Annotated in this window: 120 protein-coding genes, 2 pseudogenes and 1 riboswitch (2 of these 123 running past the window's edge); of the genes and pseudogenes, 41 read left to right on the top strand and 81 right to left on the bottom strand. The window is 40.8% G+C overall.

The features are described 5' to 3' along the window. The 15 genes and pseudogenes from JI665_RS06020 to xerS all read left to right on the top strand — a co-directional run. Positions 1–556: pseudogene (locus JI665_RS06020) on the top strand (response regulator transcription factor); it begins 157 nt to the left of the window's first position. Positions 557–847: 291 nt separating this feature from the next. Next, complete coding sequence (locus JI665_RS06015; protein ID WP_244671087.1) at positions 848–1,618, top strand: sensor histidine kinase; 771 nt, start codon at positions 848–850, stop codon at positions 1,616–1,618. A 173-nt stretch (positions 1,619–1,791) separates the two neighbouring features. Further along, positions 1,792–2,013, top strand: a complete 222-nt coding sequence (locus JI665_RS06010) for a hypothetical protein (RefSeq protein WP_206837574.1) — start codon at positions 1,792–1,794, stop codon at positions 2,011–2,013. Continuing rightward, positions 2,010–2,522, top strand: a complete 513-nt coding sequence (locus tag JI665_RS06005) for a DUF2269 family protein (RefSeq protein WP_206837571.1) — start codon at positions 2,010–2,012, stop codon at positions 2,520–2,522. The genes JI665_RS06010 and JI665_RS06005 overlap by 4 nt, the downstream gene beginning before the upstream one ends. A gap of 406 nt (positions 2,523–2,928) precedes the next feature. Continuing rightward, positions 2,929–3,270, top strand: coding sequence for a metal-sensitive transcriptional regulator (locus tag JI665_RS06000; RefSeq protein ID WP_414635261.1), 342 nt, complete (start codon positions 2,929–2,931; stop codon positions 3,268–3,270). Between the two features lie 15 nt (positions 3,271–3,285). Continuing rightward, on the top strand, positions 3,286–3,492 hold the full coding sequence (gene copZ / locus JI665_RS05995; RefSeq protein ID WP_206837568.1) for a copper chaperone CopZ: 207 nt from the start codon (positions 3,286–3,288) through the stop codon (positions 3,490–3,492). Between the two features lie 81 nt (positions 3,493–3,573). Further along, positions 3,574–3,813: a copper chaperone CopZ gene (copZ, locus tag JI665_RS05990; protein ID WP_206837565.1), complete on the top strand. Its 240-nt coding sequence runs from the start codon at positions 3,574–3,576 to the stop codon at positions 3,811–3,813. A gap of 90 nt (positions 3,814–3,903) precedes the next feature. Next, on the top strand, positions 3,904–6,324 hold the full coding sequence (locus JI665_RS05985; protein WP_206837561.1) for a heavy metal translocating P-type ATPase: 2,421 nt from the start codon (positions 3,904–3,906) through the stop codon (positions 6,322–6,324). Between the two features lie 30 nt (positions 6,325–6,354). Further along, positions 6,355–6,729 (top strand): hypothetical protein, encoded by a 375-nt coding sequence (locus JI665_RS28520; protein WP_244671086.1) that lies wholly within the window; start codon positions 6,355–6,357, stop codon positions 6,727–6,729. 15 nt (positions 6,730–6,744) lie between these two features. Further along, on the top strand, positions 6,745–7,227 hold the full coding sequence (locus tag JI665_RS28515; RefSeq protein ID WP_244671085.1) for a hypothetical protein: 483 nt from the start codon (positions 6,745–6,747) through the stop codon (positions 7,225–7,227). A 26-nt stretch (positions 7,228–7,253) separates the two neighbouring features. After that, a complete protein-coding gene (locus JI665_RS05975; protein ID WP_206837558.1) occupies positions 7,254–7,589 on the top strand; it encodes a (2Fe-2S) ferredoxin domain-containing protein in 336 nt (111 codons plus the stop codon). A gap of 315 nt (positions 7,590–7,904) precedes the next feature. Next, the gene (locus tag JI665_RS29105) at positions 7,905–8,108 is read left to right on the top strand and encodes a MerR family transcriptional regulator (RefSeq protein WP_312886134.1); all 204 of its coding nucleotides are present in this window, start codon (positions 7,905–7,907) and stop codon (positions 8,106–8,108) included. Between the two features lie 323 nt (positions 8,109–8,431). Continuing rightward, a complete protein-coding gene (locus tag JI665_RS28510) occupies positions 8,432–8,578 on the top strand; it encodes a Gfo/Idh/MocA family oxidoreductase (RefSeq protein ID WP_244671084.1) in 147 nt (48 codons plus the stop codon). A 758-nt stretch (positions 8,579–9,336) separates the two neighbouring features. After that, on the top strand, positions 9,337–9,873 hold the full coding sequence (locus tag JI665_RS05960; RefSeq protein WP_206837555.1) for a class I SAM-dependent methyltransferase: 537 nt from the start codon (positions 9,337–9,339) through the stop codon (positions 9,871–9,873). Between the two features lie 813 nt (positions 9,874–10,686). Further along, the gene (gene xerS, locus JI665_RS05955) at positions 10,687–11,763 is read left to right on the top strand and encodes a tyrosine recombinase XerS (protein ID WP_206837552.1); all 1,077 of its coding nucleotides are present in this window, start codon (positions 10,687–10,689) and stop codon (positions 11,761–11,763) included. A 592-nt stretch (positions 11,764–12,355) separates the two neighbouring features. Here xerS and JI665_RS05950 read toward each other — a convergent pair. The 25 genes from JI665_RS05950 to JI665_RS05830 form a co-directional block, all read right to left on the bottom strand. Next, a complete protein-coding gene (locus tag JI665_RS05950) occupies positions 12,356–12,499 on the bottom strand; it encodes a hypothetical protein (RefSeq protein ID WP_206837550.1) in 144 nt (47 codons plus the stop codon). Between the two features lie 107 nt (positions 12,500–12,606). Continuing rightward, positions 12,607–13,080 carry a staygreen family protein gene (locus JI665_RS05945; protein ID WP_206837548.1) on the bottom strand — a complete coding sequence of 158 codons (474 nt, stop codon included), beginning with the start codon at positions 13,078–13,080 and terminating at the stop codon, positions 12,607–12,609. Between the two features lie 78 nt (positions 13,081–13,158). Next, on the bottom strand, positions 13,159–13,920 hold the full coding sequence (locus JI665_RS05940; protein ID WP_206837545.1) for a hypothetical protein: 762 nt from the start codon (positions 13,918–13,920) through the stop codon (positions 13,159–13,161). Between the two features lie 113 nt (positions 13,921–14,033). Further along, positions 14,034–15,467: an alanine/glycine:cation symporter family protein gene (locus JI665_RS05935; protein WP_206837541.1), complete on the bottom strand. Its 1,434-nt coding sequence runs from the start codon at positions 15,465–15,467 to the stop codon at positions 14,034–14,036. Between the two features lie 366 nt (positions 15,468–15,833). Beyond that, positions 15,834–18,284: a DNA topoisomerase IV subunit A gene (gene parC / locus JI665_RS05930; protein ID WP_206837538.1), complete on the bottom strand. Its 2,451-nt coding sequence runs from the start codon at positions 18,282–18,284 to the stop codon at positions 15,834–15,836. After that, positions 18,281–20,263, bottom strand: coding sequence for a DNA topoisomerase IV subunit B (parE, locus tag JI665_RS05925; RefSeq protein WP_206837536.1), 1,983 nt, complete (start codon positions 20,261–20,263; stop codon positions 18,281–18,283). Before parE ends, parC begins: the two co-directional genes overlap by 4 nt. A gap of 315 nt (positions 20,264–20,578) precedes the next feature. Further along, a complete protein-coding gene (locus tag JI665_RS05920) occupies positions 20,579–20,992 on the bottom strand; it encodes a CoA-binding protein (RefSeq protein ID WP_206837533.1) in 414 nt (137 codons plus the stop codon). Between the two features lie 72 nt (positions 20,993–21,064). Then, positions 21,065–21,925 carry a GNAT family N-acetyltransferase gene (locus JI665_RS05915; RefSeq protein WP_206837531.1) on the bottom strand — a complete coding sequence of 287 codons (861 nt, stop codon included), beginning with the start codon at positions 21,923–21,925 and terminating at the stop codon, positions 21,065–21,067. Positions 21,926–21,994: 69 nt separating this feature from the next. Beyond that, positions 21,995–23,332, bottom strand: coding sequence for a 5'-deoxyadenosine deaminase (locus JI665_RS05910; RefSeq protein ID WP_206837528.1), 1,338 nt, complete (start codon positions 23,330–23,332; stop codon positions 21,995–21,997). Further along, positions 23,329–24,501, bottom strand: a complete 1,173-nt coding sequence (locus JI665_RS05905; RefSeq protein ID WP_206837526.1) for a M20 family metallopeptidase — start codon at positions 24,499–24,501, stop codon at positions 23,329–23,331. The genes JI665_RS05910 and JI665_RS05905 overlap by 4 nt, the downstream gene beginning before the upstream one ends. Further along, positions 24,501–25,124, bottom strand: coding sequence for a DUF1989 domain-containing protein (locus tag JI665_RS05900; RefSeq protein ID WP_206837524.1), 624 nt, complete (start codon positions 25,122–25,124; stop codon positions 24,501–24,503). Before JI665_RS05900 ends, JI665_RS05905 begins: the two co-directional genes overlap by 1 nt. 20 nt (positions 25,125–25,144) lie before the next feature. Beyond that, positions 25,145–25,828 carry a cyclase family protein gene (locus tag JI665_RS05895; RefSeq protein WP_206837521.1) on the bottom strand — a complete coding sequence of 228 codons (684 nt, stop codon included), beginning with the start codon at positions 25,826–25,828 and terminating at the stop codon, positions 25,145–25,147. A 65-nt stretch (positions 25,829–25,893) separates the two neighbouring features. Next, positions 25,894–27,705, bottom strand: coding sequence for an adenine deaminase (gene ade / locus JI665_RS05890; protein WP_206837518.1), 1,812 nt, complete (start codon positions 27,703–27,705; stop codon positions 25,894–25,896). Positions 27,706–27,708: 3 nt separating this feature from the next. After that, positions 27,709–27,984, bottom strand: a complete 276-nt coding sequence (locus tag JI665_RS05885) for a EutN/CcmL family microcompartment protein (protein WP_206837515.1) — start codon at positions 27,982–27,984, stop codon at positions 27,709–27,711. Between the two features lie 13 nt (positions 27,985–27,997). Beyond that, positions 27,998–28,729 carry a hypothetical protein gene (locus JI665_RS05880; protein ID WP_206837513.1) on the bottom strand — a complete coding sequence of 244 codons (732 nt, stop codon included), beginning with the start codon at positions 28,727–28,729 and terminating at the stop codon, positions 27,998–28,000. A 2-nt stretch (positions 28,730–28,731) separates the two neighbouring features. Continuing rightward, positions 28,732–29,016 (bottom strand): BMC domain-containing protein, encoded by a 285-nt coding sequence (locus JI665_RS05875; protein ID WP_009334686.1) that lies wholly within the window; start codon positions 29,014–29,016, stop codon positions 28,732–28,734. A 23-nt stretch (positions 29,017–29,039) separates the two neighbouring features. Further along, positions 29,040–29,453, bottom strand: a complete 414-nt coding sequence (locus JI665_RS05870; protein ID WP_206837510.1) for a BMC domain-containing protein — start codon at positions 29,451–29,453, stop codon at positions 29,040–29,042. Between the two features lie 107 nt (positions 29,454–29,560). Continuing rightward, positions 29,561–30,520, bottom strand: coding sequence for a hypothetical protein (locus JI665_RS05865; protein ID WP_206837507.1), 960 nt, complete (start codon positions 30,518–30,520; stop codon positions 29,561–29,563). A 16-nt stretch (positions 30,521–30,536) separates the two neighbouring features. After that, positions 30,537–30,800 (bottom strand): BMC domain-containing protein, encoded by a 264-nt coding sequence (locus JI665_RS05860; protein WP_206837504.1) that lies wholly within the window; start codon positions 30,798–30,800, stop codon positions 30,537–30,539. A 25-nt stretch (positions 30,801–30,825) separates the two neighbouring features. Further along, the gene (locus JI665_RS05855) at positions 30,826–32,163 is read right to left on the bottom strand and encodes a UbiD family decarboxylase (RefSeq protein ID WP_206837502.1); all 1,338 of its coding nucleotides are present in this window, start codon (positions 32,161–32,163) and stop codon (positions 30,826–30,828) included. Continuing rightward, entirely contained in the window at positions 32,160–32,747 is a 588-nt protein-coding gene (locus JI665_RS05850) for a UbiX family flavin prenyltransferase (protein ID WP_211202430.1), read from the bottom strand. The genes JI665_RS05855 and JI665_RS05850 overlap by 4 nt, the downstream gene beginning before the upstream one ends. Next, positions 32,740–33,330, bottom strand: a complete 591-nt coding sequence (locus JI665_RS05845) for a cysteine hydrolase family protein (protein WP_206837499.1) — start codon at positions 33,328–33,330, stop codon at positions 32,740–32,742. Before JI665_RS05845 ends, JI665_RS05850 begins: the two co-directional genes overlap by 8 nt. A gap of 28 nt (positions 33,331–33,358) precedes the next feature. Then, a complete protein-coding gene (gene allB, locus JI665_RS05840) occupies positions 33,359–34,819 on the bottom strand; it encodes an allantoinase AllB (RefSeq protein WP_206837497.1) in 1,461 nt (486 codons plus the stop codon). 71 nt (positions 34,820–34,890) lie between these two features. Beyond that, positions 34,891–36,219: a nucleobase:cation symporter-2 family protein gene (locus JI665_RS05835; protein WP_206837494.1), complete on the bottom strand. Its 1,329-nt coding sequence runs from the start codon at positions 36,217–36,219 to the stop codon at positions 34,891–34,893. A 254-nt stretch (positions 36,220–36,473) separates the two neighbouring features. Further along, on the bottom strand, positions 36,474–36,824 hold the full coding sequence (locus JI665_RS05830; protein ID WP_206837492.1) for a Na-translocating system protein MpsC family protein: 351 nt from the start codon (positions 36,822–36,824) through the stop codon (positions 36,474–36,476). A gap of 164 nt (positions 36,825–36,988) precedes the next feature. Further along, positions 36,989–37,086, top strand: a riboswitch (purine riboswitch). Between the two features lie 183 nt (positions 37,087–37,269). Between JI665_RS05830 and JI665_RS05825 the strand changes: the two genes are divergently transcribed. The 8 genes from JI665_RS05825 (at position 37,270) to ade (JI665_RS05790) (ending at position 45,900) form a co-directional block, all read left to right on the top strand. Next, complete coding sequence (locus JI665_RS05825; RefSeq protein WP_206837489.1) at positions 37,270–37,758, top strand: (2Fe-2S)-binding protein; 489 nt, start codon at positions 37,270–37,272, stop codon at positions 37,756–37,758. A gap of 3 nt (positions 37,759–37,761) precedes the next feature. Next, positions 37,762–38,346, top strand: a complete 585-nt coding sequence (locus tag JI665_RS05820) for a nucleotidyltransferase family protein (protein WP_206837487.1) — start codon at positions 37,762–37,764, stop codon at positions 38,344–38,346. 15 nt (positions 38,347–38,361) lie between these two features. Beyond that, positions 38,362–39,237: an FAD binding domain-containing protein gene (locus JI665_RS05815; protein WP_206837484.1), complete on the top strand. Its 876-nt coding sequence runs from the start codon at positions 38,362–38,364 to the stop codon at positions 39,235–39,237. Continuing rightward, positions 39,234–41,522, top strand: coding sequence for a xanthine dehydrogenase family protein molybdopterin-binding subunit (locus tag JI665_RS05810; RefSeq protein ID WP_206837481.1), 2,289 nt, complete (start codon positions 39,234–39,236; stop codon positions 41,520–41,522). Before JI665_RS05815 ends, JI665_RS05810 begins: the two co-directional genes overlap by 4 nt. A gap of 8 nt (positions 41,523–41,530) precedes the next feature. Next, entirely contained in the window at positions 41,531–42,367 is an 837-nt protein-coding gene (locus tag JI665_RS05805; protein WP_206837478.1) for an XdhC family protein, read from the top strand. Further along, positions 42,346–42,660, top strand: a complete 315-nt coding sequence (locus tag JI665_RS05800) for an XdhC family protein (protein WP_206837474.1) — start codon at positions 42,346–42,348, stop codon at positions 42,658–42,660. The genes JI665_RS05805 and JI665_RS05800 overlap by 22 nt, the downstream gene beginning before the upstream one ends. Positions 42,661–42,751: 91 nt before the next feature. Beyond that, a complete protein-coding gene (locus tag JI665_RS05795) occupies positions 42,752–44,119 on the top strand; it encodes an NCS2 family permease (RefSeq protein ID WP_206837470.1) in 1,368 nt (455 codons plus the stop codon). A 38-nt stretch (positions 44,120–44,157) separates the two neighbouring features. Further along, positions 44,158–45,900, top strand: coding sequence for an adenine deaminase (gene ade / locus JI665_RS05790; protein ID WP_206837468.1), 1,743 nt, complete (start codon positions 44,158–44,160; stop codon positions 45,898–45,900). 25 nt (positions 45,901–45,925) lie between these two features. Here ade (JI665_RS05790) and JI665_RS05785 read toward each other — a convergent pair whose 3' ends face one another. The 3 genes from JI665_RS05785 to JI665_RS05775 all read right to left on the bottom strand — a co-directional run bounded on the left by JI665_RS05785 (position 45,926) and on the right by JI665_RS05775 (position 49,675). Continuing rightward, positions 45,926–47,647 carry a glycosyl hydrolase family 18 protein gene (locus JI665_RS05785; RefSeq protein WP_206837465.1) on the bottom strand — a complete coding sequence of 574 codons (1,722 nt, stop codon included), beginning with the start codon at positions 47,645–47,647 and terminating at the stop codon, positions 45,926–45,928. Positions 47,648–47,775: 128 nt separating this feature from the next. Further along, positions 47,776–49,218 carry a phospholipase D family protein gene (locus JI665_RS05780; protein ID WP_206837462.1) on the bottom strand — a complete coding sequence of 481 codons (1,443 nt, stop codon included), beginning with the start codon at positions 49,216–49,218 and terminating at the stop codon, positions 47,776–47,778. Positions 49,219–49,351: 133 nt separating this feature from the next. Then, positions 49,352–49,675, bottom strand: a complete 324-nt coding sequence (locus tag JI665_RS05775) for a DUF3243 domain-containing protein (RefSeq protein WP_206837459.1) — start codon at positions 49,673–49,675, stop codon at positions 49,352–49,354. 196 nt (positions 49,676–49,871) lie between these two features. Here JI665_RS05775 and plsY point away from each other — a divergent pair, with 196 nt between their 5' ends. The 5 genes from plsY to JI665_RS05750 all read left to right on the top strand — a co-directional run bounded on the left by plsY (position 49,872) and on the right by JI665_RS05750 (position 54,039). Next, complete coding sequence (gene plsY / locus JI665_RS05770; RefSeq protein WP_206837456.1) at positions 49,872–50,456, top strand: glycerol-3-phosphate 1-O-acyltransferase PlsY; 585 nt, start codon at positions 49,872–49,874, stop codon at positions 50,454–50,456. Positions 50,457–50,725: 269 nt separating this feature from the next. Then, complete coding sequence (locus tag JI665_RS05765; RefSeq protein WP_244671083.1) at positions 50,726–51,466, top strand: sensor histidine kinase; 741 nt, start codon at positions 50,726–50,728, stop codon at positions 51,464–51,466. 128 nt (positions 51,467–51,594) lie between these two features. Beyond that, on the top strand, positions 51,595–52,755 hold the full coding sequence (locus JI665_RS05760) for a CapA family protein (protein ID WP_206837449.1): 1,161 nt from the start codon (positions 51,595–51,597) through the stop codon (positions 52,753–52,755). 68 nt (positions 52,756–52,823) lie between these two features. Then, a complete protein-coding gene (locus JI665_RS05755; RefSeq protein WP_206837446.1) occupies positions 52,824–53,636 on the top strand; it encodes a CPBP family intramembrane glutamic endopeptidase in 813 nt (270 codons plus the stop codon). Between the two features lie 109 nt (positions 53,637–53,745). Then, a complete protein-coding gene (locus JI665_RS05750; RefSeq protein ID WP_206837442.1) occupies positions 53,746–54,039 on the top strand; it encodes a HesB/YadR/YfhF family protein in 294 nt (97 codons plus the stop codon). Positions 54,040–54,135: 96 nt separating this feature from the next. Here the strand turns inward: JI665_RS05750 and JI665_RS05745 are convergent, their stop codons facing one another. From JI665_RS05745 to acnA, 9 genes are all read right to left on the bottom strand, one after another. Further along, positions 54,136–54,435: a hypothetical protein gene (locus JI665_RS05745; RefSeq protein ID WP_206837440.1), complete on the bottom strand. Its 300-nt coding sequence runs from the start codon at positions 54,433–54,435 to the stop codon at positions 54,136–54,138. Between the two features lie 33 nt (positions 54,436–54,468). After that, positions 54,469–54,906, bottom strand: coding sequence for an acyl-CoA thioesterase (locus JI665_RS05740; protein ID WP_206837437.1), 438 nt, complete (start codon positions 54,904–54,906; stop codon positions 54,469–54,471). Positions 54,907–54,908: 2 nt separating this feature from the next. Beyond that, positions 54,909–57,221, bottom strand: coding sequence for an AAA family ATPase (locus tag JI665_RS05735; protein WP_206837433.1), 2,313 nt, complete (start codon positions 57,219–57,221; stop codon positions 54,909–54,911). Positions 57,222–57,358: 137 nt separating this feature from the next. Continuing rightward, a complete protein-coding gene (gene tlp, locus JI665_RS05730) occupies positions 57,359–57,610 on the bottom strand; it encodes a small acid-soluble spore protein Tlp (protein ID WP_206837431.1) in 252 nt (83 codons plus the stop codon). Positions 57,611–57,764: 154 nt separating this feature from the next. Beyond that, positions 57,765–57,908: an acid-soluble spore protein N gene (locus JI665_RS05725; protein WP_009334718.1), complete on the bottom strand. Its 144-nt coding sequence runs from the start codon at positions 57,906–57,908 to the stop codon at positions 57,765–57,767. A gap of 62 nt (positions 57,909–57,970) precedes the next feature. After that, the gene (locus JI665_RS05720) at positions 57,971–58,102 is read right to left on the bottom strand and encodes an FbpB family small basic protein (protein WP_026041570.1); all 132 of its coding nucleotides are present in this window, start codon (positions 58,100–58,102) and stop codon (positions 57,971–57,973) included. A gap of 231 nt (positions 58,103–58,333) precedes the next feature. After that, complete coding sequence (locus JI665_RS05715) at positions 58,334–58,855, bottom strand: peroxiredoxin family protein (RefSeq protein ID WP_206837428.1); 522 nt, start codon at positions 58,853–58,855, stop codon at positions 58,334–58,336. Between the two features lie 55 nt (positions 58,856–58,910). Further along, a complete protein-coding gene (locus JI665_RS05710) occupies positions 58,911–59,327 on the bottom strand; it encodes a hypothetical protein (protein ID WP_206837424.1) in 417 nt (138 codons plus the stop codon). A gap of 101 nt (positions 59,328–59,428) precedes the next feature. Continuing rightward, on the bottom strand, positions 59,429–62,137 hold the full coding sequence (gene acnA / locus JI665_RS05705; RefSeq protein WP_211202429.1) for an aconitate hydratase AcnA: 2,709 nt from the start codon (positions 62,135–62,137) through the stop codon (positions 59,429–59,431). 353 nt (positions 62,138–62,490) lie between these two features. Between acnA and sspO the strand changes: the two genes are divergently transcribed. After that, positions 62,491–62,640: a small acid-soluble spore protein O gene (sspO, locus tag JI665_RS05700; protein ID WP_206837421.1), complete on the top strand. Its 150-nt coding sequence runs from the start codon at positions 62,491–62,493 to the stop codon at positions 62,638–62,640. Positions 62,641–62,798: 158 nt separating this feature from the next. Here the strand turns inward: sspO and JI665_RS05695 are convergent, their stop codons facing one another. Next, on the bottom strand, positions 62,799–63,056 hold the full coding sequence (locus JI665_RS05695) for a hypothetical protein (RefSeq protein ID WP_009334724.1): 258 nt from the start codon (positions 63,054–63,056) through the stop codon (positions 62,799–62,801). A gap of 263 nt (positions 63,057–63,319) precedes the next feature. Here JI665_RS05695 and JI665_RS05690 point away from each other — a divergent pair, with 263 nt between their 5' ends. Next, positions 63,320–63,466 (top strand): small acid-soluble spore protein P, encoded by a 147-nt coding sequence (locus JI665_RS05690; RefSeq protein ID WP_009334725.1) that lies wholly within the window; start codon positions 63,320–63,322, stop codon positions 63,464–63,466. 45 nt (positions 63,467–63,511) lie between these two features. On the opposite strand, the gene selA is transcribed toward JI665_RS05690, so the two are convergent. Next, positions 63,512–64,915 carry an L-seryl-tRNA(Sec) selenium transferase gene (selA, locus tag JI665_RS05685; protein ID WP_206837418.1) on the bottom strand — a complete coding sequence of 468 codons (1,404 nt, stop codon included), beginning with the start codon at positions 64,913–64,915 and terminating at the stop codon, positions 63,512–63,514. A gap of 93 nt (positions 64,916–65,008) precedes the next feature. Between selA and JI665_RS05680 the strand changes: the two genes are divergently transcribed. Beyond that, positions 65,009–65,410 carry an Hsp20/alpha crystallin family protein gene (locus tag JI665_RS05680; RefSeq protein WP_206837415.1) on the top strand — a complete coding sequence of 134 codons (402 nt, stop codon included), beginning with the start codon at positions 65,009–65,011 and terminating at the stop codon, positions 65,408–65,410. Between the two features lie 243 nt (positions 65,411–65,653). Here JI665_RS05680 and JI665_RS29165 read toward each other — a convergent pair whose 3' ends face one another. Next, a complete protein-coding gene (locus JI665_RS29165) occupies positions 65,654–65,887 on the bottom strand; it encodes an Rdx family protein (RefSeq protein WP_349769501.1) in 234 nt (77 codons plus the stop codon). Positions 65,888–66,013: 126 nt separating this feature from the next. On the opposite strand from JI665_RS29165, the gene JI665_RS05670 reads away from it, so the two are divergent. Then, the gene (locus tag JI665_RS05670) at positions 66,014–66,757 is read left to right on the top strand and encodes an arylamine N-acetyltransferase family protein (RefSeq protein WP_206837412.1); all 744 of its coding nucleotides are present in this window, start codon (positions 66,014–66,016) and stop codon (positions 66,755–66,757) included. 34 nt (positions 66,758–66,791) lie between these two features. Here JI665_RS05670 and JI665_RS05665 read toward each other — a convergent pair whose 3' ends face one another. Then, complete coding sequence (locus JI665_RS05665) at positions 66,792–67,736, bottom strand: L-threonine 3-dehydrogenase (RefSeq protein WP_206837410.1); 945 nt, start codon at positions 67,734–67,736, stop codon at positions 66,792–66,794. Positions 67,737–67,789: 53 nt separating this feature from the next. Beyond that, entirely contained in the window at positions 67,790–68,980 is a 1,191-nt protein-coding gene (locus JI665_RS05660) for a glycine C-acetyltransferase (protein ID WP_206837407.1), read from the bottom strand. A 348-nt stretch (positions 68,981–69,328) separates the two neighbouring features. Between JI665_RS05660 and arcA the strand changes: the two are divergent. From arcA to JI665_RS05640, 4 genes and pseudogenes are all read left to right on the top strand, one after another. Beyond that, positions 69,329–70,545: pseudogene (gene arcA / locus JI665_RS05655) on the top strand (arginine deiminase). 287 nt (positions 70,546–70,832) lie between these two features. Continuing rightward, positions 70,833–72,290: a catalase gene (katA, locus tag JI665_RS05650; RefSeq protein WP_206837405.1), complete on the top strand. Its 1,458-nt coding sequence runs from the start codon at positions 70,833–70,835 to the stop codon at positions 72,288–72,290. A 214-nt stretch (positions 72,291–72,504) separates the two neighbouring features. Next, positions 72,505–74,058 carry an ABC-F family ATP-binding cassette domain-containing protein gene (locus JI665_RS05645; protein WP_206837403.1) on the top strand — a complete coding sequence of 518 codons (1,554 nt, stop codon included), beginning with the start codon at positions 72,505–72,507 and terminating at the stop codon, positions 74,056–74,058. Between the two features lie 306 nt (positions 74,059–74,364). Further along, positions 74,365–75,219 carry a DegV family protein gene (locus tag JI665_RS05640; RefSeq protein ID WP_206837400.1) on the top strand — a complete coding sequence of 285 codons (855 nt, stop codon included), beginning with the start codon at positions 74,365–74,367 and terminating at the stop codon, positions 75,217–75,219. A gap of 42 nt (positions 75,220–75,261) precedes the next feature. Here the strand turns inward: JI665_RS05640 and JI665_RS05635 are convergent, their stop codons facing one another. The 17 genes from JI665_RS05635 to JI665_RS05555 all read right to left on the bottom strand — a co-directional run bounded on the left by JI665_RS05635 (position 75,262) and on the right by JI665_RS05555 (position 92,140). Continuing rightward, positions 75,262–76,416, bottom strand: coding sequence for a homogentisate 1,2-dioxygenase (locus tag JI665_RS05635; protein ID WP_206837397.1), 1,155 nt, complete (start codon positions 76,414–76,416; stop codon positions 75,262–75,264). Between the two features lie 9 nt (positions 76,417–76,425). Continuing rightward, on the bottom strand, positions 76,426–77,349 hold the full coding sequence (locus JI665_RS05630) for a fumarylacetoacetate hydrolase family protein (protein WP_206837394.1): 924 nt from the start codon (positions 77,347–77,349) through the stop codon (positions 76,426–76,428). Positions 77,350–77,353: 4 nt separating this feature from the next. Continuing rightward, complete coding sequence (locus JI665_RS05625) at positions 77,354–77,974, bottom strand: flavin reductase family protein (protein WP_206837392.1); 621 nt, start codon at positions 77,972–77,974, stop codon at positions 77,354–77,356. A gap of 5 nt (positions 77,975–77,979) precedes the next feature. Continuing rightward, on the bottom strand, positions 77,980–79,074 hold the full coding sequence (gene hisC / locus JI665_RS05620; RefSeq protein WP_206837389.1) for a histidinol-phosphate transaminase: 1,095 nt from the start codon (positions 79,072–79,074) through the stop codon (positions 77,980–77,982). 64 nt (positions 79,075–79,138) lie between these two features. Further along, positions 79,139–80,254 (bottom strand): 4-hydroxyphenylpyruvate dioxygenase, encoded by a 1,116-nt coding sequence (gene hppD / locus JI665_RS05615; protein ID WP_206837387.1) that lies wholly within the window; start codon positions 80,252–80,254, stop codon positions 79,139–79,141. A 114-nt stretch (positions 80,255–80,368) separates the two neighbouring features. Continuing rightward, positions 80,369–81,811 (bottom strand): dihydrolipoyl dehydrogenase, encoded by a 1,443-nt coding sequence (gene lpdA / locus JI665_RS05610; protein WP_206837383.1) that lies wholly within the window; start codon positions 81,809–81,811, stop codon positions 80,369–80,371. Next, positions 81,812–83,035, bottom strand: a complete 1,224-nt coding sequence (locus JI665_RS05605) for a dihydrolipoamide acetyltransferase family protein (protein WP_206837381.1) — start codon at positions 83,033–83,035, stop codon at positions 81,812–81,814. Between the two features lie 11 nt (positions 83,036–83,046). Then, positions 83,047–84,042 carry an alpha-ketoacid dehydrogenase subunit beta gene (locus JI665_RS05600; RefSeq protein WP_206837378.1) on the bottom strand — a complete coding sequence of 332 codons (996 nt, stop codon included), beginning with the start codon at positions 84,040–84,042 and terminating at the stop codon, positions 83,047–83,049. Next, a complete protein-coding gene (gene pdhA, locus JI665_RS05595; RefSeq protein WP_206837375.1) occupies positions 84,042–85,109 on the bottom strand; it encodes a pyruvate dehydrogenase (acetyl-transferring) E1 component subunit alpha in 1,068 nt (355 codons plus the stop codon). Before pdhA ends, JI665_RS05600 begins: the two co-directional genes overlap by 1 nt. 74 nt (positions 85,110–85,183) lie before the next feature. Further along, positions 85,184–86,293, bottom strand: coding sequence for a Leu/Phe/Val dehydrogenase (locus JI665_RS05590; RefSeq protein WP_206837372.1), 1,110 nt, complete (start codon positions 86,291–86,293; stop codon positions 85,184–85,186). An 83-nt stretch (positions 86,294–86,376) separates the two neighbouring features. Continuing rightward, positions 86,377–86,766: a thioesterase family protein gene (locus JI665_RS05585; RefSeq protein WP_206837369.1), complete on the bottom strand. Its 390-nt coding sequence runs from the start codon at positions 86,764–86,766 to the stop codon at positions 86,377–86,379. A gap of 168 nt (positions 86,767–86,934) precedes the next feature. Next, positions 86,935–87,729 (bottom strand): ABC transporter ATP-binding protein, encoded by a 795-nt coding sequence (locus tag JI665_RS05580; RefSeq protein ID WP_206837366.1) that lies wholly within the window; start codon positions 87,727–87,729, stop codon positions 86,935–86,937. Then, positions 87,704–88,735 carry an ABC transporter permease gene (locus tag JI665_RS05575; RefSeq protein ID WP_206837363.1) on the bottom strand — a complete coding sequence of 344 codons (1,032 nt, stop codon included), beginning with the start codon at positions 88,733–88,735 and terminating at the stop codon, positions 87,704–87,706. The genes JI665_RS05580 and JI665_RS05575 overlap by 26 nt, the downstream gene beginning before the upstream one ends. A gap of 87 nt (positions 88,736–88,822) precedes the next feature. Beyond that, complete coding sequence (locus JI665_RS05570; RefSeq protein ID WP_206837360.1) at positions 88,823–89,833, bottom strand: ABC transporter substrate-binding protein; 1,011 nt, start codon at positions 89,831–89,833, stop codon at positions 88,823–88,825. A gap of 245 nt (positions 89,834–90,078) precedes the next feature. Further along, positions 90,079–91,029 (bottom strand): NAD(P)H-dependent flavin oxidoreductase, encoded by a 951-nt coding sequence (locus JI665_RS05565; protein WP_206837357.1) that lies wholly within the window; start codon positions 91,027–91,029, stop codon positions 90,079–90,081. 144 nt (positions 91,030–91,173) lie between these two features. Continuing rightward, entirely contained in the window at positions 91,174–91,674 is a 501-nt protein-coding gene (locus JI665_RS05560; protein ID WP_206837353.1) for a hypothetical protein, read from the bottom strand. Continuing rightward, entirely contained in the window at positions 91,658–92,140 is a 483-nt protein-coding gene (locus JI665_RS05555) for a hypothetical protein (protein WP_206837350.1), read from the bottom strand. Before JI665_RS05555 ends, JI665_RS05560 begins: the two co-directional genes overlap by 17 nt. A gap of 144 nt (positions 92,141–92,284) precedes the next feature. Between JI665_RS05555 and JI665_RS05550 the strand changes: the two genes are divergently transcribed. Further along, entirely contained in the window at positions 92,285–92,809 is a 525-nt protein-coding gene (locus tag JI665_RS05550; RefSeq protein WP_206837346.1) for a CBO0543 family protein, read from the top strand. 91 nt (positions 92,810–92,900) lie between these two features. Here JI665_RS05550 and paaX read toward each other — a convergent pair whose 3' ends face one another. The 13 genes from paaX to JI665_RS28505 form a co-directional block, all read right to left on the bottom strand. Then, on the bottom strand, positions 92,901–93,776 hold the full coding sequence (gene paaX / locus JI665_RS05545; RefSeq protein WP_206837344.1) for a phenylacetic acid degradation operon negative regulatory protein PaaX: 876 nt from the start codon (positions 93,774–93,776) through the stop codon (positions 92,901–92,903). 188 nt (positions 93,777–93,964) lie between these two features. Further along, positions 93,965–95,161, bottom strand: coding sequence for an acetyl-CoA C-acyltransferase (locus JI665_RS05540; protein WP_206837341.1), 1,197 nt, complete (start codon positions 95,159–95,161; stop codon positions 93,965–93,967). Next, the gene (locus JI665_RS05535; protein WP_206837338.1) at positions 95,158–96,024 is read right to left on the bottom strand and encodes a 3-hydroxyacyl-CoA dehydrogenase; all 867 of its coding nucleotides are present in this window, start codon (positions 96,022–96,024) and stop codon (positions 95,158–95,160) included. Before JI665_RS05535 ends, JI665_RS05540 begins: the two co-directional genes overlap by 4 nt. Positions 96,025–96,141: 117 nt before the next feature. Further along, positions 96,142–96,915 (bottom strand): enoyl-CoA hydratase-related protein, encoded by a 774-nt coding sequence (locus JI665_RS05530; protein ID WP_206837335.1) that lies wholly within the window; start codon positions 96,913–96,915, stop codon positions 96,142–96,144. Positions 96,916–96,933: 18 nt separating this feature from the next. Further along, positions 96,934–97,713 (bottom strand): enoyl-CoA hydratase-related protein, encoded by a 780-nt coding sequence (locus JI665_RS05525; protein WP_206837332.1) that lies wholly within the window; start codon positions 97,711–97,713, stop codon positions 96,934–96,936. After that, positions 97,710–98,015, bottom strand: a complete 306-nt coding sequence (locus tag JI665_RS05520) for an EthD family reductase (protein ID WP_206837329.1) — start codon at positions 98,013–98,015, stop codon at positions 97,710–97,712. The genes JI665_RS05525 and JI665_RS05520 overlap by 4 nt, the downstream gene beginning before the upstream one ends. A gap of 178 nt (positions 98,016–98,193) precedes the next feature. After that, complete coding sequence (paaD, locus tag JI665_RS05515) at positions 98,194–98,691, bottom strand: 1,2-phenylacetyl-CoA epoxidase subunit PaaD (RefSeq protein WP_206837325.1); 498 nt, start codon at positions 98,689–98,691, stop codon at positions 98,194–98,196. Positions 98,692–98,712: 21 nt separating this feature from the next. Then, positions 98,713–99,513, bottom strand: a complete 801-nt coding sequence (gene paaC, locus JI665_RS05510; protein ID WP_211202467.1) for a 1,2-phenylacetyl-CoA epoxidase subunit PaaC — start codon at positions 99,511–99,513, stop codon at positions 98,713–98,715. A gap of 13 nt (positions 99,514–99,526) precedes the next feature. Then, positions 99,527–99,892: a 1,2-phenylacetyl-CoA epoxidase subunit PaaB gene (gene paaB, locus JI665_RS05505; RefSeq protein WP_206837319.1), complete on the bottom strand. Its 366-nt coding sequence runs from the start codon at positions 99,890–99,892 to the stop codon at positions 99,527–99,529. Positions 99,893–99,901: 9 nt separating this feature from the next. Further along, complete coding sequence (gene paaA, locus JI665_RS05500) at positions 99,902–100,834, bottom strand: 1,2-phenylacetyl-CoA epoxidase subunit PaaA (protein ID WP_206837699.1); 933 nt, start codon at positions 100,832–100,834, stop codon at positions 99,902–99,904. A gap of 62 nt (positions 100,835–100,896) precedes the next feature. Next, complete coding sequence (locus tag JI665_RS05495; protein ID WP_206837316.1) at positions 100,897–102,204, bottom strand: phenylacetate--CoA ligase family protein; 1,308 nt, start codon at positions 102,202–102,204, stop codon at positions 100,897–100,899. 197 nt (positions 102,205–102,401) lie between these two features. Further along, positions 102,402–104,621: a hypothetical protein gene (locus JI665_RS05490; protein ID WP_244671082.1), complete on the bottom strand. Its 2,220-nt coding sequence runs from the start codon at positions 104,619–104,621 to the stop codon at positions 102,402–102,404. 63 nt (positions 104,622–104,684) lie between these two features. Continuing rightward, a complete protein-coding gene (locus JI665_RS28505; protein ID WP_244671081.1) occupies positions 104,685–105,788 on the bottom strand; it encodes a DUF2157 domain-containing protein in 1,104 nt (367 codons plus the stop codon). A 351-nt stretch (positions 105,789–106,139) separates the two neighbouring features. Between JI665_RS28505 and JI665_RS05485 the strand changes: the two genes are divergently transcribed. Next, positions 106,140–107,324: a processed acidic surface protein gene (locus tag JI665_RS05485; RefSeq protein WP_206837313.1), complete on the top strand. Its 1,185-nt coding sequence runs from the start codon at positions 106,140–106,142 to the stop codon at positions 107,322–107,324. Then, positions 107,321–107,917 carry a class D sortase gene (locus JI665_RS05480; protein WP_206837310.1) on the top strand — a complete coding sequence of 199 codons (597 nt, stop codon included), beginning with the start codon at positions 107,321–107,323 and terminating at the stop codon, positions 107,915–107,917. The genes JI665_RS05485 and JI665_RS05480 overlap by 4 nt, the downstream gene beginning before the upstream one ends. Before the next feature lie 50 nt (positions 107,918–107,967). Here JI665_RS05480 and JI665_RS05475 read toward each other — a convergent pair whose 3' ends face one another. From JI665_RS05475 to JI665_RS05465, 3 genes are all read right to left on the bottom strand, one after another. Further along, positions 107,968–108,159: a hypothetical protein gene (locus tag JI665_RS05475; protein ID WP_206837306.1), complete on the bottom strand. Its 192-nt coding sequence runs from the start codon at positions 108,157–108,159 to the stop codon at positions 107,968–107,970. A 356-nt stretch (positions 108,160–108,515) separates the two neighbouring features. Beyond that, on the bottom strand, positions 108,516–109,235 hold the full coding sequence (locus JI665_RS05470) for a YebC/PmpR family DNA-binding transcriptional regulator (protein WP_206837303.1): 720 nt from the start codon (positions 109,233–109,235) through the stop codon (positions 108,516–108,518). Positions 109,236–109,426: 191 nt separating this feature from the next. Then, positions 109,427–110,380: a Gfo/Idh/MocA family protein gene (locus JI665_RS05465; RefSeq protein ID WP_206837300.1), complete on the bottom strand. Its 954-nt coding sequence runs from the start codon at positions 110,378–110,380 to the stop codon at positions 109,427–109,429. A gap of 169 nt (positions 110,381–110,549) precedes the next feature. Between JI665_RS05465 and JI665_RS05460 the strand changes: the two genes are divergently transcribed. Further along, positions 110,550–110,780: a hypothetical protein gene (locus JI665_RS05460; RefSeq protein WP_312886133.1), complete on the top strand. Its 231-nt coding sequence runs from the start codon at positions 110,550–110,552 to the stop codon at positions 110,778–110,780. 91 nt (positions 110,781–110,871) lie between these two features. Here JI665_RS05460 and JI665_RS05455 read toward each other — a convergent pair whose 3' ends face one another. The 6 genes from JI665_RS05455 to JI665_RS05435 form a co-directional block, all read right to left on the bottom strand. Then, positions 110,872–111,999, bottom strand: a complete 1,128-nt coding sequence (locus tag JI665_RS05455) for a thermonuclease family protein (protein WP_206837293.1) — start codon at positions 111,997–111,999, stop codon at positions 110,872–110,874. 92 nt (positions 112,000–112,091) lie between these two features. Then, positions 112,092–112,217: a hypothetical protein gene (locus tag JI665_RS28885; RefSeq protein ID WP_280516062.1), complete on the bottom strand. Its 126-nt coding sequence runs from the start codon at positions 112,215–112,217 to the stop codon at positions 112,092–112,094. A 108-nt stretch (positions 112,218–112,325) separates the two neighbouring features. Then, positions 112,326–113,201: an L-serine ammonia-lyase, iron-sulfur-dependent, subunit alpha gene (sdaAA, locus tag JI665_RS05450; RefSeq protein WP_206837695.1), complete on the bottom strand. Its 876-nt coding sequence runs from the start codon at positions 113,199–113,201 to the stop codon at positions 112,326–112,328. Between the two features lie 34 nt (positions 113,202–113,235). Beyond that, positions 113,236–113,898, bottom strand: coding sequence for an L-serine ammonia-lyase, iron-sulfur-dependent subunit beta (sdaAB, locus tag JI665_RS05445; protein WP_206837289.1), 663 nt, complete (start codon positions 113,896–113,898; stop codon positions 113,236–113,238). 94 nt (positions 113,899–113,992) lie between these two features. Continuing rightward, positions 113,993–114,673 (bottom strand): helix-turn-helix transcriptional regulator, encoded by a 681-nt coding sequence (locus tag JI665_RS05440; protein ID WP_226280769.1) that lies wholly within the window; start codon positions 114,671–114,673, stop codon positions 113,993–113,995. Positions 114,674–114,847: 174 nt separating this feature from the next. Further along, on the bottom strand, positions 114,848–115,081 hold the full coding sequence (locus JI665_RS05435) for a group-specific protein (RefSeq protein ID WP_206837282.1): 234 nt from the start codon (positions 115,079–115,081) through the stop codon (positions 114,848–114,850). Positions 115,082–115,243: 162 nt separating this feature from the next. Here JI665_RS05435 and JI665_RS05430 point away from each other — a divergent pair, with 162 nt between their 5' ends. After that, a protein-coding gene (locus JI665_RS05430) for a HAMP domain-containing sensor histidine kinase (RefSeq protein ID WP_206837279.1) crosses the window boundary here: on the top strand, positions 115,244–115,343 show its beginning. It continues 1,295 nt past the right edge of the window; only the first 100 of its 1,395 coding nucleotides appear in the window; it begins with the start codon at positions 115,244–115,246; the stop codon falls past the right edge of the window.

Raw genomic sequence — 115,343 nt, 5'->3', positions numbered from 1 at the left:
ATATCATGATGCCGGAAATGGACGGTTTGGAAGTTTGCAGGAAATTAGAAATGAATACAATATCCCCATTCTGTTGCTAAGTGCACGCAGCAGGGATATGGACAAGATTATCGGACTGGAAATTGGTGCAGATGATTATATGACCAAACCTTTCAGCATTCAGGAGCTTACCTCGCGGATTAAAGCTCATTTCAGAAAGGCTGACCGTTTACATCAGGAATGGAACGGCATTAGAAAGGATAGTGGTGAGAATTTCCAAACATCAAACTCACGTCTTGTATTAAATGACAAGACATTTGAAGCTTTTTTAAATTATCAAAAGTTAGAGTTATCGACAAAGGAATTTCAAATTCTATCCTTTCTGAAGAATCACCCCAATAATGTCCTCACCCGCGAACAAATTTATGAAAGTATCTGGGGAGACGAATACGGAGATTTAAACACCGTAACCGTGCATATTAAAAATATCAGAAAAAAGATTGGCGCTCAGCACGATTTCATAAAAACCCTCTGGGGTGTGGGTTACAAATATATTGAAGGGAATAGCTCAACATGAAGCTAAAAACTAAGCTTCCATTACTATTTCTCTTCATTTTTCTTCTAATGTTTTTGCTGATTGCCGCCTTTTTTGTCTTATATATAAAATCGTTATCAGCACATGAAGGACTCGCGTGATTAGAAAATATATTTAGGCCGGTTCATTTTCAAATGCTTCTACTTCTTAGTATTTTAATGGGATTGTTGTTTGTTGTTTTAACCGTATTTTTTCACTTCAACACTACTAAACCCATCCAAACACTCAATTTAAGACTAAAAAAAGTAAATATAGGGAAACTCCCGAACACCCTTGCTTTCAAGAAGGACGAACGAAATTGGAGACCTATATAATCATTTTAATGAGATGGAAGAAAGACTATATCAAGCGCACAGGGAACAGGTTGATATGATTGCAGCTATTGCTCATGATTTGAAGACTCCATTAACTACAATAACAGGCTTTGTGGAGCTTCTCTCCATACAGAAAGATCTGACCAAGTTGGATACACAGGACTATTATGAGCTTATTATGAAAAAAACAAAACACATGGTGGAGCTGATTGATGCTTTCTCTATGTATACCAAAAATGAGGCAATGTTTGAAACCATAGCTATGATACCGATAGCAGCTCATAAATTGTTTGACACTATAGCATCTGAATATGAGACCGAATTATCTGGCTTCGATTTCAGGCTTACATGGAAACATACTTTTAATCCGAACCAGCTCATTAGAATCAATGAACACATGATACGGCGTGTATTTGGAAATCTTTTCAGTAATGCTGTAAGATACAGTAATAGTGATGACCTTCATGTCTATTTGACCGGTTATGTACAGGAAGGTTATGCATACTTTCAATTAGAGGATAATGGCGTTGGAGTACCTAATCAGGACCTGTCTTTACTGTTTCGTAAATTTTACACGGTGGATAAATCTAGACAAATGAGTAATGGCGGTTCAGGATTAGGTCTAGCAAGCTGTAAATTAATTATTGAACATCATGGCGGCCAAATTAATGCATTTCATTCAAATCATGGGGGACTGGGAATCCGTTTTACACTCCCATTATCAGTATAGGAATGTGTTCTTAAAGACTTTCAGTTAAAACTGAAGGTTTTTTTGTTTAAACGCCACCTCATAATTCTTTATATTTTTTTATAACTATTTTATTTTCTTTTTATCGGAGTTTTAGTTTTCTCTTTTACAATAAGTTTGGCAGTATAAAGTAAATCAAAAAGGAGGAAACCTCAATGAGTAAACTATCAAACTCCAATAACGACCATGGCGGGGAGCCGACTAAGGAGATGCCACCAGGCATGCCACGCTGGGTGAAGGTATCTTTAATTATCGTCATAGCCCTGCTCCTACTTTTTGTCATCATGCATCTCACAGGCACTGGAGGGAAACACGGCCCTATGCGCCATGTTGGCCAGACTCAGCCTTCAGAACAAATGAGGATGCAAAAAACATGACAATGAAACCTGGACTCCGTAAGTTCGCTCTCACGGCGCATGTCACTTCCTCGGTTGGCTGGCTTGGAACAGTTATTGCATACGTAGCTCTCGGTATAGCCGCCAAGATAAGCCATAATCCCCAGACGGTACGTGCCACCTGGATCGCGATGGAGCTGACCGGCTGGTACGTTATCGTCCCGTTGGCTCTCGCCTCGCTACTAACCGGAATTATCATGTCACTGGGCACTCCGTGGGGCTTTTTTCGGCACTATTGGGTTATTTTCAAACTTTTGCTAACAGTCTTTTCTACCATCGTCTTGCTTTTACATATGCCGTTAGTTAGCACCTTGGCAAGTGTGGCAGTAAAAGCGGATTCTGCCGGTCTAAGAGGGCTGCCGAACGAACTGTTCCATCCCGTTGGCGGCCTGCTAGTGTTGCTGATTATCGTGACATTGTCGGTTTACAAGCCGCGGGGGCTGACCACATATGGATGGAGAAAGCAGCAAAAACATCGTAACGGTTTGTAGCATTAGATGAAGCGATTTTGACACTAGTTTCAAATTAATAAATGTTACTCCATTAAAGGACCCCTTATTGAGTATTAGGGCGTCTTTTTTATATTGGGTAATTTATTTGTGTAAGCTTTTGACTAACGTAAGCGATGGGAGTAGATAGCTTTCCTTAAATTTTCTTATTAGTTGAACTGGACAGGTTAGAAATCGTTATTCCAATTGAATAAAGCAAGGAATTTGAATATATATTTTATAGAAAAGTTTAATTAAGTACAGATTACATTCAAATTTATTAAGCATATCGACGGAAAATTTAATTAATGGAAAATCTAGTTTCAAATACCTATTTTATAATTTTTTATAAAAAATCCTTCACATACTATAGAGGGGTATAGTATTATGTGATTAAGGAGGTGAGGCAATGTCGATGGAAAATCTCAATAAAGTTAATGAAATCGATCAGTGCTGCTCATCAGACGGTGCAAGAAAGAGCCACCATTCAGATAAAGTAAAGAATAACTTAACATCAAGATTAAATCGAATCGAAGGACAAATTCGAGGAATAAAAGGATTAATTGAAAAAGATACGTACTGTGATGATGTCATTACTCAAATATCTGCAACTCAATCGGCTTTAAATAGTGTTGCCCGTATTTTGCTTGAAGGGCACATGAAGTCATGTGTTCTAGAAAAAATTCAAGAAGGGGATACGGAGATTTTAGATGAGGTAATGGTAACAATTCAAAAATTAATGAAAAAATAAAAGGAGACAAATGAAATGGAAAAAATAACTTTAAACGTAAAAGGAATGTCATGTGGACATTGTGTTAATTCTATTGAAGGAAGTGTAGGCAAATTATCTGGGGTTACAACTGTTAAAGTAAACTTGGATTCAGGAACGGTTAATGTGGAGTTTAATCCAAGCCAAGTGACTATTGATAAGATCAAGGAAACCATTGATGACCAAGGGTATGATGTAGAATAACAGTGCAAAAAAGCACAATTTCTTTTTGAAAATAATATACTATACACAGGTATAGTAATAATAGATATGGAGGAGTAAAGAATGGAAAATGTAATTTTAACAGTGAAAGGAATGTCATGTGGGCATTGCATAAATTCAATTGAAGGAAACGTAGGAAAATTAAATGGTGTTCAAGTTGTTAAGGTTTACTTAAAGCAAGAAAAAGTAGATGTATCATTTGATTCCAAAGTGGTTTCTTTAAAGGAAATTACTAACATTATAGAAGATCAAGGTTATGATGTCGAGAAGAGTAAATCTTCTAAAGGTCAAAGTTGCCACTAAGAACGTAAAAACGTGCTGTCTTTAGCGGCACGTTTTATTCCCCCCAAAATTATACCCCACTATAGTATGTGGTGATAGGAGTGTAAGATTATGAGCGATAAAAAAGAAACAACGCTTCAAATAGCTGGAATGACGTGTGCAGCTTGTGCAGTGAGAATAGAAAAAGGTCTCAAAAAAATAGATGGAGTTGAGGATGCAAACGTAAATTTCGCACTAGAAAAATCAAAAGTAACATTTGATCCATCTAAAGCAAATGTAAATCAGTTTAAGGAAAAAGTGGAATCTTTAGGATACAAAGTAGTAAGTGAGAAAGCTGAATTTGATATAAGCGGCATGACGTGTGCTGCGTGTGCCAATAAAATTGAAAAACGTTTAAATAAGTTAAATGGTGTCCAAACCGCAACGGTAAACTTCGCTTTAGAATCAGCCCTTGTAGAATATAATCCTGATGAAGTTTCGGTCTCAGACATGAGGGATGCCATTAAGAAATTGGGATATCGTTTGGAAGAAAAGCAAGAATCTAAAGGCGAAAAGGTGGATCATAGACAAAAAGAAATTGAAAAGCAAAAAGGGAAATTTATTTTTTCTGCTATATTATCCATCCCTTTACTTTGGGCGATGGTCAGTCATTTTGAGTTTACTTCTTTTATTTGGCTGCCTGAGATGTTCATGAACCCTTGGGTTCAACTCGCGCTTGCGACTCCAGTTCAATTTTTAGTCGGCGGTCAATTTTACGTAGGTGCTTATAAAGCATTAAGAAATAAAAGTGCAAACATGGATGTCTTGGTTGCGCTTGGCACCTCCGCAGCTTATTTCTACAGCATCTACTTGAGTGTTTTATCAATAGGCTCTGATGCACATATGGTGGAATTATATTTTGAAACAAGTGCTGTATTAATTACTCTAATTATTTTAGGTAAACTGTTTGAAGCAAAAGCAAAGGGACGATCATCTGAAGCCATCAAAAAGCTGATGGGCTTACAGGCGAAAACGGCCACAGTATTAAGAGACGGGCAAGAATTGAATTTACCCATTGAAGAGGTAATCGCTGGTGATATCGTATATGTGAAACCAGGGGAAAAGGTACCTGTAGATGGAGTGATTTTTGAAGGCAGATCTGCCCTTGATGAGTCAATGATAACAGGTGAAAGTATTCCTGTCGATAAAACCGTTGGAGATTTAGTCATAGGATCAACCATTAACAAAAACGGATTCTTAAAGGTAAAAGCAACAAAAGTAGGAAAGGATACTGCCTTAGCTCAAATCATCAAAGTTGTCGAAGAAGCTCAAGGATCAAAAGCGCCAATCCAGCGTTTAGCCGATGTTATTTCAGGAATATTTGTCCCAATTGTCGTTGGAATAGCCATAGTGACATTTTTGGTTTGGTACTTTGTTGTAAGTCCCGGAGAGTTTGCAGTAGCTCTTGAAAAATTAATTGCCGTATTAGTTATCGCATGTCCATGTGCACTAGGCTTAGCTACTCCTACATCCATTATGGCAGGTTCAGGCCGAGCAGCTGAATATGGAATATTGTTTAAAGGTGGGGAGCATCTTGAAACGACTCATCGATTGGATACAGTGATCCTTGATAAAACGGGAACTGTAACAAATGGTAAACCAACACTTACAGATGTTATTCTTTCAAACGGATTTGAAGAAAAGGAATTTTTAAAGTTAGTCGGTACTGCAGAAAGAAACTCTGAACATCCATTAGCTGAGGCAATTGTAGATGGTATTAAAGAAAAAGGTATTGAACTAGGCAGTTCTGAACATTTCGAAGCTATTCCTGGCTTTGGAATCGAATCTAAAGTTGAAAGTAAATCTTTGCTTATCGGAACGCGTAGACTAATGGAGAAAAATAACATTGATGTTGGCAACATATTACCTAAGATGGAAAACTTAGAAAAGCAAGGTAAGACTGCAATGCTGGTTGCAATTGACCATCAATTTGCTGGAGTGATTGCTGTTGCAGATACAATAAAAGAAACCTCTCAAAAGGCGATTGAACGATTGAAAAACATGGGTCTTGAAGTTGTTATGATTACAGGAGATAACAAGCAGACAGCTCAAGCAATTGCAAATGAGGTCGGAATTGACCATGTTATAGCAGAAGTTCTTCCAGAAGGAAAGGCAGAGGAGGTTAAAAAGCTTCAAAAAGCTGGAAAGAAAGTGGCGATGGTCGGCGACGGTATTAATGATGCACCAGCGTTAGCTACTGCAGACATAGGTATGGCAATCGGTACTGGTACCGATGTAGCAATGGAGGCTGCTGATATCACTTTAATAAGAGGAGACTTAAATAGTATTGCCGATGCCATCTTTATGAGTAAAATGACAATTCGAAATATCAAGCAAAATCTATTTTGGGCCTTTGCTTATAATGCTTTAGGAGTTCCAATTGCAGCACTGGGCTTTCTGGCACCATGGCTTGCAGGGGTAGCAATGGCATTTAGTTCCGTATCCGTTGTTTTAAACGCACTCAGACTACAAAGGATTAAGTTAAAAGGATAATTGATCTATTAAAAAAAGAGGAGTGTTTTTATGAAACAAAAAAACATTTTGACCTGGGCGATTTCAGCCATTGTTTATCTCGGGTTAGTCATTGGCGGATATTCAGTATATGCAAGCTTGGACAGTAATAATGAGCATACGGATAACCATGAGTCAGCAAATGGCAATGAAGAAATGCCTGCTAATGAGCAAGCGCATAACGATAGTCATGCTAGCCAAGGTAACGATAGCAAGGATTCAGGGCATTCCGATCATGGGGCTCAATTAGAAAGTGAAGTTGTCACAAACCTAAAATATGAAGAAGGTTTTATTAACATTGAAGTGAAGGATCAAGATCAAAAATCACCTGAATTAGAAATTTCACATGAAAAGATTATGCATCTAATCATTGTAAGTGCCGACTAAGAAGATTATTACCATTTGCACCCTGAGGAAAATGGAAATGGTTTATATACTCTGAAATTTGACCTGCCTGAAAACTCTTATAAAGCGTTTGTTGATATTAAACCTAAAAACCTTGCTTATCAAGCTAGTCCGATCGAGCTGCATGTGGGGGAGGCCCATGGAGAACATGAGGAAAATTCTATAAAGACTGATACAAACTTAACAAAAACAATCAATGAAAAGACTGTTGAATTAACAACAACAGAACTAGGAATAAACAAAGATGTTACCCTAAATTTTGATACGAAAGGGATTAAACCAGAGCCCTACCTGGGAGCTTTAGGCCATGTAGTTATTTTAGATGAAAAGGGTGAGAAATTTGTTCATGTGCACCCTGCATCAGAAGAAAAGACACAATTTGAAACAAAATTTGATAAACCAGGAGTCTACAAAGTGTGGGGAGAATTTAAATTTGGAGGTAAAGTCAATAGCTATCCATTTGTCATAGAGGTTAAATAAAAAGGAAGAACAAAAGGGGAATTTTTATGAACTTAGATGGAGTTAGCAAACACCTATTAATTTGCAACGGGAAAACATGCACGAAAAATGGGGCAGAAGAAGTAACGGAGGCCATTAGAGGAGATTTAAAAAAATTAGACCTGCATAACGAAATTCACACAACAAAAACATTATGCAACGGTCAATGCAAGCATGGTCCGATTGTTGTTCTATATCCACAAGGAACCTGGTATAAAGAAATGAATAAAACTAAAATTGAAGAACTTATTCTTCAATTGAAAGAAGAAAGAAAAAATAATTTAGGCTCTGAACTTTACTACCATGATGGGAAAACCTTTAAGTACCATGATAGTGAAATGTAACGCCTTCTCTATTTATCGAAAAAAGTGTGGTGTATATAACAGGGCGATGTTCTCTTGTAATATGTAACGAGTGACAATTGCAAAAAAATCAAATTTATGACTATATGAACATATACAAAACTTTAGGTAATGGCAGTTCTTTGTGAAGCACTTTTTCAACCGGAGAGTGCTTTTTTATTCGTCTTTATCCTGAATTGTTTTAAGCCTAACCCTTATGTCATACTATAGAATAAACAGTAACAAAATTGATTCAAGGGAGGCATTTGCTTGAAGATTAGCAAATTGGCCTAAAAAACTGGAGCGAGTATCCGATCCTTGCGTCATTATGAGAAAAAAGGTCTAATCACGGCCGCTCGGCTGGAAAATAATTATCGTGAATTCGATAATTCGGTTGTTGAAACGATAACTACGATCCAGCTGTACAATTCGATTAGGTCTTACAACGGAACAAATAAAAGATATTATAGATTGCAACAATCCCGAAAATCAAACAGTAGACAAAAAAAACGAATATTGTGAAGAATTACTGCAAATATATGAATCGAAGCTAAGTGATATCAACAGACAAAGGAAGGCATTGGCGGAAGCTCATTTAAGTTTGGAAAGACAAATCGAACACATGAAGAAGAACCGGGATCAATGGGTATAAACATTGAGCGCATCGACTAAAGAATGTTTCAGAATTCATTCTCGATTTAATAAATCTGTGCTGGTAAGTTTTCAAACCCCTAAGCGTAGCTGCCACACCTGATGCTTCATATATGGATATTAAAACGTCAACAATTACCAAAAGATTTATCAAATAGGGACAATACACCAGTCATTATATAAACTGGACTAAAATGTTAGATTCAGAGGAGTTGGATCTGGTTTTTGTTAGTTCTCTTCCGATACATCATTTCAAAACGGTTAAATATGCATTACGCAGGGGTCTAAATATAGTTTGCGAGAAGCCCATTACTATTAATTATAGAGAATCAGAAGAGTAGTTAATAATTTCTACAAAGAGTTATAACTCGAAGGTATTCGTTGATTTTGAATGGCGGTATCATCCTGCTCTTCAAAAAGTAAATGAACTATAAGTGAAATTGGAGATATCCTTCATTTTGAATATCATTTTTCCACACCCAAGTATCAGAATCTTCAAAATACCAAAATAAGTTGGATGGGATAAAAGAAACAGCTTGTTGGTATTTTAGTGGCTCTTGGAAAACATATGATTGATTGTCTTAGATGGCTTGTTCAGGACGAGGTTATAACAATTAATGCTTTCTCATTTACTCACGTCCCGGAAGGACCTGGAGAATTTAGGGACTCTGATGTTACCATTTTTATTCGGTAATATGAGAGGGAGTTGTACCTTTTCCATTCAACTTATCCCAGGGGTTCACCACGGATCTGATACAAACTTAAAAATATTTGGAATTCTTGGTACCATCGCCTTAATTGATGATAAAACACTGTTTTTTGGAAAAACTAGTGAAAACCTATAAGAAATAAAAGTTGAAACGTATGCCCAGACCATTCCAGCTTTATCTTTAGAGGCAAAAGCTAATTTAAATAAAGTTTACGAGAGAAATTTACCAACCATTTTAGATGGACATGAAAATCTAAAAATTCTAGCTCGCTTACTATCGAATTAAATTTATTATTCAATATAACCAGCCAGCTAATTTAAGCTGAAATTTTTATTCAAGAAAAAGTCGCAATGCTGCAGTAAAAATCGGCTCTTAAGGAGTAGAAAAAAATGAATAGAATAGTTGATAGGATTCCTAATAAAAAAATAAAGGTTTTAGAAGTAGGTGTTGGTGGTGGAAGAATTGCCATTGAGCTTGCTAAAAAAAACAGTTTGAATGAGATTATCGGGGTAGATATATCGAGAGATAAGGTTGCAAAAACTCAAAATAAGATTAATCGTATGGGATTTAAGAATGTTAACGTTTATGCCATGGATGGTACTAAACTAACTTTTGATGAGGGAGAATTCGATGTTGTGTATGTTTCATACATGCTGCATGAGGTTCCATTTGATTTAATGATAGCGGTAATACAAAATATTAGAAAAGTATTGAAGAAGGATGGCCTTTTTTTAATTCATGATTATGCAAACAACAACAAAAGTCGTAAAGAAAGTATGTTCCTAAAACTTACAAGATTATATGAGCCGGCTCATATAAAGGAGTTTATATACTATGACTGGCAAACGATATTGAACAATGCAGGATTTCAGATAAGTGCAATAGATAAGTATAAAGATTCTGCCTTAGTTTCTGCTTTTAGATAATAATTGTAACTTGATGTCAGGGACCACAAATGAAAATTAGTCCATTTGTGGTCCCTGACTCTTTTTTTTATATTAGTCTTAAAGAAAAGGGGGATATTCAGGACTCAAAGCACACCCATATATAACCTATCCTTTGTCCCTTTACGGATAGAATTTCTCTTTATTTTAAATGCCGATTAAACAGAAAATAAATCTGTTATTGAATATTATTAAGAAAGCTGGTGATCACGTGTCATTATTTCATTATCTTAATAATAAGTAAAGTCATTGAAGAACACTCAACAGAAAGTATATCAAAATCACTTGAGGAAACGCTGCAGTTTATTTTCGATATTTTTGGGGAAAATGATGTTTTTATAATTAAGCGTTTTCGACTATTCAGGAAACGAAATGCTGCATTGCTTTACTTTACAAACTTATATTTTTAGGGAAGTTTTAAATTTTGCTTGAACTTGTTATATTCGACATGTAAGGCATAGCATATCCTTATTATCAACAACGAAACAATACCCTAATGAAATTATTTTAACCCTAAGGAATAAATAAAGTGAGTATTTTTTAATCTCAAAGTTCGATAATATTATGTAAGTAGAAGGTGGTTATTGAACTAAACCAGCTAATGAAATTGTAGCTTTGTTGGGATTTATACCCCTGTTATGTTGTTCAGGTCACGACAGACTTTTCTAAGACCAGAGACCTCTAAGCAAGAAAAATATTGTTTAACTCAAGAAATATTGTTTTAACGCAACATTATTACGTAAAATATAAATTTGATGTAATATTATAAAAAAAGACAAAGTTCAAGGAGCTCAAATGAATATGAACACTCAGCAGCAGAATTTTAGAAAACTTGATGTATTAATAAAAGAATTACCCTGGTATGTTGAAGAATTTATAGATAAGAAAAAAAGAAAACTGTCTCCTGGCACTCTACTTAATTATTGTCATGATTATAAAATTTTTTTAAATTGGGTATTGGCAGAAGGTTTGTTTAATGGAGATATAAAAGAAATATCATTATCCCTATTTGAAACACTTACAACTCAACAAGTTGAAGACTTTCTGAGTTTTTTAAAATTCCAACTTAACAACAGAGAAATAACCATAAACCGGAAGCTTTCATCGCTAAAATCATTGTTTAACTATCTGCAAAATATCGCTGAAACAGAAAAGTTGGAACCTTATCTTAGAAGAAATGTTATGGCAAAAATAGAATTTAATGATGTATCAGAAAATCCAGAGACAGTTGCTAACCGAATGGAAGGAAAAATTCTAATTGGAGATGAATATGAAAATTTTAGAAAGTTTATTGAACATGGATATGGAGAAAAAAATACATCAAATAAACGGATACTAAACTTTCATAAAATGAACAAGGAACGAGATACAGCAATTGTTTCGTTATTCTTAGGATCTGGCCTGAGGCTTTCTGAATTGGTATGGCTTAACATAGAGGATATTGATTTTAATAAATATAACGTAAGGGTAATTAGAAAAGGTAATAAAGAACAATATGTATACTTCAGTGAGCAGGCCATGAGAGATTTAAAAACGTATTTAAACATCAGAGAAAATAAATACATGGTCTCCAAGGAAAATAAAGCACTTTTCGTTGCTGCTCCTATGGGTCCTAAAGGAACAACCAGGCGATTATCCGCAAGGGGTATTGAAAAACTAATTGAAAAGTATGCCGCTTCATTTGGTAAACCTTCTTTGTCCGTACATAAATTAAGACATTCATTCGCAACAAGATACCATGCTGAGATTAATGATGTGCCTAAGTTAAGAAGGCAATTAGGCCATTCCTCAATTGAAACTACAATGATCTATACACATTTAAAAAATGAAGATTTAAAAACTGCAATTAATAAGCTTAATATGCCTAAGTAACAATGAAAAGGCAGCTAAGAATATTATATCATTTATGTAGGTAAATGCTCTTCATTCTAATGTAGGCAGATTTTCTTCACAAAATATTTATGTGGGTAAATCCTCTTCAAAAATTTTCAGCTGCTTAGGGCATTAATAAGGAATTAATGCTCTAATTTTTTGGAATAGGGATTATGTAGGCGGATTCTCTTCAACGGACAGAAGGAGGGTAGTAAAATTTCTAAAGGCTAGCATTTTTTATTCTAGTTTACATAATATATATTATAGGAAGTAATGGATTGAAATAGAATTGTTGTCTCATTATCAAAGTATACTTAAGATAGTGAGACAACATGAAAATTTACAGTCAATTATTATTTAAATGGTTTAAACTGCAAACGAAGAAATTTTGTTTTGAATAGTTTTCAGTTTAATTTTTAAAGAACTAATTCGTGTTTTTCTTGCTGAAGCATGGATAAATATTTGATAGTCCAGTTATTTCTTAAATAAACGATATTTCACAGATGTTCAATGATCCCTCTTAACTGATACTTATTTTTGACTAGTTTACATAATATTTTTATATACAACCATGTGTTCAAATCCATTTAATTTATTCACTATCCTGTGTTGTATTAAAAAACAGATCATCTTGTTCTTTATTATCCTTAATATTGTTTTTGCTTTTGGTTTTTTCTCCCATCTCTCCATCCGATTCATAACTTAATCCAAATGCTTTCTCCTGTTCTTTCTTCATTCTAGTCGCTCCTTTGCTTTAGGATAAAATACAGCTTCTTTTACATTTGTTGCTGCGTTTAGAGCCATTATTCATAAAACAGAACATGCGTTCCCTAACGCGCATTTTCATACTGGCTGCAATGCTGCACTTAAATATTTTCTCGGAGTCCCGTAATAAAGAAGTTTGCTGAACTCCGGGTATGCAGATTCAAAATATATAAAGATTGGCGAATCAAGCAGCCAGGGATAATTGGTATAAAAACATCTGTCTCCATAAACTATCGCTTTCAGCGCCAGATCCAATTCCTTCTGGAAGATAAGAAACCTTATTTTAGCGTATTGCTGATCGAATTCACCGCCGCTGATATATACCCTTCCGCTCAGCACATACTGCCCCATTTGTGGAATCCATTCAGCAAATACTTCATCACGGAATTTAGGATTGACTGCATTAAAGTCATAGCAGCCGCCTATCGCCAAAAATAATTCTCCTGTTGCATCTGAGTGTGTAAGTGTATATTTCCTGCTGTCTACGGGTCTGAATTCCGTCGCAGGAGGCAAATATTTAACCGACAGCTTAGATGGATTAAAATTACTCATAATAAGCGCCCCCATATACAAATTTCCTTATGCCCAGTATATGGGGCACTGAAAGAAACGTGACAAATGCCCATATCATTAACGCTTGCGGGAATTCATTTTCATAACTTTGGTGTCTTTTAACATCCATTTCCCTTCTTCATACAGCCAGAAAGATTCTACAAATACGATGGTATCTGCATTGTAAGCACCGCTTATTCTCTGAACTCCCATTAATCCATTCTGCCCTTCAACAGGGATGATCTTTAGCGTGCTATATGGATTTACCATTAGTTCGGTTGGTTCACTTAGTTTTCCGTTTACATACAGACCAAGCCGTTCATATTCCTCACTACGGTCCCTTAAATCAAAGGTATATGATTGTTTGGTGTCCTGAATGCTAATATTGGCTTTGTAGCCATTTTCAAATTGGCTATTGATCACTAAAGGATCTGGAACCGACAGGTCAGTCAACGTAAAGTCCTTTAACGTATATAAATAAAAATTTGACAGGCCGCCGCTTCCCCCTGTTGGAATACTTATAAACATATCTTTAATGGAATCATGATTTAAATCCTCAAACTGTATTTGAGGTTCATACCCTCCAGCAAGCTCCGCTTTATACGTATTACCGTCAGAAGCCTTTATTTCGAGTGATATCTCCTTTAAAAATGATGCGCCATCCTCATAATAAACACCCTTAATATAGACGGTATCCGCCTTATTATCACCGGTTACATCCACTTTATCTTTTGACACCGTTACAGCTTTTTGCTCTCTCTCACCAGCATATACGCCTGTTATGGCGGATAGAGACATAAAAAAGAAAGCCGCAAACGCAAAAAGCAATTCCTTTTTCATTTACGAATCCTCCCTATTTTTTTTATTATCCTGCCCAATTATGGAAATAACATGTAAAAACATAAAAAACCTCCCATCCCAAAGGATAAGAGGTTTTGCAGTTTGCAGATAAATTATTCAGCTGCCTTCTTCTTTGAAGCATTTTCTTTGGTTTCCCATGATTCAATTCCTTTTAGACCCGGGATGGAGTCTGCATAAAACACAGGGTCTTTTCCTTCTTTTCTCTGTGCCTTATAGTCCTTTAGAGCTGCAAAGGCAATTTTAGCAAGCAATACAATTGCAATAAAGTTAATGATGGCCATTATGCCCATGAATAAATCGGCCAGGCTCCAGACAATTGCTAAATCAACTACAGATCCGAAAATTACCATTCCTAGTACAGCAATGCGATAAATAAATAACGCAGAGCTGCTTTCTTTAATAAATTCAATATTTGTTTCACCATAATAATAATTTCCGATAACAGATGTGAACGCAAATAAGAAAATAGCAACAGCTATAAACATAGGTGCCCATGATCCGACATGTGTGCTAAGGGCTGCCTGTGTCAATTCAATGCCTGTTAGGTCAGAATTAGCATATTCACCTGACAGCAGAATAATAAAGGCTGTAGCGGAACATATTAATATCGTATCCACAAATACCCCAAGGGTTTGAATCAATCCTTGTTTTACAGGGTGGGAAACTGAAGCTGTAGCAGCTGCATTTGGCACGCTGCCCATTCCTGCTTCGTTTGAGAAGAGACCCCTTTTAATACCCATCATCACTGCAGCACCCATTGCGCCGCCAGCAGCCTGATCAAGCCCAAAAGCTCCTTTAACAATGCCGCCAACCAGATTAGGAATTTCAGTAATGTTCATCATGACAATTACAATAGCGACAGCTAAATATATGACTGCCATTATCGGCACAACGACTTGTGATACATAGGCAATCCGTTTAACGCCGCCAAAAATGATGATCGCCGTTAATGCCGCAAGCACAAGTCCGATGGTTAGACGGCTCGCACCAAACGCTTCATTAAAAGCTAAAGAGATGGTGTTCGATTGAACAGAGTTAAAAACCAGACCAAAACAGAATGTAATGATGATAGCAAAGATTATTCCCATCCATCGCTTATTCAGACCTTTTTCCATATAGTAGGCTGGACCGCCGCGAAAACCATCCTTATCTTTCACTTTATAAATCTGCGCCAAAGTACTTTCAATAAAACTGGAAGCTCCCCCAATAAAAGCGATGAGCCACATCCAAAAGACAGCCCCTGGTCCCCCTGCAGCAATTGCAGTCGCTACACCGGCGATGTTACCAGTACCTACACGGGAGGCTGCACTAATAGTAAAAGCCTGAAATGATGATATCCCTCTCTTGCCTTCTGCAGATACCATTGCTTTATCGCCCAATATTCTGAACATTTCACCAAAATATCTTAATTGAACAAACCGGCTTTTAAAGCTGAAATATAATCCTAAAATGATTAATGCGGCAATCAAAATGTAAGTCCATAAAAGATCATTTAGAAAGCCTACGATTGATTCCAATAAACCCATACTATTCCCCCTAATCAACTCTATTGTTATTTCACAAAAACAACACACTCCTTATAATCTATCAAAAGAATTTTTAATAGACAAGTCGAATATTCATTCCAATGGTTTAAAAATTATCAAAAACCCTGATATTAAGCGAAAAATATCCGTTATTCCCAATTCAAAACAAATATTTTTTAATCGTTTTCACAGGAGATTATATTAATTTTTTATACAAAACAACTAACAGAAGAATAACATTATTCTAAATTCTTTTTATGTTCATGAATCTTTATTGATTTAATTTTGACATCAAAACCGGATGAACCAAATTCCCTGCAGCTAACATCGACAAAAAGCCCCTGCTTTCACAGGGGAAAATAAACCTTATTCAATCGGAAGGCCGGCATCATCTTCCTCGACTTCAGTCTTCCAGATGCATTTTGCCTTCCCGTTCTCGGATTCATCAATAATGAACGATCCATTAGAGTATCTGTCATTAAAACGGATTGATGAAACATTAACTGCTTCTATATGCCCTTTTTCCGTTTCAATGTATATATCATCTTTGCTGCGTACAATCACACACCCGACAATACGATGAGGGTTCGATTTCAATTCACGGAGCATCACTACACCGCGCTTGGCACGGGAAGTCCGTTCAAACTCGCTCAGCTTCATTTTTTTAATGGAGCCCCGCTGTGTAACAATCACAACAGCCTGCTCTTTCTGATCCTCAATAAGCTGAGCACCTGCAACAAAATCGCCGTCTTTCAGGTTAATGCCTTTTACGCCGGCAGCCCGGGCACCAACGATGCTCACTTCTTCTTCATGGAACCAGAGGCCGAATCCCTGATGGGTGGCAAGGAATATTTCCTTTGTGCCATCTGTTAAATAGACGTCGAGAACTTCATCATTGCCTTTTACATTAACTGCAACCAGCGGCTTAGAATATCTTTGGGCTTTATAAGCTTTCAGCTCGGTTTTCTTGACCATTCCATTTTTCGTCATAAAGAGCAGGTATTCTTCTGTTTCAAAATCTTTAATCGGAATAGCCCGGACTATTGATTCATTCCGGTCGATCGGTATGATATTGGCTATATGCTGTCCAAGGTCCTTCCAGCGGATATCAGGCAGCTGATGTACAGGACAGTATAGATAGTTTCCTTTATTAGTAAATACAAGGAGAACATCGGTCGTATTCATATCAAGCTTTGCAATCAGCCTGTCTGTATCCTTCATACCGAAATCCTGTCCGTTCGAGGCGGCAAACGATCTCTGGCTTGTACGCTTGACATAGCCTTCCTTTGTTACCGTTACAATAACGTCTTCACTCGCTACCAGAACTTCAAGATTGATCTTGATTTCCTCGATTTCCGCTTCAATTCTGGTCCGGCGTTCATCGGCGAAACGCTTTTTGACATCCCTTAGCTCTTTTTTAATAACAGAGAGAAGCTTCTTCTCACTTTCCAGAATAGCTTTAAGCTCGCCGATTAGCTTAGCAAGCTCCTCAGCCTCTGCTCTTAAAGCGGTTATATCTGTATTGGTTAAGCGGTAAAGCTGCAGGGAAACGATTGCTTCTGCCTGAGGTTCAGTGAACTCAAACTTTGCAATCAGATTATCTTTCGCATCCCGTTTATCTTTGGAAGCGCGGATCGCAGCAATCACTTCATCCAGGATAGAAAGAGCCTTCATTAGGCCTTCAACAATATGCTGGCGCGCCTCGGCCTTTTGCAGCTCAAACTGGGATCTGCGTGTAACAACTTCTTTACGATGGCCTATGTAAGCATCCAGCAATTCTCTTAACCCCATTAATTTCGGGTGGCGATTGTGGATGGCGACCATATTGAAGTTATATGGAATCTGCAGATCGCTGTTTTTGTACAGGTAATGAAGGACGCCTTCAGGATCTGCATCCTTTTTTAACTCGATCACAATACGGAGGCCGGTCCGGTCTGTTTCATCACGGACTTCAGCAATGCCTTCCACTTTCCGGTCAAGGCGGAATTCATCAATCTTCTTAACCAGATTGGCTTTATTCACTTCATAAGGAATCTCAGTGATGACGATCTGCTTTTTCCCTCCGCGCAAATCCTCAAATTCAGCCTTTCCTCGGACAATGATTTTGCCTCTTCCTGTCTCATAAGCTTTTTTAATTCCATCGATTCCCTGGATAATGCCTCCAGTAGGGAAGTCCGGCCCTTTAATATGCTCCATCAGATCATCTATGGAACAATCAGGCTTATCCATTCGTAAAATAACACCATCAATAATCTCATTTAGATGATGGGGCGGAATATCAGTTGCATATCCCGCAGAGATGCCTGTCGAGCCATTGACAAGCAAATTCGGATAAACTGCCGGTAAAACGGTTGGTTCATTGGACGTGTCATCAAAGTTCGGGATGAATTCAACGGTTCTTTTCTCAATATCTCTTAGCAATTCGGAAGAAAGGGGGGATAAACGGGCTTCTGTATAACGCATAGCTGCTGGAGGATCTCCATCGATGCTCCCATTATTGCCGTGCATTTCCACAAGAAGGTTACGGACCTTCCAATCCTGGCTCATCCGCACCATCGCATCATAAACTGAAGTATCGCCATGCGGATGATAATTGCCGATTACATTCCCGACTGTTTTAGCGGACTTTCTAAAGCCCTTTTCATGTGTGTTGCCTTCTACGTGCATGGCATAAAGAATCCGTCTTTGGACAGGCTTTAACCCATCACGTGCATCAGGAAGGGCACGATCCTGAATAATATATTTACTATAACGCCCAAAGCGGTCGCCTAATACATCTTCAAGAGGAAGGTCCCGGAATTTTTCTGCAGAACTCATGAATCAACACCCTCCTCCTCTAGTACTGAAATATTTTCATTTTCAAGTATGCTTCCATCTTCTTCAAGGCCGAATGCCACATTCGATTCGATCCATTTGCGGCGGGGTTCAACCTTATCGCCCATCAAGGTGGTCACACGGCGTTCAGCTCTGGCTGCATCATCAATTTTAACGCGGATCAATGTGCGCGACTCTGGATCCATAGTTGTCTCCCATAGCTGGTCGGCGTTCATTTCCCCAAGCCCTTTGTAGCGCTGGAGCATATAGCCTTTACCCACTTTTTTAATGGTATCCTGAAGATCATCATCACTCCATGCGTACTCAATCACTTCTTTTTTGCCTGACCCCCTGCTGACTTTATATAAAGGAGGCAGCGCAATAAATACCTTTCCCGCTTCAAGCAGCGGTTTCATATACCTGTAAAAGAACGTAAGCAGGAGCACCTGGATATGCGCTCCATCAGTGTCAGCATCTGTCATGATGATCACCTTATCATAGTTGACATCGTCCAGATTAAAATCCGTGCCAACGCCTGCCCCAACTGCATGGATAATGGTATTGATTTCTTCATTTTTAAAGATATCCTGCAGCTTTGCTTTTTCTGTGTTAATTACTTTACCTCTAAGCGGGAGTACAGCCTGGAAGCGCCTGTCCCTGCCCTGTTTAGCAGATCCCCCGGCAGAATCACCCTCAACCAGATATAATTCGTTTCTTTGCGGGTTCCTTGATTGTGCCGGGGTAAGTTTTCCAGAAAGCATGGCTTCAGATTTTTTCCTTTTCTTCCCGCTCCTTGCTTCCTCACGTGCTTTGCGGGCAGCTTCTCTTGCCTGGAAAGCTTTTATCGCCTTTTTAATTAACAGGGAGCTTGTCTCAGGGTTTTCTTCAAGGAAATAAGACAAATGCTCGGAAACAACAGAATCAACAGACGAACGCGCTTCACTGGTCCCCAGCTTGCCTTTCGTCTGGCCCTCAAACTGCAAAAGCTCCTCCGGGACACGAACAGATACAATAGCCGTGAATCCTTCCCGCAGATCTGCTCCATCCAGGTTTTTATCTTTCTCTTTCAGAAGATTCACTTTCCGGGCATATTCATTAAAAGCCCTTGTCATCGCAGTTTTGGATCCAGCCTCATGCGTACCGCCGTCTTTTGTGCGGACGTTGTTGACGAATGAAAGGACATTTTCGGAGTATCCATCATTGAATTGAAAAGCAAAGTCCACTTCAATACCATTGCTCTCTCCTTCAAAGCTGACTACTGGGTGAAGAACATCCTTTTCTTCATTTAAATATTCAACAAATGCTTCTATGCCATTTTCATAGTGAAAAACCTCATGAAAGTCATTTCGTTCATCTATGATTTCTATTTTCATTCCTTTAAGAAGGAAAGCAGATTCGCGAAGACGCTCACAGAGTGTTTCGTAATTATACGTGGTAGTCGAAAAAATCGACGGATCTGGCTTAAAGTGAATGGTAGTCCCTGATTGATTTGTCTTGCCCACCTTTTCCAGTGTGGTCACCGGCTTTCCGCCAAGCTCAAATCGCTGTTCATACACAAAGCCGTCACGTTTAATTTTAACAACAAGCCACTCGGAGAGGGCGTTGACCACGGATGCCCCAACACCATGCAGCCCGCCGCTTGTCTTATAGCCTCCCTGGCCAAACTTTCCCCCTGCATGAAGGACAGTCAATATCACTTCTGGAGTCGGCTTGCCCATTCTGTGCATACCTGTAGGCATACCGCGTCCTTTATCTTGAACACTGATTGAATTATCTTTATGTATTCTGACAATGATATGATCCCCGTAACCTGCCAGTGCTTCATCGACAGCATTATCGACAATCTCATATACAAGATGGTGCAAACCCCTTGCATCCGTACTTCCAATGTACATCCCAGGGCGTTTTCTAACAGCTTCAAGCCCTTCGAGTACCTGTATGGCATCATCATTGTAGTCAAAAGCTTCCTGATTTCTTGCCACGAACATACCCCTTTCATTTCCTGCAAAAACACTTGCCGTCCAAATCACGGCACTGGAACACCCGTATGAGAATTCGGCGTTAAAGCCATTTTCCCTTTACTAAACCCAATCGGGAACAGATGTTCTGTATTCATATTTTACCATATATTTTAGGATGGTCTATGCTTTATTTTATCTATTTATTTGGTTTTGGCAAATAAGATCTTGGGATTTAAAAGATTTATCCTGATTATTTCCGTTGCATAAACCCTTTATTTATAGGGATTCAATAAAAAAATAAAAAACATGAGATCTTATGCAGACCTCATGCAGAGTTTACTTCGTTAGTGCATGTTCAACTTTAATACAGCGGTCCATGATGACAGTGAAGCCTTTTTCTTTTAGAAAGTCATATGCTTCCTGGTTTGCCACTCCAAGCTGTGCCCAAAAGATATCAGCATCTATTTCAGCAAACTCCCGAGCAATTTCCGGAAGAAACTCTGAGCGCCTGAATACATTGACGATATCTACATGCCCCTCAATCTCTTTTAAATTTGCGACAGCCTTTACACCAAGTACCTCATCGACAGCCGGATTAACCGGGATGATTTCATAGCCGGCTTTTTGCATTGCCTCTGACACCATATAGGATGTGCGTTCAGGGTTTCCGCTTAACCCCACAACAGCAATCCGCTTTGACTTTTTTAATATTACACCGATTTCGTCCCTGCTTGGGTTTTCAATAGCCATTTTGTTCCCTCCAATTTTATCTGGTTAATTATATATTACCTAAAAACCCAAAAGCACACTAACTTATTGCTCTTATTCCCGAATTTCGAGTTTATAAAAATTCAATGATCTCTCAACTTTAAACCCTGCTTTTTTATAAATAGACAGCGCTTTCCCGTTTGTTGTCCCTGCACAAAGCTTAATGCTTTTGGCTCCACTATTCATAAAAAGATCATGAACTGCCATTTCAAGCAAATTCCGTCCAATGCCTTTTTGGCGCTTACCGGGATCCACACCAATAAATTCAATGCTTCCTTCTTTTCCTTCACGATTGTATTCTGCATATAAATAGCCATTTAATCCATCCGCATCATCAAATGTGTAGACTTTGTGATCATCATTAATTCTATCGATTATCTCTTCTCCTGAATAATAGGTATGGGGAAACAAGGAATCATGCAAATGAATAAATTCACTATGAAAGTGAATCGGCAATAAACTGACCTTTCTAAAACCATTGCTTGAATTTTCTTTCAGTTCCATATATGTTTGAGCCGATTGCAGCATGAATCCGTTTTTTGATGCAAATTCGGATGCAGCATGGTTGGAGGTATCAGAAAATAAAAAGTATGAATGCAGCTTTCCTTCAAAATAATGGAGTGCTTCTTCCCATAATAGTCTCATAAGTTCATTTTCCTGGATAAAAGGTCCCCATAACTCCGCTGTCCCTTTATAAAGATCGGCATCTACACCCAGAAAACCAGCTAGAACATCACCCTCCCTGATAATAAACGCAGCTGATTCAGCGTCACGACTCATTTCTTCCAGACTTTGAAAAATATCGTTTTGGCTTGTCCCCAAATACCCTATATGACACTCTGGCAAGGCATTCATTTCTGCAATAAACTCTGATGCCTGCATTAGATTTGCATGATCTAAAATTTCGGCTTTCACAACACCACCCCTTTACTATATTTTACCATAAAAAAAAAACGGCTGATTTGTTTCAGCCGAATTAGAAGATTAATAAACGGCTGTCTCTAATCTTTTGAGAAGCCTCTGTATGCTCGTGTTCGCTTCTTTTAAAACCATTTCTTTATCAACGGTGTTCAGCTTCCGATTTTCCATCACAATTTTCCCGTTTACAATGGTAGATTCTACATCTGCACGAGTCGCTGAATAGACAATCCTGCTAATTGTGTCGATATCAAAGGATGGATACACATGAAAATCATTCAGATTCAGGATGGCAAGATCTGCTTTCTTGCCGGGCTCCAGACTGCCGATTTCCTGTTCCATTCCAACTGCTTTAGCTCCGCCAATCGTCGCCATTCTGAAGACGGTTCTCGCATTCATTGCTGTTGGTCCATGTACTGGCTTCTGAATGATGGCAGCCAATCTCATTTCATTGAACATATCCAGATTGTTATTACAGGGAGCCCCATCAGCCCCCAGGCTGACAAAAGCCTGCTGATCCAATAATGAAGGAATTTCTGCTACACCGGATGCCAGCTTTAAATTGGATCCCGGACAATGGCTGACCTTTACGCCGCGCTCTTTGATTATCCTTCTCTCTTCTTCATCAAGCCAAACACAATGGGCCAGAATCAGCCTTTCATTGGCAAGCCCAATGCTGTCCAGGTAGACTACATTCCGCATCCCAAACTCTCTTTCAACAAGCAGAATTTCATTGGCATTTTCAGATGCATGCGTATGAACTCTGACATTGTATTGTGCAGAAAGGTCCCTGACATTTGTCAGCAATTCCTCTGTGCAGGAAACGACAAATCGGGGACAGAAGGCATATTGTATGCGGCCGTTATCACGATTGTGCCATCTTTCAAGGAGATCCACGCTTTGCTGGATGGATTTGGAGGTATTTTCTCTTAACGGAACAGGGACCTCATCCCCTTTATCCATCATGACCTTTCCTGCAAGTGCCCGTATGCCGCTTTCGGCAATGGCCTGAAAAGCATATTCGGTATGATTAACGGTTTCCATGTCCACCACAGTTGTTGTTCCGCTCTGGAGCAATTCACCAATTCCGAGCATAGCAGAATAATAGATGGACTCTTCATCATGCGAAGCCTCAAGCGGCCAGATCTTCTGCTTCAGCCAATCAAGAAGCTCCAAATCATCAGCCTGTCCGCGGAATAATGTCTGGCACAGATGGATATGAGTCTGAATAAATCCCGGAATGATCGTCTTTCCGCTGGCATCGATTACTTTATCCGCTTTATGTGTTAAGTTCTGTCCAATTTCGGCAATGCGGTCATCTACAATATATAAATCTCCGAAAATGATTTCTTCAAGGGTATTCATTGTAATAATTTCAGCGTTTTTTATCAGAATACTGCTCAATTTCTTCCTCCCCCTCGCATTGGCCTTGCTACTGACGGCTCCAGTTTTCCATATAACATAATAAGCTGCCTGTAAAATTGAATGGAGCGCTGATATGCCGCCAGACTAACCCACTCATTTGGCTGATGGGCCAGCTTTTCATCCCCCGGGCCATAAATCAAGGTAGGAATTTCACTCCTTGGATTAAGTACAGCACCATCTGTATAGTAGGACACCCCGTAATGGTCCGCTGCCGATTCGCCCTTTACCATCTGTGCAATTTGAATAATGTCCCGAGCAGGATCCGTTAAAATAGACGGACGGTCAAGAAGGGTTTCTACACTGTATTTATAAATTTCTCCCTGATCCAATAGAACATCAAGTTTGGATTTTAGCTTATTTATAAAATGGGAATGGGATTGAGGGGGAACCGTTCTAATATCTGCTCTGATGCTGCATTTATCTGGAATGACATTAGTCTGCACTCCGCCTTCAATCATGGTAACAGCCAGGCTGCTTTGTCCGAGGGGCTTCTTTTCTGTCTTCCATTCAATTTTCATTTCATCCAATACCCGGATTATTTTCAGCATATGATCTACTGCATTGATTCCCTGTTCCGGCATCGAACCGTGAGAGGTTTTTCCATACGCTGTGATCTCAAGCCAAAGAGCTCCCTTATGGCCAATCACAATTTTTTCATTTGTCGGTTCGGCAATGACAAGTGCATCGATTTTTCGGTCATCATTTTCTTTTAAAAAAGTCCTTGCCCCGCAGCTGTCGACTTCTTCCCCGGCTGTTGCCAGAAAGGTAACGTCTGCAGGTGGAACAGTATTGGTTAGATACAGCTCCTCTAAAGCCAGGAACATTGCTGCAAGGCCGCTTTTCATATCAGAAGCTCCTCTGCCATAAATCCGCTCATTTGCGATTTCCCCTGAAAAAGGGGAGTAAACCCATTCTCCATTTCCAGGTGAAACTGTATCCATATGACCGCATAAGAATAGCTGTTTACCGCTTTTTCCTGGAAGCGTAACTTCAAAATTGCTTCGAGTCTCATCAAGCATGGTCACTTTAAACGGCAGACCATTTTGCTTGCATCTGTCAATAAGAGCTTCAGTCACTAAATGCTCGTTTCCGGGCGGATTGGAGCTGTCGATTTGGAGCAGATGCTGAAGAAACTGAATATCATTCATTAATCCGCCTCCATAATTTGCATTTTAATAGGGGTCACCTTAAACCCATTAACAGGCGCCATGTCCTGGGAACACGTTGTACAGGCAATGACAACATCGCAAAGTGCTTTCAGCCTTATGTAATCGCCAGGCTTGGAAAGGGGTTCTGCAATGACATAATCCCCGGCATCATCAAGGACATTATTCATAAAAATATTAATGGGATCTGGAATAACTGGAGGATGAATATTATACTTTTTCAATGCATCTGCAATATTATCATGGCAATTAGGGTGTTCCTCTTTATCGAAATCAACTTTGTAGCGGTAATAATCACATGCCGGGAAGAAGAAATCATGTTTTCCAACAGTATCTTCCAAAAGCTGCATTAGCGGACGGCGGCGGTTGCTGTAAAGCCAGTCTCCCGTTTTAAGCCGTATGCTGCTTAGTGAAGCCCGCATATGGACAGGTGAAACATGTTCCCCGGGATCTTCATAGTTAAAGCAGACAAAGTCCCCGACCTGTTTTCCTTCCATATCAATAATAATCAGCTCTTCCCCTTTGTGAATCAGTGCGCTTCTTCCTTCATACGGCGGAATAATAATTTCGTCCCGGATCTTGCCTCTGTTAAAAACCTCTTTCATTTGATCACCAGCCTTTGTTGTTATTCAATGAATACCGCAACCGCACGAATCGGAGATCCCGTTCCTTTCCGAATTCTGAGCGGAAGTCCAAAATATAGAAATCGCATGCCTGCGATCTGGTCGAGATTGCAGAGATTTTCCGTATTAGTTATTCCGTATTCACGGCAAATGAGATGTCCGGAATACATTGGATCATCCGGATGGTCAATGGCCGGGGCATCAATGCCTATATTGACTGCACCTTGTTCAGCCAGCCATTTTGCTGCCTGATAATCCAGGCCAGTATATGTTGTGAGCCATTTTTCAGTGCCATAAGACCGATTGTAGTGGCCGGTATAGAGGAGGACGATATCTCCTTTTTCAATAAACTGCTGTGATTTCCGCAATGCTGCCTCGAGATCACGGTCAGTAATATACCGATCAGGCTGGACGTGGGACACATCAAGGCAAACGGCGGGCCCGTAAAAAAATTCAAGCGGCATTTCATCGATGTATTTTCCGTTTGGATCATATTCATAAGTTGCATCGCTATGGGTAGGGCCATGTTCATTGATTAATAGATTATTGGTTGCAAACATAAATCCAACTTGCTTTTCACTTTCTTCGTGAGAGATATTTGGGAAGATCATTGTTTTTTGATGGAGGGGAAAAACAGGCATCCCCTGATAAATTTCCTGCGTTAAATCGACTAGTTTAACTCCCATGATATTCCTCCTTGCCCGCTAATTCTTTTATATATGAAAAGCGGCAGGGATCGCCGCTTTTAAGGTCAATTAATAATGGTCGGAATGACCTCAAACTTATCTACATCGATTAGGCCCATATCTGTAATTTTCCACTTAGGGCTTGTTACCAGTGACCAGAATGATAAATGCATAAATGGAACTTCCATGCCGCAGCCAAGAACTTCTTTCGCAAGCTGCGACAATTCGTCTACCTTTTCACTCATTTCTTTTCCGGATAATTCATCTGTCATTAAACCGCCAATCCTCAAAGGCAGGTCACCGACTACTTTGCTATCCTTTATCATGGCTATTCCGCCATCCATGGCAATTACACGGTTCACCGCCGTTACCATATCTTCGTAGTTTGTCCCTGTTACGATGATATTGTGGGTATCATGAGCAACACTTTCAGCAATGGCTCCGCTTTTCAAATCAAAGCCATGCAGGAAAGTCTTGCCGATTTTTCCTGTTCTGCCGTGGCGTTCTACGACCAGAAGCGGCAGAACATCCTGTTTAAGGCAAGGCTGCACAATGCCGTCTTTGACATTCAGAGTGAACTCGCTTCCGCCGGTTAAGTTCTGAAAAGGTATAGCTTCAATTGCCCTTACTTTTGCACGGGTGCCTGGGGCTTCAATAGCCAGCTCCTTAAGTGTTACAGTTTTTCTCTTCACTGACTTTTTCACACTTTCCGGATATATGTAAGGAGCAATATCTATTGTTAATTCGCCTTTTTCAGCTGCTTTTTTCCCTGCAAGATATACCTGGTCAACGGTCATATTGTTCAGATCGCTGATCACGACGACATCTGCCCGTTTGCCTGGTGCAATTATCCCAACATCTTTAAAGCCGAAATGGGTAGCCGGATTTATGGTCGCCATTTGGATGGCTTCCACAGGATCAATTCCTACAGCAATAGTTCTGCGGACAATATCATTCATATGTCCGTAATTTAACAAATCAGCTGGCACCATATCGTCTGATACAAGGATTGCACGCCGGGAATCTAGACCATCCTCTGTTATGGCACGGATACATTCAGCCATATTTCTTTGGGAAGAGCCTTCACGCATGAACACACTTACACCATTGCGCAGCTTTTCGACTGTCTCTTCTTTCGTTGTAGTCTCGTGGCAGGACACATGGTTGCCTCCACTGATAATATGGGCGGCAAGCTCTTTGCCAAACAATCCTGGTGCGTTCCCTTCAACCGTTTTTCCTATACTGTTTGCATACGAAACTGCGGCAACAAGGTCGTCTATTAATTCCGGGGCATGCTCATATACCGGCCTGATATTGCTGAAGCTTTGGATCTCCCCAATTCCCTGCACATTTGGGTCAGCCAATAGCTCTTTCATATCCTTGGAAGTCACATCAAATCCGGAGGTTTCAAGTCCGGGAGCATCAGGCACCGCGCAGGGAACCGTGAAAAGTATCCGGTTTGGAAGTGTCTTTGCTTCTTCAATCATCGTCTGCATCCCGTGAACCCCCAGGACATTGCCAATTTCATGCGGATCCCCGATCAGCGTGGTGGTTCCAGTCGGAATGGAAAGCTTGGAGAATTCCGTGCAAGTCAGCATTGCACTTTCAAAATGCATATGAGAATCAATAAACCCGGGACATACGAATTTCCCCTGAATGTTTTCCACTTTCGTTTTTGGCCCGATTAAGTCTTTTGCATCTCCAGCCATTAAAATATATTCGCCTTTCATCGCAACGTCTGCTTCATAGATCTCCCGGGTGATGACATTAATGAAGTATCCGCCTTTTAGAACTACATCAGCAAACTGGCTGGAATCAAGCAGCACGTCAATAAGCTTGCGGTATTGCACTGCTTTTTTTATGTCTTTTGCATCCATTTATTAACCCCCTGTCTCTCCTTCTACACTGTCAATAATTCCGATAATGGCTGCATCTATAGGAGCATCTTTATTTTGGACGGCTCTTGATGCCATGCTTCCAGTCACATATATGACCTTTTCGCCTATTCCGGCACCAACAGTATCAACGGTTATAATGGGGTTCGGTAACAGCGAGCCGTCCAATCCTATAGGCTGGGTAATTAATAATTTTGTGCCCACCAGATTATCATCTTTTCTTGTGGCAGTTACACGACCAACCACTATTCCCATTTGCATAAAGATCTTCTCCTTAATGTAAAATGATTTCGATCTTCAGTTCCTTTGCTGTATCTCTTGCAAGAGGGGTAATGATAGCCCCTTTTGGAACAGCTATTTGATCAAGCTTATTCAAGTGGGCAAACCGGAGTGATTCATCGGTAATAACCGTTTTCTTCAAAGGCTGAACAGCAAAGTCTGCTGGTTCATTGAAGTCTAATAATCTGATTCCAAGCATCTTCAGCTCTGCCAACTGCTGATTAAGCTTTCTTTTTAACAAGTCCGGGCCTTTATCCATTCCTTTCAGTTTCCAATATTGGCTGAAAGGATCACCTCCAGCTTTTAAAGCTGTTACCCGTTTTCCCTTTAATAAGCCCTTTAGAATGATCCTCACCATTGGTCTTTTTTCATTAAGGGACAATATGTCTGTTATTAAAGAAAAGGATAGAATAGGCAAAAAGATTTCGTCAAAATGATCAATAAGCTGCTCATGAACCATTGAAGGAGAGATCCAATCGTCATTTCCAGTCAGAAGAACTAACTTCTGCAGCTGAACTTGTTTAAGCATTTCTTCCTCAGCAGTCATCCTTAGTGTAATATCTTCCTTTGTTAATTCTTTCAAGTAAGAAAATCCTGGTTCCATTCCTATCATATGAGAGGTTAATAGAGCCAGGATGTGAGGTTTTCTGTCTCTGAAGCTGTCATTTCGGAGGTAAAGCTCCTGCAGAGTGTTTTTTGCCATAACACTCTGCTTTTTGCTGCTCATGCTTATTCACCGATGTTTTTTGATAATAGAGCTCTTTCAACTTCGCTGTGCGGCCTTGGAATAACATGTACCGAAATGAGTTCTCCAACTCTGCTGGCCGCTTCCGCCCCTGCATCCGTAGCAGCTTTAACCGCACCTACATCTCCTCTGACCATAACCGTTACCAGACCAAATCCCACTTTTTCATATCCGCAGATCTCCACGTTAGCTGCTTTAACCATTGCATCCGCTGCCTCTACTGCGCCTACAAGACCTTTTGTCTCGATTAATCCCAATGCTTCACCCATTGTGTGTTTCCTCCTTTAATTTATTAAACTGATGGTTGGTCTGTATCATTATCATTAAGGTTGTTTTTTTCTATCGTTTGCTTTTTTCTTTTCGTCTCTGCTTCAAGTTTTTTATCCCCCTCAGCATCATTACCAGGATGCAAATCTTCCAGTTTAAAATGCGGAAGCAGCTTCCCTGCTACTTCACTGTGGGCACGAGGGATGACATGAGCAGAAATTACTTTTCCAATTCTCTCTGCAGCACTCACACCAGCATCGACAGCAGACTTCACCGCCGCTACATCCCCGTTAAAATGGATGGTAACGCCCAGGTAGCCCTCCACTCCTATTACTTTTTCAATTCCTACAATTTCTACTTCTGCTGCTTTTACGGCTGCATCTGCAGCAGAAACTGCTGTTGAATAACCAACGGTTTCAATCAAACCTAATGCTTGCAACTGAAAAATCCTCCTCCTATGAAATAGACAAAATCGTCTCTCTGTGCCTATAAGATGTTTGCGGGATAAAAATAGCGCTGAACTGTGACAGCTATGCTGGCTAAGTCCTATTTAATTCTGTCGAATTCCTTATGAAGCTGATCTGAGATGCTTGATACCTCATCATAGTGTCCGTGAAGCAGCAAATATTTCTTTTCTATTAAAAAATGGAGTTGTTCAGAAGTGCTTTTTTTCATGTAACGGTCAAGAATTAAAATACCCGAATAATAGTCGATTCCTTCAATGACAGCGACACCGCCAATTGAAGAGTTCAGCCCCAATTGTTTTGTAAGCCATGGACTGGGGGATTTTTCTCGATAAATTTGAGTAGTTTTAAAGGATTTTTGGGAAAGTTTTTTAAAGAAGCTCTTTAAAGCGTTTAATAGTGTTCTACGTTCATCTTCATATAGCTCCAGCGAAAAGGATTGCCCGCTGTTTTTGTCCCATGTCAGGCAATATCGTAAAGAAGGAAACTCCCTTAAAAGGTCATTAAGCATAAATAGCTGGCCCGGTGAGCATTTTTCTGAAGTGACTACACCGACTGAGGCTGTTTTTAATTCCCGCTGAAAAGAGCTTTCAAGAGCAGGATGAAGGTCTGAGAACAGCCAGACTTTTACTCCCTCCGGCGTTTGTCCGATAAGCTGGCTTTCTCTTGCATTTCGGTCAGGGCTTATATCAGCAAAGTCAGCCTTAGAAGAAACCGGCTGTTTCCCCTGTACCAGGGATAGGGTTTGAAGCTGTGCAATTTTTTCCTTAGCTGAAAGCTTGGGTGAAGAAAGAGAAGCTGTTTGCCTTCTATTGTAAGGATTTGGATCAGCATTCATGACCGGCTCTGCATGATGGATTGATATTCTTTTATTCATTTTTTCCCTCTGGTAATTAGGTCTGCTAATGCCCGGTATATTCTTTTCGGGTTCCTGGTGCCTGCCTGGAGGGGACTGATTGGAAACTCCAGGAATAAGATTTACTTTTGTCTTGCTGTAAGGCTTCATCACTTCTTCTACAACACTTTTAATAAAGTCAGACACACATTATGCACCTCCATTAAAGAATTTTGCGAAGTTCTGAATGAGGACGGGGTATAACGTTAGAAGAAACCAGTTCTCCTCCAGTCATGGTGTGAGCAGTCTTCCCAACCTCAACAGCTGCAGTGACTGCTGCGACATCGCCTTCGATAATGACGGTGACAAGTCCGGATCCGACTCTCTTTAAATCAACTAAACTGACATTTGCCGCTTTTGCCATTGAGTCCAGCGCTTCAACAGCCGCTGTCAAACCCCTTGTTTCAATCAAGCCAATTGCCTTCATTTTTGACCTCCTCTACTGCAGAAGCTTAAAGATAGTCTTCGAGATTCACTTCAAAGGGGATCGAAGTCCTTTTAAATAACTCTTCTTTTCCAAGCGGATAGGTTGCGTCGATGCCCATCTTATCACTGACTCCTTTTAAATGATGGGACGATTCGAGCGGCGATCCCTTTGCACCTTGTACGATAAATATGTCATCACCTGCCTGGACTCTTGTAGCTATGGCCCATTCAACATCATCTGAATCAAAAATATCGACGTCATCATTTACAACAATCACATGCTTTAAATCCTTATCGCTTGCAAAAGCTGCAAGTGCTGCCTGTTTGCCGTCACCATCATGCTTCTTCTCAATCTGAATGACTGCATGATAGCGAGCCACCCCGCCCATCGGGATATGTACAGCTTTTATATTTGGAACCACCTGCCGGACAGTGCTTAAAAGAGTGGCTTCCCTTACAAGCGCCATTGGCAGCCTTTCTTCATAGCTTGATGGAAAAATAGTCTGTGAGATAGCATTATCGCGGTAAGTAACGGCTGAAAACTCTATAACCGGCTGAGGCGTTCTGGTGCCATAATAGCCTGCCAGTTCGCCAAAAGGTCCTTCCAGTTCTCTTTCATATGGAAGCATTCTGCCTTCCAAAACTATTTCCGCCTCAGCCAGTACTTCCAGATCAACTGTTTTGCATTGAACAACATCAAGGGACTGACCGAGCAGTGCACCTGCTACATCCAATTTGTCGGTATGATACAAATGTGTACTAATCTGAGAACTTAATACAACTGCTGGAACCACGCCAAACATAACAGCCACTTCCATCGGTTCGCCAATACTTTCATAATGGGCATATTGCTCCATCAGCTCTGGGGAGGTTATGAGGATGTTTGTTCGATTTCCGCCAAGATATTGCATTCTGCGAATAGAGGTATATCTTTTTCTCCCTGATAAATCTTTAACCACCAATATTCCTGAAACATAATAAGCACCAGAGTCTTCCGCGTGATAGGTTGGGATAGGAAACAAGTCTGCAAGATCGAATTCCCCGGTCACCAGATTCTCCTGAACAGGGCCCGTTTGCCTTAATGTGGTTGGAATAGGATTAACAATAGAGTCGATGATTTTAGGAATAAGTTCCCCAGATTGGATACCCATGCTGTCAGCCATCAGCTCTCTGTCACCACCCAAACCGGCAGCCATGGAAGATTGATAGCCTTTAATTTTTTCAAATAAAAAAGGCTCTCTTCCATTTTTGGCATTAATCACCGCACCCAGCTCGTGCATAGGATCCACCTCTTTTTTCACCCGATGAAGAAACCCCATGCTTTCCCATCTATCCAGCAATGCCCTCATTGTTACAGGGTTCATGCCTTTTCCCCCCATCTCTCCAGCAGCTCATGGTCAATATCCAGCATGTCCAATATCCTCGCCACCATAAAGTTGGCCAGCTCCCATATTTCTGTCGGCTTATGATAAAAGCCTGGTGATGCAGGCATTATACATGCTCCACTCTCAGCAAGGAGAGTCATATTGCGCAGATGAATCAAATTAAAAGGTGCTTCCCTTGGAACAATAATGAACTTTCTATTTTCCTTTAATACAACACTGGCAGCCCTGCTTAATAGCGTATCGCCGACCCCATTCGCAATAGCTCCCAATGTATTCATCGAACATGGTACGATAACCATTCCGTCTGTCTTAAAGGATCCGCTGGCAACCGCAGCGAAAAGATTCCGGTTGCTGTGGATAGTGGCATACTCCTTCAGCTCGTCCATCTTGATCCCGCATTCAAATTGCATTACTTTTTCTCCCATCTCCGTAGCAATTAAATGCGTTTCGATCTCTAATTGATGAAGAGCGCGGATCAAGGTATAGGCGTACAATGATCCGCTTGCTCCGGTAATGCCAACTAAAATTCGCTTTCTTCTTATTCCTAAAGAGGAGTTAGACAACAGATTCGTCTTGGGAGAATTTCTTTTTAGCCAGCTTTTTGTAATTTTCTGTTGATAATATATCCCCGAAGATATCAATGTCTCTTAAACCTGATACATGCATATCGTCATCCTGGGAAGCGGTGGCATCTGAAATGCAAATGACGTTGTAGCCATGATACAAAGCATCAGAAGCAGTACTGCGAACACATACATTGGTCCAGACTCCAGTTAGTACCACAGTATCTATTTCTTCTTCTCTCAGGAAGAGATCAAAATCGGTGTAGCTGAATGCACTATGCCGCCTCTTTTGGACCACATAATCCCCTTTGCTCTCATCAGGCTGGAGCTCTGGAATGAATTCCGAACCCCAGGTTCCTTTAACTGCATGGACTGGCCTCACGCGAAAATCACGGTCATTTTTTCTGTGAGCTTCCTGAACATGCACAACCTGGATATTGTGTTCATGAGCGAATTGAATAAGCTCTTGTATTTTAGGAACTATTTTTTCGCCATTCTCACACCTTAATGCTGCTTTTTCACCGATAAAGTCGTTTAACATATCAATAATGACCACACAGTGCTTTTTTCCCCTAAGTTCCAATCCGGACAGCCTCCCTCTTTATAAGTATTTATTGCTGTGCTACTGGGTCTTTTGTTTTTGCTTTTACCGCTTCGTATTTTTCATATTTTAAAGTTCTCTCAAGTCTCTGGATATTTTGGCGGGGAACATACTCGCCATAGCCTGCTTCTCCAACGATGCCTTCATCATCCTCGTAAATCACTTTTCCGCGTATGATCGTTTGGACTGGCTTTCCTTTAAGCTTCATGCCATGCAGAGGGTTATATTTAGCCATTGATTCTGTTTTCTGCTCGTCTATTACATACTCTTTCTCAAGATCAATCACAGTGAAATCAGCATCGCTGCCAATTTCCATTGATCCCTTTTTAGGGTAAATGCCATAATGAATGGCAGCATTGCGGCTTGTTACCTCGACAAACCTTGATAGGGATAAACGGCCTTTATTTAATCCTTCACTGACAAGGATCGGTACCATCGTTTCTACACCAGGTATGCCGGGGAAAGTGTTCCAGATCGTTGCCCCGGGATAATCCTTTTCTGTGGCAATTTCATATGGGGCATGGTCTGTACCGACAAAATCGATTGTTCCGTCAGCCAGAGCCTGCCAATGAGATTCGTTATCCTCTTTTCCTCGTAAAGGAGGAGCAATCTTTGCATAGGAACCGCGCTCTGACATGGAGTCCTTTGCATTGAGAACAAGGTAGTGAGGACAGGTTTCTGCTGTAACCTTAACACCACGCTTCTTTGCTGCTTTAACCAGCTCGACGCCTTCTTTCGTGCTCATATGTACCACATGTACACGTGCGTCTGTAGCTTCTGCAAAGCTTAGAATCAGTTCAATGGCTACCTTCTCAGCGAGGCTTGAACGTGCTTCCGCCCATGCTGGACCGTCAAGGCGCCCTTCTTTTTCAAGTTTCTTGGAATTGAATGTGCAGATATCATAGTTTTCAGCATGAACTCCAATTGGGAGTCCGGTTTTTGCAACGTTTTTGAAAATTTCCAGCATTTCTGCGTCCGATACTTTAGGGAAGGTAGGGACAGAAGGAGTCATGTAAACTTTAAAGGCAACAACTCCCTGGTCGATCTGCGGATAAATATTATCGATCCAGCCTTCACGTGCATCTTCTCCTGTCATGCCGCCCCAGAAACAGTAATCAATATAAGCCTGACCTCTGATTGGTCCGATTTTTTTATTGAAACTCTCCCCATCACGAACGGATGGCTTACTGCAGCATGGCATATCTATAATGGTTGTTAAGCCTCCCGCGGCTGCAGAACGGCTGCCAGTTGCAAAGGTTTCTCTATGAGTAAAGCCTGGATCCATAAAATGAGTATGCGGATCAATACAGCCTGGAACGACTAATTTTCCTTTAATATCAATTACCCTGGCTGCATTCAGAAAAGAAATGTCATTGGTGTAGCCAACAATTTTCCCCTCGTTAACCAGAATATTTGTTAAAACCTGACGATCTCCCTGGGGAATGTTGGCATTTTTCAGAATTAAATCCATTTCTCCTGCTCCTATCTATTATTTGGATTTCTGTCTCGCAAAAAAGAGACAGATGGTTTCAGCAGTTGCATTTAAATCGCTTCAGCTGAATGATCTCCTTTCAGCTGTTCGATTCTTTCACTTTCACTTATATTTAAATCTTTATAATTAAATACCAAATTTAATAAAATTGCTGTGATGCTTCCCAGTACAATCCCATTTTCAACCAGCAGGCGTGCGCTTGTTGGAAGACTTTCAAAAATTTGCGGGACAACTGCCGAACCAAGTCCGATTCCTATGGAACAGGCAACGATAAGCAAGTTTTCATTTTTGCTGAAATCAACAACAGAAAGCATTCTGATTCCGGATGAGATCACCATTCCAAACATTGGAATCATTGCTCCGCCTAGAACAGCCATAGGGATAATCGTTGTCAGAGCTGCCACTTTAGGCAGAAGCCCCAAAATCATCAAAATAACGCCAGCTGCGATAACTACATTTCTCGTTTTCACTTTAGTTAACGCTACAAGTCCCACATTCTGTGAAAAGGATGTATAAGGAAACGCATTAAAAATTCCCCCTATCACTACAGCCAGCCCTTCTGCACGCAGCCCTTTTTTAATGTCTTTGGAGCCCAGCTTTCTCTCACAGACATCTCCTAGAGCCAGGAAAACCCCAGTAGATTCAATCATGCTCACAATAGCTACTAAAGTCATTGTAAGTATGGCCGAGGCATTGAATGTCGGGAATCCGAAATAAAATGGCTGAACAACATGAAACCAGGAAGCCTGGCTTACTTCGGCAAAGCTGACAAGCCCCATAAAATAAGCAGTGATCGTTCCAGCCGCCAATGACAGCAGCACAGATATAGCTCTCATATAGCCTTTAAAGAACCTGTTCATTAAAATAATCAGAACCAGTGTAAATGCAGCCAGAAATAGATTCTGGGCACTTCCATATTCTGGGGAACCAAGTCCTCCTGCAGCATTATTCATGGCAACAGGGATTAAGGAAACCCCGATAATAGCTACCACTGAACCGGTTACGACCGGAGGGAAAAATCTCATTATTTTACTCATAAATTGAGATAAGATCATGACGATAATTCCTGAAGCAATAATCGCCCCATAGATGGCTGTGATGCCCTGCAGATTCCCGATGGCAATCATGGGTCCGACTGCTGTAAAAGTACATCCAAGTATCACCGGCAGCCTGATGCCAAAATGCCTCCCCCCTATAACTTGAAGCAATGTAGCAATCCCACAAGTAAATAAATCAATTGAAATTAAGTAAGCAAGCTGCTGGGCAGTGAGCCCTATTGCCGGTCCAACAATCAGTGGAACAATAACAGCACCTGCATACATGGCAAGCACATGCTGAAATCCCAAAGTCCCTACTTTCCAAGGATTTAGCTTTTCCAAAGACTTCCCCTCCAGGTTTAATTCTTTGTTATGCCTCAGCCTGACTCCAGCGGATAAAAACAGACATCACCTCCCATAAGAAAAATGTGTATAAAAAAAACCGCAGCAATAGATAACATCAAAGTACACATAGATGTTCTATTACTGCGGCTTCATTCAGCTTCCGTTAAACAAAAGGCAAAGGAACCGCTCCGATATGAGGGTTTAAGAAAAACCGCGGCATGCACAGCTTCCCCAAACATAATGTAAAACTGCTATTCTTTAAAATAAATAACCGTGCATGCTTCTTCGGTATCAGGATCGTAATCTTTTAAAATCGTTTTGACTTTCAAATGGAGAGAATCTTCAATCAGGCCCTTTAAAAGCGATTTAAATTCAACAATCAATGCTGAATCAACCGATATTGTCAGGTGATGAAAGTTCTGGCTTAGCATATGCAGTGCCTGAACACGCTTATGCTGTGCAAATATGATGACTCTATCATCAAAAGTTTCAAGACGCTGTTTTTTTACGCCTGTACCATAGATCTCCTGATTGACACGATTATAAAGAAAAGCGAGATCTTTTTTTAATGATTGATGGAATTTTGAGGTTATTACAGTCATGTAGTCCTCCTGTTATTCACTATATTAAACAAGGCAGTTTTATAAGTCAATACCATTTATCAGAAAATTCTCACTTGACAAAATATTAACTTAACTATTACACTACAAATCAACTCCCCCTCTATTTCAATAATTGTCTTGATAATACCTCCCTTCAGCACACTGAAAAATCAAATAGAATTTTTCGTATAACCTCAATAATCGGTTTGAGGGTTTCTACTAGGAACCGGAATTCCTATCTACGAAAGGCATATTTCCTGTGGACAGCAGCCAGGAACCTTTTGTGCAGGAATTTTTTTGTGCTTATTAGTCTATTTAGAAGAATATGCATAATATCATAGCTTAAATACCTCTTCTTGCTCGCCAGGCTATTAACCCTTACAAAATACTCACATAATTTCTCATCGTCATTTAAAGTTTCAAAGTTCTTTGAGGAGGCGAAGATTTGAAAAGCATTAAATTTATTGTTAATGGAAAGGAACGTACGGTCGTTTGCCCGCCTGCAAAAACGCTCCTGGATGTCTTGAGGGAAGATTTAGGATTGACTGCCAGCAAGGAATGCTGCGGAAAGGGAGAATGCGGATCTTGCTCTGTACTAATCAATAAAGATGTTGTATGCTCCTGTCTAGTCCTCGCTGGTCAGGCGGAAAACCAGGTGATCACGACTTGTGAAGGAGTCGGCTTATCACCAAATCTGGATGTAATTCAGGAATCATTTATTGCTGAAGGAGCAACACAGTGCGGTTACTGTACTCCGGGAATCATCGTATCAGCTAAAGCTTTCTTAGATAGAATTGACACGATTCCATCTGTTGAGGAAATTAAAACAGCATTAGGGGGCAACCTATGCCGCTGTACAGGCTATACAAAAATTATCAAGGCAGTTCAGACCGCTGCTGCAAAAAAAATATCCGAACCTGAAACAGCCAGATAGTCTATGACACATACAGCTATTGTTCTTGCTGCAGGCCGATCCAGCAGGATGGGTACTTTAAAAGGACTGCTGCAGTGGAAAGGAACGACCTTATTTGAGCATCAGCTGCAAAACCTCAGGGAATCAGTATTTTCTGACATTGTTGTCGTTTTGGGCTACAAAGCCGAAGCATTCATTCCCATCGCAAAGAAATACCCTATCAAAATCATCATTAATGAACAATTCTATGAAGGAAAATGCTCCTCAATCATTTCTGGGGTTAAAACCGCTGTAAAGTCAGCAGAAACGATTCTTATTACATCCGTTGACCAGCCGCTTCAATCACTCACCATTAACATGCTTGCAGAATCACTTGTAAAAAGAGGCAGCCTGATTGCAGTTCCAAGCCATCAAGGAAAAAGAGGGCACCCTATCCTCTTTTCCGCCCAATTGAGGAACGATCTTTTATCTATCAAGGAAGAAAGAATGGGTTTGAGAGATGTAATTCAAGAGCATGAAAAATTTCTTCTTGAGGTGCCCATGGAAAATGATCAGATTCATCTTAACCTGAATAATCAGGATGATTATATAAATGCACTAAAAAAATAACCTGGAGGTAAATCAATGCTCGTTTCTGAAATTGACATGATTACCCCTTCCTCTCTATCCGAGTGTCTGACCCAGCTATCCAAGGAAGGCAGGAAACATAGATTGATAGCCGGCGGTACAGATGCAGCAGTCCGGATGAAGGAAGGCAAATGGCGGCCAGAAATATGGATTAATATTAAAAACGTAAAAGAGCTGCGCTATATCGAAGAAAGGGAAGATTTTATCCATATTGGCCCCTTGACCACACATACCGATTTGATTCATTCACCGCTTCTGCAGAGAAAAGCGGATGTTCTCGCAGAAGCAGCCCGAGAAGTCGGGGCCACTCAAATGCAGAATATGGGAACAATCGGCGGCAATATTGGTACTGCTTCCCCTGCAGGCGATACCCTTCCGGCTTTGTATGCTCTCGGTGCAATGCTTGAACTCGCCTCGCTGACGAAAAAGAGAATCATTCCAATCGAAGAGTTTATCATTGGTCCAGGCAGGACCATTTTAAAAGAAAATGAAATGATTACAAAAATCCTAATTAAACCGCAAAAACCAAATGAAATAGGCATTTTCCAAAAGCTTGGCCCCCGTAAAGCACAATCCATTTCCATTGTGAATATTGCCATTTCACTCACAATGGACCAGGACCGCAAATGCATCGAAGGAAAAATCGCCTTTGGATCTGTGGCACCGACTATTATCCGTGCACGCAAATGTGAATCAATGCTTACCCTGGGGCAGCTAAACGATGATTTAATCCAGAACATCGCCAAAATTGCCTGGAAAGAGGTCATGCCCATTTCAGATGGAAGAGCAACTGCTGCATATAGAAGAGATATGGCAAGTGCTTTACTGGAAAGAGGATTATACCGTCTAATCAGGAGGTGGGAAAACCAGTGAGCACCAAATGGGTTGGAAAGAGAGTAAAAAGAATTGATGGTCCGGAAAAAGTAACCGGAGAATTAAAATATATGACCGATTACCAATTTGACGATATGGTTTGGGGCAAAGTGCTGCGGTCTGTATATCCGCATGCCAAAATTAAATCCATTGACACTCAAGCAGCTAAAAGCCTCCCTGGTGTTATTTGTGTACTCACCCATAAAGATATACCCGGCTTTAATGGATTTGGGATTGTTGTTCCCGATCAGCCTGTTCTGTGCTCAGATGTCGTACGGTGCACTGGAGATGCTGTAGCCTTGGTTGCAGCTGAAACCACTGAAATTGCCGAACAGGCACTGACTTTAATCAAAGTGGATTATGAGCCTTTCGAAGTTGTTGCTGATGCAGAATATGCCTTAACAGATTCTGCTCCAAAGCTTCATCCTGATGGCAATTTGCACAGCCATGTGAAAATAAAAAACGGAAACATTGAAAAAGCCTTCGAAGAAGCTGACATCGTTGTGGAGAATACCTTCTTTTCCCCCCGCCAAATGCATGCATTTATTGAAACAGAAGGCGGCTGGGGAGTTATGGATGAAGAAGGGTTCATCACAATTCGCTGCCCTGGCCAATACGCGTACCGCGATCGAATGCAGATTGCAAGGTCCCTTGCCTATAATCCTGAAAGAATAAGAGTCATTTCAAGTCCTATTGGCGGAGCATTCGGCGGGAAGGATGAGATTACGGTTCAAATTTATCTGGCCCTCCTTGCCATGCATACAAACGGGCGGCCGGTAAAAATTCATTTAAGCCGAGAAGAATCTGTTATTGCGGGCATAAAAAGGCATCCTTTTAAAGTCAAAATGAAAACAGCTGCCAAAAAAGACGGCACATTGCTCGCTAATCAGGTAACTGCTATTGGAGATACCGGTGCCTATGCTTCACTCGGAGGGGCAGTCATCGCTCTGGCAATCGAACATTCCTGCGGTCCTTATAAAATTCCAAATGTGGATCTTGAAGGCTTCTGTGTTTATACCAATAATGGCATTGCCGGTGCCTTCAGAGGCTTTGGCGTCAACCAGGTATGTATGGGAATTGAAACCCATATGGATATGATTGCAGAAAAACTGGGAATGAATCCAATTGAACTGCGCAAAAAAAATGTCTATCATCAAGGCGACGTTTCAAGTGTCGGCCACATTGTCAAATCCAGTGTAGGCACCTATAAAACACTTGAAACCGCAGAAAATTGCGATCTGTGGAAGAACCGTGAAAAGTATAAATCCGAAGTGAGTGAGCCATGGAAAAAACGGGGTGTGTCCCTCGCAACTTCCTTTCATGGCATTGGAATGGGAATTGGACTGCCTGATTATGGAGCCGCCTCTATCGAACTTCTGCCCGACGGAAAATTTCTTGTAGGTGTCGGATGCGAGGAAATCGGCGGAGGCAATAGCACTGTGTACGCCCAGATAGCGGCTGAGATGCTGAACTGTGATATCAGCAATATCATGATCGTTCAAGGAGATACTCTGAAAACACTTGATGGCGGTACTGTAACTGCCTCCCGCTCCACCTATACCGGCGGAAGAGCTGTTGCGGCAGCAGCGCCCAAGATGACTGAACTTCTTATTCAAACAGCTGCAGAAATGCTGAATCTGCAAGCATCAAGAATTGACTTAAGACCAAACCATATTTCAGCCGATGGACAAATCATACCCTATAAGTCTATCTATAAGTACCTTTTTGACCATCATCAGTCTGCCAGAGTAGAAGGACACTTCTACCTGCCAAAAGAAAAGGAAGAAATCAAAGGTTCTGGGGGTGCTCCCCATCATTTATACGGATATTTGACCCATGTCGTGATGGTTGAAGTAGATACTTTAACAGGCGAGACGGATGTTTTGCGGGTTGTTTCCATCCCTGATGCAGGAAAAGTCATTAATCCCCAGGGGTTAGAGGGCCAGGCTGAAGGCGGAGCAGTAATGGGCATCGGCTATACCCTTTTTGAAGATGTGCTGATAGAAAATGGTTACCATAAGACACGAAACTTTACTGATTATATCATCCCCACTATTCGCGAGACGCCATTGATTGAGACCTTCCCTGTTGAAGAGCCCGAACAATCTGGTCCTTTTGGGGCAAAGGGAATTGGCGAAGTTGTGATGATTCCGATTATTGCAGCTATCATGTCGGCCATATATGATGCAACAGGAGCTAGAATCTGCCATCTGCCCGCTACTCCCGAAAGAGTTTTTAATGCACTGAAAGATCTCAAAAAACAAAAAATCCAATCTGCAAGGTGATCCAATTGATGAGCCCCCATTTATTTGCCAAATTAAATGAGTCAGCCAATAACCGGAAAGACACATTTCTGCTTACCATAACAGATTATCCTGATAAAAAGGTCCTCGGAGCCAAAGCTTTATTATGGCCAGATGGGAGCTTTTGCACTGAAGACTCACTGCTGCTGCCACAGGATGTGAAAGATCTTTTAATAACACAATGCAGTAAAATAGTGAGCAAAAAACGGTCCGGCACTGTGAAATTTGTGTGGAAGGACAGGATAATTGAATGTTTTGCAGAATACTTCCCTGCTCCGCTCCACTTGATTTTAGCCGGGGCGGGCCATGTGTGTGAACCCGTGGCAGAAATGGGACGGATGCTGGGATTTTTCGTCACAGTAATAGACGATCGGGAAGAGTACGCAAACAGAGAACGATTTCCATTTGCACAAGAAGTGGTTTGCCAATCCTACCTGCATTATTTCAGGCATGTTGAAATATCGGAAAAAACCTATATTCTCCTTCTTACCAGGGGGCATAAATATGACGTTCTCAGTTTGAATGAACTTTTAAAAAGGAACAGTCAGGCAGGCTATATAGGAATGATTGGCAGCAGAAGACGTATCTCTGGTGTTTTTCAAGAACTCCAGCAGGATTTTCCGGATGAAACCTTTGCCAATCTATACACCCCTGTGGGACTTGATATCGGAGCAGAAACACCTGCAGAGATTGCAGTCAGTATCATGGCAGAAATTCTGAAAGTAAAAAATCAAAAATCTGGAAACTCTTTAAGTACACAAATTAAGAAGTATGCAAAGATGGGTTTCCATGAGGGGGCTGGCGAATGGACCAAATGCAGCTCATAAAGCGTGCCATGGAAGTCAGGAAAGGAGGTGAGAAAGCAGCGCTCGCCACCATTATTCGCACCAAAGGGTCCACTCCGAGGAAAACGGGAAGCCGAATGATTGTGTTTCCCTGCGGAAGAATCGAAGGTACAATTGGCGGGGGCTGCGGTGAAGCCGAAGTGATTGAGATGGCTTTCGAAGTCATCCAATCGAATGCTCCAGGTCAAAAGCGCGTTGATTTAACAAAAGGGCTATTTTTTGAAGATGGCGGAATCTGCGGTGGAATTATGGATGTCTTTATTGAACCTATTTAACCAAAATAATGTATAACTCCCGCCTATTCCATGGTTCAAGTCAGTTTGTTTTGCAGGATGGACATTTACCATGAAGAAGGAGTGACTTTTCATGTCGATGATCGGAAAGGATCTTGGGTCGGGCCTCCCGTCTGCCTCTGATGGGAACCTTTTAGAACGGCTCTTTAAGCTATCCGCACGAAAAACCAATGTAAAGACAGAAATTCTTGCAGGTGTTACTTCGTTTATGACAATGAGTTATATCATCTTTGTCAACCCGATTATCTTAGCTGACGCAGGAATACCAAAAGAAGCCGCACTTGCTGCAACTATTTACGCAAGTGTCTTCTGTACTCTTCTAATGGCACTGTGGGCAAATTTCCCTGTAGCGGTTGCTCCGGGGATGGGGCTGAATGCCTTTTTTGCCTACACAGTCGTCCTTGGCCAAGGTCTATCCTGGCAAACAGCCCTTGGAGCTGTATTTATATCGGGTATTGTGTTTTTAATTTTGACCGTTACGGGAGTCCGCCAAAAAATCGTAGATGGTGTCCCGGATGTCTTAAAGTCAGCTATTGGTGTTGGAATTGGTTTGTTTATTGCTTTTATTGGCTTAAAAAATGCAGAACTTGTGGTCGCAAATGAAGCTACATTTGTCGGCCTGGGAAGCATCACAAGCCAGGGGCCGCTTCTTGCCCTATTCGGATTAATTATTGCCGCCCTCCTGATGGCAAAGAAAGTAAAAGGCGCCCTGCTTATTAGTATATTGGGTACAAGTGCGCTGGCCATGATTGTTGGCTTCATTGCCTACCCAAAGGGTGTAAGTGATATTGTATCTCTCAGTCTCCCAAGCATGTCTGAGACGTTTTTAGCTATGGATATTATGGGAGCAATAAAATATGGCATCATCTCAGTCATTTTCTCCTTTACTATTGTAGAATTATTTGACAATTTAGCTACCCTCATCGGATTATCAAGAAAAGCTGGCCTTACTGATAAAAATGGGAAAATCGAAAATCTGGATCGTGCCCTTCAGGCAGATGCAGTCGGCACGATGGCAAGTGCAGCCTTCGGAAGCACTGCCTTAAACGCTTATGTGGAAAACGCCACAGGGATCTCGGAAGGCGGACGCACTGGCTTAACTGCTTTAACTGTAGCTGTATTATTTTTCCTGTCACTCATTTTTGCTCCTCTCATTTATTTCATACCGTCTGTAGCCACAGCACCTATTCTTATACTCGTTGGTGCCTTAATGCTCAGTGAAATTAAACATATAAGCTTCGATGACTTCACTGATGTCATTCCTGTTTTTTTAACAATCGTTCTCATGCCATTAACTTTCAGTATCGCCCAGGGACTGGCATTCGGCTTTATCTCTTATACACTGCTTAAGCTTCTTACAGGCAAGCATCATCAAATCCACTGGATCATGTATTTTGTCAGTGCTGCCTTTATTATTAATTTCATTATGGGCGGACATTAATCTGATGACTGTCATTATTTAAAAAGCGAGGAGTCCATATGAAGCTTACCATTGAAACGTTACGAAAAAGAATTGACGTGGCAGCCAAAAGAACTCCTGCCGACCTGGTTATTAAAAATGGGAAGATAATAAATGTTTTTACACGTGAAATCATCGAGGAAGACATAGCCATTGCCGATGGATTCATAGCAGGCTTAGGAAGCTATGAAGGGAAGGAAATGATTGATGCTGGGGGCAGCTATATAGCCCCCGGGTTCATTGATGGGCATGTCCATATTGAATCAGCGATGGTTACCCCTGCAGAATTCAGCAATGTTGTCCTTCCGCATGGAGTAACGACTGTCATTGCAGACCCTCATGAAATAGCCAATGTCAGTGGAACAAAAGGCATTGATTTCATGCTGGAATCTTCAAATGCGATCCCGCTTGATGTATTTTTTATGCTTCCATCCTGTGTGCCTGCAACTCTATTTGAAAATGCCGGCGCTTCCCTCAGTTATAAGGATCTTGAACAATATTACGGCCACCCGAGAGTACTCGGTCTTGGCGAAGTAATGGATTACCCTGCTGTTATGAACAATGATGAAGAAATGCTAAAAAAACTGGAAGACGCACATAGCAAAGGAAAAAACATCGATGGGCATGCAGCAGGACTTAATGCAGATGAAATTAATATATACATGGCAGCAGGCATTAAATCAGACCATGAATGCATAAACCCTGAAGAGGCGCTGAACCGAATGCGAAAAGGGATGTATGTGATGCTGAGGGAAGGGTCTGCGGCTAGGGACTTATTAGCACTTCTTAAATCTGTCAGCGAACATAACGCAAGGCGCTGTTTATTCGTAACGGATGACAAGCATCTGGATGACCTGATCAAAGAAGGCAGCATTGATTATAATGTCAGAATGGCCATTAAGGAAGGGATGGATCCTGTCCTCGCCGTTCAAATCGCCACACTGAATGCAGCAGAATGCTTCGGTCTGAAAAATAAAGGGGCTATTGCTCCGGGTTATGAAGCCGACCTGGTTTTTATTAGTGATCTTAGGAAGGTTAAGATTGAAAAAGTAATAAAGAGCGGAATACTTGCTGCAGAAAACGGGATCATTAAGGATCCAGCTCCGGCTAGCGTCGAACCTGCGCCTGCCATCTTGGACAGCGTCAAAATCGGCAGCTTAAAGGGTGAAGATTTAAACATCAACATTGGAACTGGTGATGCCAATATTATCGGCATTATACCGAACAGCATTGTGACCAGACACCTGTTGGAAAAGGCAGATTCACTTAATGGCTATTTCCAGCCTAATCCTGAAAAAGATTATTTAAAATTGGCTGTGGTGGAGCGGCATCATCTCACCGGAAGCATCGGGCTTGGCATAATTAAGGGACTGGGGATTACAAGAGGTGGCATTGCCTCAACGGTTGCCCACGATTCCCATAATATTGTGGCAGCTGGCACCTCTGATGTAGATTTACTGGCGGCCATTAAGCATACTGCATCGATGAAAGGCGGCCTGGCTGTTGTCCAGGATGGAGAAATCCTTGCGGAACTGCCCCTGCCTATTGCGGGGCTCATGAGTGATCAGGATTCTTCATTTATTTTCGGACGTTTGTCTGAATTGAATCATGCGCTAAGAACAGTCGGATGCAGCATGGAATTCAACCCGTTTTTGACGCTTTCATTTTTAGCGCTTCCAGTAATACCTGAACTAAAGTTAACTGATAGAGGATTATTTTCAGTCAGATCTTTTTGTCACATTAACGTAGAAGCAGAAAAATAAGGCCGGGATTTTCTCCGGCCTTATTTCATTTCTTAGTAACTTCCTTCTTATTTAATGATAATGCTGCCCAAGCTGTTTCATCTGCAAAGTACCTGCTCCAGCTTGCCACACCGGCCAAATTATATTTCTTTGCCAATTCAGCCCGTTTTGTTAATGATATTTCATCTTCAAGCCACACTTTGTATGTGATTTTATCTTTTTCTGAAAAATGCTCAGCATAATTTTGCCCGCTTTCCGGATCATATGCTGGTGTAACTTTATTTTGACTGAGCCATTCTTTCACTTTGCTCATAGAAAGCGCTTTAGAAGAAACATCCCCGTTTGATTTTTGTTCCCATAATCTAGTATATAATGGCACTCCCAATATTAATTTTTCATTGGGCACAAACTCCAGCAGATGTTTCAGGTTTTCTTCCACCCACGGCAGGCTCGCAACGCTTCCTGCCACCTGCGAGCTTCCCCAATGCTCATCATAAGCCATGACAACCAAATAATCTGCTATCACGGCAAGTTTATCTCTTTCATAAAAAGCTGACCAATTACCGCTGGATGAAATGAATGTGATATCCATTGATACGACTAAACCTGCTTCATGAAAGTACGGAGCGGCTTCCCTCACAAACTGCGTTATTAATGGACCATCCTCCGGGTTAACATTTTCAATGTCAAGATTGACCCCATTTAATTCATACAATTGACTGAAATGCAGAAGCTGCCGAATCATATTCTGCCTTGTTTCAAAAGAACCAAATGCTTCATGTGTTAAAACAGGGTCAAATGCATTTGAAAATAAGCCCCATATTTGGTATCCCTGTTTTCTTGCCCATAATGAATAATCCTTCGATCCCAGGTTTTTGATGGAACCTTTTCCATCCGCAAGCTCAAACCATGTTGGCGAAATGACATTAACGCCAGGCATCTTCGGAATTTTAGATGTATTGGGATTTTTTGAATATACAGCTTCCCAGGTCAGCTGTATAGGTCCTTCCATTTCTGGCGCTGCTTTAACTGATTCTTCAAGGGAAATAGCAATCTGTTTGCTCTCACCATTTTTGATGTATTGTTTCTTCAAATATCCAGCTGTACCGTCTTCTTTTCTAATAAAATAGTAGTCTCCCTTTTCTTGTTCAATTAAAACATTCTCGTTTGGAGAAACTGAAGCCGTATAAGGGGATTTCAGGCTGTCTTTCGTCCGCAGCCGAAGCAGTTCTTCATGAATACCTTTTTCCTTCACCTTACCGGAAACCATTGACTCCCCATTCTTTTGAACCCATATTGCACCTGTATCAGATAGAATTGAATAAGTAATTGGATAGAAAGCCAATAGCGGCTCGATCGACAAATATCTGTCTTTTCCCAGCTGTTTAGCTGCTGTAAAATCCAGTTTCATAGGTTTCTCATTCACATAATACCTCAAAGATTCAAGTGGCATCTGTACAACATTATTTTTTGTGGCGATTATGATGGATTTTGAATGTTCATCAAATATAATGTCTTCATCGACAAATTCCTGCAAAAACGTTAAAGGCAGGTAGATCGATTCACCTTCTATATAAGCATTGCCCGTCTGTTTGCCATTAAACAAAATTGGATGATCTTCTTTAAAGTAGGATACCTTTTCCTTAGAGGCAAAAGGATATAAAAACGCGAATATGCTTGACGTTATCAGTATAAGAGCAAGCAAAAGCCCCGCTAAAATAAGCTTTTTAGCGGGAGACTTTTGTGGATTTGTTTCAATTTTATACATTCCATTTCCTCCCTTCAACCATCGTATCGAAATAATCAGATAATGGGAAGAAAATTTAGAATGTCTTTAACTTATTTTCACCCCTCCTATATTAACGGAATTAATATAGGAAAGGTTTCAAGTTTTTATCAGTATGTTGTAAAGTGAGTAAGCTTCTGCAGTCTGTAAGTAAAATATTTTACCACTGGCATTTTTTCATTGGATGGATAGTTATTCGTATAGATTGCACCGTTATTATTCCAAAGCTTATTAAAGTAGCTGTCGACATCCTTCATAACCTTCGATTGGTCAGGAGCGCTAATTTTTAAATTTGTCTCCAGGTTTAAATCATCCAGATTTCTCTTTGTGAAATTTGCTGAACCAGCTATGATCATATTATTTTCTTTCCCGGTTACATACATGATTTTCGCATGGTACTGTTCAAAGCCCGTATTGTACCATCTGATTTTTATGTTTTCATGGCCTAATTTGTCTAATTCAGCTGCCACAGGTATATTTGGCAGCCCAATTTTTTCAGAGCCGAAAGCGTTCTGATTTGGATCCAGGATCATTTTTACTTTTACTCCCCTGTCGGCTGCTTCTTTTAGTGCATCAACCACTTTTCTGTCAGCAAGATAAAACATGCCAAGCCAGATGGTTTCACCTTTCCTGACTTTATTGATTTCTTTAATAATGTGTTTATAAATCTTGCCTTCAGTCAGCACCTGGGCTTTAACCGTGCCTGTTTTATTGCTGTCTGCAGGCTTAGCATTTGTCAGTTTGCCTGATGCTGAATAATCGACCACCGCCTGCTCGGTTTTCACGAGGTCAGCTAAAATTGACCCTTTTACTTCAAACGCGATATTTGAATGAAAACCGCTGGCATTATGGGGATTTCCAGATGTGACAATTCCTGTTTTCTCCGTTACAAAAACTTTCCGGTGATTTGCTTTAATATTCATGAGATCGAGATAGGACCGAAATGTCACTTCAGGAGCATTTTCTGCAAGCGGATTGGGAAGCCAGCCTTCGCCACCCTGGCCAAACCATTGTAAAAAAACACGCCAAAATGCCGAATAGATAGGATTAGAATCTCTTAATGGAACTAATGAGGTATAAACTACATTTATACCATTCTTTTTCAGTTTCTTGAATTCTGGTACATCATGCGATCCATATGTACTGTTAATCCGATCTGTGATCACCGTAATATCCATATTGGGGTGGCTTTGCTTTTGTTCGATGAGCTCTTCAGTTATTTTACCGCTAATATCCGGATATTCTTTATCACCATCATTAAAACCATTGAATAAAAACATATCCATCACGATAAAATCCTCTGCCTCACCAATTGCTTCTAATATCCGGTTAAAAATCTGCTGATCACTTTCTCTTCTGCCGTTATCTTTTTCAAAAGTTAAATCGTATAAGAACTTAATATCTTCTACAGTGTGAACTTCCCCTTCGAAAGAAAGGCCTTTTGGCAATGGTTTATTGGATTGATAGATGATGGTTGCTGTCAATACCAGCACAAGGCTCAAAATGGGTATCCATACTGCTTTTCTATTTAACTTTCCCCGAACCTTTTTCACCAGGACTCCCCCTGCCCATTAGACTGCGATAACTATATATAGACCATTTTTGACTATTGTAAACTCATCTATGCGTTTGCAAGCAAAATAAAAGGCAAAGGGCTGCGCCTTTGCCTTGAATGATATATATTTTTTAGCCTACAAGCTTTACAAGCATATGAGATAGTTTATGCTTTTCTTCTTCAGTCCCTACATTCCACAATTCCTGCAGAAGCTTTTCTTCACGGTTTCTTGGATCTTCTTTGGAAGCCAGATAATCGCCTACCTTTTGAGCTGTGTTTGCAAGCTGTTCCTCATCCATGCCCATTTTCTGGCCCAGGGAGACCTTACCGCTTAAATATTCTTTAAAACCGTCAAAGCTTGAAAGAATTTCATCTTTCTTTTCGCTTCCCATATTGCTGAGCTTTTCCTCTACATTGCCGGCTTGTCCATTTACATTATTCATATTCTGTTCCATGCTGAATCTCTCCTTTATATGGATTTGATTGCTGTGACAGTCTACTATTACCCTGCTGGAATTTATATCAAACACCGGGCAGAGAGTTTGAGGCGCTTCACTGAAATAAATTGGACAACTTTTTATTTGTACATGGTATGCAGGTTTGCTCACATGGTACAATATACTAACATAGAAAGTATGAAGGAGAGTTTTTATGATTTATGGAATTATCATTATTTTAGCTTACTTACTTGGCTCCATTCCTTCTGGTTTAATTGTCGGGAAAGTTTTTTATGGAGTGGATATCCGGGAGCATGGCAGCGGAAATTTAGGCGGTACCAATACATTCCGGACCCTTGGGGTTAAAGCAGGCATGATTGTAACCATAGCTGATATCTTAAAAGGCACCCTTGCTGCAGCCCTCCCCTTATTCTTTGGTTCGGACATGCATCATCTTGCAGCAGGTGTTTTTGCAGTTATAGGGCACATGTATCCGCTGTTTGCCGGCTTTCGCGGCGGTAAAGCAGTTGCCACATCTGGGGGAGTGCTGTTAGCCTATGTACCCCTAATGTTTCTTATCATATTGGGTGTTTTCTTTCTAAGCCTTTACATAACAAAGTACGTGTCCTTGTCCTCTATTCTGGCAGCAGTTGCCTCCATTATTTACGCACTTATTCTGGGAGACATACCACTCATTATAGTTGTATCAATTCTGGGATTCTTTGTTATTTACAGGCATAGAGCAAACATTAAACGAATAAAGGACAAAACTGAGCCCAAAATAAAATGGCTTGGCTGAAAAAACAGCCAGCAGCGCAAAGCAGCAGATTTCATCTGCTGTTTTTTTTATTTAATTTGAATTATTTTCAGATATTTCAGTATAGTTTATTTGAATAAAGTGTTAAAGTGATATTATACTAATCACAAAGACCCAGAAGCTTAATATTAAAAAATTTTATAACAATCAAATTTTTATACATAAAAAAACATAAATTGCTATCTTTCGCCATACATTAGTTTAGGCAAAAAATTTCAGCCAAAAACGTTAAAGTAAGGATGAATTATGGAATGGAAAAGGAAAAAGAGAATTACCTAAAAAAAGCAGCGGAAGAAATTAAAGAAACCGAAATGACATCTGATTACTCGGCAGATATTGGACAACTTGCTGCGGGTATTGCACATGAAATTAGAAATCCGCTTACAACAGTAAAAGGATTTATTCAGCTCTTGAAGCCTTATTTAATTGAGATCGGCAAAGAACAGTATGCAGAAATTGCCATAGAAGAGATAAATCGGGCAAATGATATGATTTATGAATTTTTAAATGCATCCAAACCTGCTCAAAACAAAAAAACGGAAATTGATATAAACAAATTGATTCAGGAAATGAATATCTTATTTGAAAACGAGGCTAACATTAGAAATATACACCTTACAGTAAGCCTTAGCTCCAGAAACCCCCTCTTCTATGGTGATTTGAAGCAGATAAAGCAGGTGCTGATTAACATTATTAAAAATGCCCTTGAAGCATGTGAAGAAGCTCATGCAACGGAAAGTAAGGTATGTCTTATTGTCAAAACAATTAACCAGAAAACGCAAATCATTATTGAGGATAATGGACCTGGAATGACAGAAGAAACCATAAACCAATTATTTGTGCCATTTTATACAACAAAAGAAAAAGGAACTGGAATCGGTTTATCAATATGCCGGAAGATAATAGAAGAACATGATGGCAAAATTAAAGTCCATTCCAAATATTCGCATGGCACCATTTTTGAAATTGAACTCCCTGCAATCTTGAGCTGAGGCATTTATCTCAATATATCAAATAATGGAATTTGCAAAATAGAAAAAAAAAGATGAAAAATGTAAAAATTCATATTAAAATTAGACTATTAATATATCTGATGCTTTATATTAAGGGGATAATTTTTATGAAATTCACCAAAGCCTTCCTGCTATCCGCATTTTTCTTTACCACATTTTTAATTTGCTCGGGCCTGCTCATCTTTAAAATGCACACTGAAAATAAGGCTGAGGCAGCTGAAGCCAAACCAGCTCAATTGCATATGGAAAACAGAGAAACCACCGCGGTTAATAAAATGCTTATAGAGAAGGCGACATTGGGAGCAATTGGCGACATACTGATTCATGACAGGGTATATAATGTTGCAAAAACAAAGACAGGCTATGATTTCAAGCCGATGTTTGAGCATGCAAAAACGCTATTAAAAACTCCCGACATCCTGCTTGCCAATCAAGAGACTATTTTGGGAGGTCCGGAAATAGGCATTTCCAGTTACCCCATGTTCAACAGCCCTCAGGAAGTGGGAGACGCCCTCATTGAGGCTGGTGTTGACATTGTTTCAACAGCCAATAACCATTCACTTGATAAGGGAGAAAAAGGTTTGAAAACATCCCTGGATTATTTAGATCAGATAGGATTGCCGCATGTAGGAACGAGCAGAACCCCCGGCGAACAGCAAACCTTAAAAATACTAAACAAAAACGGAATTAAAGTTGCTTATCTTTCTTACACATATGGTACAAACGGAATGCCCGTTCCGGCAGGAAAAGATTATCTCGTTAACCTTATTGATAGAACAGCAATGAAAGAGGAAATTAACCGGGCAAAAGATGAAGCTGACGTAGTTGTTATGAGTATGCATTGGGGAAATGAATACCAGCTTCAGCCCACAGAGGAACAAAAGGAACTGGCAGAGGTCCTTGCAAATGATGGTGTGGACATTATTTTTGGACACCATCCACATGTACTGCAGCCAATGGAATGGATTGACAGGAAAGACGGACGGAAATCTCTTGTTGTATACTCTCTGGGCAATTTTTTATCCGGCCAGATTAATGATTACAAGGACATAGGCGGTATTGCAACTGTAGAGATAACGAAGTATATTGATCAAACCGGTGTCAATATTGAACTTTCCAATCCGGGGTTCATCCCGACATACGTAAGCAATAAACAGCAGGAAAAATATCGGGTCGTACCGTTGAAGGATGCTGGCGGCTATGGCCTTCCCAATGCAGAGTCCAAATACAATGAAATTATGGCACATATGCTCGATCATGTTCAGTAAAAAGCGCTTTTTAGCGCTTTTTTTATGTAAAAAATGGTAAAATATATTGTAGCAAAGGAGCTATGATCATGAAAACCGCTTATGTTACTAAATCTTTTCCTTATTTGCAATTATGTATATTCACAGCTTCAATAGTGCTTTTTCAATACAAACTTTTTGCTTTCGCTTTTATACTTTCCTTTGGACTTATCCTTTTTTTACTATTCACTTCAAAGCTGGAGCGTGTGTTTGCCTGGATCATTGCAGGGTACTTAACAGGCAGTCTACTGTTTCTTTATGGCGATAAAATGCTTGATGCACTGCCATTTCAACACTATATCTTAATGATATTCAATCGGGTTCTTCTGTTAATTCCTATTCTTCTGCTTGTCTATATTTCTATAAAATTTAATAAAACTGCCATCCCCTTATTGCGCAAACCGGATTGGAATTCCCAAATATATTTCCCATTCATATGGAGCGGCTTCCATTCATTAAAAATAAAACATTTTCTTGTGATTGCCATCATGATTAATTTTGCTTCATTTGCCTATTCAATTTTTACTGCTGAAAACTCCTTTACCAGGGACTTTATCATATTCCTGATTGGCTTCTCCATCATTAATGGAATAATGGAAGAGCTTTTATGGAGAGGAATCATCTTATCTAGAATGTCGGAGCTTTCAGGCGATAAGGCAGCTGTTCTTATTTCTGGGCTGGCGTTTGGATTTTCTCATATCATGCTTGGCTACTCTATTGGCCTATGTCTGCTGTTTGCTGCTGGGGGAATATTCTATGCGGCTATTACTGTTAGGTCCAGAAGTATTTTCCCTGCTGCCATATGGCACATGGCCATGAACGTATTTATGATTTTAAGCGGTTTAATCCCATTCCCAGGATGAATAAATATTGATTCAATCCATCATTAAAGGTATTGGAACAGACATTTTATTCGCGCACAGGGAAAAACTAGCCTATAATATGACTATCACCCAGGAGGAGGAATTTCAAATGAACATACATATTGAAGATCAGGCTGCCCAATGGTATCAGGAGGAAATGCTCTTGAATAATGGTGACTTCGTCCGCTTTTTTGCAAGATATGGCGGCTGCAGTACTGTCCAGCAAGGTTTTTCATTAGGAGTCTCTAATGAACACCCGCATAACGCAGGAGTGCAGACTGAAAAAAACGGAATTACTTACTTTATTGAAGAAAAGGACTTATGGTACTTTGATAATCATGATTTATTCGTAACATTTAATGAGAAAGCACGGGAACCTGAATTCAAATATAACAATGGGTAAAAGAAGCAGATCCGGCCTGCTTCTTTTTTCTATAAAAGATAATAATAAACTCCGAAGATAGATAACGGTCTAGCTCAAGGGCGCCTTCCGCTTTTCTTACAGCAGCCGTTCCAGCTGCTCCCAGAGCTTCTCCTTTTCAAGTATTTCTTTCTGCCTGTCACCAATCAAGTCATAATGCGAGTACCCATCATCCCGATAATCAATCCACTCAGCCTTCAGGCCATGTGTTTCTCCCCATTCTATCAACTTCTTCAGATCCGAACACCCGACCTTTGTGACCGTTTTACAGCCTGGGAAGCGATCATCTATCCAATAATGGGTTAAAAAAGCAATTTCTCCACGATCTATTTTCATCTTCCATTCTTGAAGATCTTTTCTGCGAAGACCGAATGCCATATATTTTCTCCATTCTTTGAGCAGTAAGCAAAATTATCTGACAGCACTCTCCGGCTGTTTTTTAGCTTCTTCATATGCTTCATGCCAATCAGGATATTTCTTTTTAATTGAGATCGGCCGGAAATTATCCTTTTTGACGCAAACATGCTTGGACAAGCCTGTTACAGCAAGATCTCCTTCATCATTGTAAATCTCATATCCATAGCTGACGCGGAATCCGTCATACTCTTCAATCCAGGTTTTTATCGTCGCAGTTTGACCATAGCGCAGTGGTTTTTTGTAGGAAGCCAGGATATCCAGAACAGGCGAAATGATGCCATCCTTCTCCATTTCAGCATAGCTGAACCCCAGATCTTTTATGATCTGTGTCCGGCCAAGCTCCATCCATACCAGATAATTGGCGTGATACACGACTCCCATTTGATCTGTTTCTGCATATCTTACTTCTATTTCTTTTGTTGAAATGAGCATACTTATTCCCCTTTGCTGATCTTTTTTAAGGCGATTTCAAAATCTTCTTTTTCCAAAATGCTAACCTGTTCTATATCCTCATCAATTGCTGATACGATTCTCATTGCCTGTGCCTGAATAGCCTCATCTGCCAGGTTGGCGGCAAAGCGTCCATTCCCATTTATTTCGATCTTTGCTAAAGTGCGGTTAAGGTAGTCCCCTGCTTCTTCCGTAAGCGTATATTCATATTGTCCAGCATACGATATAATAATTTCCAATAGCTCTGCCGTTGAATAATCCTTAAAATGAAAGAACTTTTTAAAGCGGGACTTTAGCCCCGGATTACTTGACATTAGTTTTTCCATTTCATTTGGGTAACCCGCTAAAACAACGACAAGATTTTCATTATGTTTTGTCATTTCATCCACTAATGTATCGATGACTTCTTTTCCGAAATCTCCTGATGTCTGGGAAAGAAGTGAATAGGCCTCATCGATGAAAAGGACCCCGCCTAACGCTTCTCTTATCTTTTTCTTTGTTTTGATGGCGGTTTGGCCTACATAGCCAGCTACAAAATCAGCACGGCTCGCAACCATCAAATGTCCGCGTTTCAGAAATCCGCATTCCTTCAGCAATTCTGCATAAATCTTTGCTACAGTTGTTTTCCCTGTCCCCGGATTCCCGGTAAATACTGAATGCAGCTGGATAGGGACAACAGGCAGCCCTTTTTCACGGCGCAGCTGCTGCATCTTAACAAATGACACTAAGTTATGAACTTCTATTTTAACTGTTTCAAGTCCGATTAATTGGGCAAGCTGCTCTTGTGGATCCATTAGCTTTTCTTCTTCTTCACTTTCAAAATCTTCTTTTTCCAAGAGTGTATATGCCATGATGTTTTCGTTCTTTTCAGCTTGTGAGCCTTTTCTAAAAATAGCATCTAGAACAATGTTTCTGACAGTCCGGGCATTTCCGAACGTATCATCAACCCGCTCTTTTTCAATTCGCTTTCCAAGTTCCTGCTTTGCCCCTTCCGTCAGGACATAATCATTATCCGCAGACAGCTTTTCTGCAATCTGGAGAAGCTCCTCATTAGAATAATCAGGCAGCGCAATAAAATTCGACTCTGGGAAACGGCTGCGAAGGCCAGGATTACTGTCCAGAAATTGTCTCATCTCTTCTGGATAACCGGCCATGATAACCGCAAACTTTCCTCCATATTCCGTACCGGTCATCAGTGATACGAGAGTATCAATGGCTGTTTGTCCATAGTCACTGCCGGTCTGTCCCTCACGCTTTAAGCTGTACGCCTCATCAATGAACAGCACTCCACCGATAGCCTTTTCCACGGCCGCCCTGACATTTTCCTCCGTTTGACCGACAAATCCCCCAACCAGCTGTGACCGATCTGCTTCTATTACTTCTTCCCGCGGCAATACACCCAGGCTATGATAAATCTTTGCCAAAAGCCGGGCGATAGTTGTTTTGCCTGTACCTGGATTGCCAGTAAGAATCATATTAAGGCTGAGTTCATCTTTCGTTTGAAAACCAAGTGACTTGCGTTCATTTTGATATTTTAAAAAACGGTAAAAGTCATGTACTCTGTTTTTGACCGAGTGCAGGCCAACCATTTCATTGAGTTCAACCAGAGGGTCTTTTGGTAAATCAGACTCTTCATCCTCCGATTCAAATATCTCTTTCCATTCATTTTTAAGTCTGTTGATGGCATTCAAGTGCTTTTTCATATCGGTGTAATAGGTTGAAGTATGGAAAACACCGGATATAGATTGCTCATATTCTTCAGCAGCTTTTAAAAGAAAAGCTGTTTCTTCAATAGCTTTTTCAAGTATTTCAGTCAGCTTCCGGTATTCCACATCCTCATAGGCATGCTGCTTTTTTTGCAGATCTTCCAACTCATCATCTGATTTGTTGATAAAGCTTCTGCAAATTTCTATGAATTGCTCAGCTGTCTTCTTTTTTGCTGCCCTGTTATCGGTTTCCCGAATCGGCGGGAAAGTCAGCGTTTCAAGAAGATTGCTTTTATTTTTCCACTCGGATTTTCCTAATTGGGCAGCCGCCAAACTATTGCCTGTGTCCAGTTCAACAGCCTTCTGAAGCCACGCACTGGCAAGAGTATCATCGGTATACTTGCTTAACCTGGATATAGCAGCGATGGTCAGTAATTCCGAAAGAAGCCGGGGATCTGCTTTTTCATTGATATTTTTAATAACATTTAGCAATTCTGCTTCATTTTGTATGTATCCGTACTGATCAAGCTCATTTTTCCAATGATAAACCTGGCCCTCCGCCGGTTTTGCCTGTCTTTTCTGTTGTGTCATCGATTATCACTTCTTCTTCTTAGTTTCCACAACTTATCTTACCATATTTCTGTAATGATCTATAAAGAATGAGCTCCTTATCATGATCTTTCAATAGGAAAAGACCTAATCACACTGGATTAGGTCTTTTTTGGTTGTTAATAATTATTTTTCTCGCTGGTATTGCCGTTCTGCTGTGCCTGATACTCGTCCTTTATTTCAGAACGGAATGAAGCAAGGCTTTCCCTGCGGCGTTCATTTTTTGCTTCAATCCTGGCTAGGTCCTCTGCATTTGCATACTTCATTGATTCTTCAGCTTCGTCCATATTCTCGATCGTATGAACGATCATGGACTGAAGCTTTTCAACGTTATCGCTGCGGTCATCTGGATTTGGTCTGTTATGTGCCATGGTTTGTTCCTCCCTTTTTTAGGTGTTGGTACAAAATTAGTTTGTGAAAGAACAAGAAAAATATTGGCGGAAATGTGTGGGCAGCTTGCCTGAAAGTATGCCTGACTTTTGAAACAAAAAACCTGCCGTAAATGAAACAGCAGGTTAATTACAGTTATTCGCCTTTAGTTTGAATCACTTGAGCATGCTGCCCGGATTTGTCCTGCATTTTCTTGCCTTTGTTGCCGCCAAATCCGCGTGATTGTGTACCAATATGGTTCGGGGCAAAATGATTAGGGTGTCTTTTTTGATTACTCATGGATATCCCTCCTCATTTTAAGTATGGTCAAATTCAGAGGGTTTCATGAATGGCAAGTAATTCTATTCGGCCTTGTTAAGTCGTTTAAGCTCGAGGCGTTCTTCGATTTTTTCCATTGCATCTTGATCTTTAAGCAGCTGGCGTTTATTTTCTGAAACTAATTCTGCAAAGGAGCGTTTTCTAGGCTTTCTCATAAATCTTTCACCTTCCTTTAATAACATTGTAACAGTCATTATCTCCAGAAACTCTTTAAATTATTACAACTTTTCGAAAATTTAATCCGCATATACCCAGAATACGTGAAAAAGTACATAAGGTTCACTGCTATTGGTAAAATATTCAGAAAAAAAGCTTTTCATCTAAATTTCCTTTTTTATGGCGGTGTAAACCTATACAAAAAAACATCTGCTCCCGACAGATGTTTTTTACATTTCATCTATATACTGATTCATAATTTCAAGGGACATCGCACTTAAATATTTATTCCGGATAATTCCTTCTTCATCAATAAAAAAAGTGGTAGGAATCGTTATTATTTGATAGGCATTGGATGCTTTATCATTCACATCAAGGAGAATTGGAAAATTCACGCGCATTTCTTCTGCAAAGCCGGCAACATCAGATTGAGGATCGATGTTCACTGCCAATATAACAACTTCATTTCCCTTTTGAATATAGAATTTTTGGATATCAGGCATTTCAGCTTTACATGGAGGACACCATGTTGCCCAAAAGTTGAGCATGACTTTCTTTCCTCTATAATCTGAGAGCTTTACTGTATCCCCCTGAAGGTTTTTCAATTCAAAATCTGGGGCTTTCAAGCCTATTCCTAAACCAGTCTGATTAACGGGATGACTCTTGACTTCATCTTTTTCAACTGCCTGCACCACAAAAATTGCAGTAGTAATTATTAATAACACAGCAGCTGAAAACATTTTTTTGAACATGCTGTATTCCCTCCCGGCTATTAAGGGCTTTTTGCTTCCTTGATTGTATTTTAACCTAGAAAAGCAAAATTAATAAGGTTCTAAACAGCCAATAAGACAGCATAAATGTGACAGATCCGTAAACAATTCCATAAATCCAATTTTTGAGCGGATATTTGTATTTCATCATTTCCTTTACTAAATAGAAAAGAGCCAAAAAAGCCCCTAACATGGTTCCTTTACTTCCTCCTGAGAAATATAAAATCCCCATAGGGTTGCTTAGAATGGTTTTTGTCTGAAAGAGAATTGAACTAAATTTATAAGTAAAAAAGCCAATTAGAACTGCATTTATTATGACATTCAGAAAGATTTTTTTATATTCCCCGTTATCTCTTAATGTATTTGCAATAGTAAAATAAGCAACGATAGCTGAGAGCAGGACTAATGCCCATTCATACTTCACTAATAAAGGCCCAATTAAAAATGCACCCAAAGTCAGCCCCCCAAAGTTAATATATAGTTAACATACCTGAACCCGTATATTTTGTAAAATAAAAAACCGCTATGTGAACGAGCACATAGCGGCAGTCATAATTAGTTAGCCAGTTTATCACGAAGAACCATTTGCAGGATTCCGCCGTGACGGTAGTAATCAATTTCAACTTCAGAGTCAAAACGAACAAGAGCTTCAAAAGAAGTCTGATTGCCGTTTTCATCTGTAGCTGTAACCTTAACAAAATCACGTGGTCTAACATTTTCATCGATTTGAACATCGATTGTTTCTTTTCCTGACAAACCAAGAGTTTCTGCACTTTCGCCTGCCTTGAACTGAAGCGGAAGTACACCCATTAGAACAAGGTTAGAACGGTGGATACGCTCATAGCTTTCAGCAATAACTGTTTTAATTCCAAGCAGGTTCGTACCTTTTGCAGCCCAGTCACGGGAAGATCCCATTCCATAGTCTTTGCCGGCAAGAACTACTAAGCCAGTTCCATCTTCCTTGTATTTCATGCAAGCATCATAGATGGAAGTTACTTCGCCTGTTGGCCAGTATGTTGTGAAGCCGCCTTCTGTACCAGGTGCGATCTGGTTGCGGATACGAATGTTTGCAAATGTACCGCGCATCATAACTTCATGGTTACCGCGGCGGGATCCATAAGAGTTAAAGTCGCGTGGTTCAACACCGTTCTCGCGAAGGTATTTTCCTGCTGGTGTATCTTTGCCGATCGCACCTGCCGGAGAAATATGGTCAGTTGTGACAGAATCACCGAACTTGCCGACAACACGCAATCCTGATAAAGGTTTAACTTCATCAGCATTAGGAGTTAAGCCTTCAAAGAACGGAGGATTCTGGATATATGTTGAATTATCATCAAATGAATATAACGGCTCATTGCTTGTCTGGATTTGGTTCCAGCGGGCATTGTCATCAAATACATGCTCATATTCTTTACGGAACAATTCAGGTGTAACAGTCTGTTTAACCACTTCATTAACTTCAGCAGTAGATGGCCAAATGTCGTTAAAGAAGACATCGTTGCCATTCTTGTCTTTTCCGATTGGCTCGTTTTGAAGATCGATATCGACTGTTCCAGCTAGTGCATAAGCAACTACTAATGGCGGAGAAGCCAGGTAGTTAGCTTTTACAAGCGGATGGATACGCCCTTCGAAGTTACGGTTACCGGAAAGAACAGATGTTACAAGAAGGTCGCTTTCAGCTACAGCCTTTTCGATTTCTTCTCTTAATGGGCCGGAGTTACCGATACATGTTGTACAGCCATAACCTACAAGGTTGAATCCAAGCTGTTCCATGTATGGAAGAAGACCTGAATCACGCAGGTATCCAGTAACAACCTTAGATCCCGGAGCCAAGGAAGTTTTTACGAACTTAGGAACTTCCATTCCAAGTTCAACTGCCTTTTTCGCCACTAAACCTGCACCAACTAAAACATAAGGGTTTGAAGTATTTGTACAGCTAGTGATTGCCGCAATGGCAACTGCACCCGTTTTCATCTTGGTTGAATCGCCATTTGCAAACTCAACAGTGATTTCTTTGTCGATTTCTTTCTTATCCAAGCCAAAGCCCTGGTTGCCTTGAGGAGCTGTGATAGCGTCATTGAATTCCTTTTTCATAGCTGAAAGCGGAATTAAGTCCTGTGGACGCTTAGGACCTGAAAGGTTCGCTTCAATTTCGGCAAGATTGATTTCAACTACATTCGTATATACTGGCTCTAGAGCCGGATCAAAGAACATTCCATTTTCTTTGCAGTATTTTTCCACAATTTTGATTTGCTTTTCTGGACGTCCAGTCAGGCGCATGTAATCCAGGGCTTCCGCATCAACAGGGAAGAATCCGCAAGTAGCTCCGTATTCTGGTGCCATGTTAGCAATTGTAGCTCGGTCAGCCAATGGAAGCTGTGTAACACCAGGGCCGAAGAATTCTACAAACTTGCCAACCACTCCCTGGCTGCGCAGTACCTGGGTTACCTTTAAAGCAAGGTCAGTGGCAGTTGTTCCGTTAGGAAGCTCGCCAGTAAGCTTAACCCCTACAACTTCAGGCACAGGGAAATATGAAGGCTGTCCAAGCATACCTGCTTCAGCTTCAATACCTCCTACACCCCATCCAAGAACGCCGATACCGTTGATCATGGTTGTATGGGAGTCAGTACCTACAAGGGTATCAGGGAAAGTTTCAAAATCGCCTTCTGTTGTTTCCAGTGCATGAACAACATTCGCAAGGAACTCAAGGTTCACCTGGTGAACAATACCCGTTGCAGGAGGAACTGCACGATAGTTGTCAAATGCTTTTTGTGCCCAGCTCAAGAACTGGTAACGCTCAGCGTTGCGTTCGAATTCAAGCTCCATGTTGGCTTCAAGAGAATCAGGCGTACCATACTTATCTACCTGTACAGAGTGGTCGATAACCAGATCAACCGGCTTCTCAGGATTGATTTTGTCAGGGTCCCCACCCATGTCAGCCATTGCCTTACGCAATGAAGCCAGGTCAACTACTGCCGGAACTCCAGTGAAGTCCTGCAGAATTACACGTGATGGTTTGAAAGGAACATCTACTTCTTTTACTTCAGAAGTTCCCCATTTTGCCAGGTTTTCAACATGCTCTTTTGTAATTACACGGCCGTCATATTGACGAAGTACTGATTCCAATAATACCTTAATAGAATAAGGCAATTTGGAAACATTACCCACTCCAGCTTCTTCCAGAGCGCCTAAATGATAGTAGTGATAGCGCTTCCCGTCCAGATCAAAGGATTTGCGGGAATTGAACACATCATTCTTTGCCAAATGTATTACCCCCTCTTTCAATAAACATCATATACCAAGTGTTAGGTAATTGTCGAAAAGTTTGAATTTTCATCCATCCTTACTTTTCTCACAATTCCTATATTAATACAACCTGTTATATAAGTAAATAACAAGAAAGTTATTGTTTTTGATAAGTTTTTCTTATCATAATTTCTTATTTACTTCTTCTAGCCTTTTAAATGCCGTAATTGATAGCGTTTTTCAATTAGAAGATAAAACCGGTTCTTGCTTGGTTATTATACTGATAAAACGAAAAAGAGGAATGTCTCTTTTAAAAAACAACATAAAATGACATCATCCACGGAAAAATAGTCCTACGGAGGTGATTCGCTATGGCTAAAAGAAAGGCTAATCATATTATTGAGGGTATGAATGCTGCAAAAGGGCAGGGCATGGGCACCGGCTACAATGAGGAATTTGCCAATGAACCCCTAACAGAAGCGCAAAAGCAAAATAATAAAAAAAGGAAAAAGAATCAGTAAATAAGGAAAGCGGAAGCGCCTTGCCTGCCCCAGGACACTTCGAGGAGGCAGGCTGCTTTTGCCGTAAAGATATCGAAATGCACAATCCTTTATCTGCTTATTAAATTACCCGGCTGGGCTTCAGCCGGGTTTGGTTGATTTTATTCATTCATAACTTTCTAGTATTGGTTCACATCATCAACCATGGATCGCAAGTCCTGCTGAAATCTCTCCAATTGTGCCCGCTGATGATCCGATGCAACCTCTAAGGCATTTTCAATTTGAGCGTACGCTTCATTTACCTCCTGCTTAAGATGTTTAAGCTGATGGCCGTAACTGGCAGAATCTTTTACAATTTCAGCATATAGCTCCTGTGCATCTTCCATTCCCTGCTGTGCTGCCTGAAATGCCTGCTGTTTATCTTTATGATATGGCATGCTTAGTTCACTCCTAACAAAATTTGTACCATTAAATTGCGCAATTGACCCATAAAATATTCCGCCAAATCACTCAGGCGGAAATCTTGAAATTCAACCACAATTTGCAAGGCAATTTTTCATGTAAAAGAGCCAAACTAACACATGAGATGAAGGTGAATATCTCCTTCTATCTTATTGCCCATCAGCCAGTAAGACGGCAGCACAGTACAACAGCTGCCTGGAGCGGAAGTCAGCATCCTATATTATGAGGAGGGCATCAAATGAACAAAAACAATGGCAAAGACATGCGAAAAAATGCACCCAAAGGACATAATAACGATGGACAGCCTGAACCATTAAGCGGCTCGAAAAAAGTGAAAAACCGTAACCATACCAGACAAAAACATAATTCCCACCATGATATGTAAAATTTAATCAAAAGCAGCTGCCTAAAGATCAGGCAGCTGCAAGAATTAAATGGCAGTTAATGCTTTTATAATGATGTCTTCCTCATTTGCAGTTACTGCCCGGAGATCAATCAGTATTTCTTCCTTATATATCCTGACTATTACAGAAGGAGTACAATTTATTCTTAACTTGCGGCCAATATGCTCCGCTGAGTAGCGCCTGTGCTTTAAAACGGCAATCCAGGACGGCAGTTCAACATCAGGCATTGTGCCTCCCCCAACTTGCCCTGTACTTTCTCTCATAGAGCATTCATAATCCTTCGCAGCTGCTTGTAATCTGTGAAGAAATTGTGCTGTTCTCGCTTCGAGTTCATCACTGGTCGTCAATACATCATGGACCACCGGAATATTTTTCAGACCCTCTTCCCCTTTTAAGTAATCCATAAGCGTGCCTTCAAGCGCAGCAATTGTCATTTTATCAACCCGAAGAACCCGGGCAAGCTGGTGTTTTTTCAGCTTTTCGATTAAGTCCTTTCTACCGGCAATAATGCCTGCCTGCGGACCGCCCAAAAGCTTGTCCCCGCTAAAAGAAACGATATCTGCTCCCATTTTTACCACATCGCTAACAGCTGGCTCATTGCCGATTCCCTTGCTTTTAAAATCAAATAGTGCACCGCTGCCCAAGTCTTCATAGAATATGATACTTTTTTCTTTTGACAGGCGGGCAAGTTCGTCAGTTCCAACTTCTTTGGTGAAGCCAATAATTTTAAAATTGCTCGTATGCACCTTCATAATCATCGCTGTATCTGCGTTGATGACTTTTTCATAATCTTCCAAGTGGGTTTTATTCGTAGTTCCTACCTCAACCAGCTTTGCACCGCTTTCTTCCATTATGCTTGATACCCTGAAGGAACCCCCGATTTCAACAAGCTGGCCGCGGGAAACTATTACTTCTTTTTCTTCAGCAAGCGCTTTTAGAATGATATAAACGGCAGCAGCGTTATTGTTAACTGCCATAGCAGATTCTGCACCTGTCAGCTCTTTGACCAGGCTTTCCAGGTGACTGTGCCTGGATCCCCGTGCTCCTTCATTCAAGTTATACTCCAAATTGGAATAGTTCCTGGCAATTTCAAGCATATGTTCGGCTGCTGATTTGCTTAAACGCGCTCGGCCAAGATTAGTGTGAAGAATAGTGCCAGTGGCATTGATAACCCTTTTAAGTGTATAACCATACCGAACAGTGATTACCTCTTCTGCTTTTTTAAATATAGCGGCCGTAAATTCTTCCGTACCAGGCTCCTCACCGGCCCAATTCCCATCAAGAATGTTATTCCTGATCTCAGCAATGACCTCTTTAAAAACGTTAGTTGTATGTATAAAGTCAAGTTCATACTGTTTCATTAAATGAGTAAATCGCCGGTCTTGTTGCAGTTCATGAACCGGCAAAATATTTCTGACTGTACTTTTCATAAAGATCCCTCCAGCACTTGCCTGATTATTATATCATTTTTCACTATTTTACATTAAATGAATACTATAGATTGAAACAAGGGGGTTTTGAAATTGAACAAAAAGGAAGATTTCCATCCGTTTAATTTGGATGAATTGGAAAAATGGATGGAGGATTATTACTTGGACCCGCTTTCATCATATTTGGATCAAATTACTTTTCGCATCGACTTATATGATACGGAAGCGGAAATTATCGTTGAGGCGCTTTTAACAGGTTGCGTTTCAAAAGATGTAACCGTTTCCTTAAAAGAAAACACCGTGATCATTAAAGCGGTTAAAATAGATGAAACTGGTCCAATTCGCTGCGGCCAGCCATGTATGCGTAAGGTAAAGCTGCCTTTTTCAGTTATTAATAAAAGGGTAAGCGCAGATTTTTCAAATGAGATATTAGAGATTTTTATAAATAAAAATGAAGCTGGTCCAGGATGCGATAGAGATATCAGCATCGATTGATAAACTGAGATAGAGGTAGCCTTTTTGCCCTTTGTTTACATAAAGTGAAACCTCAATCAGCTGGGTTTTATCCCCCACTGATTGTTTGTTGAACCAATCGGGCCTTTACGGGCAGTTTGACCCCTAATAATCCTCCATTGATTCTTCTGAGTCTTGAAGCGGGAGTCTTACTGCCCGTTAGACTGCGATAATATTATTATGGATCAGTAAAAAACCTCCTCCCTGAGGAGAAGGTTTGGCAGTTTATAACTGCATCTTTTCAATTATTTCTTTGGTTTTAGGAAAAATGCCAGTCTCGAGCTTGGAATATAGCTTTTTTCCATTAACTGTCACTTCAAAAGCTCCACCTTTACTTGGAACCAGTTCCATTTTTGAAATCTCAGAGCGAAAATGTGTAAAAAGTTCTTCCGCGAAACTCGCGGCTTTTGGTGCGTAGTTTCACATCATGCAAAATTCAACAGTTACTTCATATGCCATATTAAAACCCCCGTGTGTAATTTGCTAAAATGTAAATATAATGACATTTTAGTATAATTATTTCATTACTGCAAATTGATTTGCTTTTCCTTCTTAATGGTTAAAAAAAGATTATGGAGTGATTTAATGGATGCACAAAAATATTTAAAACGCATTGCAGTATCGGCTGAACGTAATCTGGATCTTGATTATCTGAAAGAACTTCAGAGCAGCCATATGCACAAAATTCCTTTTGAGAACTTGGACGTAACAAGAAAAATTCCTATTCAGCTGGACAGAGATGCGTTTTATGAAAAAATTCTTGAAAGAACCAGGGGAGGCTTTTGCTATGAATTAAACGGCCTTTTTCAATACCTGCTGTCAGAACTGGGATTTCAATCCCACTTGATTTCCTGCACCGTCAAAAAGCCGGATGGATGGGTTAGAGAAGATTCCCATGCAGCCATACTGGTTTATTTGAATCAAATTCCATATTTGGCGGATGTAGGATTCGGCGATTCTGTCAGGCAGCCTTTACCTTTAACGGGTGAGGAAAAAACAGATGTAAGCGGAACTTACAGGATAAGAGAGTCCGTTGAAGGTAAATATGACCTTCAAAGACTTGAGGATGGTGAATGGAGGATTCTTTACCGTTTTTCTGATAAGCCAAAGCAGCTGAGTGACTTTCATGATGCATGTTTTTTCAATCAGACTTCTCCTGAATCCCATTTTACACATGGCGACCTGGCCACTATTGCGACAAAGAATGGCCGTGTTACACTCTCAGGATTGACTGTCACTAAGTCTGGAGAAGGCACAAAAGAAAAATATGAACTAACCGAGGAGGAAAAAAAGGAATTTCTCCGCGAGCAATTCAATATAAAATTGTAAAAAGGGACTGCCATACGGCGTCCCTTTTGCTTTTTCATAACTTTGTTCTTAGTTTATCAAGCATATCAGCAGTCATCTTGGCTAGATCGAAATCTGCTTTGAAGCCCCACTCTTCTTTTGCTGCGCTTGCATCAATCGAATTTGGCCAGCTGTCGGCAATCGCCTGGCGCACTGGATCCACCTCATAGGAAATTTCAAACCCCGGAATATGCTTTCTGATCTCTGCCGCAATCTGTTCAGGTTCAAAACTCATTGCAGTTACATTGAAGGAATTGCGGTGAATGAGTTTATCTGCATCGGCTTCCATTAAATCAACGATGGCATTTAATGCATCCGGCATATACATCATGTCCATATATGTGCCCTGGTCGATATAAGAAGTATAGCGGCCATTTTTAATCGCTTCGTAGTAGATCTCAACAGCGTAATCAGTCGTTCCGCCTCCTGGAGGAGTAACATAAGAAATTAAACCAGGGAATCGCAAGCCTCTGGTATCAACACCAAATTTGTAATAGTAGTAATCAGACAGTAATTCGCCCGCTACCTTGTTCACGCCATACATAGTAGTTGGGCGGTGAATTGTATCCTGAGGTGTGTTGTCTTTTGGCGTAGAAGGGCCAAATGCGCCAATGGAGCTTGGCGTAAAGAATTGTGCGTTGCACTCTCTAGCCGTTTCAAGTGCATTCATAAGCCCCCCCATATTTAAATTCCATGCAAATACCGGGTTGGCTTCAGCTGTTGCTGATAACAGGGCTGCCATATGGATGACTGTATCCACATTATATTTTTTAGCCGTATCCAGCATTGATTTTGCATCAGTAACATCAACCATTTCAAACGGTCCTGATTGGGCAGCTTCAGACTCATTTTTTCTGATGTCTGTTGCAATAACATTGTCTGTTCCATAGATTTCTCTTAATTTCAAGGTTAGTTCAGAGCCGATCTGGCCTAAAGCTCCAGTAATCATAATTCGTTTCATCTTATTCCTCCAACATTTCCTCTTTGCCTTCTAGATTTTGTTTATAGTCAAACTTAAATAATTCCCATTTCTTTGCCGACTTTTTCATAAATGGCAATAGCCTGATCCAGCATTTCTTTCGTATGTGCCGCAGAAGGCATATTTCTGACACGTCCCGTTCCCCTTGGGACAGTCGGGAAGACGATTGATTTCGCATAAACGCCTTCTTCATTGAGTTTTTTGCTGAATTCCTGTGTCTTTACTTCATCTCCAACAATACAAGGAGTGATTGGTGTTTCACTGTCCCCGATATCAAATCCTAATTTTTCCAGACCATCCTTAAGATAGTTGGCATTTTCCCATAACTTTTCATTCAGCTCTGTGCTTTCCATCAGCAGCTCAATGGCTTTCGTGCTTGCTGCTACATCAGCAGGTGTTAAAGAAGTTGAGAATAGGAATGGTCTGCTGCGGACTTTCAGCCAATCAATCAGGTCCTTTTTGCCGGCCACATATCCGCCGACAACACCTATTGCCTTAGAAAGTGTTCCGATCTGGAAGTCGATTTTATCGGAAAGGCCAAAGTGTTTAACAGTCCCTGCTCCTTTTCCAAGCACTCCTGAACCGTGTGCATCATCAACATAAGTGATCAGATCGAATTCTTCCGCGATCTCCACAATCTCAGGAAGCTTTGCGATATCCCCATCCATTGAGAAAACACCGTCAGTAATGACCATGATTTTGTTGTACTGTCCAGATTCTTTTGCTTCCTTCGCTTTCGCCCTTAAATCTTCCATATCAGAATGATTTACGCGAATAATCTTAGCTTTCGATAGACGGCATCCATCAATAATGGATGCATGGTTTAATTCATCAGACAGAATAGCATCGTTTTTATCCATTACAGCTGAAATAGCTGCCATGTTACAATTAAAACCAGACTGGTATGCGATGGCTGCTTCTGTATGTTTGAACTCAGCAAGCTTTTCTTCAAGTTTTGTGTGAAGTTCAAGCGTTCCATTTATAGTACGGACAGCACCTGCTCCAACCCCATATTTCTCAATTGCTTCGATGGCTGATTTTTTAAGTCTTTCATCAGTGGCCAAACCTAAATAGTTATTGGATGAAAGATTAATCAGTTCTCTTCCATTGATTTTGATTATAGGGCCATTTGGGCTTTCAAGAGGGTCGATTACGTTGTAAAGTCCTCTATCCTTTAAATCCTCCAGGTTTTCCTGTAAAAAAGCATCTAAAATTTTGCTGGTCATCTCAGTATCCCCCAGTTCATTTTTATTGAATGTCGCCAACTCATACACAACTGTATTTTCAGCACGGACATTATTTCATGAAACAAATAAAGCTATGTAAAGGTTTTTCAATTTATACTTTAACACATTTTTTCATTTTGTACACTTATGAAGGACAGATTTTCTTTCAGTTTCATTATGATTGCCTGTTATATAGTTTGCCCTTTTAATTTGAAAAAATTTACCCTTCCCATTTTAGCCCCATTGAATAAATATGCACACAAATGAGCTGTTTACTCTATGAAAACAAAGGGAACCAATCAAACATAGAAAAATAGGTCAGGCATTTTGCCTTTGGAGGTATTTATAATGAAACATCCATTAAATGTAACTTCTGAAATTGGAGAATTAAAGACGGTCCTTCTGCACAGGCCTGGCAAGGAAATTGAAAATCTTACACCTCAATATTTGAAAAGACTTTTATTCGATGACATTCCCTTTTTGCCTGCCATTCAAAAAGAACATGATTATTTCGCCAATATACTAAGCAATCGGGGAATTGAGGTCTTATATCTTGATAAATTGATGACAGAAGCCATTCAGCAGGACGAGACGAGAATTTCCTTTATTGAAAAGGTCTTATGGGAAAGTCAATCGAATATAAATGGTTCCTACGAAACAGTAAAAGACTATCTCTGGTAAGGAAAGTGATGTCAGGTGTCGTAAAATCGGATATTGATCAGGATAAGAAAATTCATCTTCATGAACTGATGCCGGATCATTATCCTTTTTATCTGGACCCGATGCCAAACCTCTATTTTACCCGGGATCCTGCTGCGGTTATAGGTGAAGGGATTACCATTAATCGAATGCATGAACCTGCAAGGAGACGGGAATCCATTTTTATGGACTACATAGTGAATCATCATCCCCGTTTCAATAAACATGAAATCCCTGCTTACTTTAAACGTGATGATCTCTATTCACTGGAAGGCGGAGATGAACTGATATTGAGCGATGAAGCGGTAGCCATTGGTGTCAGCGCAAGAACTTCTGCACAAGGGATAGAAAAACTTGCAATGGAACTATTCGCCCGCCAGAAATCCATAAAAAAAGTTGTCGCAGTTGAAATTCCCAAAATCCGGGCATTCATGCACCTGGATACTGTATTTACTATGATTGACCACGATAAGTTCACCTACCATCCAGCTATTGAAGATAGAGATGGCAGTATGAAGATTTACATACTGGAACAGGAGGAGAATTCCGACCTTCTTAAAATTACAGAGAAAAACTCTTTGAAGGAAACTCTAAAAGAAGTTCTTCATCTTGATGAATTAGTGTTAATCCCTTGTGGAGGAGGCTGCCCGATTGCATCGGCACGTGAACAATGGAACGATGGATCCAATACACTCGCAATTGCTCCAGGTGTTGTTGTAACTTATGACCGGAATTATGTCTCAAACGACATCCTCCGTCAAAATGGGGTTGAGGTCATTGAAATTCTCAGCTCAGAACTCTCAAGAGGACGGGGTGGCCCAAGATGCATGAGCATGCCGATTATAAGAGAAAATATTAGCCAGTAAATCGGGCGGTTCCCTATACCGCCCGATTTTTTTATGTGCTCCAATAAATTTATATGATCATCCTCCTCTCCTCCTTCTGAAAAAACCAGTTCTTTTAAGAAAAAACGCAAATATAAATATATTAATGCCATTTAAAACAAGCATTCTCCTCACCTTTTTATAGGATTTTCTTCTTAATAATTGATTTTTATTTATAATAATTATAAAAAAGTATTGATTTTACTTTGAGAAGTGTTATCATTACAAATATAAGCAAGTTATTAAAACTTTTATGAGGTGATTATCGAATGACAAAAAAGAATAATCTCACGACAAGCTGGGGCGCACCTGTTGGCGATAACCAAAATTCAATGACTGCAGGCTCAAGAGGGCCAACATTGATTCAGGATGTTCACTTACTGGAGAAGCTCGCCCATTTTAATAGAGAACGTGTGCCTGAGCGTGTTGTTCATGCAAAAGGTGCGGGTGCACATGGCTATTTTGAAGTTACAAATGACCTCACTAAATATACAAAAGCCGCATTTCTGTCTGAAGTAGGCAAAAGAACGCCTTTATTCGTACGCTTTTCAACTGTAGCCGGCGAACTTGGTTCTGCTGATACTGTACGCGATCCGCGCGGCTTTGCCGTTAAGTTTTATACAGAAGAAGGAAACTACGACCTTGTAGGAAATAATACGCCTGTATTCTTTATCCGGGATGCAATTAAATTCCCTGATTTCATTCATACACAAAAGCGTGATCCAAAGACACATCTGAAAAATCCCACAGCCGTTTGGGACTTCTGGTCCTTATCCCCTGAGTCTCTGCACCAGGTAACCATCTTAATGTCAGACCGCGGCATACCTGCAACCCTTCGACATATGCACGGTTTCGGCAGCCATACATTTAAGTGGGTAAATGAACAAGGAGAAGGTGTCTGGGTAAAGTATCACTTTAAAACTGAACAGGGCGTTAAAAACCTTAGCGTGGACGCTGCAGCGAAAATGGCTGGAGAAAACCCTGATTACCATACAGAGGATTTATTTAATGCAATTGAGAATGGCGATTTCCCATCGTGGAAACTATGCGTGCAAATCATGCCGCTAGAAGATGCAAATACTTACCGCTTCGATCCATTCGATGTAACAAAGGTATGGTCACAGAAAGATTATCCTTTAATCGAAGTAGGACGCATGGTACTGAATAAAAATCCTGAAAACTACTTTGCTGAAGTTGAGCAGGCTACCTTCTCTCCTGGAACGCTCGTGCCGGGTATTGATGTTTCACCTGACAAGATGCTCCAGGGCCGTCTGTTCGCCTATCATGATGCACACCGCTACCGCGTAGGTGCAAACCATCAGATGCTGCCAATCAACCGCCCTAAGAACGAAGTGCAAAACTATCAGCGTGACGGTCAGATGCGCTTTGACAACAATGGCGGAGGTTCTGTTTATTACGAGCCGAACAGCTTTGGAGGACCTACTGAGGCACCGGAGCACAAGCAGGCTGCATACCCTGTTTCCGGTTTAGCCGAAAGCGCTGTGTATGATCATAATGACCACTACACACAAGCCGGTGATCTATACCGCTTAATGAGTGAAGAGGAACGCTCCCGTCTTGTGGCAAACATTGTTGCTGCCATGAAGCCTGTAGAAAAAGAAGAAATTAAGCATCGCCAGATTCAGCATTTCTTTAAAGCGGATCCTGATTACGGTACACGTATTGCTAAAGGTCTTGGCCTGGCAGTTCCGCAGGGAGTTAAGTGAACCATTAGAAACAGAGAAAGGTGCCAATAACCTAATTGGCACCTTTTTTCCGGGTAAAGTGTTAGTGTGACCCCCTATTTGATAATCCCCCAACATTACTTTCAATTTATCCCTATAATCGAATTACATTTTTCACAGGAAATAACTTTAGATAGAAAAAACAGTCTAAATCTAGTAAGATATCCACATGGAATATTAGAGAAGGGGTAAAAAAATGAGCGTATTAAATGTACAAAATTTAAGTCACGGTTTCGGTGATCGTGCGATTTTCAATGATGTGTCTTTTCGACTTTTAAAAGGTGAACACGTTGGACTAGTTGGGGCAAATGGTGAGGGTAAGTCTACTTTCATGAATATTGTTACCGGGAAGCTGCAACCCGACGAGGGGAAAGTTGAGTGGTCACGGAAAGTTCGTGTTGGTTACTTAGATCAGCATGCTGTACTTAAAAAAGGCACTACGATGCGTGATGCTTTGAGTACTGCTTTTCAATATCTTTTTGATGCGGAATCAGAGATCAATGAACTTTATGCAAAAATGGGTGATGAAGGCGCTGATATCGATGCATTACTTGCAGAAGTTGGCGAGCTGCAAGAAACTTTAGATAGTAATGATTTCTATCAAATTAATTCAAAAGTTGAGGAAGTTGCTCGTGGCCTGGGATTAGACGATGTTGGACTTGATCGTGATATAGATGATCTTAGCGGTGGGCAGCGTACGAAAGTTTTACTAGCTAAGCTTTTGCTGGAAAAGCCTGAAATCCTTTTACTGGACGAGCCTACAAACTATTTGGATGAACAGCATATCGAATGGCTGAAGCGCTATTTACAGGAATATGAGAATGCATTTATCTTGATTTCACATGATATTCCATTCTTGAACAATGTTGTTAACTTGATCTATCACATGGAAAACCAAGAGTTGAATCGCTATGTTGGTGACTATGATAACTTCTTAAAAATATATGAAGTGAAAAAGCAGCAGCTGGAGTCTGCATACAAGCGTCAACAACAAGAAATTGCTGATTTAAAGGATTTCGTTGCTCGCAACAAGGCAAGTGTTGCGACTCGTAATATGGCGATGTCTCGTCAAAAGAAGCTCGACAAAATGGAAATTATTGAATTGGGAAGAGAGAAGCCGAAACCAGAGTTTATTTTCAAAGAAGCTCGTGCAGCCAGTCGTTGGATTTTCACGACTGAAGATCTTGTTATTGGTTACAATGAACCACTTTCCCGCCCGCTGAATTTGAAAATGGAACGCGGACAAAAAATTGCATTCGTGGGTGCTAACGGTATTGGTAAGTCTACTCTTTTAAAAAGTATTCTTGGATTGATTAGTCCCATTTCGGGTAAAGTGGAACGCGGTGAGTATCAATACATCGGTTACTTCGAGCAGGAAGTTAAACAGTCCAACTACAACACTTGTATTGAAGAGATTTGGAGCGAGTTCCCAAGTATGAATCAGGCTGAAGTTCGTGCTGCTCTTGCAAAATGCGGATTAACGACGAAACATATTGAAAGTAAAATCGAAGTCCTTTCTGGTGGCGAAAAAGCCAAAGTTCGATTGTGTAAAATTTTAAACACAGAAACGAATTTATTAATTCTGGACGAACCTACCAATCACTTGGATGTGGATGCAAAAGAAGAATTAAAGCGTGCTTTAAAGGCATATCGCGGAAGTATCTTGATGGTATCCCACGAACCTGATTTCTATCGTGAAATTGCGACCGATATTTGGAATTGTGAGGATTGGACTACGAAAGTTTTTTAATCTCAATAAATAAGTTTAAACGGTATCAGGTCAATAAAGTAAACACAATCACACTCCCCTGCCAAGCAGGGGATTTTTCATTTCAGGCCCCTTTTTATCAGGTACAAACATTGTTCACAAAAGATACTTAATTGCCTTCAGGAGCTCCATATAAACATTCTAATAGCATACTCTGGTCATTTCCTATAAATGGATCACTCAAAAGCAATACAGGCAATGATTTCTTCGTGTATAATAAGGGAAGTTTTCAATAATGGAAGCGGTTAATATTGATGAAAAATAATTGGCAAAGGACTTAGAACATTCATGATAAAAAAGAAGATTGCCTGGATTACAGACAGCACAGCTTATATTTCTGAGGAGCTGCTCGAACATCCTGATGTTTATGTTGTGCCTCTATCAATAACATTCGGTGAGGAGTCGTTTGAAGATGGCATTGATTTAAACACAGAGCAGCTATATAGCCGAATCCGGACTGAAAAAGAAGTTCCTAAAACTTCACAGCCATCTTCCGGGAGATTTGCTGAGCTATTTGAATCATTGAAGAATGAATATGATGCTGCGGTTGCCGTACATGTTTCCAGCAAATTAAGCGGCACGATGAACAGCTGCCTGGCTGGATCAGAGCTGGCAGGGTTCCCTGTATCGGCAGTTGATTCAAAATGCATGTCTTATGCCATTACGTCTTTAATGTACAAAGGATTAAAGCTTGCTGAGAATGATATGCCAGCACATAAGATTGCTGAAATCCTGCAAGGTGAGGCAGCTAAATCTGAGAATTATATTTTGCTTGGAAGCCTTGAGCAATTTTATAAAGGCGGCAGAATGTCAGGAACACAATACTTGCTGGGAAGCATATTGAAAATAAAGCCAATAATCCGGATTAACCGGGACGGGGAGTTTGAATTGTTTGATAAAGTCCGTTCGGATAAAAAAGCAATTAAAAGAATGATAGAATTGCTCGGGGATGCATACGAAAGCCACACCATTCCTCAGGTTCAAATCATGCACGGGAATGTGCCCGGAAAAGCGGAGGAAATGGCGGAGGAAATAAAATCACACTTTCCCCGCCTCGATATTATCATTGGTGAAATAAGCTCAACTATTGCTGCCCATGCAGGTGAAGGAACCATCGCTATCATTTGGCAGAATGAAAAGTAGAAAAAAGCACTCTCCCTAAGGAAAAAGGGAAAGTGCTTTTTACTATTCAACCCACGAATACATGTACTTTTCATCTTCTATTGACTTAGCTTTTTTTACCAATTTTAATGGCCTGAATGTATCAACCATTACAGCAAGCTCGAGTGTTTCCTTTTTTCCGATGCTGGCTTCTGTTTTCCCAGGATGAGGCCCATGTGGAATCCCGCTTGGATGAAGGGTGATAGAGCCTTCCCTGATACCCTTTCTGCTCATAAAGTTGCCTTCCACATAGTAAAGCAGTTCATCACTGTTGACATTGCTGTGATAGTAAGGGGCAGGGATGGCCTCTGGATGGTAGTCATATAACCTGGGAACAAAAGAACATACAACAAAGTTATGTCCTTCAAATGTCTGATGAACTGGCGGGGGCTGATGGACCCTTCCAGTAATCGGCTCGAAGTCTTCAATATTAAATACCCACGGATAGAGATAGCCGTCCCAGCCTTCCACATCAAGCGGATGATGGTTCAGGATATGAGAATGCAAATATCCCCTTGTTTTCGTAATAACTTCATGTTCCCCTTTTTGATCATATGTTTCCAAGGTCTCCGGTCCCCGAATATCTCTTTCGCAGAATGGACTATGTTCGAGCAGCTGTCCATATTCATTCCGGTATCTTCTTGGGGTTGTAATTTGGCTGAAGGACTCCACCAGAAGCACTTTAGTCAATTGCTCTTTGTCCGGAATCACCCTGTAAATTGTGCCAATCGGAATAATGACATAATCCCCCGGACGATAGGTTAATGTTCCGAACATGGTCTCAATCTTTCCTGTGCCATAGTGAATATAGAGCATCTCATCGCCATCACCATTCCGGTAAAAGCTTTTCATCGGCTCTGTAATTTTTATAGTGCCTATTAAAAGATCATCATTCCCAAGCAGATATTCCCTGGCTGAAAGCGCATCCCCTTTCTTTTCGATTTGATCTGTAAACAAATGGCGGTGCTTCAAGCTTTCCTGCTCTTCATACTCGGGAACATATTTTCCTATCAGCTCACTTCGTGCTACCTCTGTAGGCATATAGTGATGATAAAGAATGGATTGGGTACCGGAAAAACCTTTTGTTCCCATAACCTGTTCCCTGAAAAGAGTTCCATCCGATTTTTTGAAAGTCGTATGCCTTTTGTGCGGGATTCTACCCATTTGGCGATAAAACATGTTTCCACCTCACTCGTTTGCAATTCGATTTTTTAAGACTCCAAGACTTGCAATCTCAAGCTCCACTTCATCTCCTGATTCAAGCCAGCGGTGAACATCTGTGCCGAGCTCAAGGATGCAGCCGCTGCCAACAGTCCCGGAGCCTATCAGTTCACCTGGGCAAAGGGTTACACCGTCAGAAGCCCGCTCAATCATTTCGTAAAAAGAATAGTAGATATCCTGCATATTCCCTTCAGATAGAAGAGTCCCGTTTACTTTTGCTGTCATCGGCAAATCATAGCCGTTTTCAACACGGAAATCCTCAAGCTCATCTTTTGTAACGATATATGGCCCTGAAGAAGTGGCAAAATCCTTCCCTTTTGCAGGGCCAAGGCCTACCTTCATTTCTTTGCGCTGAATGTCTCTTGCACTCCAGTCATTTAAGATGCAATACCCGAAAATATAATCATCGGCTTCAGAAGCTTTGATATCCCTTCCTTCTTTTCCAATGATGCAGCCAATTTCAAGCTCATAATCAAGCCATTCGCAATGGCTTGGTCGTAAAATTTCTTCATTCGGCCCCTTGATGCTTAAATGATTTGAGAAATAAAAAACTGGTATGTCATACCATTCGGGTATCATATCAAGACCGCGGTTGGCTCTTGCTGTTTTCACGTGTTCCTCGAAAGCATAAAAATCCCGGAAGCTTTTTGGATTTGGAAGTGGAGCTTTTAAGGTGACTTCTGATAAAGGATAAACCCCTCTATCAGTGTCCTTCAGTTTTTTGCCGGAAGATAAGTATTCCATAAAAAATTCATGATTCTCCAGGAATGCCAGCATTGTTTTAGGAAGAACACCATTGGTTGCTTCATGCATATCAACGGCATGCTCCTCATTCTTCAGCCAGCCAGCTCTAATGGATCCATCTGATTTTTGGAAGGTTATGAATTTCATAGCATCACCTTGGGTCTGTTTTTCGGATTAATTCAAATATATCCGTCATCGGCCTGGTATATATATGTCCTGCCATCCGGCCAACTGGCTTCAATTTCTCTGAATTGATCCTTCCATTTTCGTATATTCCTTCAGCAACATGCACATGCTCCACTTTTCCAATCACAAGGCTTCCTGAACCAGGTTGTTCTCCAAAATGGAGCACCTGATGGAGACTGCATTCCAGGTGGACTTTTGATTCTTTCACCCGAGGAGGATTCACAGTCGCACTTTTTTCTTTAGTTAGCCCGGCGGCGATTAGTTCGTCTGTACCAGCAGGATAATCCGCAGCACAAATATTCATCTTTTCAGTAAAGTCCTCACTGACAATGTTAATAACGAATTCCTTTGTCGCTTCGATATTGGCGAGCGTATCTTTCTTAGAGCCATCCATCCCTTTTCGCATAGGTGAAAAACAAATCAGCATCGGATCTGCACATATAGCAGTAAAAAAGCTAAATGGAGCTGCATTTACATTTCCATCCACATCCATCGTGGTAACAAACGCAATGGGACGCGGCAGGATAGAACCAACCAGCAGCTTATAAGCGTCATTCCATTCCAGACTGGCAGGAGTTAATTCCATACACTTTACACCGCCTTTTCATTTAAAAGTTTGTTTATCACATTCATGGCTGCTTCATTATCTTCTCTTGTACCTAAAGTCATCCGAAAAGCATCAAGATATCCCTCAAGCTTCATTTGCCGTACAACTAAGCCATTTGCAATCAAGTTTTCCGCCAAAGGATACTGACTGAAAATATAAATAAAGTTGGTTTGGGAAGGAAAAAAGCCAACGTGTATATCTTTTAACTTTTGGCTCACAAATTCCATCTCATTGGCATTTTTGTCAGCACATTCCCTTATAAAGCCCTGATCATGTAATGCTGCTGCAGCGGCTGCCTGTGCCAGATGATTGACATTAAAAACATCTTTTACCTTTTGTAGTTCATTCACTATCTCGGAATCCATAATTCCATAGCCGACACGGAGTCCGGCTAGACCATAAATTTTTGAAAAAGTCCTCAGAATGATCAAGTTTGGCTTTTTTTCCAAAAGTGAAATAGAGTCAAGGTAATCTGCAGATTGCACATATTCATAGTAAGCTTCATCTAGAATAATCAAGACATTCGAAGGAACTTTTTCGATGAATTGCAGAAGTTCTGTTTTACCGACAATGGTTCCGGTAGGATTGTTAGGATTGCAGATAAATACCATTTTTGTTTTTTTGCTGATCTGCGCATACATGGCATTTAGATTATGAGTGCCATTATGCAGCGGGACAGTTATAGCACTGCCGCCTTCAATCAGGACGTTTGTTTCATATCTCGGAAAGGTTACCTGTGCCATAATAGCTTCGTCTCCAGGACTTATGTATGCTCTAGTCAATAAGCGGATGATTTCTTCTGAACCATTGCTTATTATAAATTTATCTTCACCAATATTGTAGAACCCGGCCAGTTTGCGCTTGAGCAGGGAAACAGTTCCGTCCGGATAAAAATAAATACTGTTTATTGCTCTGCTGATGCTGTTCTTCACTTCTGGTGAACACCCATACACATTTTCATTATCAGACATTTTCCGGACAGCCATTAAATTGAACTTTTCTTTGATCTCTTCCGGCGAGCTGCCAAGAGGATAAGAAACAATCTTCTCCACTGCGCTTTTGGTCTGGATTCTGGACATCTGCGCTGCCTCCTTACTTAATTATTAAAAAAGGGAGAAAGCATCTCCCTTTTAGGCTGAAAAATTATAGGTTCCCGCGTCTTTCCTGTTCCCTCTCAATTGATTCAAAGAGTGCTTTAAAGTTGCCTTCACCAAACCCTCTTGCACCTTTACGCTGAATGACTTCAATAAAAAGGGTGGGGCGGTCAACTATTGGCTTCGTGAAGATTTGCAGCAAATACCCTTCGTCGTCACGGTCAACGAGTATATTCAATTCTTTCAGTTTATCAATCTCTTCATCAATCTTTCCTACGCGTTCAGAAAGCATTTCGTAGTAAGAATCAGGTGTACTTAAAAACTCCACCCCATTTTTGCGAAGGATGCTGACAGTGCTGACGATATCCTCTGTCAGGATGGCCAGATGCTGCACACCTGGGCCGTTGTAGTATTCAAGGTATTCCTCAATCTGGGATTTGCGTTTCCCTTCTGCAGGCTCATTAATAGGGAACTTTATCCTGCCGCCATTATGCATGACCTTTGACATCAGTGCGGAATATTCTGTTGTAATGTCTTTATCTGTAAAGTGTTTCATTTCCTTAAAGCCCATTACATTTGCATAATAATTCACCCATTCCTCCATTCTCTCTACATTTCCAACAACATGGTCGATTCCTATAAAACCGGCATCTTCAAATGGAACTTCCGTTTGATAAGGCTCAAAGCCAGGCATGAATACGCCTTTATAGTTATTGCGTTCGACAAGTGTGTGAATTGTATCTCCATATGTACCAATAACTGCTTTTTTTACTGTGCCTTGCTCATCCTTTATCTCAAAAGGCGGCTGTATTTCAATTGCTCCTCTTTCGACTGCAGCATTGTAGGCAGTTTCAACATCATCGACGGCTAAAGCAATATCTTTTACGCCATCCCCATGCTTTTTAATGAAATTCGATACTCTGGAACTATCATTTAAAGTTCCGGTAATTACGAGGCGGATCTTTCTTTGCTGAAGAACATAAGACACCGTTTCCCTATTGCCTGTTTCCAGACCAGAATAAGCAACTGGCTTAAAGCCGAAAGCCGTGCAGAAAAAATGGCAGGACTGTTTCGCATTCCCTGAGTAGATTTCTAAATAATCTACCTCCTTCACAGGAAAGAAATCGGCTTTATTTTGTTCCTTTAACATTTTTTCATCTTTCATGCTAACCCCTCCATTTCAAATATTAGTAATATTTTGAATTTATCATATATGAAACCTGCAAACGTTCTCAAGAGTTCAAGTTAAAGCTATAATGCACTTCTGCATTAAAGTAAGCTACAATTTTAATATTTGCTCATTTATACTTTTGGGCGGGATGTGAATAGCCTGATTCCTTAAAGCTTCTACAGCTTCGAGCAAGCTTTCATTTACACTTGGATGGGGATAGTTTGGGAAAATTAGATCTTCATCCCTGGCTGCCATTTCCAATGCAATAATGCCGGCTGAAATTAGCTCTATTGCCCCAGTGCCTACCATGTGGATTCCCAGAAGAACTTGTTTTTCCTTGCAGCTGATGACTTTTATAAATCCTTCTTTTTTTCCGGTCAGAGCGCTAAATCCGTTGGCGGACAATGAAAATTGGCCAATTTCAATATCGTTGCCCATGTTAATTGCTTCCTTTTCCGTTAACCCTGCACTTGCAATGGGAGGCTGTGTATGAGCTACAATTGGAATGAAATGGAAATCTGATTGAGATTGAATCCCAGCAATAGCTTCTGCAGCTGTTTTTCCTTGTTTAATTGCTTTAACAGCAAGGGCCGGACCTTCTGTTACATCACCCACTGCGAAGATATGATTCTGTGTAGTCCTGCTTTGGGCATCCACCTTTATAAACCCCGCTGCACATTGTTCAACCCCTATTCGGGATAGTCCCAGCTGATCAGTGTTTGGTTTAATGGGTGTTGAAACAAAAAAATGTGAGCCTGAAATTGTTTCTTTTTTTCCCTTTAATTCGAAGGACACTGTAAACATGCCTTCATTTTGCTGTAATTCCATTACATCCGAATTTCTTACAATGTCTATTTTTTTCTTTTTTAAAATCCTCTTCAGTTCCCGGCAAATGGATTGATCAAAATCAAAATCCTCTTTACCATCATTAAGGATCATAGTCACTTTAGATCCCAGTGTCTGAAAAGCCATACCTATTTCAAGCGCAATATAGTCACTGCCATAGATTAATAGTTTATCGGGTAATTCACTCAACTCTGAAATGGAATGCTGATCTAATACCATTTCACTTAACTCTCTGATCCAAGGTGGTTTGTCAGGTGTTCCTCCGGTCGCAATGATTGCATTTCTGAATCTGAAAACATCAAATTTGTCTCCTTTTTCGATGCCAACCTTATCCTCCGACAGAAAAAAAGCTGAACCATTAAGCATCTCAATTTTATTGGCTTTACAGAGTGCTTCAATTCCTGCCCGGAGCTGTTCAACTTTCTTCTGCTTGTATTGCTTAAGCTTGTTTAAATTAATCGATATATCTCCTCCTTCAAGCCCCCAGTTTTCCCCCTCTTGAAATGAAGTGAATTTTTCTGCAGACTGTGTTAGGATCTTTGAAGGTATGCAGCCTTTATTTAAGCAAATCCCGCCAAGCTGGTCCTGTTCAACCAATGTAACACTGCGTCCAAGCTGTGCAGCACGGATCGCAGCATGATACCCTCCGGGACCGCCGCCGATAATGATGACATCGCGCTCATGTGCCAGTTCTCCAACTACCATTTATACCATCTCCAGAACAAGCATTTTCGGATTTTTAATCAATTCAGCAAACCGGTTAGTAAAGCGTACAGCTGTCGCCCCGTCTGCAACTCTATGATCAAAAGACATAGATATATTCATCATTGACCGGATCACAATCTGGTCATCGTCTGTCACAACAGGCATCTTCTTTGTTTTATGAAAAGATACCAGTGCGGTTTGCGGATGCTGAATAATCGGTGTCGCTCCAAAGCTTCCGCCCAGGGGTCCTACATTGCTGATCGTGAATGTCCCTCCAGATATTTCTTTGACAGAAAGCTTATTTTCCACCGCTTTTTCCGTGAGCAGTTTCATCTCCGCATGAATTTCTCTGATTGTCTTATTCTCAACATGGGTAATGACCGGAACGATGAGCCCCTCATCCGTATCAACCGCAATACCGATATGGTGTACACTTGCCAAATGTATTTCTTCTTTTTCTTCATGCAGGACTGCATTGAACACAGGAAATTCTTTCAGGCAAATTGACAATGCCTTCAGGAAAAAGGCTGTTGCAGATATATTTTCGTTCAGAATTTTAAGTTCTTTTCTGAAAGTGATCAGCTCGGTTACATCGATTTCTTCAAAATGGGTACAATGCGGAATGGTATTGAGGGATTGTGCCATTTTCCTGGCAATCTGTTTTCTTCTGCCCCTAAACGGAATGATTCCTTTCTCAGCAGGCGGGCTTATTATAGTATCTATCGAAACCGCTAGCTCCTGTTCAGCTGGGTCAGGCTTACTCTGTGCAGATGCTAAGTATTGATAGATATCTTCATCCAAAATACGGCCGGCAGGACCAGTCCCTGTAATATTCTCAATGTCTATCGAATTTTCGCGTGCTATTTTTCTCGTAAATGGGGAAGCAAGCACCCGTTTTCCTTTGAATGCCGAAAAAGATTGCACTGGCTCCTGCGGCTTAGGAGTGTTTGCAGGATGAGAAGTGACCTTCACTTTCTCAATGCCATCATGTCCCGAAGTCTCTATAATTAAGATGGTCGTCCCCACTGTAATCCTATCGCCAGGCTCCACTTTAAATTCCTTAATAATTCCCGCTCTGGGAGCAGGTATTTCAGCAGTCATTTTATCAGTCTGTACTTCAACTAGCGGTTCATCGGCTCTGACTGCATCACCAGGTTTGACTAAAAAGCAATTGATATCTGCTTCTGTCATGCCTTCTCCAATATCGTGAAGTTTCACTTCCACAGTCTCTCCTCCTAAAACTTCATTACTTTTTCTATTGCTTGCTGGATCCTTGCCGGAGTTGGCAGGTAATGGTCCTCAAAACCGAAATATGGCACTGGTGCATCAAATCCAGTAACCCGTTCAACAGGTGCTTTCTGATATAAAAACGATGTATCATTAATAATGGCAAGCACGTCATTTCCTACTCCGCCGGTAGCATGAGCTTCATGGACAATGACTGTTCTCCCTGTCTTTTGGACAGATTCTGCGATCATATCTTTATCCAGAGGGAAAAGAGTTCTTAAATCAATCACATCACAATGAGTGTTTTTTTCTTTCATCAGCTTTGCCGCTTTCATAGCCTCAGGCACCATGGCTCCCCATGTAATGACCGTCACATCATCACCCTCCATGAGCTTATTGCCTTTGCCAATATCAATGCTATACTTCCCTTCAGGAACTTCCTCCTTGGCCGAACGATAGCAGCGCATCGGCTCAAGAAACAGAACTGGATCCGGGTCTTCAATGGCAGCAATCAGCAGCCCTTTCGCGTCATAGGGACTGGAAGGGCAGACTACTTTAATGCCAGGCATATGTGTAAAAATGGCTTCCGTTGAATCACAGTGAATTTCCGGAGCCCTTACACCTGCACCATATGGAGCCCTTATAACCATCGGAACAGTAAAATGTCCCATCGTCCTCATTCGGATTCTCGAAGCATGTGTCATGATTTGTTCATATGCAGGATAAATAAAACCCAGAAACTGAATTTCAATCACCGGCAAAAACCCATTTACAGCCATGCCAATCCCCGCTCCGACAAATCCCGCTTCACTTAAAGGAGTATCAATTACACGGCCTTCGCCATACTTAGCCTGAAGACCATCAGTTGCGCGAAAAACACCACCGTTCTTTCCGATATCTTCGCCCAGCAGCAAAACCTCTTCCTTTTCATTCAGCATGGTATCCAGTGCATCGGTAATAGCTTGAACCAATGTCATGGTTTTTGCTTCTACTGCCGTTTTCATTATCGGTCACCTCCCATCATCTTCAAGTACTCCTCTTTCTGCTGCCTGATTTGCCATGTCGGCTCTGCAAAGACATGGTCAAAAATAACTGCTGGATCGGCAGGAGGAAAATCCTCCATTTCAGCTATAGCCTTATCTATTTCAGCAGCAGCTTTCTCTTCAGTTGTCCGCACCCATTGCTCATCGAATCTCCCCTCATTTTTCAACCAGCGCTCCAGTCTTAAAATAGGGTCAGTCTCCTGTCTTCTATTGGTGCTTTCCGATTGATCACGGTATTTAGATGGATCATCTGCAGTGGTATGTGCCCCATATCTCCACGTAACTGCTTCGATTAGTGTCGGCCCTTCACCTTTACGAGCCCTTTCTAATGCATTTAAGGTTTCAAAATAAACCATGAAAACATCATTCCCATCGATTCTGACTCCCGGAATATCGTAAGCCAGGGCTTTCTGGGCGATTGTTTTTGTATTCATCTGCTTGTTAAATGGAACAGATATGGCGTATTGATTGTTTTGATTAAAAAAGACAACCGGAGCTTTAAAAATACTGGCGATATTCAACCCTTCATGAAAATCCCCCTCTGAAGTCGCACCGTCTCCAAAATAAGCAATAGCGGCATTTGATGTACCTTTTTTCCTTTCAGCGAAAGCAGCTCCTGCCGCATGAGGGATTTGTGTCGCAATCGGGATGGCCGGAGGAAAAATTTTCTTTCCATCAGGCGGCACACACCCTTCATTTCTTCCGTTCCAAAACAACAGGATATTTCGCAGTGAGTGGCCAAAGGTCATAGCTGCTCCGTGATCGCGATAGGTAGGGAACATCCAATCGTTCTCCCTTAGGGCAGCTGCAGTTCCGACCTGGGAAGCCTCCTGTCCTTCATAAGGTGCATATGTGCCTATCCTGCCCTGACGCTGGAGTGAAATAGCCTTGCGGTCAAAAATACGGATTCTTACCATATGTCTATAAAACTCTTTTACAAGTTTTTCAGTTATTTTTTCTTCATAATCGGAATTGATGATGTTTCCATTTTCGTCCATTATCCGTCTGATCGGAAAGTGATTTTCCATCTTCTCACCCTTTGGCTATTGAATTATTTTTATCACTTTTATACGGTACATACATTGTTATCCAAGCAAAAAAATTAGGTCCTTACTGACCACTTCGGGCGTTTCATATGGGAGAAAAAGCTATTTCTGCGTGTGCGCGCTTCAATGCGGCTCTCGCAGAATTGGTTGGCTGCTTCCACTGTTGTTATACCATTTGCTTCAGCATGTTCGTAGATGTTCAGAAGAGAGTTATAAATAGCTTTTGTTTTGCGGAGTACCCTTTCCTTATTAGGTGTGTATAATTCGTCTGCTACCTGGATTAATCCCCCTGCATTCACAATATAATCGGGAGCGTATAATATGCCCTTATCTTTTAGGATCTGACCATGTCGCATATCTATAAGCTGGTTATTGGCAGAACCTACGATCGCTTTTACTTTAAGCAGGCCGATTGTGTCATCATTAATGACCCCGCCCATTGCACATGGAACAAAAAAGTCTGCAGGTGCCTCATATATATCATTTCCGGATAGTACCTTCACCCCGGCACCAATTTCTTTCGCTTTGCATAGGAGCTGGTCGATTGCCTGCCGGCTGATATCTGTCACATATAAATCTGCCCCTTCCTCCAGCAGTCTTTCTGCCACTTTATATCCAACTTTGCCTAGTCCCTGAATGGCATAACTTTTGCCTGAAAGGTCCTCTGCTCCTGTCAGGGCTTTACTGGTTGCCTGCAGGCCATAAATAACACCTTGTGCAGTTGGTACCGAAGAATCGCCGCTTCCTCCATAAACCTCATCAACCCCTACAATGCAATTCGTTTCCTTTAGGGCATGAACAAAATCTTCTGTAGAAGTACCCATGTCTGTTCCTGTATAGAATCTCCCGTTCAATGATTCAACAAATTGGCCAAAAGCACGGAATAGTTCGGGTGTTTTATCTTTTAATGGATCCCCGATAATTACAGCCTTCCCGCCTCCGAAGTCACAATCGGCAGCTGCACATTTATAGGTCATGCCTTTTGATAATCGGAGGACATCTTCAAGGGCATCATCGACACTGTTGTATGGAAACATACGGCAGCCTCCCAATGCCGGCCCCAATCTGGTGCTGTGGATTGCAATAATAGCCTTTAAACCGGTAGATTCATCGTTGCAGAAAACGACTTGTTCATGATCTTTAATTTTTTGAAACATATCTGTCATTTCATTCTCCCCTTTATTTATGATAGCGCTTACAATAAAATTAAATTAAAATGCCTTTTTTAGGCTCAGATGCTTCTAATCTTTTAAACTCTCTTTAACATTTCTGCAATCTTGCTTTTCTTCAGAATCACCTGTTTAACTTCACCTTTGCCTGCCAGGATCTTTCCATTATGGACGGTTACAGTTGAGTAAACTGAATTTCCATCCAGCTTGGATACGGTAGCCGTAATGATAATGGATGAGCCTTCAGGTGATGGGGATAAATGCCTGGCAGAAACAGCTCCCCCCATCCCTTCTTCTCCCTCTTCCAAGTAAGGGATGATCAGCAGGCGGGATGCCCACTCCATGTGATAGATCATCGTTACGGTTGAATAGACAGGATGAATGACCTCCCCTTCAAACTGTGCGAACATCTCAGGAGATACCACTGCATGGACAACTGCCTGATTTCCAATTTGCAGCCCAGGTTTCATTCCATCACTCCCTGTTATATATAAAAATATGTATGACGTTTATTTAACGATATGATACCATTACGTTAAATAAATAGTCAATAAATTGTAAAAACTTTAAAAATTCTTTTCATTTACACCCATAAAAAAAGGATTAACCAGCAAATTTGGCTAATCCTTTTTATTGTTCTAAGAAAGCAGAGCACGATCACTTGCCATTTTTGTTCCGCGAATCCGCTGAAACTCGTTCAGAAGCTGCTCAATTGTTAAATGCTGTTTCTGTCCATCATCTACTTCAAGAATAATCTGGCCTTTATCCATCATAATCAGCCTATTTCCTAAATCCAGCGCCTGCTGCATATTATGAGTGACCATTAAAGTAGTTAAGTTGTACTTTTTAACAATTTCTTTTGTCAGATTCGTTATAAGCTCTGCGCGAGCCGGATCAAGAGCAGCGGTATGTTCATCGAGCAAAAGAATGGATGGCTCCGTGAAGGTAGCCATTAATAATGAAAGTGCCTGCCGTTCTCCTCCTGATAATAAACCAACTTTTGCATTTAGGCGGTTTTCAAGGCCAAGATGGAGAGTTTCAAGAACTTCACGAAAATAGTCTTTGCGCTTTTTCGTAACTCCTTTTCTTAATGTTCTTGTTTTATTCCTTGAATATGCCATCGCGAGATTTTCTTCAATTGTCATGGATGGAGCCGTACCAGCCATCGGATCCTGAAAAACCCGGCCTATGAGTTTTGCCCGCTTATATTCAGACATGCCCGTGACATTTTGGCCATCAATATAAACGGAACCAACATCAGGGATCATGACACCGGAAATTATATTCATTAAAGTGGACTTCCCTGCCCCATTACTTCCGATTACGGTGACAAAGTCCCCCTCATTCAATGTGAGATTGATCGTATCCAGTGCAATCTTTTCATCTGGAGTACCTTCATTGAAGACTTTATGAATCTGATTTAATTGCAGCATCAGTCTCACCCTTTCCGCCTGATGGCAATTCACTTATGTTCATGCTTCCTGCCAGTCTTTTGGCTTTCCGTTTCTTCTCCTTTGTGCGGTCAATAATCTTCGGCATTATTAAAGCAAGGATGACAATAGTTGCTGTAATCAGCTTCATATCACCAGGTTCCAGGAACTCCACTCTCAGCGCCATGGTCACTACGAAGCGGTAGATAATCGCTCCGCCAATAACCGCCAGAGTAGTTCTGGCAATGGATTTTGTGCCAAATAACGCTTCACCGATGATGACTGAAGCCAAACCGATGATAATCATTCCGATACCCATGCCAACATCGGCGAATCCTCCTTGCTGGGCAATCAATGCTCCGGAGAAAGCAACCATTGCATTGGAAAGGCCAAGCCCCAAAATCACCATCATGTTGGTGTTGGCAGAAAGACTGCGGATCATCCTCTTGTTGTCACCTGTAGCCCTTAAAGCTAAACCAATCTCCGTCTGAAGAAACCGATCTGTCAAGAACTTTATTGCCAGTGTTACAACTAACATAAATAGGATAATGCCCCATGTTCTCGGGAGGCTGCCGCCAAGTCCCGCCATGGTTAATATACTATTGAAAAAAGAATCAATTCCTGTTTTATCCCAAAAATCCCTGACATGTGTAATAGCAGTTTCTGTGTTCAAGAGCGGAACATTCGATTTACCCATTATACGAAGGTTTATTGAATACAGAGCAATCATCATAAGGATTCCTGATAACAGCGCATTGATTTTTCCGAAAGTATGAATAATACCAGTAAGGCAGCCGGCAATAAAACCTGCAAATAAGGCAGTGATCGTAGCCAGAAAAGGATTCGCACCGCTGACAATCATGGTTGCGGCTACCGCCGCTCCAGTCACAAAACTTCCATCTACCGTTAAGTCAGGAAAGTCCAGGACCCTGAACGATAAATAAACTCCAAGTGCCATAATTGCGTAAATAATCCCTGACTCGAACGCACCGAATATGGCTGTAAACACTAAGAATCACACCCTTTATTTAATTCTTTATAGCTAAGTTGATAAAGCAGCCGGCAGGATATTGTGCTTCCAGCCGGCGGATATTCTTTATTCTTCATGGAACTCAGCGAATTCTGCCCATTCTTCTTTTACTTCCAGTCCTTGTGCGTCAGCTGCTTTTTTATTGATAACCAGTTTGAGGCTTCCAGGAAGCTCAACCGGAATTTCAGATGGCTTTTTATTTCCTTTTAAGATCTCAGCTGCCATTTTGCCTGTTTGATAGCCAAGATCAAAATAGCTGAATCCGCTGGCTGCTATAGCACCGCGTTTCATGGAATCCAGTTCACCCACGAATAAAGGAATCTTTTTGCTGTCAGCAACAGAAATAACCGATTCAAGCGCAGACACAACTGTGTTATCTGTAGGGATATAAATGGCATCTACCCTTCCAACAAGAGAGTCGGCCGCCTGCTTAACTTCAGCAGAGGTTGAAACAGATGCTTCAACAATTTTTGCTCCTTTTGGTTCAGCAAGCTCTTTTACCTGTTTAACCTGTACCTCGGAATTTTGCTCTCCAGAATTGTAAATGATGCCAATATTTTCAACTCCAGCTTCATCAATCATAAAATCAATTGTTTTTGAAGTTCCCTCCGGGTGGTTATCAGTAGTACCTGTGATATTGTCTCCGGGCTGATCAAAGGATTCGACAAGGCCGGCTCCAACAGGGTCTGTAACAGATGTGAATAGAATTGGAATGTCCTTCGTCGCATTTAGAGCACTCACGGCACTCGGAGTAGCATTTGCAAAAATCATATCCACTTTATCGCCGACAAAATTATTTGCAATCGACTGGGTATTATTCATATCAGCCTGAGCATTTTGGAAATCGAATTTTACATTATCGCCTTCTTTAAAGCCTTCATCCTCCAATGCTTTTTTAAAACCCTCTGTCGCAGCATCTAAGGATGGATGTTCAACAAATTGTGTGATGCCAATTGTGTACTGTTTCTTCTCATCACCTTCTGAAGAAGACCCGCTGGATTTTTCCTGTCCGCAGCCGCTCAAAACAAGCAGCCCTGCAGCCATAATTAAGGAAAGAGCTTTAAACGATTTTTTCATTATATGACCCCCTATTCAAATTTATTAACTATCAGCTTCCTGGTAGTTTAAACCTATTATGTATACGCTTACATCTTAAGGTGGAAATAGTACACAAAATGGTTTTTCACCATTTATATGATATTTACTTTTAATATCGTAAATACAACGTTATATTACCACCCGGAACGCTGAAGTGTCAATAATATTCTAAAAATTAAATATATTTCCATAAAAAAGCAAGCAGGAATAAAACTGCCTGCTTGCTAGTGTAAAAGTTTTTTAGCCTTATGAAGCTGAAGGTTAGCATCTTCTATCATATTATCCAAAAGCTCCTTTACGCTTGGAAGATCAGCAATCAGGCCAGCTATCTGTCCGCTGTTCATAAACCCTTCATCACCGTTCCCATTTATCGCTCCAATTTTATGATAGTCTTCTGAAGTGAGTTTATTAAACTCATCAAGACTGATGCCATGTTTTTCATAGTCCAGCAATTTTTTGGCATAACCTGTGGAAAGCAGTCTTCGTATTCTGCCAACTGAACGCCCTACAATAACGGTTTCATAATCGGATGCTTGAATAATTTTCTGTTTATACTGCGGGTGGAATGGTGCCTCCTTGGTAGCTATGAATCTAGTGCCCATTTGCACACCGCTTGCCCCCAGTGCAAGCATGGCAGCAAGCCCTTTGCCATCACCGATTCCCCCGGCAGCCACGACTGGAACTGAAACCTCGCCTGTAATCTGAGGGATCAATACGAGTGTAGTAGTTTCAAGTGAACTATTGATTCCTGCTGCCTCATACCCTTCAGCTGCAATAATATCCGCACCGGCTGCCTCTGCTTTCAGCGCCTGTCTGACCGAAGCTGCTACGGTTATGACCTTCACACCATTTTCATGCAGCTTAGGGATAAAGGGAGCCGGGTTTCCGGCCGAAAGGGAAACTGCTGGAACCTTATGTTTAATTACCAGGGACAGGATTTCCTTTACATAAGGTGAGACACTTAATGCAACGTTAACAGCAAATGGCTTATTTGTTAAACTTCTTGTTTCCTCAATTATCTTCTCAACTTCCTCAGGAGGCATTGTTCCTGCTCCGATGGTGCCCAGCCCTCCAGCTTCCGAAACTGCCGCTGTTAAAATGGCATTGCTAATATTCCCCATGCCGCCCTGAATAATTGGATATTTGATATTTAAAATGTCCGTTAATATATTCAATCAAATTCCTCCTCCGTTAAAATAATGTTATACTAATTTTAATAGTTTGACAATTAGGAACACATATACTAAACATCGAAGGATGCAATCAATGCATCAGGTAGAATACCCTTTCATTCACATCGCCGTTTTGCAGACAGGCCTCTATTCAGTCCCCTTTTCCATTTTTAGTGAAATTTTATAAAACATGATTTGCAGTGTTTGAACAAATGCATAAATAGGAAATGACCAGGCCATCTGATAGCCCTTTTCATAATGAAATATGCCGAGCTTAACAGAGAACCATTCAATCAATACAGCAACAATAGACCAGATGGTGACATACAGGATATTCATATATCCTTTTAGATTTAATTTCACATATAAATATATAAAAAAGTAACTGTATGGCCCGTACATAATATAGCTCACAAGATCAATGATTTGATAATTCGATGTATCATTTACATCATAAAAATCCCACGGCCTGATACTAATGGTATGATCGAAGAACATCCCTATAAATACGCCGATGGTGAGATGAACTGCCGTTTCCAAGCCAGATAGTTTTTTGGGCAGTTTCCATATAAGAATTAGGGATAGCAGTAAATTTGCTAATACAAACCATTCATTTGCGTCAAAAGCTCTTTCATATATCTTTTCCATAATTAGTAGGCTCCTGCTTTAGATACATTATCCCCCTGGACAATCCGAGCCCGGCAATCAAAAAAGCCGAATTTCCTATGCCTGCTTTAATTAAATTCCAGTCTAAAAAGGTAATTACTCCGGATGTGAAGCTGAAAAGATCCATACCAAGAAGACAGATTAAGAATATGGCGAATAAAGTTATCCTTTTTATGCGAGATTGAGTTTTCCAATAAATATTTATAAACATAAGAACTAGAAAGGGTCCAATAATTTCACGATGAATCAAGAACACAATAAATAAAATAGAATCTTCTGTAATATGAATCCAATTTAATTGAAGAGCAAGTATGGTTGTGTAGTTTCGGGCTGCAATTGAAATTAGCATAAGAACCAGAGAGTTTTGCAAAAAGGAAAGCTTTTTTTCTATAAAGAAAAAGAAACTTAGTGTATAAAATGCAATTACAAGTGCTGCAGGCAGAACCATAAAATCACCTTATTTTGATGGATTATCGGGATTAATAAGCTCTCATGAAGAAAAGAATCATAAAAGTAATATTGTTAAGGAATGATATATTTATTCATTAATGCGATGTTTTATTTTTGTGATTCGTATTGAAAGAGGGATTTGATGCACTTATTTTATAATTTGCTCTTTTTATTGGCGGGATTGAAATGGGGGGATTGGAGAAACTGGCGTGTATACTACCCAACCATCCTTTTTTTAATTGGAGGAGATTTGTTAAAAAACTTTCTTCTTCGCAATTACCCAATGTGGCAATATAAAAAGACTATATTTGCTGAGAATATTCTTATTGGGCACCCTGTCATTAATCTCATGATTATGGCCATCGTATATCCGGTAACAATTCTAATCTTCATCGGCCGCTATCCGTCTGGATTCTTTAAGCAGGCAGGATGGATTCTACTATGGGTGTTTCTATATACCACCATTGAATTTATCAATCTTTACTATTTGGACCTCATTGAGCATTCAAATGGCTGGTCAATCCAATGGTCGTTCTTTTTTAATCTTTTCATGTTTATTATTCTTAGAATTCATCATAAACGGCCGCTGGCAGCATTGGGAATCGGGTTCCTTTGGATTTTATTTTTATGGAAAACGTTTGAGATGCCGATAGATCTTTTACGTTAGATCTTTATATTGATACTGCGGCAGGATTTAATAGATATACTGATAAAAATAGAAATTGAGCCATCCTGCTCGTCTGCAAGATGGCTCTTTCTTATTCCACCATATAGGGATGATTTAATGCGTCATAATCGGCATCTCTGTTTTTAAGTTCATTTCCTTCCTTAAAAACACTTTCAAAAAATCTTGATGCCGGTTCTGCCAGTTCTTTATAATATTCACTGAATAAAGCAGCAGCATGGCTGCCCAGCCATTTATCTGGAAGAAGTTCTTCTGGGAGCCCCGGATCCACAAAGAGGAATTTCCGGTATTCATGCACAAGCTTTGTTCTTTCCACAAAACATTCTGCATCAGTCATATTCCCCTTCTGGATTTTATTTTTATCGATGATATATTTCTGGCTGTATTCTGAGATAAATTCCTGGTATCTATCATTTATCTCTGTCAGGTTCCAGCTTTTTTCAACTATTTCGATATTCTTATGCGGTCCTGCATACCTGGCAATAAAGAAATCAACATAGTCGGCAATTTCATATTTCTCAATCAAATCAAATACTTGTTTCTCAAGATTATTAGCAGAGATCCAGCAGCTGCTGGACATGGAGCCAAAACCGCTCCAAACAAGTTCCTTCCGCAATTCATCCCGCACATTGCGGATTTCCTCCGGAATAGTATACATGAGTATGCGCCACTTGCCATCCCACTCTTCAGGTTTTAATTTAAAAATTCGCTTAGCCGCTTCCTCAATTCTTTTCTGCCCTCTAGGCGTTAAGGAGTAATAGCTTTTATTGCCGATCTTTTCTGCGCTCACCCATCCCTGCTTATTCATTCTTGAAATCGCTGCTCTTACAGACTGATCATTATGACCAAATTCGCTTAAAAGCTTTATAAGGCTTCCAATCCAAATTTTGCTTCCATAATGTGAAATATAATCGCCATAAAGTGTGAAAATCATTGACCTTGTATTCAACTTGCTTTCATCCTCATTTCATCTTGTGGGTTGAACGGAAAAAATTCGTTATATACAATTGTACTAAAAGTAGATAGTTTTGAACAATACTTTTTCGGCATACTAAATAATTTAACTGTCTCTGCCTTCATACATCACGCCAAAGTCCTTATAAACCCTAAAAACCATAGAGTGAAAAAGCTCTATGGTCAGCGCTCAACAATTGTAGAAATCCCCTGGCCAACTCCCACACACATCGTTGCCAGGCCGTATTTTGAATTCCTGCGCTTCATTTCATGCAATAAAGTCGTCAGAATACGGGCACCGCTCGCTCCAAGCGGATGGCCCAATGCTATCGCTCCGCCATTTACATTTACCCGCTCCGAATCGGCGCCAAGTTCTTTTATGCAGGCAATGGATTGTGAAGCAAAAGCTTCATTTAACTCGATTAAGTCTATATCAGTCATCATAAGACCAGCCCTCTTCAAAGCTTTCTGGGTGGAATAAACAGGACCTGCCCCCATAATAGAAGGCTCAAGCCCTGCTGTTGCCGATACAATATAAGTTCCAAGGGGCTGTAATCCAAGTTCACTCGCTTTTTCCTCTGACATCATCAGCAATACAGACGCACCGTCGTTAACCCCTGAAGCATTGCCCGCCGTTACAGTTCCGCCTTGAAAAATCGGTTTTAAGCTTGCGAGCTTTTCAAAAGTAGTTTCCGGACGGGGATGCTCATCACGTGAAATGGTTATTTCATCCCCTTTTTTATCCATGTATGTAACTGGAATGATTTCATCGTCGAATTTGCCTTTTTCAATAGCTGCTTTTGCTCTCTTCTGGCTTTCAAAAGCAAATAGATCCTGTTCTTCACGCGATATGCCATATTTTTCTGCAACATTTTCTGCTGTCTTGGGCATGCTTTCAGCACCGTACATTTTCTCAAGCCTGCTGTTTGTAAATCTCCATCCAATGGTTGTGTCATACATCTCCATATTCCCTCTTGGAAACTCGCTGCTTGGCTTTGCCATTACAAATGGGGCACGTGTCATGCTCTCCGTTCCGCCTGCAATAAAAATATCTCCTTCTCCGGCTAAAATGGCCCGTGCAGCATAATTAACAGCATCTAAACCAGACCCGCAAAGCCGGTTAACAGTTGAAGCAGACACTTCGACAGGCAATCCGGCAAGCAAAGCTGCCATCCTGGCCACATTGCGATTATCTTCTCCTGCCTGATTGGCATTTCCCAGTATGACCTCTTCTATTTCTGCTGGATTCACGATCGGGTTTCTATCAAGCAGAGCCTTTATGACGATGGCTCCTAAATCATCCGGGCGAATATCCTTTAACACACCTTTATATCTTCCTATCGGTGTCCTGACAGCATCCACAATTACTGCTTTTCTCATTGCTTAACTTCCTCTCTGGCAGTGTAATCATAAACACCCCTGCCCGTTTTGCGCCCTAGCCTTCCTGCTTTAACATATTGTTCAAGGAGCGGTGCCGGCCGATATTTTTCACCCAGCTTGCTGTAAAGGTATTTTAAATTATTCAGGCGCGTATCAAGGCCGACAAGGTCGCCAAGTTCGAATGGCCCCATCGGATAATTTAGCCCAAGCTTAATTGCCTTATCAATTTCTTCAGGTGAGCCAAGACCTTCCTGAAGCATATAAAATGCCTCATTTCCAACGAGCGCACTGATCCTGCTTGTTACGAAGCCTGGAAATTCATTAATGACTACTGTTTCTTTCCCCATTAACTCAGCAGCACGTTTAATTGACTGTGATGTTTCTTCGCTTGTTTCAAGCCCTTTAATAATTTCAACAAGTGGCATTTTGGGGACGGGATTAAAGAAATGCATGGCAATCACTTTGTCCGGACGTTTTGTAAATGATCCAATTTCGGTTGGACTCATGGTAGAGGTGTTTGTTGCAAAACAGCAGTGCTCAGGTGCGTGCTGATCAATCACCTCAAAAATATTCTTCTTAATATCCATCACTTCAGGGACAGCCTCAATAACAAGATCAGCTGCACTTACATGCTGAGCAAGACTTACAGAATAGGTAAGACGATTTTTGCCTGCTTCCATATCAACTGCTGTTATTTTATTCCTGATGAGTCCTTTTTCAAAGATGCTATCAATCTCTTTTTCCGCACGGATTAATTGTTCTTGGCTGATGTCTACAAGGGTGGTGTGAAATCCCCCTACTGCACTGACATACGCAATCCCCCGCCCCATTACGCCTGAACCGATTACGACAATATTTTTCATGGTGTAATCCTCCTTTCAGTTTAAAAAAGACGAGCACCCAAAACGAGATGCTCGCAAGAAGAACATAAAAACGGGCAAAGAATTTAATGGATTCTAAGTCCTTTCATCCAGTAAAGTCTATTTCCCTTGAAACACAGGCTTTCGCTTTTGCATAAATGCGGCTACACCCTCTTTATGGTCAAGAGTAAGGCCGGCCAGCCGCTGACCCTGTGCATCTCTCTCCAAACATTCTTCTAAAGTGGATTCCCAGCTCGCTTTCAGGTTCTTCTTAATTATCGCAATGGCCGCTGTCGGCATGCCGGCCAGCCTTTCTGCAAAAGCTGTTATTTCATCCTTCCATTTCTCCATAGGAATTACCCTGGTAGCCAGGCCAAGCTCTTTGGCTTCCTGTGCATTAACCTTTTCACCGAGCACTGCAAGCTCCATGGCTTTCGCATGACCGATCAGTTTTGGCAGAAAGTAGAGATTCCCGGCATCAGGCACCAGCCCAACATGGATAAAAGCTTCTAAAAAGCTGGCTTTATCAGAAAGAAGCCTGAAATCGCATGCTAATGCGAGACTCATGCCTGCCCCTGCTGCCACCCCATTGACTGCAGCGATAACCGGTTTTTTACATTTATGAAGCTCCATTATCATTGGATTATAGAACCGGCGGAGTACCTCGCCATGATCCATATCCTCATTTACACCCTGAAGGTCCTGGCCAGAGCAAAATGCACGTCCTTCGCCTGTGATAACAAGGCATCTGACTTCTTTATCCCGGCTTGCCTGTTTTATGGACTGCTGAACCTCTTTATTAAGCTGTTCTGTGAATGCATTCAGTTTATCCGGCCGGTTTAATGAAATCCAAGCAACACCGTTTGCGACCTCATATTTCACCGTTTCAAACATTTGCTATGTACACCTCCTCTACTTTCCTTTGAATTGCGGCTTGCGTTTTTCAATAAAGGAATTCATTCCTTCTTTTTGATCTTCTGTCGAAAATAATAAATAAAAATTCTTCCGTTCAAATTCCATTCCCTCATTTAAAGAAGTATCTACAGCTTTAAGAACTGCTTCCTTTATGAGGCGTATGGCAATTGGCGCCTGATTGGCAATTTGTTCAGCCGCCTTCATCGTTTCTTCCAAAAGAAGCTCCTCTGATATAAGCTGGTTTACGATGCCATGTTGAAGCGCTTCTTTGGCGGTGATTCTTTTACCGGTAAAAAGCCATTCCATTGCTTTCGTTTTTCCGACAAGCTTAGTAAGCCTCTGCGTTCCGCCTGCACCTGGCATTACTCCCAGGTTTACCTCAGGAAAGCCAAATTCCGCGTTATCAGCGGCATAAAGCAAATCACAGCATAAAGCAAGCTCAAAGCCCCCGCCAAGGGCAAAACCATGAACCGCCCCGATAATCGGTTTCTTGATCATGGCAAGGCGATCCCAATCCTTAAATTGATTGCGAAGCTCAAAATCTATTGCCTGGTCGTTTGCCATCTCATCAATATCTGCTCCGGCTGCAAAGGCTCTGCCATTGCCGCTTAATACGATAGCCTTTATGCTGCTGTCAGCCTCAAACCCTTCCATCGCATCCAGAATCTCTGAAACCATAGGGCGGTTGATTGCATTTAAGACTTTTGGCCGGTTTAATGCAATTAAACCAAGCTTCCCAAGCTGTGAAACTTCAATAGCTTCATAGCTTTTACTCATTTTGCTTCCTCACCAATCATAAGACTGATAATATCACCTGCAAATTTCATGGCGTCTTTTCCTGATGCCTTGCCTTCATCTGTTCTCATAGCCTCCTGTAAAGCTTCATGGCTGTCGTAGTACATTTCGCACATCAAATAGTACTTCCCTTCGCCCCCCATAGGGCTGCCGACAATTTTTGTAACCTCCATTTTGCGGAGACCCGGAATTTTGGCTGTAAGCGGCGCGTGCGTATTAAAATAATGGTCATCAAATGCCTCCTTATTTTCAGGGTGCTTATAAAGAGCGATTAATTTTACCATTTGCCATCTTCCTTTCATGTTTAGTGGATTTGATTCATTTAATAGTATTCCTGGAGCCGGATTCATATGTTATTTGTGCTGTCTCCAGGAATTTATCATTGAAGGATTAACAGTTTACAAGCATCTTAAAAATAGCATTAGACAAAAATTTGACCTGCTTTCATAACAGTCCTTATAGCTACATCATCGTTGATACAGGCTTCATAGCTTCAAAGGGGTTTTTGCAGGATTTGCAGTATAAAATACTGCGGCAGGCTGTAGGGCCAAAAAGGTTTTCCATCGTCGTATATGTGGACCCGCAAAAAGGACAATCCACATGCCATTCGCCTGTTTCACTTATTAATTTTGGAGGCGGCGCAATCCCAAATTCTTTTAGCTTTATCCTTCCTGTTTCTGTTACCCGGTCAGACGTCCAGGGCGGATGATAGATAAACTGGACATCTATTTTTTCAAAAATCCCTGCCTTGCCTATCTCGGTTTCAACGTTTTTTCGAATGATATCCAGTGCCGGGCATCCCATAAAAGTAGGCAGGAGTTTAACCAATACTGAATTGCCCTCCACCTCAATTTGCTCCAGCATTCCTAAATCAACAATAGAAATGGTATCTATTTCAGGGTCTTTAACATTATGAAGCGCTTCTAACGCGGTTTTTATCAACATTTGATCCTGCTCCATTTACATCACCCTTAAAAAAACTTACCAGCTTGCAGCTGGATTTATGTTATACACCTCGCTCAAAGTGGTTAAAGCCGCCTCAAGGTCGGCAGTATGCTCTCCTATGCGGCCATTTCCATTTTTCATTGCAAGGTCTGCTTCTGAGACTGCCAGATTGATAGATTCAAAAACAGGCTTCATGTTAAGCAGCCAGCGCTGCTTTAATATTTCTTCCTTATCAATGAGACCATGTTCCGCCATATCTTTTGCCAGCGCTCCCAATGTTAGGACTCCTTCAAAATCAGCTAAAACCTTCCCAGTGGCTGCTTCCATCCTCGTTCTGGCTTCCCCGCCAGCCTGCATCAGCTGGATAAACCATGTTTTCCAGTGAAGGAGATGATAATACAGCTCCATATTAACCTTTAATGCCACCTCGGCTAAAGGCCGATAGGAAGAATTTTTAAGTGAGTCCAATCTGATTTTTTTCGCTTGGATATAAAAATAATTTCTTACTACAGCGAATGCCCAGTCATATTGTGCTGAAGACAAGTAATGACCTGGTCCATTGACCACCTCCAAAAGGACAGCATTTTTCCTTTCAGAAGCTCCTCTTGCATGTGCAAGTCTGTCTACATTGCCTTCTCCGAGATCCTCCAGCAGCTGATAAAACATGGCCGCATGGCCCATGGTATCCTGGCTGATGGATGAAAAGGCGACATCCTCCTCTATATGAGGTGCCAGGCCAAGCCACTCTGAACCCCGGTAGGCAAGTATGAAGTCATCGTCAGCAAGCTGATATAATAATGATGTCAGTGCCGGCTTAATCCTGGCATCGATTGGCATTTTACTAACTGGCTCAGTCACCTTTCTTCATCCCTCCCCATGACAGAATTTCCTTTTCATCAAGCATTTCCTGCTCGTATTGGCGCCACTTTTTCTTCAAATATCCGTATCCTTTTGTCGTGCGGTAATCTTTGTTGTCCAGACGCTGAAGTGATTGCTTTTCTTCCAGTGTCAGCTTCCGGATATCAGAGCGTTTGACGACCCAGATATCAGCAACCGGTTCTCTCCTCATAAAATTTTCCTGTGCCATGACCAGTGCAAGCTCTCGATTTGGCGCCAGCAGGGAAAATTGATATTGCAGAGGCGAGGTATCGGTTCTTTGACTAAAGACTTCGAATTCCTGATAAAATCCTTCGTTTCCCAAAGGGATCCCCCCCATCTGAACAGTTTAGTTTGCAGGATTGAGAGCTTCACGCACCCATTTGTTAGTCTCATAAGCTGTACGGCGGAGTCCGAGTCGCTCCTGAGATTTTGGACCATTATTTTTAATAATGTCCTTGAACTTATTCCAGTCAGGCTGTCTATAAATCCAATGCTCCTGATCCTTGTCAAAATGCATTGTCTCATCCGGCAGTTTGAGGCCAAGCGAGAGAACGCGGGGAATATACTTTGTAAAAAAGTCCTGCCTTAAGTCTTCGTTCGTCTTTGTCCGGATTCTGTATTTTATCGTTATATCCTGTTTGGAAGTGCCGGTAGTAGAGGCATCACCGGGGCCAAAGAACATTAACAGCGCTTCCCACCAGCGGTTAACCGCATCCTGTACCATCGCTTTCTGCTCCTCGGTTCCTTCAGCCAGCGCCATGATGATTGCTTCACCATGCTGGGCATGAAAAACTTCTTCCGCGCAAATCCTTTTAAGTGCTCTTGCATAGGGTCCATATGAAGCATTTAGCATATTGGTCTGGGTAATGATAGCAGCACCGTCAACCAGCCAGCCGATCAGCCCGGCATCCCCCCATGTTGGAGCCTCCATATGAAAAACATTGTGGAATTTCAGTTTTCCGCTGAATAAATCCTGCATAATATCTTCGCGGGTTTTCCCGAGAGGCTTCATTAAATCCTCTGCAACACGAAGCAGCAGCTGTCCATGTCCCATCTCATCCTGCACCTTTGCCATAATTCCCAGCTTTCGTTTTAATGTAGGGGCTTTTGGCACCCACTCCTTTTCAGGAAGTGCTCCCATAATCTCACTGATTCCATGCATCGAAATCAATTTGATTAATGTTATTCTGTAATCTTCCGGCATCCAATCATCCGCTTCAATTTTTTCTCCTGTATTTATGCGTTTCATGAACTGCTCGTATTTTTGTTCTTCCTTCATCTCTTCAAAGAAAAGAGCTTCTGACACGTGATTCACCCCTATCGAGTTAAAAAATCATTCATTCAGGTTACTGCTTTTTTCACTGCCGTATTTACAATCCTGACAGCTTTCCCTTCCGATCTTGGCAGCGTTTTCGGCGGATGGAGAACAAGGCCAATGTTAATAAAGCAATTTTGCTTCACTGCTTCCTTGATCTTCTTTTGTACATGCTCTGCTTCTCCCATATCTCTATAAAACTCCTCGCTCCATTCAGCATGAAGCTCTAAAACTTTTAAACTTCCCTTGTTATACACTTGGATATAGTAGTGGGGAGAAAGCTCAGGCATCTGAAGAATGCACCGTTCGATTTCGGATGGAAAGACGTTTACACCATTTACATTAAGCATATCGTCTAAACGGCCTTTCACACGGCTCATGCGAATCGTAGTTCTCCCGCAAATACACTTCTCTTTAGAAAGGGAGGCGATATCACCCGTCCGGTAGCGGATCACCGGAAAAGCTTCCTTCGTTAAACTTGTAAAAACAAGCTCACCTTCCTCCCCGTATGGAAGCGGTATCATTTTTATCGGATCGATGACCTCTGCATAAAAATGATCCTCAGCAATGTGCAGCCCGTCCTGAGATTCATGGCATTCCATAGCTACTCCCGGTCCCAGAACTTCACTCAGTCCATAAATATCGCATGCTTTAATCCCAAGCTTAGCTTCCAGTGTTTTCCTCATTTCTTCAGACCAGGGCTCTGCACCCAAAATCCCAAACTTTAATGATGTATCCGCCGGGTCTATTCCCCTCTCTTCCATCTTCTCTGCTAAATGGAGAATGTAGGAAGGAGTTCCGCAAATAACTTCTGGCTTAAAGTCTTGAATCAGCATAATTTGTCTGTCAGTATTTCCTCCGGAAACAGGTACTGTAGCCATGCCAAGCTGTTCACTGCCATAATGCAGTCCCAATCCACCTGTAAAGAGACCATATCCGTAAGCATTATGCAATGTCTGGCCAGGTTTGCCTCCTCCGATTGAGATTGCCCTGGCTATCAGATTGCTCCACATTTTGATGTCATTTCGTGTGTAGCCCACTACAGTCGGTTTTCCGCTCGTTCCGGAAGAAGCGTGCAGACGGACAATTTCTTTTTTATCCACAGCAAAAAGCCCGAATGGGTAATGTTCCCGCAAATCTGCTTTAACAGTAAAGGGCAGCTTTTGAATATCATCCAGGCTGTTAACAACTTCAGGTGCAAAATTACTTTCCAAAAACTTTTTCCGATAAAAAGGCACATGATTAAATACTCTTTCCACTGTCTGCTTGAGCCGGTTCAACTGTAATTCTTCTATAAAATCACGGCTTTCCGTTTCAATATCATGCAGAATCAAGACATGACCTCCCAGATTTTCATCATATTGAGATAATAATTCTATATAACGTTAAAATATCGTTAGATGAAATAAGTGTTATATGTTTAACACAAAGATACCGTGTAAACAGGAAAAAGTCAACTTATTTTCTGAAAATTTACTCATTTGTTTGGAAAATAATAAAAAGACCTAGCCCGAGGGCTAGGTTAACTTTCTTAGGACCATTCTTTTAATTTATTCATAATGCTATTTTTCCATTTAGATATTAAAGGCTTCTCGCCTTTTGCTGTTTTTTGCTTCTGCCATTCATGATAGCTTGCTGCAGAAATGAGAATAGAGCCTGCAATTAAAAGATACGCCCACCAAGGAAGATTTCCCCAATAAGGTCTTGTTTGTAGCAGCACATTCAGGAGCAGTACCCCGGAGCCAACAAAGAAGTAGGATTTTATTCTCCAGAAGGTTCCAGAAAGCATCGAAATCAGGGAGAGCGTGCCAACTATGAGCGCATCATAAACCGTATTGCTTGCAAGGCCATCCTGTACAAGCAGCAGGGAAACCGTTATTAGGACTGCCCACTGAATTTTGTTTGTTTGTGCTGCGTATTGCCCTTTCAGCACTTTTCGGACAAAAATAATCAGGATGATCCATGGAAGCACGTATGCCTCCCTTATGAAAAGGTCAGACAGCTCAATATTCTTTAATAAACTATAATAAGGCTCGAGCAATACTGCTCCCGACAGCAATCCAGGCAGCCATAAGTATTTTGATGCCATTCTGCCCCTCTGTAAAAATAAAAGTGTGCTGATCAGGAGTCCAGGGAGAACTTCCGCCCATAGGGAAACTGCCGGAAAAAGATAGGCGGCAAGGAAAAATAACAGCGAGATTATAGTGTAGCTATCAGCGTTTTTATTCATTAAAATTTTGGCATATACCATTTTGCCGATTATTGCCGATGCCAGGCCGAAACCAGCCACAACCAGAATTTTCATATCTGGAGCGATTCCGTTTATGAACAGGAATTTGAGTACTGCCGCATATAGTAATACCAATGGAACAGCAGCCAATATATCAAGTTTAGTTCTATGCAAATATACGATCAATCCTGCAGAATAGATAATAGAAACGAAAAACGGCACATAACCAAAGGGATATGAAGTTAAAAATGCCAGGATCCCAATCACAGACCAGGGTATGAGAAAGTAAACACTTCTCATTTTATCTTGAGTTTTTCCGGTTAGCCAGAATAAGAATACGGCACAGCTGACTAAAAGAACGGCATACTCACTGAAGTTCTCTTCCAATATATGATCCATTCCCGTCAAGATTACCATGAATAAAGTTAAGAATGAGCTGTAAAGGAATATCTTTACCTTCCACTCTTTAACAGATAACCTGAAACTGACCCAATAGACCGCAAGGGTGACCAGGAAGGGCCAAATACTATTTTCCCTATAGATAAAAAATGTCAGGATCATGGCAAACGGCATGTAAATATGGCCAATCCAGCTGAACCCTCTGGCTAGGACAAGGTCCTTATTAGAAATATAGAAAGCCGCACAAAGCAGGATCCATGCCCCCAGCGGAAATTGCACCCAATTAAAAAATGTAAAGTTAAATGGCAAACCAATCAAGATCATAAAATAAGCAAAAAGTGAAATCGCTCCAGATACAAACGGAATCCAGCTTTGTTTATGGAATCGATACAAGGCAAGATACATAATAATGCCCCCAATAAATACTGCCGGTCTCATCCAGACTTCATTGATTGACAAAGCAGCTGCTGTAAATAGTGAGATTGTATAAAATCCCAATGAGATTAAAAACACGTTTCCGGCTTGATTTTTGTGCCCTTTCTTAGACAGAACGCCATAAAGTATAAGCAGGGCAATACTTGCCATTATGGTATTCATGGCCATACCTAACTGATTCTGATAAAAGCTTGAGCAGCTTCGCAGATGTTCACCATAAAACATAAAGGCAAACCCGATTGACAAAGGGATGGCCCAGGGAATCGCTTCTAAATAAAATATCCTATTTTCAGCCTTATTCATGAGGTACATGACAAAGCTAAAGATTAATAGCATGGAGCCAGCAGCAAGCCAATCAAGAAATCCTGCTGCAGTCACAACTGAAAATAACATAATACTAACAGCCACATCCCGTGAGCTTGATTCCACCACTTTTAAGAGCGGGTACTTTAGCAAATACCCGAGACTTATAAAAAGCACAAAGCCAATAAAGAAAACAGGGAAAGATAGATTATTGAACGGGGCGGCTTTATCCAGCATTAATACTGTTTCAAATAGAGCAGAGGCTAAAAACACGGGTGCCAGGTAAGCAAATAGCCCGTTTCCCATAACATTTGCCAAATATATAAACTGCACGGCAAGAATAATGTAAGCCAGCAGCAGTGCTGCAGAGGGTTCGCTGGCCATTAACAGGATACCTTCAACTGAAATATAGAGAAAAGCAAGTATGGAAACCGCTGCACTGGTCAGTCAAAATACCTTATCCCAGGAATAGTGCTTATCCATAACTCTAGGAACAAACAGAAAACCAATCCCTACAAGTGCAAATAAAACAGGTCCTGCCGAATTTAAAATTGTATTTTCAATCAGCTGATAGGCACCATAGACAATCAGTAAACTGAAAACGAAATGAAACTCCTTCCTGCCTGTTACATACACCATTGATAAGTAAACAGCTGCCGTTATCATAATATTCACACTATATAAAACGTGGCTATTAAAAAATAAAAGCATTAATAATGTAGAGATCACTAAATTGATTTGAGCAAAGTAAATCAATTCTCCCGAAAACAGTTTAAGGGAAGCCTGTTTTTTCAGGCGGTGATAAGCTGCTGACAGCAGAGCATTGAAAATCATGAATCCAAGAAAGAAACTGTCATTTTCAAGCTTCAATGCTGCCAGGGTATAACCAGCCCCGGCAGACAGGGCAATATAAGCAAACCATACAAAAAGACGTGAACCCAGCTTCTGTGCAAATATACTGTATACTGGAACGACCAGTAAACTGCCAGCCGCTCCGAGTATATAGCGTCCTTCCCCATAAAAGGAAAGATAAGGGCCGAGCAATTCAAACCAGCCGATAGACAAAATAAATATAGGCAAAAATAAACTCCCAAGAACTATGAAAGCAAACGATGTTCTTTCAATTTTTAATACTTTTCCGGAAATAAAAGCAAAACAATAGAAAAGAAGCGAAACCACTGCAATGGATGCACTTTTCATAAAATTAGACATGGTATCCCAGTTACTCGTGGCAACAAATAACCCGCCGATAAGGAGCAGGATGACTCCAACATTCAGCAGCCAGGAAATGTTTCTTTCACGGACTTCTTCCAGAGATAATTTCTTTTTCGCAGGTTTTTTTGCCTGTTGAACTGGCATTTGCCTGATTTCTTCTGCAGCTTTTGCTGCCTTAACCTGCACTTGCTTCAGCTCTTCCAGGTCCTGATAGTACAGTTGGTGGGCGCTCAAGGTGATTTCATAATGTTCTGCTGAAATATAGTCTTTCTCTTTCAACTTCGTGAGTTCAAATTGAAATATATTTTGATGATATTTTTCTGTTTCGGGGTTCAAGGGATTCACCTCATTTATATATTCGCTTGATTCGATTAGTGTAATTTTACACATTTTGAAATAATTAATCAATACCTGATTTGGCATTTTTTACTTCACATGTATGGTATATAATAATTATTTAATTAGAGGAAAAAATGGATTAATAAGGAATTATCCACGCTCTTTTTAACCGAATCTTCTCAGCTTAATATTTTATCCCTTGATAAATCAGCATTTCCCCACTCTCTTTCTGCTGCAAAAAAATCCAAATATTATATCTAATAAATTTTCAAATAACAATTCTATCCGAAAAATATTTTTTCCATTATATTATTCTAGAATTTATTATCTTATATGGAGGAAATATCATTGAGAAGACTAAGTATTGTTATTGCATCCATCCTATTGTTGAGCTTGTTTCCGGCTGTCAGCCTTGCAGCACCAAGCGATGATGAAGTGGCTGAATTCCTGAAGGAAACAAATTGGTCTGAAGAAGGATTAAATGACCATCTGGAATATTTTTGGGATATGAATATCGAAGATTTCGATACAATGGAGGAATTGATTGAATATCTGGGTGAGCCTATTACTGAAGAAAACCTGCAGCAGCTATTAGCTGACTATGATTTTGAAAATGAGGAAGAGTTAATTGCACTGCTTGCGGAGAATGGAGAAATGGAAACGACTGACGATGTTCGGGATGTTTTCCGATATATTGATGCTTTAGATTCTACCGTTTCTTTTTTAACCTATACAGGCACTGAAATTAACGATGAAACACTTCAGCAGCTATTAAATGATTATGGACTTACAAAAGAGGAGCTCATCTCCCTGCTTGAGGAAAACGATGACTCCCTTGAAAACTATGAATATATTGAGGACCTTGATATCATGGTTTCCATTTATCTGGGTGGAGATGAATTGCCTGGTGAAGACGAAATAAACCAAATATTCGCAGATATAGATCTGACAGATGAAGAACTTGAAGCATTATTTGCACATTTTATGACATTGGATTTCGAGAATCCCGAATTGCTTGATAAAATGATGGACCTTGAAAGCCGTTTAATGGCCTTTGATGAGTTTGACAGTGCCGGGGATTTAACAGAAGCAGAAATAGCTGAACTTATCAGCATTATGCAGGAAATGATGGATCTGTTCCAGCTTGATGCCGAGTTTTATCTTGTAAAAGATGGCGAAAAAATCCATTTAACAACAGATGAAATGGTGGCTTTGGAAGAGACAAATGGCTATGACCTGCTTATTGAACTTTATAATACTCAAGGCAAGTTCCTGGCAGATATGATTATTACAGCAGAGATGTTCAGTTCAGAGCTCATTGAAGACACAGTGACAGATTTGAATCAGGCGGAAACTGTAATCAAAAAACAGGAGCCTGCTAAAGTGAAACCAGATTCCAAACACGCAAAAACTGTAAAAGGCGGAAAACTGCCAAACACAGCAGGCAATTATATTGAAGGAGTATTTGCAGGCATTGGTCTGATCCTTTTAGGATTTGCCATTTTACACAGGCGGAAAGTGAAAGCTGCGTGAAAAGGAAACTCACATTAAAAGGAGCAATTGGACTAACTTTTATTTTGGGCGGAATTTGGATTGCAGCTTCAAATCTCTTGCCATATTTGCATAGTCAAAAAACTTCAGCCCATATAGACCCCTCCAGCACTGGTAGTACAGATGTAAAGACTGAACAAAAAAAGGAACAGCATAGCCTATATACTGTCCGTCCTAAAAAGGGAGAAGAAATGGGCGTTCTATCAATACCTAATATATCGGCCCATCTTCCAATCTTCCATGGTACGGATGAAGATGAGTTAGAAAAGGGAGTTGGCCATTATGCAGGCAGCGTCCTTCCAGGAGAAGAAGACAATTCAGTCCTTTCCGGCCACCGGGATACGGTCTTTCGCAAACTTGGAGAAGTAAAGATTGGCGATTTCCTTGTCGTGAACACTTCTGCTGGAGAATTCACCTATAAAGTTCGTAAAATAAGAATCGTCGATGCAGACGACAGAACCGTAATTGTACCTAAGCAAAGAGCAACCCTTACTGTCACAACCTGCTATCCTTTTGACTTTATTGGCGATGCACCGCAGAGGTATATCCTTGTTGGAGATCTTGTAAGAAAATAAAAACCCGCTAACCAGCGGGTTTTAGAGGGAGGCCATTTTTGGCCTTCCTTTTATTCTGTAATTGTGACTAACTTTACATCTGCAAAATCAAATCGATGATAGTGACCTTCAGAGCATGTTAGTTCTACAAATCCTTCCAGGTCTTTAATGCTTCCAATTACTTCAGATTTATTCTCTGCTTCAACTTCTTCTGTTACGGTAACACCTTTTTCAAAAGTATAAATAACCTTAAACGTATTCATGTGTGCTAAACTCTCCTTTCACCATTCATGTTCCCGTGCATACAAAGTTTAAACGCAGAAATTTATATTGCAGTTATTTTCCATTTAGTCAATATATCTTAAGACGAAAGTTAAGGCCAATGATTACATTTTGCGAGGAGGTAGCACTTGATAGCAAAATGCTATTCGACAGATATCGGCTGATATCACCATAAAGCCACATTTAATTCAGCGGTTTTTCAAATGAGAGTAAATTCAATTTGAATATCTAAAATTCCTTTTCTTCCAAATGATAAATCTGGTAACATAAATAGTTTACATAATAAAATTATTTTACAAAAAAAGAGTCCATCAATTAAGTGGACTCCTTTTCTCAGTTATTCACCCAGGTCTGCATTGTGATAAACACGCTGGACATCTTCCAGGTCTTCAAGGGCGTCAATCAGCTTTTCAAATTGCGCCTGTGCATCAGCATCAAGGGTGACTTCATTTTGTGGGAGCATTGTTAATTCAGCAACAGCAAACTCATTGATGCCCGCTGACTTGAATGCTTCCTGAACTGCATGAAACTGATCAGGTTCTGCATATACGATTACCGTATCATCTTCTTCCAGGATATCACGTGCATCTACGTCTGCTTCCATCAGGATTTCCAGCACTTCTTCCTCCGATTTGCCTTCAATGCCGATCACAGCGGTTGAGTCGAACATATAGGAAACAGATCCGCTCACACCCATATTCCCGCCATTTTTACCGAATGCAGCACGTACATTTGAGGCTGTGCGATTTACGTTATTAGTTAATGCATCGACTATAATCATGGATCCGCTAGGCCCGAATCCTTCGTAGCGAAGCTCATCATAGTTTTCTTCCGCTCCGCCTTTTGCTTTTTCAATTGCACGATCAATGATATTTCTTGGCACATTATATGTTTTTGCGCGTTCGAGCACAAATTTTAAAGCCTGATTTGCTTCAGGATCAGGCTCACCTTGCTTGGCAACCACGTATATTTCAAGTGCAAACTTGGAATATACACGGCTCGTATTTGCATCTTTGGATGCTTTCTTTTCTTTAATATTGTTCCATTTACGGCCCATATGTCCCACTCTCTTTCAACTTTGGATCTATGAAATTTATGATTAGAAATAGAGTCTTCTTTCTTTGGAAGAACTCTCACCTGATTATTATACATTAAAACACCTGATTTTTTCGAGTATTGTTTCATAAGAAGATGCATGGGATTGGCCTGGGTATTGATAATTTAAAAGAGACACAAATGTGCCTCTAATTAGCTTAATAGGATTTTTTCCAGCACCTTCTGCACCTGATACCCTTCTTTAAAGGAAACCAATAATGCACGTTCTCCTCTTATTGCTTTGAAGAGTTCTGAAGGCAGACTGTATACCGGCTCATCAAGCGTTAAAATTTCTCCGCTGTTTTCTGACGTACTCTGTACAAGAACACTCCAATTCTGCATATCTAAAGTACCCTTATCACCAAAAACTTTAAAAGACAGATGTTCTTTTTGCCCAATTCCCGCAATTCCGTTAAATAGAACAGGAATACCGCCAGGAAGCTTTAATGATGTGGTAAAGCTGGTTTCACATATACGTTCATCATCCGGGTATTCCACAAAAGATCGGACATGGAGCAGCTCTCCGAAGGTATCCTGAATCATATGAATAAAGTGAGGAGATACTTCCCGGATAAAGCCCCCTTGTTCCCTGCTGGAAATCCAATCGTTCTTTTGCCATTCACGCGGCCAGTGTGTAAATTGCAGGTGCAGTTCTACCTTCTTAATCTCACCCAGTTCACCATTCTGTATCTTTTCCCTAAACACTTTAAAGGACGGGCTGTATGCCATCGGAAAATTCATGGCATGGATGATTCCTGCATTTTCGGCAGCTTCATACATATCCTTCGCCTCTTCAATGGAATTGGCCAGAGGTTTTTCACAAAGAAGATGCTTGCCGCTCTTTATAATATCCATGCTAATTGAATAATGAAATTTTGGCGGAACACCTAAATAGATGATTTTGATGGTTTCATCCTGAAGCAGTTCCAAATGATTGGTATGTAATGCTGCATCTGTCAGCACAGCCTTAAATTTATCTAAGCGTTCGGCATTTCGATCACAAAGCGCTGCAATCTCAAACTCCTCATGCTGCCGAAATTGACGCAGTATCCTTTCCCCTACAGCACCCATTCCTATTAATCCAACTTTAATTTTTTCCTTCAACACACTTCACCTGCTTGTTAAAATTCATAGTTCCCCATTGAATTATACAGTTTATTAAAAAAATTCTAAAGATGCAATTTCTCTATTAAGTTAATAAACAAAAATATACTGGCCAATAATTGGATAGAAAAACAAAGAATGGGGACATTAAACATAATTAACTAATTAGGAGGTGTCATCATTGAACCTTGATAAGGATATGCAATTTGAAATCAAAAGTACTTTCGCGCCGAATCTTTACCGTTCCGAAACTCTTAGAATTCTGGAGGTGACTCCAAACAGTGTTGTCATCCAGATGGACAGATCAAATGGACGCGGGGTTTTCCCGGCCGATAATTTTCATTATTGGATTAAAAGAGGTTCCCTTATTAAATTGAATGACCATCATAAAAGAACATCATAGAACACTGGCAGAGTAAGCCAGTGTTCTTTTATTTTATTAAATGGTCTTTACAAGGTAGAAGCCGGCTCTGTATCTGGAGCCGGCCCTTATGTCATCGTTCGCAAGCAAAGTTGTCCTTGTCTCTATCATGTTTTGAGTCATAGGCAGGATGTGTAGACGGCACACCATTTGGATAAACCTTTCTTAACTCTGTACAGTTTTGGTAGGACTCAGTGCTGCCTTCTGCGGATGACGAATTGGCGGCTGTACCACTGCTGTCATTCGACCCGCTGCCGCCGGCATTTCCTGAACCTGAAGAGGAACCGCTTGCTGCTGCAGAATCCAGGTCTCCTTTAGTTGTTCCCTCATCCCCGAGAGCCCATAATCCTTTAGTGGCTTCTCTTGCTTCCCTGCCGAATTTTCTGAAGTAGTCACTGTATTTCACATCCGGATTGTAGGTGGATGGCTCGGCATAACCATTCAGAACCAAATGGGCATTGAACATTTTTTCACGTATTTCATTTTCGTCCATATCATCAGTGGGGATGTCTACCCAAATGATTCTCAGCAGGCGGCCATACCGGTCTGTGTCTGAGACATCCTTTTGCATCCAGATTTTCTTGCCAGTCAGCTCAGATGCGGTAAATTGACTTGCTTCTATTCCGTATTCTTCTACTCTTGTTGTTGATTCGGGAGTGTTCACTCCAATCAGGCGGACCTTCCTCCCGTCTGATGTTTCTATTGTGTCACCATCTACTACTCTGCCGACAGTAACTAGTTCGAGGCCTAAGCTCTCTGCAGCCTGATTTTGATCCTGTACCTGTTTTTGCTTTTCAGCCTCTTCTTGTTTCTGTTTTTCTTCCTGTTCTTCTTCCAGCCTTTCCTGTTCCTCTGCCTGCATCTTGGCTTCCTCTTCTTTAGCCTTCTCTTCAGCAAGCTTCTCTTCTTCAGCCTTCTTATCTGCTTCATCCTGATCTGTCATTATTTGTTCTTTCTCAGGCTCACTTCCTGTTTCTGTTGCATTAGAATCTGCAGTTGCTAAAAAAATGGATAAAACAAAGCCAGCAGCCATAATCCAGCCAGATTTTTTAAAATTTATCTTATATTTCCGGTACTGATTATTCAAATATAATCCAATTAAAAAGACAGCTAACCCAATAAGTGCGGCAGGAACTGCAATTCCCAGTAACAACATAAACACAATAACAATAGTGATAATAGCCCCTCTTATAACTTTCAAACTCTTTTTTCTCTCCTCTTTTTACATTTATCCTAAATAAGCATAACTTTTTTCTATACAGATATAAACACCAATTCACTAAAGAACTGGTGTTAAACATAAGCTCTTTTCTCAAATTTTGTTTGCTTATGAACCCGGCCGTTGATTTCCGCTGCGGGCACTTGCTTTCCGCGGGGAGGAATGAGAGCCTCCTCGGCTATGCCTGTGGGGTCTCTCACTCCCTCTCCTCCCGCAGGAGTCAAGTACCCTCCGCTCCAATCAACTCAAATTGTTAAACTTAGTTGAAAGTTAGATAGGAACAATCTTACAAAACAGCCAATTTAAATTTACTGTTTTTTCCCAAAAATCTCTTCCTGCAGTCTTCTTCCGGTTGGCGTTGCAGCCAGTCCTCCCTCAGCTGTTTCCCTGAGTGCTGAAGGCATGGATTGCCCGATAAGGAACATGGCGTTGATGACTTCATCACATGGAATTCTGCTTGTAATTCCGGCGAGGGCCATGTCTGCTGCTGTCATGGCGTTGGAAGCACCCATGGCATTTCGTTTTACGCACGGGACTTCTACTAGTCCTGCAACTGGATCACACACAAGGCCCAGCATGTTTTTAAGTGTTATTGCCATTGCTTCAGCAGCCTGTTTTGGTGTCCCGCCTGCCATTTCTACAATGGATGCTGCAGCCATGCCGCTTGCAGATCCTACCTCAGCCTGACATCCTCCTGCTGCACCGGATATGGAGGCGTTGTTTGCCACCACAAAGCCAAATGCCGCTGAAGTAAACAGAAATTCTATCATTTCCATTCGTGTTGGATTTAGAACTTCTTTTACAGCGAACAGTGTACCTGGCACCACGCCAGCCGAACCTGCTGTAGGGGTGGCACAGATTATACCCATTGCCGCATTCACTTCATTGGTTGCAACTGCTTTGCTGACAGCATCCAATAGAATATTTCCTGATAAAGCCTTTCCGCTCTGAATGTACTTTTGCAGAAGGACTGCATCACCGCCAGTCAGACCTGTAACAGAAGTGACACCTTTAAGTCCCCTCTCAACAGCCTGTTCCATGACAGTCAGATTGCGGTCCATTTTAGCGATAATTTCTTCACGAGTTAAACCAGTTACTTCTATCTCCTGCTGAATCATGACTTCAGCAATTTTTACACCTTTATTTTCAGCGAGCTCAACAAGCTCAGCAACATTTCTAAACAACATTAGACTTTCCCTCCTGATGACCAGCTAACTATTAGTCAACCATTCTGATGATTTGCGTGATATTCGGTAGCCCTTCAAGCTCTGTCATCACATCATGGCCGATCTTCTGATCCACTTCAATGACCATAATTGCCATTTTTCCTTTTTCCTTGCGTGAAACTTCCATATGTCCAATATTTATCTGGTGCTTTGATAAAATATTCGTAACAGCGGAGATAACTCCAAACTGATCGTTATGAACAACTAAAATGGCAGGATGTTCACCAGATAACTTAAGCTCAAAGGAGTTCAGCTCGGTTATTTCAATCGTGCCGCCGCCGATGGATATTCCTACAAGTTCAATGTCACGATCTCCTTCGGTAAGCTTGACTCTTACAGTATTAGGATGGTCTGTAACGGTATCTTCAACTGTAAAAATGACTTCAATCCCTGCTTCTTCAGCTAATTGAAGGGCAGAAGGAATTCGCTCGTCAAAAGTATCAAAGTCGAGGATTCCGCCTACAATGGCAACATCCGTACCATGTCCTTTATAGGTTTTTGCAAAAGAACCATATAAAGAAATCTCGGCTTTGGACGGCTGTTTTCCAAAAAGAGTCCGGGCAACACGCCCAATACGTGCAGCTCCGGCTGTATGTGAACTTGAAGGTCCGATCATAACCGGTCCAATAATATCAAATGCAGATCTGTATTTCATTTTTTATGCCCCTTTACTGTTAAGGTCTTTAAATTCAGATAGCTGCAATAAAAATTACAGCAGCTAGCTTTTCCTCAAAATTAAAAACGTGTCTTTATTTATGCTCCACAGCTTCCGGCTGGAGCTCATTAATCGTTCTGATTTTCTGCAGGTAATTATAAATGGTGAATTTGGAAACCCCAAGCACAGATGCAACATAATCAGTTGCCCCTTTAATGAGGAATGTCCCTTTATCTTCAAGCTGGCGGACACATTCAACTTTTTCTTCGAGCGTCATCAATGAAGGTGCCTTCCTAAAGCCTTGAAGTACTTGATCCACCATCTCGTGAATAACATCCTGGACGGAATTAAAAAAGGTCTCCGATTTAGAGGAATGTTCATCAAAGCTGATAAACTCTTCAATTTCTCCTCCAAATTGCATGAGCAGGCTAATATCATAATTAAGGCACAATGCACCAATTACTTTATTTTCATCATCACGGAGAAAAATCGTGGATGATTTCATGACATTTCCTTTTTTGGATTGTGTTTTATAATTGGCTATATCATTAACTTCGTTTTTATGTTTGGCTAATTCATTCAATACAAGATCTGTGATGGGTGAGCCGATTTTCCTGTCCGTTATATCTCCTGCAATATGAATAAGCGATTTTTTTAAGTCGCTGAAATCGTGCACTGCCACTTCACAGCGGGAACCAAACATTCGAACTAGCATATCTGCGGTCCGGATCGCCAAGTCAAAAACAGGTCTATGGCATTCCTTCAACTTTGTCACTCCCTTTTGTGTAATCGCTTTCATTATTATACTACTCTATATTTCTCTATAATTTCATATTAACATAAATACATACATTGTTAAAATAAAATTTTAATAGCTACAAAAAAATTGTAAGATACATAAAAAATTGCCGCAACAATTAATCAGATGCGGCAACTCAATATTATAATATTATACATTTTTTAATACAAGATAAAGCCTGTTGACTCTCTCGGTTTGTTCCTCCTCGGAAGCAAGATCAAATTTTTTCAGCAAATGAAATACCTCATTTAAAATATCCTGTGTATGTTCCTCCTGAAAAAAAGATTGAAACAAAGAACTCATATCGTCCGGCAGAAATTCTTTTTGCTGTTCAAACTTATTTTGCACATCTTCCGGTGGGTGATCCAATTTGCATTCACTCATAAAAAAAACCTCCTGTATGACTGTTACTTGCTTTTTTCATTATGATAAATCATTATTCTATTTTACCTTCTACAGTCCTATTAAAACATATACCTCTTCTGCATAGTTTCTTCAAACATTTCGACTATAATAGAAGTAATTGATTTGAAATGAGTGAGATCTTTGAATAAACTTTCCATGAAGCTGGGCCTGCTGTTCTTTCTGATCCTTTTTGGGCTAGAAACAATTATGTTCTTCTTTTTACATAGTACCCTTGTTGAAT

The organism is Bacillus sp. NTK034 (assembly GCF_017303275.1).
GTDB lineage: Bacteria > Bacillota > Bacilli > Bacillales > Cytobacillaceae > Cytobacillus.
This window is presented reverse-complemented; position numbering and strand designations above follow the sequence as displayed.

What these genes read in the sequence shown, in the direction of transcription:
- JI665_RS05820 (WP_206837487.1), top strand. Translation starts at nt 37,762, where the DNA reads ATGACACATACAGCTATTGTTCTTGCTGCAGGCCGATCCAGCAGGATG.
- JI665_RS05895 (WP_206837521.1), bottom strand. Translation starts at nt 25,828, where the DNA reads ATGGGAGTTAAACTAGTCGATTTAACGCAGGAAATTTATCAGGGGATG.
- JI665_RS05855 (WP_206837502.1), bottom strand. Translation starts at nt 32,163, where the DNA reads ATGAACCCTGTAACAATGAGGGCATTGCTGGATAGATGGGAAAGCATG.
- JI665_RS05535 (WP_206837338.1), bottom strand. Translation starts at nt 96,024, where the DNA reads ATGAAAAATATTGTCGTAATCGGTTCAGGCGTAATGGGGCGGGGGATT.
- JI665_RS05670 (WP_206837412.1), top strand. Translation starts at nt 66,014, where the DNA reads ATGGATGCACAAAAATATTTAAAACGCATTGCAGTATCGGCTGAACGT.
- JI665_RS05435 (WP_206837282.1), bottom strand. Translation starts at nt 115,081, where the DNA reads ATGAGTGAATGCAAATTGGATCACCCACCGGAAGATGTGCAAAATAAG.
- JI665_RS05715 (WP_206837428.1), bottom strand. Translation starts at nt 58,855, where the DNA reads ATGTTCAAAAAAATGTTTTCAGCTGCTGTGTTATTAATAATTACTACT.
- JI665_RS05755 (WP_206837446.1), top strand. Translation starts at nt 52,824, where the DNA reads ATGAAAACCGCTTATGTTACTAAATCTTTTCCTTATTTGCAATTATGT.
- plsY (WP_206837456.1), top strand. Translation starts at nt 49,872, where the DNA reads ATGATTTATGGAATTATCATTATTTTAGCTTACTTACTTGGCTCCATT.
- JI665_RS05735 (WP_206837433.1), bottom strand. Translation starts at nt 57,221, where the DNA reads ATGACACAACAGAAAAGACAGGCAAAACCGGCGGAGGGCCAGGTTTAT.
- JI665_RS05630 (WP_206837394.1), bottom strand. Translation starts at nt 77,349, where the DNA reads ATGAAATTCATAACCTTCCAAAAATCAGATGGATCCATTAGAGCTGGC.
- JI665_RS05580 (WP_206837366.1), bottom strand. Translation starts at nt 87,729, where the DNA reads ATGCTGCAATTAAATCAGATTCATAAAGTCTTCAATGAAGGTACTCCA.
- JI665_RS05960 (WP_206837555.1), top strand. Translation starts at nt 9,337, where the DNA reads ATGAATAGAATAGTTGATAGGATTCCTAATAAAAAAATAAAGGTTTTA.
- JI665_RS05900 (WP_206837524.1), bottom strand. Translation starts at nt 25,124, where the DNA reads ATGAAAGAGGTTTTTAACAGAGGCAAGATCCGGGACGAAATTATTATT.
- JI665_RS05885 (WP_206837515.1), bottom strand. Translation starts at nt 27,984, where the DNA reads ATGCAAATGGGAATAGTGGTTGGTCGTGTAACTGCCACAAGAAAAGAT.
- JI665_RS05470 (WP_206837303.1), bottom strand. Translation starts at nt 109,235, where the DNA reads ATGGGCCGTAAATGGAACAATATTAAAGAAAAGAAAGCATCCAAAGAT.
- JI665_RS05645 (WP_206837403.1), top strand. Translation starts at nt 72,505, where the DNA reads ATGAGCGTATTAAATGTACAAAATTTAAGTCACGGTTTCGGTGATCGT.
- JI665_RS05745 (WP_206837440.1), bottom strand. Translation starts at nt 54,435, where the DNA reads ATGGCATTCGGTCTTCGCAGAAAAGATCTTCAAGAATGGAAGATGAAA.
- JI665_RS05880 (WP_206837513.1), bottom strand. Translation starts at nt 28,729, where the DNA reads ATGAGCAGCAAAAAGCAGAGTGTTATGGCAAAAAACACTCTGCAGGAG.
- tlp (WP_206837431.1), bottom strand. Translation starts at nt 57,610, where the DNA reads ATGGCACATAACAGACCAAATCCAGATGACCGCAGCGATAACGTTGAA.
- JI665_RS05975 (WP_206837558.1), top strand. Translation starts at nt 7,254, where the DNA reads ATGAACTTAGATGGAGTTAGCAAACACCTATTAATTTGCAACGGGAAA.
- JI665_RS05940 (WP_206837545.1), bottom strand. Translation starts at nt 13,920, where the DNA reads ATGAAAAAGGAATTGCTTTTTGCGTTTGCGGCTTTCTTTTTTATGTCT.
- JI665_RS06005 (WP_206837571.1), top strand. Translation starts at nt 2,010, where the DNA reads ATGACAATGAAACCTGGACTCCGTAAGTTCGCTCTCACGGCGCATGTC.
- JI665_RS05625 (WP_206837392.1), bottom strand. Translation starts at nt 77,974, where the DNA reads ATGGAATTAACTCCTGCCAGTCTGGAATGGAATGACGCTTATAAGCTG.
- JI665_RS05905 (WP_206837526.1), bottom strand. Translation starts at nt 24,501, where the DNA reads ATGAATGATATTCAGTTTCTTCAGCATCTGCTCCAAATCGACAGCTCC.
- JI665_RS05720 (WP_026041570.1), bottom strand. Translation starts at nt 58,102, where the DNA reads ATGAGAAAGCCTAGAAAACGCTCCTTTGCAGAATTAGTTTCAGAAAAT.
- JI665_RS05750 (WP_206837442.1), top strand. Translation starts at nt 53,746, where the DNA reads ATGAACATACATATTGAAGATCAGGCTGCCCAATGGTATCAGGAGGAA.
- JI665_RS05815 (WP_206837484.1), top strand. Translation starts at nt 38,362, where the DNA reads ATGCTCGTTTCTGAAATTGACATGATTACCCCTTCCTCTCTATCCGAG.
- JI665_RS05950 (WP_206837550.1), bottom strand. Translation starts at nt 12,499, where the DNA reads ATGAAGAAAGAACAGGAGAAAGCATTTGGATTAAGTTATGAATCGGAT.
- JI665_RS05760 (WP_206837449.1), top strand. Translation starts at nt 51,595, where the DNA reads ATGAAATTCACCAAAGCCTTCCTGCTATCCGCATTTTTCTTTACCACA.
- xerS (WP_206837552.1), top strand. Translation starts at nt 10,687, where the DNA reads ATGAATATGAACACTCAGCAGCAGAATTTTAGAAAACTTGATGTATTA.
- sdaAB (WP_206837289.1), bottom strand. Translation starts at nt 113,898, where the DNA reads ATGAAATACAGATCTGCATTTGATATTATTGGACCGGTTATGATCGGA.
- JI665_RS05800 (WP_206837474.1), top strand. Translation starts at nt 42,346, where the DNA reads ATGGACCAAATGCAGCTCATAAAGCGTGCCATGGAAGTCAGGAAAGGA.
- JI665_RS05570 (WP_206837360.1), bottom strand. Translation starts at nt 89,833, where the DNA reads ATGAAAAAATCGTTTAAAGCTCTTTCCTTAATTATGGCTGCAGGGCTG.
- JI665_RS05555 (WP_206837350.1), bottom strand. Translation starts at nt 92,140, where the DNA reads ATGGTTCTGCCTGCAGCACTTGTAATTGCATTTTATACACTAAGTTTC.
- parC (WP_206837538.1), bottom strand. Translation starts at nt 18,284, where the DNA reads ATGAGTTCTGCAGAAAAATTCCGGGACCTTCCTCTTGAAGATGTATTA.
- JI665_RS05920 (WP_206837533.1), bottom strand. Translation starts at nt 20,992, where the DNA reads ATGGCTATTGAAAACCCAAGCAGGGACGAAATCGGTGTAATATTAAAA.
- JI665_RS05830 (WP_206837492.1), bottom strand. Translation starts at nt 36,824, where the DNA reads ATGACTGTAATAACCTCAAAATTCCATCAATCATTAAAAAAAGATCTC.
- JI665_RS05475 (WP_206837306.1), bottom strand. Translation starts at nt 108,159, where the DNA reads ATGAATACGTTTAAGGTTATTTATACTTTTGAAAAAGGTGTTACCGTA.
- JI665_RS05490 (WP_244671082.1), bottom strand. Translation starts at nt 104,621, where the DNA reads ATGGCCAGCGAACCCTCTGCAGCACTGCTGCTGGCTTACATTATTCTT.
- JI665_RS05805 (WP_206837478.1), top strand. Translation starts at nt 41,531, where the DNA reads ATGAGCCCCCATTTATTTGCCAAATTAAATGAGTCAGCCAATAACCGG.
- JI665_RS05945 (WP_206837548.1), bottom strand. Translation starts at nt 13,080, where the DNA reads ATGAGTAATTTTAATCCATCTAAGCTGTCGGTTAAATATTTGCCTCCT.
- allB (WP_206837497.1), bottom strand. Translation starts at nt 34,819, where the DNA reads ATGGATTTAATTCTGAAAAATGCCAACATTCCCCAGGGAGATCGTCAG.
- JI665_RS05775 (WP_206837459.1), bottom strand. Translation starts at nt 49,675, where the DNA reads ATGGAACAGAATATGAATAATGTAAATGGACAAGCCGGCAATGTAGAG.
- katA (WP_206837405.1), top strand. Translation starts at nt 70,833, where the DNA reads ATGACAAAAAAGAATAATCTCACGACAAGCTGGGGCGCACCTGTTGGC.
- JI665_RS05765 (WP_244671083.1), top strand. Translation starts at nt 50,726, where the DNA reads ATGGAAAAGGAAAAAGAGAATTACCTAAAAAAAGCAGCGGAAGAAATT.
- JI665_RS05525 (WP_206837332.1), bottom strand. Translation starts at nt 97,713, where the DNA reads ATGAGTAAAAGCTATGAAGCTATTGAAGTTTCACAGCTTGGGAAGCTT.
- copZ (WP_206837568.1), top strand. Translation starts at nt 3,286, where the DNA reads ATGGAAAAAATAACTTTAAACGTAAAAGGAATGTCATGTGGACATTGT.
- paaD (WP_206837325.1), bottom strand. Translation starts at nt 98,691, where the DNA reads ATGGAGCAGGATCAAATGTTGATAAAAACCGCGTTAGAAGCGCTTCAT.
- JI665_RS05585 (WP_206837369.1), bottom strand. Translation starts at nt 86,766, where the DNA reads ATGAAACCTGGGCTGCAAATTGGAAATCAGGCAGTTGTCCATGCAGTG.
- JI665_RS06000 (WP_414635261.1), top strand. Translation starts at nt 2,929, where the DNA reads ATGTCGATGGAAAATCTCAATAAAGTTAATGAAATCGATCAGTGCTGC.
- JI665_RS05985 (WP_206837561.1), top strand. Translation starts at nt 3,904, where the DNA reads ATGAGCGATAAAAAAGAAACAACGCTTCAAATAGCTGGAATGACGTGT.
- JI665_RS05690 (WP_009334725.1), top strand. Translation starts at nt 63,320, where the DNA reads ATGAACAAAAACAATGGCAAAGACATGCGAAAAAATGCACCCAAAGGA.
- sspO (WP_206837421.1), top strand. Translation starts at nt 62,491, where the DNA reads ATGGCTAAAAGAAAGGCTAATCATATTATTGAGGGTATGAATGCTGCA.
- selA (WP_206837418.1), bottom strand. Translation starts at nt 64,915, where the DNA reads ATGAAAAGTACAGTCAGAAATATTTTGCCGGTTCATGAACTGCAACAA.
- JI665_RS05600 (WP_206837378.1), bottom strand. Translation starts at nt 84,042, where the DNA reads ATGAAAACGGCAGTAGAAGCAAAAACCATGACATTGGTTCAAGCTATT.
- JI665_RS05550 (WP_206837346.1), top strand. Translation starts at nt 92,285, where the DNA reads ATGCACTTATTTTATAATTTGCTCTTTTTATTGGCGGGATTGAAATGG.
- JI665_RS05665 (WP_206837410.1), bottom strand. Translation starts at nt 67,736, where the DNA reads ATGAAACGAATTATGATTACTGGAGCTTTAGGCCAGATCGGCTCTGAA.
- JI665_RS05530 (WP_206837335.1), bottom strand. Translation starts at nt 96,915, where the DNA reads ATGTTTGAAACGGTGAAATATGAGGTCGCAAACGGTGTTGCTTGGATT.
- JI665_RS05785 (WP_206837465.1), bottom strand. Translation starts at nt 47,647, where the DNA reads ATGTATAAAATTGAAACAAATCCACAAAAGTCTCCCGCTAAAAAGCTT.
- ade (WP_206837518.1), bottom strand. Translation starts at nt 27,705, where the DNA reads ATGGATGCAAAAGACATAAAAAAAGCAGTGCAATACCGCAAGCTTATT.
- JI665_RS05860 (WP_206837504.1), bottom strand. Translation starts at nt 30,800, where the DNA reads ATGAAGGCAATTGGCTTGATTGAAACAAGGGGTTTGACAGCGGCTGTT.
- JI665_RS05695 (WP_009334724.1), bottom strand. Translation starts at nt 63,056, where the DNA reads ATGCCATATCATAAAGATAAACAGCAGGCATTTCAGGCAGCACAGCAG.
- pdhA (WP_206837375.1), bottom strand. Translation starts at nt 85,109, where the DNA reads ATGGAAAATCACTTTCCGATCAGACGGATAATGGACGAAAATGGAAAC.
- lpdA (WP_206837383.1), bottom strand. Translation starts at nt 81,811, where the DNA reads ATGGTAGTTGGAGAACTGGCACATGAGCGCGATGTCATCATTATCGGC.
- JI665_RS05740 (WP_206837437.1), bottom strand. Translation starts at nt 54,906, where the DNA reads ATGCTCATTTCAACAAAAGAAATAGAAGTAAGATATGCAGAAACAGAT.
- JI665_RS05935 (WP_206837541.1), bottom strand. Translation starts at nt 15,467, where the DNA reads ATGGGTTTATTGGAATCAATCGTAGGCTTTCTAAATGATCTTTTATGG.
- JI665_RS05875 (WP_009334686.1), bottom strand. Translation starts at nt 29,016, where the DNA reads ATGGGTGAAGCATTGGGATTAATCGAGACAAAAGGTCTTGTAGGCGCA.
- JI665_RS05590 (WP_206837372.1), bottom strand. Translation starts at nt 86,293, where the DNA reads ATGACAGATATGTTTCAAAAAATTAAAGATCATGAACAAGTCGTTTTC.
- JI665_RS28520 (WP_244671086.1), top strand. Translation starts at nt 6,355, where the DNA reads ATGAAACAAAAAAACATTTTGACCTGGGCGATTTCAGCCATTGTTTAT.
- JI665_RS05725 (WP_009334718.1), bottom strand. Translation starts at nt 57,908, where the DNA reads ATGAGTAATCAAAAAAGACACCCTAATCATTTTGCCCCGAACCATATT.
- JI665_RS05795 (WP_206837470.1), top strand. Translation starts at nt 42,752, where the DNA reads ATGTCGATGATCGGAAAGGATCTTGGGTCGGGCCTCCCGTCTGCCTCT.
- paaA (WP_206837699.1), bottom strand. Translation starts at nt 100,834, where the DNA reads ATGAAGGAAGAACAAAAATACGAGCAGTTCATGAAACGCATAAATACA.
- hppD (WP_206837387.1), bottom strand. Translation starts at nt 80,254, where the DNA reads ATGAAAGATGAAAAAATGTTAAAGGAACAAAATAAAGCCGATTTCTTT.
- JI665_RS06010 (WP_206837574.1), top strand. Translation starts at nt 1,792, where the DNA reads ATGAGTAAACTATCAAACTCCAATAACGACCATGGCGGGGAGCCGACT.
- paaB (WP_206837319.1), bottom strand. Translation starts at nt 99,892, where the DNA reads ATGGGGGGGATCCCTTTGGGAAACGAAGGATTTTATCAGGAATTCGAA.
- ade (WP_206837468.1), top strand. Translation starts at nt 44,158, where the DNA reads ATGAAGCTTACCATTGAAACGTTACGAAAAAGAATTGACGTGGCAGCC.
- JI665_RS05635 (WP_206837397.1), bottom strand. Translation starts at nt 76,416, where the DNA reads ATGTTTTATCGCCAAATGGGTAGAATCCCGCACAAAAGGCATACGACT.
- JI665_RS05660 (WP_206837407.1), bottom strand. Translation starts at nt 68,980, where the DNA reads ATGACCAGCAAAATTTTAGATGCTTTTTTACAGGAAAACCTGGAGGAT.
- JI665_RS28510 (WP_244671084.1), top strand. Translation starts at nt 8,432, where the DNA reads ATGTTAGATTCAGAGGAGTTGGATCTGGTTTTTGTTAGTTCTCTTCCG.
- JI665_RS05560 (WP_206837353.1), bottom strand. Translation starts at nt 91,674, where the DNA reads ATGGAAAAGATATATGAAAGAGCTTTTGACGCAAATGAATGGTTTGTA.
- JI665_RS05520 (WP_206837329.1), bottom strand. Translation starts at nt 98,015, where the DNA reads ATGGTAAAATTAATCGCTCTTTATAAGCACCCTGAAAATAAGGAGGCA.
- hisC (WP_206837389.1), bottom strand. Translation starts at nt 79,074, where the DNA reads ATGTCCAGAATCCAGACCAAAAGCGCAGTGGAGAAGATTGTTTCTTAT.
- JI665_RS05540 (WP_206837341.1), bottom strand. Translation starts at nt 95,161, where the DNA reads ATGAGAAAAGCAGTAATTGTGGATGCTGTCAGGACACCGATAGGAAGA.
- paaC (WP_211202467.1), bottom strand. Translation starts at nt 99,513, where the DNA reads ATGCCAATCGATGCCAGGATTAAGCCGGCACTGACATCATTATTATAT.
- copZ (WP_206837565.1), top strand. Translation starts at nt 3,574, where the DNA reads ATGGAAAATGTAATTTTAACAGTGAAAGGAATGTCATGTGGGCATTGC.
- JI665_RS05640 (WP_206837400.1), top strand. Translation starts at nt 74,365, where the DNA reads ATGATAAAAAAGAAGATTGCCTGGATTACAGACAGCACAGCTTATATT.